This window comes from Delftia sp. K82 (assembly GCF_002193035.1).
GTDB classification, from domain to species: Bacteria; Pseudomonadota; Gammaproteobacteria; order Burkholderiales; family Burkholderiaceae_C; genus Comamonas; species Comamonas acidovorans.
This window is the reverse complement of sequence record NZ_MYFL01000002.1, coordinates 29,625-141,258: the sequence shown is the minus strand read 5'-3', so window position 1 is coordinate 141,258 and position 111,634 is coordinate 29,625. Positions and strand designations below refer to the sequence as shown.

The following is a 111,634-nucleotide window of genomic DNA, read 5'->3' as shown; positions in this document are numbered from 1 at the left end:
CAGCGGTCGTATCAATCGATGCTGTACGGCAGTTGCGCTTAGTAATACTAGGCTCGTCACTGCCAAAAGAAATGTCGCTAAGAAGACCCATTTTTCAGTATATGCGATGGCGTTGAATCCCGGCATGAAGGGTACCGTTATCAAAAATGCTGAAAGAAGCTGTGAGCTAGGGAGTAAGACTCGGAGTTCTCCAAGAAGGTCCGTCAAATCTCCATCATCATAGACTTCAAGATCATCTTGATCTATTTTTGTGTGAATGTGTGAAGTATTCATTCCGAGCTATCCTTTTCTTTATTCCTACGTTGATAGTTTTTCTAGAGCGTGTTATGCACATGGCTCAAGCCCACATCAAGGCACCTGCGGCTGAGTGTGGGTGCCGAATCTCCTCGAGTCTTGAACTTCGACGCGAGGTACAGCAAGCACTTGGCGTAGCTCGAGCAGCATAGTTTTGAAATCGTGGACTACTCAGTTTTTAGTTTCACGAGAAGTTTCCCCCTAAATTTTTAGGTGTTCCGTCGCCGGGTCGCGTCCGCGAAGGCATCTCAGCCTTCTCGTGTTCTACGATAGCACTTGATGGACACAGTAGTCGCGGCGATCACCTACTTCTGATTCAGTCATCGGTCTGGGACTGACGAGATAGGTGCTGGCTTGCTCTGCCTTGAGAAACCCATAGACTCATTGAGCGGCGAGGTGCGCGCGCCACTCAGACTGGCTAACACCACTGATCTACGAAGCGTGCGCAGATGATCGCTCCCGCCAATTTCAGCGGTGCTTCGTGGATATCCCGCCGTCGTTCAAAGCGGATTCTCAGTTTGCCAAAGCCTGCAAACCAGCTGTGCGTCCTCTCCACCACCCACCGGTGCTTGCCCAGCCGTGTATTGACCAAGCAGAACCTGCACAGGTCAGGCCGCTAATGCGAATGCTTCAGTGGAGGTCTTCAGGGCTAGCCTCTGTTGAGGCCGGCGGTTGTTGTAAAAGCCGATCCAATCTCCGATGACACAGCTGGCGTGCTGCAATGTCTCGAAGCGACGCCGGCTCCCGCAAAGTCCAAGGACTGCCAGCAAAGGCAGCATACTCGGACAAGCACGATCAGGCGGCGAAACATATTGCGGCGCAGTGTAGTCCAGGCGCTCGGGAAAGCGGGGACGTGCCCCCAAGCTTTACACGTCTTGTATTTCGTGCTGCAGTCCTCCGGCAAGGCGACTGGCGGCCAAGGACAACGCCGCTTAAGCTTTTGGCAGAGATTTGCATATTTTCCGAGGGGAAATTGCTTCGCAGCCGTATAGAGAGATGAACAGCTCCAAAGGAGGTCTGCCATGGTGGACATAGACAAGTGGCTCGCAGATGCAGCCAACCTGACCAAAAATGCCGATGCACCTGTCAATAGCGACAAGGTCTTGCAGCGGATCAGCGCGAGCACCTCGCCCGCGTCCTCAGCTTTGGCACTGGCCAGACACGATGCCCGGTTGGCCATGTTGTGCGCCGCCGTTGCCGCGATAGTGGCCCTCGCCGGGTTGGACTCGATTGCCGCCAAGGCATGGGAGCAGCCCGTGGCCACCTGGATTTCTGCACCGCCGGCGGCCTCGCCGTTCGGCTTGCTCGTGGGGGAATGATGGCCCATCGACTACGACGTTTTGCGTTGGCGACGATTGCTGGGGCTCTGTTCGGCGTCCTGGTGGCCGGGGCGATTGTCATGGTTCGGCACAATGCGCCGCGACCCGAGACGGACCTCCATGAGATGCTGCATCGCGCTGTCCCCCTGGACGCCAATGAAAAGCAAATCCTGGAGACCAAAGAGCAGGCATTCGCGGAGCGGCGCCAGGAGATAGAAAAGCGCTTGCGCGCCGCGAATGGCCAGTTGGCCGAAGCGATCTCCAAAAATCCCTCCTGGTCGCCGGAGGTCGAGTCCGCCATTCGTGAAGTGGAGAAAGCCGCTGGAGATCTGCAGCGCGCCACGCTCGTGCACGTTTTCGAGATGCGGGCCGGACTCAAGCCCGAGCATCGGCCGGCGTACGACAACGTGTTGGTGGAAGCGCTTCGGCGTGGTTCGCAGTGATTGCCTCGGATTCGGACGCTGTGTTGGCCAAGCGCGCGGCGCAAGGCGATCAGCGTGCCTTCAAGGTACTCGTTGACCGTTATGGCGCAGCGGTGACACAGGCCGCGCGCAGCTTTGGCATTCCTGACACCGACATCGATGACGTGACTCAGGAGACTTTTGTGGCTGTGTGGAAGGCCCTGGGCGACTACGATGAATCCCGTCTTTTTCGCGCCTGGCTTTTCGGCATCGCCATGAACAAGATGCGGGATCTGTACCGCTTCCGCAAGGTGCGCAATTTCCTGTTCGGCGCGTTGGATCTGCTCAGCCCGGACACGCCCGAGCAAACGGATCCCGCGCCTGGCCCGGAGCGCGCAACGGCCGCCCGCAGGGAACTGGCCAAAGTGACCCAGACACTCTCTCTGCTGCCGCGTGACCAGCGAGAGGCCATCGTCCTGACCGGTATTGTGGGACTCACCCAGCCCGAGGCCGCAGCCGCCCTGGGCATCACCCTCAAGGCGCTTGAAGGCCGCCTCACTCGGGCGCGCAGCAAGCTGACCCTGCTGATTTCGCGCGGTAGCAGCGCCTGAGCCGATCTCGTTCTGGGCGCGTGGAAGGCGGCACAGGGACGGCACATCTTTGTCGTAAATTTTTTTTGTCTGAGAACGAGGGGGAGATGCGGGCAGCGCCGTATTCCTAGTTGACTCCTCCACAAACGCTGGAGTGCCGACTGCCTGAAAGGAGGCTCGCCATCATTCCCGTTCTCCCCTATCGACGCGCCATCGTGGCGCTTGGCGTGGCCATGTTGAGCGTTACCCATGCGAACGCGGCTGACGCGCCGGTCTATGCACAGTTATTGGCACAGGCACTGTCACAAGCGCCTGCGCTGATGGAGCAACAAGCCAATGTCGGCGCTGCCGCAGCGGATGCGCAACAGTCCAGGGCCTTGCTCAACCCGCGAGTGGACACGCTCTTTGAAAATCTGGGCGCACCGGCCAGCGGCGGCCAAAGCCAGCGCCAAAGTACCTACACCGTTACCCAGCCCCTGGAAGTGTTTGGCAAGCGGGCCGCTCGCATCGAGGCCGGCGAGCGCAATCTCGGATTGGCGCAGACCCGCAGTCACCAGGCCCAGGTCGATTTTGCCGCGGGCCTTGCCGTGGCCTATGCCTCGGTGGAAGCGGCCCAGGCACTACGGCAACTGGCACAGGACGATCTGGCGCGTGCCAAAGACGATCTGGGTGTGGCACAGGCCCAGGTGAAAGCGGGCAAGGAAGCGCAACTGAGGTTGGCGCAGGCCCAGGCGAGCGTGGCGGCCGCGCAGGCGAATACGCAAGCGAGCGCGGCCGACCTCACCCAGGCGTTGGAGCGCCTGTCCGCGCTCGTCGGATCGGACATCGCCTACTCAGGGGTCAGCGGCACGCTGCTGAACGCGGCCAACGACAGTCCTGCCTCGTCGGTACAGGAGGCACCCTCGGTGGTCACCGCCCGTGCGGAGCGCGATGCGCTTCAGGCACAAGTCACCGTCGAGCAAAAAAGGTGGGTGCCTGAAATCGGTATCAGTGCGGGCGTGCGGCGTTATGCCTGGTCCAGCCAAAGCGGTTATGTCGTGGGCGTCAGCGCAACGATTCCTCTGCTCGATCGCAATGCGGGCGGCATTTCTGCCGCCCAGCAGCGCGTCATCGCCGCCGAGTCCCGGCTGGAGGAAGCTCGCTTGCTGGCTCAGGCCAATCTGCGCACGGCGTTGGCGCAAGTGCAGGCGGCCGACCAGCGGTTGACGGCGGCATCGACGGGCGAGGCCGCGGCGAATGAAGCATATCGGCTCGGCCGCGTTGGCTACGAAGCGGGCAAAACCTCCCTGGTGGAACTGCTCGTGATCCGCCGCGCCCTGTCGGAGGCACGCGGATCCACCATTGGCGCGCGTCTGGCGCGCGTACGCGCATTGTCGGCAATGGCGCAGGCGGAAGGGCGCCTGGCCTTCGGAGAAGAAATCAAATGACTGAGAACCGTCGTACTACCCCCTGGCTGCTGGTCGCTGGAGTCGCCAGTGCCGCCGCCGCAATCGGCTTTGGCGCAGCCCAGATCGGAAAGTCTGCGCCCGCGGTCGCGCCTGCCGCTGCGATTGCCTCGGCGCCGACCCCTGCTCCCGCGTCGGATGCACCCGCTGGCGTGGTTCAAATACCGGATGACTATCTTCAGGCCGCGGGCATCACAGTGGAAGCGATCACGCCTGGCGATGTGGCCCTGGAGATTCTCGCTCCGGCCACCGTGACGGCGGCGCCAGGCGGCGAGGCCGTTCTGGTGGCGCGCGCGACCGGAACGATTCAGCGCGTGGCACGGCGGTTGGGCGATGCGGTGAAGGCAGGCGACGTGCTCGCGACCGTCGATAGTCTGGACGCTACAACCATGGCGGCGGACCGTCGCGTCGCCCAGGCCAAGGCCGATCTGGCCCGCAAATCCTATGCGCGCGAACTCGAACTCTTCCAGCAGGGCGTGACGCCCCGCCAGGACATGGACGCCGCCAAAGCGGGGCTGGATGTGGCCGAGGCCGAGTCGCAGCGTGCGAGCTCCGTGGCGCGCGCCGCCCAGGTCTCGGAGGATGGGCGTGCCGTTGCCGTGGTGAGCCCGATTTCCGGCAGTGTCACCGCGGTGAATGCGGTGGTCGGGGCCTATGTGGCGCCCAACACCGAGCTGTTTCGCGTGGCCGCTCCCGGTGCGCTACAGATCGAGGCCGCTGTGACGCCGGCCGAGGCCGGGCGCATTGCCGTCGGCGAGCTGGCCACCATCATCCCTTCCAGTGGCAACCCCATTGCCGCCATCGTGCGTTCCATCACGCCCACCGCGAGCAACGCCTCGCGCGCGGCCACGGTCGTGCTGACGCCCAGCGAGCCCAAGGTGGCCCTGGTGGTGGGCGAGGGCGTTCAAGTCAGGCTGCATGCCCGCAATGGAGGATCTTCCGGCCTGACCGTGCCAGAAAGCGCGGTCCAGAATCTGGATGGGCGCGATGTGCTGTTCGTCAAGACGGACCAGGGCTTTCGTGCCCAGCCCGTGCTGATCGGCGCGCGTAGCGGCGGCGTGGCCCAGGTGATTTCAGGCGCAGCAGCCGGTGACCGTGTTGCCACGCGCAATGCATTCCTGGTCAAGGCGCAGGCCAAGAAGAACGCCGGAGACGACGAATGATCAACGCAATCCTCTCCGCATCGGTCAGGCAGCGCTGGTTGGTGCTGTTTCTGACCTTGGTGCTGGCGGTGTTCGGTGGCTGGCAGCTCAACCTGCTGCCGATCGACGTGACGCCGGACATCACGAACAAGCAGGTTCAGATCAACACGGTCGTGCCCACGCTGAGCCCCGTGGAAGTCGAAAAGCGTGTGACCTATCCCATCGAGACCGCGTTGGCGGGCCTCAATGGTGTCGAACGCACACGGTCTTTTTCCCGCAATGGCTTCAGTCAGGTCACGGCCATCTTCAAGGAAGATGCCGATCTGTATTTCATGCGGCAGCAGGTGTCCGAGCGCTTGGCTCAGGCGCGGGCCAGCCTGCCCGATGGCGCTGAGCCGCGCATGGGGCCGGTGTCCACCGGCCTGGGCGAGGTGTTCCACTACAGCGTGGAGTTCGAGCATCCCGAAGGCAAGGGCGCCACCGCCAAGGACGGCGAACCGGGCTGGCAAAGTGATGGCAGCTTCCTCACCGACGAAGGCGAGAGGCTCAAGGATCGCGTCTCCAAGCTCGCGTACTTGCGCACGGTGCAGGACTGGATCGTCAGGCCCCAGTTGCGCACCACAACAGGCGTGGCCGATGTGGACTCGCTGGGCGGCTATGTCAAGGAGTTCCTGGTGGAGCCGGACGCGGCCAAGCTGGCTGCCTTCGGCATTTCCTATGCCGATGTGAACCGTGCGCTGGAGGACGCCAACCTCTCGGTGGGGGCCAACTACATCCAGCGCTCGGGCGAGTCCTACCTGGTGCGTGCCGATGCGCGCATACGCACCGTCGATGAGATCGCACGCGCCGTGGTGGCACAGCGCCAGGGGGTTCCTGTCACCATCGGGCAGGTGGCCAAGGTCAGCGTGGGCGGCGAACTGCGCACCGGTGCAGCCAGCCGCGATGGTCAGGAAACCGTGGTGGGCAGTGCCCTCATGCTGGTGGGCGCGAACAGCCGTACCGTGGCGCAGGCCGTGGGAGACAAGCTCAAGGAGATTTCCAAGACCATGCCGCCGGGCGTGGTCATTGTCCCGACCCTGGACCGTTCTCAGCTCGTTGTGGCGACCGTGACCACGGTGGCGCGCAATCTGACCGAGGGCGCCGTGCTGGTGGTCGTCATCCTGTTCGCCTTGCTGGGCAACTGGCGTGCTGCGGTGATTGCCGCCATGGTCATTCCCCTGTCCCTGCTGTTCAGCGCGATCGGCATGAACTCCTTGCACATCTCCGGCAATCTGATGAGCCTGGGTGCGCTGGATTTCGGCCTGATCATCGACGGCGCCGTCATCATCGTGGAGAACGCATTGCGCCGGTTGGCCCACAGGCAGCAGCAGGAGGGACGGCTGCTGACCTTGTCGGAGCGCCTGGATGAGGTCATCGCCTCATCGAAGGAAATGGTCAAGCCGACCGTCTATGGCCAGTTGGTGATTTTCCTGGTGTTTCTGCCTTGTCTGACCTTCCAGGGCGTGGAGGGCAAGATGTTCTCGCCCATGGTGATCACGCTCATGCTGGCCCTGGCTTCCGCCTTCGTGCTGTCGCTGACCTTCGTGCCCGCGATGATCGCCGTGCTGCTGCGCAAGGAGATCGCGGAGAAGGAAGTCAAGATCATCGTTGCCACCAAGCAGCGCTATCGCCCTCTGCTCACACGGGCCGTTCAGAACCCCATGCCTTTCGTGGGCGCTGGCGTCGCGGTACTGGCCCTGGCCGCATTTGCCTTCACCTTCGTGGGCCGCGAGTTCATGCCCACGCTCGATGAGCAAAACCTGAACCTGTCGTCGGTCCGTATTCCATCGACCTCCATCGAGCAGTCGGCGGCCATCGATCTGCCGCTGGAGCGCGCCGTGCTGAGCCTGCCGGAAGTCAAGACCGTGTACTCCAAGGCCGGTACGGCCAGCCTGGCGGCCGATCCGATGCCGCCCAATGCGTCGGACAACTACATCATCCTCAAACCCAAGGATGAATGGCCCGAAGGCGTGACGACCAAGGAGCAGGTGGTGGAGCGCATCCGCGAGAAAACGGCGTTTCTTGTCGGCAACAACTACGACGTGACACAGCCCATCGAGATGCGCTTCAACGAGCTCATCGGCGGCGTGCGCAGCGACGTGGCCGTCAAGATCTACGGCGAAGATCTCGATCAGCTTGCCGCCAGCGCTCAGCGCGTGGCGTCGGTGCTGCGCAAGACGCCGGGCTCCTCGGACGTGCGCGTGGCCCAGACCACCGGCTTTCCGACCTTCGATATCAGCTTTGATCGTGCGGCCATTGCGCGCTACGGCCTGACGGTCAAGGAAGTCGCCGATACCGTCGCCACCGCGCTGGCAGGCAAGCCTGCGGGCCAGGTCTTCGAAGGGGACCGCCGCTTCGATATCGTCGTGCGCCTGCCGGGCGAGCAGCGCGGCAATCTCGACGTGCTGGGCGCGCTGCCCGTGATGTTGCCCGAGGTCTCCGGTCAGCCGCGTGCCTCGGTGCCGCTGCGCCAACTGGTGCAGTTCCGATTCACCCAAGGACTGAACGAAGTCAGCCGCGACAACGGCAAGCGGCGCATCTATGTGGAAGCCAACGTTGTCGGTCGTGATCTGGGCAGCTTTGTCGACGACGCCGCAGCCCGGATCGCACAGGAAGTCAAACTGCCTTCCGGATCCTGGATCGAGTGGGGCGGGCAGTTCCAGAACCTGCAAGCGGCCACCAAGCGCCTGGCCATCATCGTGCCTGCCTGCTTCGTGCTGATTGCCGCGGCGCTGTACATGGCGATCGGCAACGTCGCGCTGACCGCCACGGTGCTGACAGCCGTCCCCCTGGCCTTGGCTGGCGGCGTCTTCGCCCTGGCCCTGCGTGGCATCCCGTTCTCCATTTCGGCGTCGGTGGGGTTCATCGCGGTCTCGGGCGTCGCGGTGTTGAACGGCCTGGTGCTGATCTCCGCCATTCGATCGCGCCTGGAAGAGGGGTTGAGTGCCAATGTGGCCGTCATCGAAGGGGCGATGGAACGCGTGCGCCCGGTGCTCATGACGGCACTGGTTGCATCACTGGGCTTCGTGCCCATGGCGATCGGTACAGGGACGGGGGCTGAAGTGCAACGTCCGCTGGCCACTGTGGTGATTGGCGGCTTGATCACGGCGACCATACTGACGCTGTTTGTGCTGCCGGCGGTTTGCGGCATGGTGCTGAGAAGGCGCGAGCGTGAACAGCCGCAGGCTTCGCCGGTCCCGGCTTCGCTGTAACCGGGTGATGCCACCAAGAGACGCTGTATCCCCTTGAGGAGCCACTGATGCTGGAAGTATTAGCCAACCGTACCTACCGCCACCTGTTCCTGGCGCAAGTCATTGCGCTGGTCGGAACCGGGCTCGCGACCGTGGCGCTGGGTTTGCTCGCCTATGACATCGCCGGCCCCAATGCGGGCAGCGTTCTGGGCACTGCGCTGGCCATCAAGATGGTGGCCTATGTGGGCATCGCGCCGGTCGTGGGTGCTTTCGCCAACCGTCTGCCGCGGCGCGCCTTCCTGGTCGCGATGGACTTGGTGCGCGCAGCGGTGGCGGTTTCACTGCCCTTCGTCAGCGAGGTGTGGCAGGTCTACCTCCTCATCTTCCTATTGCAGTCCGCTTCGGCAGCCTTCACCCCCACGTTCCAGGCGACGATTCCGGACGTCCTGCCCGAAGAAAAGGACTACACGCGCGCGCTCTCCCTGTCCCGGCTGGCCTATGACATGGAAAGCCTGCTGAGCCCGATGCTCGCCGCGGCGCTGCTGACCGTGATTTCCTTCCACGGGCTTTTCGCCGGCACCGTGGTGGGCTTTCTCTGTTCGGCCATCTTGGTGGTATCGGTCACGCTGCCCCAGGCCAAGGCGGTGGTTGTGCGTGGCGGCATCTACGCCAAAACCTTCCGAGGGATGTCCATCTATCTGCGCACGCCACGCTTGCGCGGCCTGCTCGCCCTGAATCTGGCTGCGGCAGCGGCCAGCGCCATGGTGATCGTCAACACCGTGGTCTATGTCCAGAGCAAACTTCAGCGGCCGAGCACCGATGTACCGTTCGCGCTGGCAGCCTTTGGCGGGGGATCGATGCTGATGGCACTGTGGCTGCCAAAGATCCTGGAAAAGCGGCCCGACCGGCCCGCCATGCTTTTCGGCGCAAGCCTCATGGGCGCCGGCCTGTTGGCCGGACTGCTGGTCTCCACCATGGGGGCAGGCTACGAATGGCCCGCATTCCTCATGCTGTGGTTCATCATCGGCCATGGCTACTCCATGACGCTCACGCCCAGTGGGCGACTGCTGCGGCGCTCGGCCGCGGCCGAAGACCGTCCCGCGGTATTCGCCGCGCAGTTTTCGCTGTCGCATGCCTGCTGGCTGATCACCTATCCCCTGGCGGGCCAACTGGGCGCCAGATTTGGCATGCCCGCTGCCTTCGCTGCGCTGGCCGTTGTCACCGTCATCGGCGTGGCGCTCGCGTGGAAGCTGTGGCCGCAAGACGACGAAGATGAGATCGGGCATGAGCATCCGGAGGATCCGGCATGGGACCAGCATCTGAAGGAAGGCATGCCGCTTGGAAAGCGCAAGCACAGTCATGTGTTTGCCATTGACGATCTGCATCCACGCTGGCCCGACGCTCACTGAGCGATATTCCGCGCATCTCGTATCTCGTCGTGGATATAAGAAAACTTCCTTTCGCTGGAAATCCTCTGTTTCTTGAAGAATTGGTTCGCTCCGTGCCAGGGAATTTTGCAAAATATCCGCGAGAAGGCCGGCCCTTGAAATGGATCGCGATCATCCTGGTTTTCCTTGGGATGATGATGTCTACCTTGGGATCTTTTGCGTCCCATGGGCTGATTCTCTTTTCGATGATGCAGGATGATTCTCCGATTGGTAGTCATGTCTTGCATTTGCATCAAAGTCCAGTTGACGATGATCATGTGGACGATTCATCTTCGGTGGCGGAAAAAGAGCAAAAAAGCACCCAACATAGTGCCAGCGACCATTCGCACGAAACACCGTATCCGTTTGTCGTTCCCATATGGCGGCATCGTGCGCTGCTTTTTGCGCACTACGCCATAGCATCCAGGCATCACTACGATTTAGCCGCCGACAGACTGGAACGCCCCCCAAAGTTCTGGGTATGACCTAGATTCGTGCATTCATATGCATAATTAAATCAAACTTGTAGGGGAAAATTTTGAATTATTCGCTTTTGCGTTCTGCAAAGGAAAGGCCGCTGTTTGCCTTTCTATTTTTAATCGCCATATTCTCATTGCTCGCCATGCCTGCCGAGGTGTGGGCGCACGCGGTCACCGAAGGAGACAAGGGTTACATCCAGGAGATATCTGGCGTGAACATCATGCCTTTTACCTACCTGGGCGCCAAGCATATGGTGACGGGCTATGACCACATCCTTTTCCTGTTTGGCGTGATCTTCTATCTATACAGGCTGAAAGATGTTGGCCTGTATGTCAGCCTGTTCGCCATCGGACATTCCACCACGATGCTGCTCGGCGTCTACTTTGACATTGGCGTCAGCAGCTACTTCATCGATGCCATCATCGGCCTGTCCGTGGTCTATAAGGCACTCGACAATCTGGGCGCTTTGAGGCAGTGGCTCGGATTCCAACCCAACACCAAGGTGGCGACCTTGATCTTCGGTCTTTGCCACGGATTTGGTCTTGCCACCAAGATCCAGGAATACGACATGTCCAGAGATGGACTGGTGCCGAACCTGTTGTCCTTCAACGTTGGCGTCGAAATGGGGCAACTACTGGCATTGGGTGCAATTCTGATTGCAATGGGTTTTTGGAGAAGAACTCAGGCTTTTTCCAAGCATGCCTACACCGTGAATGTCGCCATGATGTCGGCTGGCTTCATTCTTTTTGGCTACCAAGCCGTCGGCCTTTTTGTTGCAACCCCTGTTTGATTACTATGAATACCGTCCCTACCATCACCGAATTGCCTTCGAGCCAACAACTCGTGAAATCGACCGTCATTGCTGCAATTACTGCAGTCGCCATCCTGGTCACCGTCGTTTTGCCTGCTGAATATGCGATCGATCCTACCGGCATTGGCCGCGTTCTCAAATTGACGGACATGGGCAAGATCAAAAATCAACTGGCGCAAGAGGCCGAGGCAGATCGCCAGCAGGATGTGGCCAAGGCCGAAGCTGCGGCGCCGCAGCCCGTGGTCCCCGCCGCCCCTGCTGTCACGGCTTCGGCTGCAACGGATCGGTACGCCCATAACCACGACACCGCTGCCGCCGTGAGTGCGCAGCAGGAGCCGTCCCAGCCTGTCTGGAAGGATGAGGTCACCTTCACGCTACAGCCTGGCGAGGGCGTCGAATACAAGCTCAACATGGACCAAGGCGCCAAAGCCTCCTACCACTGGATTGCCGAGGGTGGCGGCGTTAATTTCGATGCCCATGGCGATGCGCCAGGCCGCTCTGTCAGCTATGAAAAAGGCAAGGGCGTGCCGTCTGATAAGGGCACCCTCACAGCCGCTTTCAAAGGCAGTCATGGCTGGTACTGGAGGAATCGTGGTCAAACGGCAGTCACCATGAAACTGCGTACCGCCGGTGAATATGGTTCTCTGAAACGTATGTAATCCATTGCCCCCTGTAACGGGGGGCTTTAACGATGAATCTATTTCCAGCCATTTTTATGGGCACATTCCTGGCGGGGGTGGGGAGTGTGCTGATAGCCGACGGCATTTTGCGCTCAAGATTCTCCAGAAATGCGGAAAGAATGCTGAGTTTTGCCGCCGGCGCACTGCTGTCCACCGCGTTCCTTAACCTCATGCCCGAGGCGTTGGAAGGCGCGTTCAGCAGTCGGACGATCTTCACCGTTTTTCTGGTTGGCCTTGTCGTATGGATCGTGCTTGAACGCCTTGAGTTATGGCATCACGCCCACGAGCATGGGAGCGAAAAAATGCGATGCAAGCCTGAACACGCGAAAAATAGCAAACATACAGGCGTTTGGAGCTTGATTTTCGCCGATGGCATTCATGCATTTGCCGATGGCGTGCTGATCGCCTCGGCCTTTCTGATCGACCCGCAGTTAGGCATGACAGCCACTACCGCGGTCATGCTCCACGAAATACCGCATCACATCGGTGACCTGTCCGTGGTTCGGCAATTTGGCAATAGCGCAATTCGTTCGACAGCCAAAGTGGCATGCGCCGGCGCCTTCACCATTGTCGGTGGACTCGTCGCCTATGCCCTGTCGGGCGTACTTGACCCGTGGCTCCCTTTGCTGCTGGCTTTGGCATCGAGCTCTTTCACCTATGTCGCGCTGGCGGATATCGTTCCTAGACTGAAAATTCAGAAGAGTCCCAAGGAATCCATGGGGCAGTTTTTATGGATGGCTTCCGGTGTATTCATGATTTTTTCCGTTATCTTGTTGCTTGGAGAACACTAAGCTGCGGCATGAGATTAGTTCGTAAAATCGGGGAGAATTTGATGGCGAAATTCTGGAGTTGTTATGCTAAGAGCAGTAATTTCTAAAGCAGTCAAAAGGGTAAAAACCTCTGTAGTTTTCTTTGAAAAAATAAGGGGTTTAAAGATCTTGAGAAATGAATCGTCAGACTACTATGGTGAAGTTGGCTACGCCTGTCCAAAATGCAAGCATCCCAATTCCTATAGAAAATTGGCTTGTGGAAAATGTGGTCAGCATCTGCGGTGCAACCATTGCTATTCATTGCTTGTTTTCCCTGGCGATGGTTGCCCTCACTGCGACAGAGATTTTTAAAAGATACTATCTTGCACCAGCACGTCTTAGTTCGGAATGGATTCAGTCGTGAGCAAGTATGCTCGTCAAAAATGGAAGAAATGCCTGAATGCATCGATGCTGGTATTCATGGTGGCGTCGATGTTCTATTTTCGCCTTCCATCGCTCGCCTATAACTGGTTTCAGATAGCCTGGTTGACCCCGGAAGCCTGCCGTGTGTCCCTATGGCTATCAGGCTATCAGGCTATCAGGCCGCTGTGCAAGCGAAAAGAATTGAGGGAGTGTCAAGAAATCTATCTGGATTGACCTACAACACAGCCAGTGGAACGTTGTACGCCACTGTGAATACGCCTGCTCGCGTGATTGAACTTAGCACCGATGGAGAAGTGTTGCGTAGCATGCCTATTCATGGTGTCTCTGACGTAGAAGGAATTGCTTATATAAGTGATGAATTATATTTAATATCCGACGAGCGCACGGGAGTGCTGCACTATATAGAGATACCTGAAGACAAAAAAGATGGCGTGGACGCAGGCAACGGCTTGGTACTTTCCGCCGGTCGAATTCATCCCAATTTGGGGGTAGAGGCACTGGCCTGGGACAGAGAAGACAGGCATGTCTTGGTAGGGTTTGAAAAGTGGCCGATCCGTATTCAGATGATCGATCAAGAAAGGTTTTCTTCTCCGCCTACAGGTGAGATACATGAATGGCAGGCATCCGGTTGGTCAGGCCTGTTCATTAGTGATCTCGCTTCAATTGAAAAAGACAGGGTTTCAGGGAATTATTTTCTGTTGAGTGATGAATCGTCAATGCTGACCGAGTACAGCCCTGAGGGACGGCCTTTGGGTATTTTACCGCTGTGGACTGGATTCAACGGCCTGAAGCGCACAATTCCACAGGCTGAGGGCCTTGCTTTGGCACCTGGTGGCGAGATTTTTATAGTCTCGGAGCCTAATTTTTTCTATAGATATGAAAAAAAGAATGCGCCTTCCTGCGGTATGCGTCAAGGCATGACAAGTGCCTTAAAGGTCTAGGGGAAATGACAGAACTCAATTCTTGATTGCCCAGGCTATCTTTCATTAAGGTGGAGTCATTGAAGATAAATATTGATATCCAATGCAATTTAATGATTGAGGAAATTATTTGATGGGGCGTATGAGATCTCTGGATATCGAATTTTAATCAGACGTTTATGGATCAACAGTGCTCTTGCGATTAGTCGCCCTATTAAAATCTTTATGATGGCCAAACGATCGAAACGCATCGTCACTCCCGCGAATGATCTTCTGGCGCGAGCGGGAGTGCGGTACAAACCGTCCGCCGCTGCTATGCTGGCGCTCTTGTTGGAACAGCCTGAGCTAGCGCTGACGCACACAGAGTTCGAGCAAGCGTTGGCGCAGCGCGGCGTGTGCGTCAATCGGGTGACGTTATACCGGTGGCTGGAGCGCCTGGTTGCAGCCGAGGTGCTGGAAAAGCGCAGTGACGATGTGGATCGGACATGGCGTTTCAGCCTACGGTCTGCCCAGCCGGGCATGTCTTTGCTACGTTTCGAGTGCGATGCATGCCGTCGGCACTTCAACTTGCCGGAGGCTAGCGAAGGCACCAAGGAAGCCGCTGATCAGATTCTGTACGCGCTGTCGAAACTGGGTCATGTCGGACATCGGGTTGATTTTTCCATTCATGGCCGGTGTGTCGCATGCGTTCTACCGAAAGACTCGCCCACGGTCGATCACCCCTCTCTCGCAACCTGCTTGGCCATCGGTAGCCCGTTACTGGCAACACAGATGCCGTAGCAGGCGAAACGAGCTCGAGCCGGTTGAGGCAGGTTTGCCGCAGACTCCTAGCCGCAGGCGACTGCAAAACTGGAATGCCTCATGTCTAACGCTGGTCAGGTGGCCGTGGCGGGGAGCTTCGCCGATGGTTGCGTTTCTTAAACTCGGCATGAAGTTGTGCCATCCATCCTCTGTGCGATTTTCTCTCGGGACAGCATGTGGGGCTGTGAATGGCGGATGTCTGTCTGAGTTTCCGACATTAGTTAGGCCCGCCGGCCGTCGCGGACGCGCGAAGGCCGCATGAATGCTGGATCTCAGTTTCTAACTTTATTTATCAAGAATAGCAGGGCGCAGGTCTTGACCTGCCCTGGTCCTTCGTTGCCCCTGTGCGAAATGTCCGTCGGACACTCGGCGGCTGGCCTACCTGCGGTGTCGCAACATGGGGCTGCGCACGCTCTGGCCGGTCCTACGGCTGAGCCGCATGTCTGGTCCCACACTGGTTACCAGCACAGTGCATATCTGCGCTGCAGTCGGGCGCTTCGTTTGACGCGCCTCTTTGACCACCATGTGAAGGAGATACCCATGGCTCAGCAAAACGACCAGCAACAGCAGCAGCAAAACAACCCGCAGCAGCAGAACCCGAACCAGCAAAAACCGGGACAGCAGCAGCAGGACAACCCCCAGCACAAGCAACCTGGCCAGAACCAGCCAGGCCAGCAGCAGCCCAATCAGCCCCGCTGACGGGCTGGGCGGCGTTCCGTTTGACGTGAGGATGGAACCATGAAACAGCTTCTTCCCACGAGAGGCCCGCAGCATCCGGTCCATGTTCCCATGCAGATGGGGCAACCCATCACGGACAGGAACTACAGCCAGATGCAGTGCAAGGCGAACGTCCGCCAACAAGGGCAGCCTTTGCGCCAGCCACAGCAACGCTGATTGATCGCAGCCAGCGCTGGTGCAGTGCTCCCTGGAACCGGCCGCCTTCGGGCGGCTTTTCCGTGTCGAGGGCCTGCCACTGGGCGGGGCCGCCGGAGATCTCCCCGCAAAATGACGCCTTTCCAGCATCAACCCCCAAGGATTTCAACGATGACACTGCAGCGCCCATGTTTCGTTCTGCCGACCCTGGTGCTCGCCCTGGGATTGTCAGGGTGTGCCGCGCCGCCTTCCAGCGGGCAGCTCGAGAAGGAGGAAGCGGAGCAGGCGAAGACGCTGTGGGTGATCAGCGAAGCCTTGAAGGCCAACATGGCCGTGGTGCTGGTGGCCGATCTGACGCCGCACAAGTCGCTGGCCGACGCCGATGGCATGTCGAAGTGGACTCCCAACGTGGTCTGGACCCATGAGGACAAGCCGGAGATCGTGTTTGGCCGCAAGTTCCAGAACAACGCGCTGCAGCGCGACCCCAAGACCACCTATCTGTTCAAGGCCTTCGAGGTCCATGTGCTGCCGCCGGGCAAGTACCTGATGACGGGGGGTGACGACTACCGGCTCAATGCCCAGCTTGACCAGCTGGGCGCCAAGGCCGGGGCCACCGGCTCAGGCCGTGGCACCCTTGGAACGGCCACGTTGTCGCCGGAAACCTATCGCCAGTTCTATACCGAGATGAACTGGAAGGAGGGCAGCACGCACTCGCAGAGCCGGATCGAGAAGTACTGCACCACGGTGCACCGCGCCTCGGGCAATTGCGTGGCCTGGGGCGAGCGCATGGTCACCGACAGCACGCCGGGCATGGCGGCGGGCTATTACCAAGACACGGATTCACGCGACATTCCCGCACTCAAGGTCCAGGTGCGCGTGCCGCCCAGGCAGGCGCTGGCCAGCTTCACGCTGGAGGGCGGCCAACTGGTGCTGAGCCAGCGTTCGCACCTGAAGACGCCCAGCTACCAGTTCCGCCAGGCCGGCTGCCGCAAGGTGGCAGCCGAGAAGGTGGAATGCCCGCTGGAAGACTTCACCGTTCACACACTGCCGCCGCCCATGGAGTTCACGCGCAACTATCTGGCAACGCGCGCCAATCTCAACGCCGAGCAGGAAAAGCTGATGGCACGCCTGGTGCCCATGCAGGTCACCACGCTGGGCCGCCAGGGCGCGGCCGACCCGGTCTGGGGCACGCCGATCTCGCTGCGCAAGGGGCCATGAAGCCGGGGCGCAGCCGGCGTCCGCCTATCGGCGGCGCCGGGTTGCGCACCTTGGCTGAAAGGCTTGCATGCTTGAAGGAGCCAGCCAGCCTCAGTACTTGAACCTGGCACTCACCATCAGCGTGCGCGGGCTGCCGAAGCTCAGCAGCTGCGCGTTCGGCGTGGTGCCCTGGACGTAGTCCTTGTCCAGCAGGTTCTTGATGGCCAGGCTCAGGCCCCATGACTTCGCTTCATAGCCCAGGTTCAGGTCGAGCAGGGTGTACTTGGCTAGGTTGACGAAGGCCGTGCCGCGCTGCGCCGTGCGGGCGCCCTGCATGCGCAGGCCTGCGCCCATGTTCCAGCCCAGGCGGTCGGGGTTGAAGTAGTACTGCGTGAAGACGGAGCTCGCGTTCTTGGGCACATGGTTGATGCGCTTGCCGATTTCGCTGGCCGTCAGGCTTTGGGAGGTCCGGGCCGAGGGGATGTAGCTGTAGGCGGCCGAGACATTCCATTGCCGCGTCAAAGAGGCCGCGACTTCCGCTTCGAAGCCCTTGGTGGTCTGCTCGCCGGTCTGGACGGCGTAGCCCAGGGTGGCGTCGTTCTCGGTGACGTTCTTGCGCCGCAGGTCATACACCGCCAGATAGCCTTGCACGCGCCGGTCCAGGGCCTGGAATTTCACGCCCAGTTCGGTCTGCTTGCCTTCCTCGGGATTGAGCAGCGTGCCGTTGATGCCGGCATCCGTCACGGGCATGAAGGAGGTGGAGTAGCTGACGTAGGGGGCCAGGAACTCGCTGGCCTGGTACATCAGCGAGGCGCTGCCCGTGAAGGCGGTGTTGCTGTTGCTGACCGAGCCGCCGGCCAGCCTGTCCTGAATTTCAACGCGCGTCCAGTCATGGCGACCATTCAGGCCGACGATCCATTTCTCGTCGATCTTGATGGTGTTGCGCAGGTACAGGCCCACGTACTGGCTGTAGGTCAGGTTGTGCGAGGGCTTGCCCTCCTTGATGGAGGTGACGCCATAGACCGGGTTGTCCGCGTTGAAGGGGTTGATGTTGTCCACGCGCTGGTAGTAGTCGCTGCGCTCTCGCATCATGTCGATGCCGACGGTCAGCTCGTAGTTCACGCGATCAAACTTGAAGTTGCGCTGCAGGTAGTTGTCCAGGGCGATGTTGACGTCCTGCTTGTCCTGGTAGTTGATCTGGCGCGCCACCAGGGGGAACTTGGCATTGGCCGCCGCAAAGACCGAGTTGCTCAGGCTGCTGCCCTTGGTAAGCGCGAAGTTCTGGCGGAACACCCATTCGTTGTCGAAGTAGTGCGCGTAGTTGGCGCCCAGGCGGTAGGAGTCCACCTCGTAGCTGCGGTCGGGTTCGCCGATGAAGACATTGCGCCCGTATTTTTCGTATTTCTGCGGAATGCCCTGGTTGCGGATGTAGTTGCGGTGCTGGTAGCTGGCGATGACGGACAGCTCGTTCCTGCCATCCAGGTCGAAGTTGTACGAGCCCGCCAGGTACTGGTTCTTGAAGTAGACGTAGTCCGTGGGATCGTTCTGGTCGGACGCGCGGCCCACGATGCGAAAGGCGCCCTTGCGGCTTCCGTCGGGCGAGTAGTTCAGGTCGAAATTGGCTTCCTTCAATCCATAGCTGCCCACGCTGATGCCGGCGCGCGAGAACGACTCGGCCTGCGGGCGCTTGGTGGTCAGGTTGACCAGGCCGCCCGGCAGGGCCAGGCCGAAGCCCACCGAGGTGGGGCCCTTGACCACTTCGATGGAGCCGATGCCGAAGATGTCCTCGGAGCGCAGCACATTGGTGGAGGTCTGCGCCCGCAGGCCGTCCACATAGGTTTGCGCGCTGGAGATCTGGCCGCGGATGATGAAGTCATCCCAACCGCGCCGGCCGTACGAGCCGGACGCCACGCCGGCCACGCTCTCCAGCGCCTCGGCCACGGACCTGACCTGTTTTTCCTCGATCTGGCGCTGGGTCACCACGCTGATGGACTGCGCGGTCTCGAACAGCGGCGCATCGGAGCGCAGCACGCCCGTGGTTTTGCGGGCGACGAAGTTGTCTTCGTTGTTCTGCTGCTTCTCGGCCTGGATCTGCACGGTTTCCAGTTGCGTGGACGGTGCGTCGGCGGCCTGGGAGAAGGCCATCACGGGGATGGCAGCCAGGGCAAGGCACAGGCAGGAACGGGGCATGCCGGCAATGGTGGGGAGGGTGTGGAAGGAGGAAGGCATGCGCAATGGCCAGTCAATAGAGGAAAAAAAAGCGTTTGGCGGGGCGTTCGGCGAGGCGATAAGCGGCGGAGATAAGTTCATGGAGGTGATGCGTGATGCGCGGCATCGCATGCGGCTGCGTGCCGGGACAGACACAAAAGAGGAAAGACCGGGGGCGGGACTGGCGCCCGCTCAGAACTCGACCGTGGCGCGCAGCAGCACCTGGCGCGCGTCGCCCATCGAGATGAAGTAGGTGTTGGCGCTCGACGGGTAGTAGGTGCGGTCGAACAGGTTCTTCACGTTGAGCTGAAAGCGCGTCCTGTAGCCGTTGATCCGCGTGTCATACGTGGCAAAGGCATGGGCCACGGTGTAGCCCGGCAGCCAGAAGGAGTTGGCCGAGTCGCCGGGCCGCTTGCCCACGTACTGCAGGCCGCCGCCCACGCGCAGCCGGCCCTCGCCCAGCACATCTCCCAGCACATCGCCCAGGACCTGGCCGAAGTCGTACACGGCCGACAGCGAGGCCGTCTGCCGCGCCACGTTCCACAGCTGGTTGCCCTGGTAGAGCGGGTCCTGCGTGGTCTTGGCATCCACATAGGCGAAGGCCGCGATGGCGCTCCAGTGGCGGCCCAGTTCGCCGGCCACATCCACCTCCAGCCCGCGCGATCGCGCCGCGCCCGAGGTGCGCCAGTCGGTCAGCTTGGTGGCGTCGTTGAACTGCGAGACCAGCACGTTCTTCTTGCGGATGTCGAACAGCGCCAGCGTGCCGGTGAGCTGCCCTGGCAGGTCCAGCTTGGCGCCGACTTCCCAGGACCGGGCCTCCTCGGGCGCCACGCCCGAGTCGATCACGGTGCCGCTGGCCAGTGGCGCGATGGTGGAGGTGGGCCTGAGCGACTGCGAGTAGTTGCCGTAGAGCGACAGGCCGTTGGCCAGTTGGTAGACCAGGCCGGCGCGCGGCAGCCAGGCCGTGCCGTCGGCCTGGGTGTTGGCCTTGAAAGGGCGGCCCCGGCCGGCGGTCTGGCGCCAGGTCTGGTAGCGCAGGCCGGTGGTCAGCACCCAGCGGTCGCCCAGGTGGATGGCGTCCTGCAGGAACAGCGACTGGTTGTGCAGCTGGTCCCTCTGGTCGCTGTCGCTGGCCGAGACGGTGGCCGAGGGCTGCTCCAGACCATAGACAGGATTGGTGTAGCTGAAGGTGGAGGTGACGGCCTGGCGCAGCAGGTCGGAGCGGTAGATCAGCCGGTACTCGGCATCGGCGCCGAACTGCAGGTCATGGCGCAGGCCGGCCAGCTGCACGCTGCCGTCCACATAGGCCGAGCCATAGCTGTCGGTGCTGAGTGCGCCGTGCGTGGCGTCGTTGCTGCGCTGCAGGGTGCCGCGCGCGGTGTTCACGCCGTTCACGCGCAGCTGGTTGGCGTCGTAGATCTCGCGGTTGTAGCTCAGGTTCAGGTGGGCGGCCCAGCCGCTGCCCAGGCGGTGGTCCACGGAGAGCTGGGCCAGGTGGGTCTCGCCCGTCATCTGGTTGAAGGGCTCGTCCAGCCGGCGCGTGGCGGGAAGGTCCAGCGGGCGCCGGGTGACCGGGTCCAGCGCCGTGCCGCGATCGAAGGGCGTCAGGTACTTGCGGTACTCGTACCAGAGCACGGCCTGCGTGTCGTCGCCATACCAGGCCAGCGACGGCGCCACCAGCGTCTCGCGGTGCTGGCCGAAGTTGCGCCAGTAGTCCTCGTCCACATGGTCGACGACCAGGCGGTAGGCCAGACCGTTCTCACCGATGGGGCCGGTGGTGTCCAGCGTGGCGCCCGTGCCGTTGCGCCCGCCCGCGTAGCCCGAACCCTGCAGCGACAGCGCCGTGCGCTGGCGCAGCTGCGGCTTCTTGCTGACCACGTTGATCACGCCGCCCGGGTCCATGAGGCCATACAGCAGCGAGGACGGGCCCTTGATCACTTCCACGCTCTCGGCGGCGGCGTTCATGCCGCGCCCCTGTACCAGTGGCATGCCGTTGTGCATGACGGAGCCGTCGCGGTTGGTGCCGAAGCCGCGCTTCATGATGGTGTCCTGCGTGCTGGCCAGGGTGTTGCCCTGGGTGACGCCGCTGACGTTGGCCAGCGCCTCGTCCAGATTGCGCGGGCGCTGGTCGCGGATCACCTGGGCCGGCACCACGTTGACCACCTGCGGGATCTCCAGCACGGGCGCCGTGGTGCGCAGGCTGGAGGCATCGGGCGTGGGCTGGTAGCGCTCGTCGGCATCGACCGGGGCAGGGGCAGCCCGGGCCACGACGCGCACGGCGGGCAGCTCGGTGGCGTCGGCCGCTGCAGCGCCGGCCGTGGCGGGCATGGCCGCCTTGCGCACGATGAATTCACCCGCGCCGCCTTCCACCGCCTCCAGCCCGGAGCCCGCCAGGATGGCCGCAAAGCCCGCGCCCACGGTATAGCTGCCGCGCAGGCCGCCCGACTGCCGCTGGCGCGTGCTGGCCGGGTCATAGGACAGGGCCACGCCTGCGGCCGCCGCAAACTGGCCCAGCACCGAGGCCAGCGGGCCGGCCCCGATCTCATAGGCCCTGGCGGCCTGGCGGGTCTGCGCCAGGGGCTCGGCCGCATGGCCGGGGGCCGCACATGCCACCGCCGCAGCCAGCAGGCAGGTCAGCGCCGCGCGGGCGGGTGTCGGTGTGAAGGGCGTTTGCATTCGGGTTTCCTGGCCATGAACAGCGGTGAGACAAGGGCTTTCATGAAGGGAGCCGAACGAGATCGCAAAAGATGAAAATGGGCCGCGAAGTTTTTTGTGCGGCATGGGGAAATGGCTGGCCCTGCCTCGCCCTGGGGTGGCCCTAGACGGGCACCAGGGTCAGCCAGTAGCGCGACAGGCCGGCCGCGCGCACCGGGAAGGCGCGGGTGATGACGGCCAGCGCCTTGTCCGTGTCGGCCAGCGGAAACACGCCGGACACGCGCAGGCCGGCCACGGCCGGGTCGCAGGCCAGGCGGCCGGGCCGGTAGCGTGCGAGTTCGCGCACCACGTCATCCAGCCGCCAGCCGTCCACGATGAGGCTGCCGCCCACCCAGCTGACCAGGGCCGGGTCGGCGGCCTGGGCGGGCAGCATGCCGTTGCGGCTGAAGCTGGCCTGCTGGCCAGCCTGCAGCCGCAGGCTGCGGCTGGCGTCCTGCAGGGGCTGGATTTCCACGGCGTCCTGCAGCACGCTCACCACGGTGTCACCGCCCTCGCCGCCCTCGCTGCGCACGGTGAAGCGCGTGCCCAGCGCCAGGATGCGGCCCTGCGGCGTGTGCACCATGAACGGGCGGCCATCCTTGGCGCCCGCGCCGAGCCCGGCGAGGGAATGGGCGGTCTGCACCAGGATCTCGCCCTCGCGCAGCACCAGCAGCCGGCGCGTGGGGTCCATGGACACATCCACCGAGGTCCGGGTGTTCAGCGTCAGCTCGGACCCGTCGGCCAGCGTGACGGTGCGGCGCTCGCCCGTGCCGGTGCGGTAGTCGGCCAGCCAGGAGCGCACGCCGCCCTGCCCGCCGGCCAGCTGCCATGACAGGCCCGCCACGGCCCCGCTGCCCACCAGTGCGCCGATGCCGCGCAGCACCCGGCGGCGGCTGCGCCGGCTGGCCTGCAGCGTGGAGGCGGCCAGGTGGCCCGGCACGCGCTGCAGCATGGACTGCAGGGCGTCGAAATGCCGCCATGCGCGCTGGTGCTCGGGGTGGGCCTCATGCCAGCGCTGCCAGGCGGCACGGTCGGCGTCGGTGGCATCGCCGGAGCACAGGCGCGCGTACCAGGCAATCGCTTCCTGGCGGATGCGGGCCTGTGCCTGGGCTGGGATGGTGGTGTGGGTGGGCGGGTGTGCAGCCGCGTCCACGGCGCTGTCGCTGTTCGAGGGCAAGGCCGTCATGCGCCGTCTGCCACGATGAGGTAGCAGTGCTCCAGCGCCTTGAGCATGTAGTTGTTGACGGTGCGCACGGTCACCTGCAGCCGGGCGGCGATCTGCGCATAGGTCAGGCCTTCGAGCTGGGAGAGGATGAAGGCCTGGCGCACGGCGGGCTTCATGCCGTCGAGCATGGCGTCGATGGCCACCAGGGCCTCCAGCACGATGGCGCGTGCTTCGGGCGAAGGCGCCTGCGGCTCGGGCAGGGCGGCCAGCGATTCCAGATAGGCCCGCTCCAGCGCCCGGCGCCGGTGAAAGTCCACCACCAGGCCGTGGGCGATGGTGGTCAGGTAGGCGCGGGGGTCCACCGGGTCCGCCCGCTCCTTGCGGCCGAGCAGGCGCACGAAGGTGTCGTGGGCCAGGTCGGCGGCATGGTGGGAACAGCCCAGTTTTCTGCGCAGCCAATCGCGCAGCCATCGGTGATGGTCACGATAGAGCGACTGGACCTCGTTGTGCAGCGCGAATTCGCCGGATGACATGCTGACCCCCACAACCGCAAAGATGAATCCCCTGATATCAATGACTTAATGCGATTGGTTCTCATTTTAACCAGGGGGTCGTCCGGGCTGCACGGGTGGGTATTGGCAGGCCCCGGCGATCGGTGCCTGCCCGCGGGTCACCAGGTGTGTGCGTAGCTGATCTTCAGCACCGTGCCGGCCGCTGGCAGGCGGCTGGTGTTGTTGTTGCTGCGCAGCAGCTGGCTGTAGAGCGGGAAGTACTGGCGGTTGAACAGGTTTTCCACGCCCAGGGACACGCGGTTCTTGGGGTCGATCTTCCACTGGCTGATCAGGTCCACCGTGGTGTAGCCCCGCGTGTCATAGCGGCCAAAGCCGGTCTTGCCGTCCAGGCGGTAGTCCTTGGCGGCATACGAGGTTGCCTGCAGGCGGTGGCTCCAGCGGGCATCGGGCCGGTACTCCACATAGGCCGTCAGCTTGAGCGGCGGGATGCGAAAGCCCGTCATGTCCTGGTAGCCGCTGGCGGCCTGCGGCAGCTCGCGACCCTTCATCCAGGTGAAGCTGCCGCCCGCGCTCCAGTGGTCGTCATCGCTGAAGTAGTCCAGGCCGCCTTCGATGCCGTGGATCTTCTCGCGGGTGCGCAGCAGGGACAGGCCGTTGTTGAAGCTTTGCACGGCGCCCAGGTTGGAGCGCGACTGGAAGACGCTGAGATTGGCCATCACGTTGGAGAACTTGCCGCGCCAGCCCATTTCATAGGTGTTGGTCTTGACCGCCTGCAGGTTGGAGTTGCCCAGGTTGAAGGCCGGCGTGGCATTGCGCACCACCACGCCGATGTCCGGCAGCTCGAAGCCCTGGCTGTACGAGGCATAGAACTCCTGGCCCTTCACCGGCGTGAAGACCGTGCCCAGGTTGTAGGTCCAGGCGTTGTACTGGACGGTGCCGCCATTCACGGACTGGGGGTTGGGCACCCGCGATTGCGACAGCGGCGTGAAGTCGTTGAAGCTGGCCTGGGCGCGGTCGTAGCGCAGGCCGCCTTCGGCCGACCATTGGTCGCTGAACTGGTGCTGCAGCTGGGCGAAGGCGCCGATGCTGCGCGTGGTGACCGGGGGCATGTAGACCAGGCGGCCGGTCTTGTTGAAGACCAGGCCTCCGCTGGCGTCATAGGCCCTGGGGTCGAAGATGTCGATGGGCATGTCGGTGCGCTCCTGGTGGAAGTCCGCACCCCAGATCAGCAGGCTTTTCTTGCTGGCGCCCAGCGGCGTCTTCAGTGTCAGGCGCCCGCCAAAGACCTCGGAGTTCTGCATGGACTGATCGACATTGGCGCCCCGCACCGGCACGGCGCGTGCGTCGAAAGGCGCAAACCGCGTGAAGAAATCCCGGTAGTAGAGCTGGGCGGCCAGCGTGCTGCCTGCGATGTCCCGGTTCTCGTAGTCCAGGCCCAGCATGGTGTTCTTGATCTGGTTCTGGTCGGCAAGCACCAGGCCCTTGATGGGGCGGGCCGCCGCCGTTCCGGCCGGCAGCCGCGCCACCGACGGGTCGGAGGCGTAGTCCGTATCCTGGGCCGCGTTGTAGTGGCTGGCGGTCAATTGCAGGCGCTGGTCGGCGTCAAGCTTGAAGCCGATCTTGGCCGACGCGTTGTAGATGTTGGAGTCGAACAGGTCGCCCTGGCTGGGCTCGGGCGCAATGCGGTTGCCCTTGGCGTCAAAGGCACCGCCCATGTGCTTTGCGCCCAGGCTCACCGAGTAGTCGACCACCTCGCCGCCGCCAGACAGGTAGTGCTGCACCTCGCCACCCAGCCCCGCGCCGCGCAGGCGCGACAGGGGGGCCGAGCCGGTGACGATGGTCTCGGCCCGCGTCTCGCCCGAGGGCCGCTTGGTGCGGATGGAGACAATGCCGCCCGCCGCACCGCTGCCGTAGATGGCGCTGCTGCCGCGCAGCACCTCGATCTGCTCGATGTCGGCCGGGTTGATGTTGGCCAGGTTCCTGGACGAATCGCGGTTGGTGTTCAGCGGAACGCCGTCCACCAGAACCAGCATGTTGCGGCCCCGCAGCGTCTGGCCGTAGTCGGTGATGGTGTGGCTGGAGTCCGCCATGCCCGGAACCACCTTGCTGAGCATGGTGGCCAGGCTGTCCGAGCCCTGGCGCAGCTGCTCCACCTCCTGGCCTTCCAGAATCGTGACCTGCCGCGAGGGCGCGACCAGGTTGTTCTGCGTGCGCGCGGTCACCGTGATGGCGGCAAGTTCCGTGGCCTCTGCTGCGGCTTGGGCAGCGGACGGGGCTGCGGCCGGCGCTGCGGGCACGGCCGCTGCAGCGGACGGCGCCTGGCGGGCCGCCGCAGGCAGCTTCTCCAGCGCGTAGTTGCCCGCACCCACGCGGCGTGCTGTCCAACCTGACGTGTTCAGCAGCTGCGCAAAGCCGTCCTCCACGGAGAACGTGCCGGACAGGCCGCGTGTCTCCATGCCGCCGAGCTGCTGCAGGTCCATGCCCAGGTTCACGCCTGCCTGTGCGGCAAAGGCCATCAGCGCCGGGCCCAGCGGACCCGGCTGGATCTGGTAGCTCCGGGCAGCGGCGCTGGCGGCCGGCTCGGCCGCCTGGACTGGCAGCGCGTGCAGCAGCAGCGAGGTGCTGACGGCCAGGGCCGCCAAGGCGGTGGCGCGCAGGCTGGCGCGTGGTCCGGCGATGGAAGAAGGGGAGTGCATGGTGTTCTGTCCTCTGGGCGGTCGATGAAAGTGCTTTTCACACCCCTTGACAGGCGAGAGTGAAAAACCGGACAGCCCTGGCAGAAAAAAATCCAAATCAGCGCCGCGCCACCGTCACCCAGTACCGGCTGCGCTCGTGCACGCGCACCGGCAGGGTCTGGGCCAGCAGGGCCAGGATGCGGTCGGTGTCTTGCAACTGGTACGTGCCGGAGACGCGCAGGTCGGCGACATCGTCGTCGCACCGCAGAATGCCTTCGCGGTAGCGCGACAGCTCGGCCAGGAAGTCCTGCAGGCGCAGGTTCTCGGCATAGAGCACGCCCAGCGTCCAGGCCGAGTCCCGCGCCGCCACCGGGCGGGTGGCGCTGGCGTCATGGCCATCGAAATGCAGTTGCTCGCCCGCATGCACCACCACGGCCTTGGCCGATGCTGCCGGCGTGACGCGCACCGCGCCCTCCAGCACGGCCAGCGCCGTGCCGTGCTCCAGCTTGCGCACGATGAAGCGCGTGCCCAGGGCCTGCATCTGGCCGTCGTCTGTCTGCACCATGAAAGGCTGGGAGGCGTAGGGCGGGGCATGCGCGGTCTCGACCAGGATTTCCCCTGCATGCTGGCGGATGCGCCGCGCCGTGCCATCCATGCGCACGCTGATGGCCGAGGCCGTGTTCAGCTGCACGCGGCTGCCATCGGCCAGCGTGACCGCGCGGCGCTCGCCCTTGGCCGTGCGGTAGTCGGCCGTCCAGTCCTGCCAGGGCAGGTGGCGCCAGGCCAGCCAGCCCAGCGCGGGCGTGGCCAGGGCCAGCACGGCCGAGCGCAGCAGCTGGCGCCTTGCGGCCGAGGGACGCGCGCGGTTGAGCGTGGCCATGCCGACGGCGCCGGGAACGGCGTTGAAGCGGCCCTTGAGCTGCTCGGCGCACTGCCAGATCTGTTCATGCCGGCTGCTCTGGCTGCGCCAGCGTGCCAGCTCTGCCTGCTCGGCCGCGCTGAAGTCCGAGGCGTGCCTGCGGGCCAGCCAGCGGGCAGCCTCGTCCAGGATGCGTGCGTCTGCGGCCTGCATGCTCAGCGCTCCAGCATCACCAGCAGGCATTGCCGAAAGCCCTGGGCCATGTAGCGCGTCACGGTGCGCACGCTCAGTTGCATGTGGGCGGCAATGTCCTCGTAGGACAGGCCTTCGAGCTGGGACATGAGAAAGGCCGTGCGCACCTTGGCGGGCAGGGCGTCCAGCAGCGCATCGAGCTCCTGAAGCGTCTCCAGCAGGATGGCCCGCGCCTCCACGGACAGCACGGTGGCCTGGGGCAGAAGGTGCAGGGAGGCCAGGTAGGCCTGCTCCAGCGAGCGGCGCTCCAGGTGGTTGACCAGCAGCCGCCGGGCCACCGTCGTCAGGTAGGCGCGGGGCTCCTGGATGTCCTCGATGGCCTGTGTCCTGGCGCTGACCCAGATGCGCGTGAACGTGTCCTGGGCCAGGTCGGCCGCATCGCAGCGGTTGCCCAGCCTGCGCTGCAGCCACGCGACCAGCCAATGGTTGTGCTGCGCGTACATGCTGCCCAGAGCCTGGCTGGCGCCACTGTCGGTGGATGGATGCACGTGCCGGGCCTTTCCTCTTGTGCGTCAAAGAACTCCCGGTATTTTATCCAATTGATATGAATTCTCATTTGCATTGGCTGCAGGGTCCGTGCTGCGATTCATGACCATGCTGCAGCGGCTGCTGGCCAGGGCGCGGATGGCATTTCTGCTGTCGCAGCTCGATGGCCTGATAAATGCCGGGACCATGTGCCGCGCCCATGTGCCGCGCCCATGGACCCGCTGGACCTGCACGCTCTCGTGCCCGGCCATCCCTCGCTCAGGCCATGAGCCCGAGCAGCCAGTCGGCATATTCCGCCGATGTGGTCGTGGTGCCGGGTGGGGGATTGATGCGCACGGCATCAGCCGCCTCGGCCATGGCCCGCACATCGCTGGGTGTGTGGCCGAAGGCGGCACGGAAGGCGCGGCTGAAATGCGCCTCGCTGGCAAAGCCCAGGCGTGCGGCCACCTCGGCAATGCGCAGGCGCCGGTAGGCGGGATTGGACAGCGTGTGGAAGGCCCGCTGCAGACGGCGCCGCTGCACATAGCGCATCACGCCGCCCAGGGGCTCGAAGAGGTGGTAGAGCCGGTGGCGCGAAATGCCGAAGCAGCGGCACAGTGCCTCGGGCGAGAGCGGCGTGCCCAGGTTCCGCGCGATATGGCGCTGGATGCGCTCCAGCGTGGCGGCATGCACCTCGGCGCGGGCTTCGGCCAGGGTGCGCTGGCTGGGGCGCAGGCAGGCGGCCAGCATTTGCAGGGTGGCGTGCACCACGTCATCGGCCTGCGCCGGGCCGATGGAGGGCAGGCGCCGGTGCAGTGCGCCCAGGTGGTCTGCCAGCAGGCCGCCGAACAGGCTGTCGGCGGCCAGCACGGTGCCGTGGGTGCCCGGGCCCGGGGACCCGCAGGCAGCCTCGCCCAGCCTGCGGGGAACGATCAGCGAGAGCACATGGGAATCCTGGGCCACGGTGTGCTGGGTGCGGGCCATGTCGAAGACGACCACGTCACCGGGGCGGACCCGCAGTTCGCTGCCGTCGCCATGCTGGCCCAAGAAACCCCCTGCGCGGTACCACTGCACCAGGTAGTGGTCCAGGCCGTCGTGGGCGGCGCGTGCCTGGCCGCGCGAGAAGCGCTGCGCGCCGAAGCGCAGGTCGCCCAGCAGCAATTGGCCCAGGTGGACCGCATGCACCGAGGCATGGAAGCGCCCTGGCGACGCGCCGCGCTCCAGCGGCGCCACGTCGAAAAGCACGGAGATGCTGCTGCGCCACGCCTCGAAGCGGTCTGCCTGCGCCAATTGGTCGGTGGCGAACGTCGTGCTGGGCAGGGCTGTGGCCGGGGGCTGCATTGCGAGGTATCAGCGCAGTAAAAGACAGGACCTGGCAGGACAATCCCGCACGGCGCGGGGTGTTGCCGTGGTCGCCAAGCCGCAACTATACAGGCGCCCCCGACTGGGTTTCGCAGGAGTCGCGAAGGCGGCACGATGCGCAACAGGGAGCCCGCGGGGACCGGCTGCCGGCCATGCTGGAGACGGGTCGACGCATCGCAGCTGTCGCTGCGCGGCCTAGGTCAATCCGCCGCCGCCAGCCCGTCGAAGGTCGTGCTCGTGACCCAGTCGATGATTTGCGCGTGCGTGTACTGGCCCGATTCCTTGAGCAGGGCCACCACCGGATCGCAGGCCCGCGCGAACAGCGTGTAGAGCACCAGCTCGGCCGGCAGCGCGGGCTGCAGCTGGCCGCTGGTCTGGGCCTCGGTGATCCAGATGCTCAGGCGGTTGCTCAGGGCGATCAGCCGGTCCATGTAGGCATCGTTGGATTGCAGCGAGGCGCTGAGGTTGGAGTTCTGCGCCGGCAGGGAGGGCATTTCGCCTTCCAGCTGGGTCTGCATGGCCCAGCACGTCACGGCCTTGAGCTGGTCCAGCGGGCGCACCGGCGTGCCGGCCTCGGCGGCCTGGGCCGCCGTGTCGCGCAGGCCGTCCACAAAGGCCAGGGCGCGGTCCAGCACGCCCACCATGGCGGCGCCCGCCAGTTCTTCCTTGGAGGTGAACAGCTTGTACAGGCTGGCCTTGGCCATGCCGGCCTCGGCCGCGACCTCGTCCACCGTCATGGCGTCGTAGCCCTTGGTGGCCAGCAGCCGGTTGACGGCCGCCACGATGGCCTGCTCGCGCACGCGCTGTATCTGTTCTTTGATGGAGGAGCGGCTAGTCATAGCGATATTTTAGACCTCGCAGGTCATATCTGATACCAAATAGTGCAAAGCGGGTATGTTTGGTTTATAGTTTGAACTCATCAGTTCACGATTTGGTCTTTGTGGTCTAGTCGGTCTGTTCAACCAAGAAGGGCGCCTCCATGCATCGCATTGCTGTCATCGGTTCGGGGATTGCGGGGCTGGCCGCAGCGAGCCGCCTGGCCGCGGCGCCGGGCGGGCCTGCCGTGACCTTGCTGGAGGCGGGCGGCCATTTCGGGGGGCACGCCAACACGGTGGACCTGACGCTGGGCGGCGTGAGCCAGGGCGTGGACACCGGCTTTCTGGTCTTCAACCACCGCACCTATCCACTGCTGACACGTTTGTTCGAGCAGCTGCAGGTGCCCACGGCTGCCGCCGAGATGTCGTTTTCCGTGCAGGTGCCTGAGGCCGATGGCCGCGCGGGCCTGGAATGGAGCGGCAGTTCGCTGGGCGGCGTGTTCGCGCAGCGGGGCAATCTGCTGCGCCCGCGCTTTCTGAAGATGCTGGCCGAGATCCTGCGCTTCAACCGCCTGGCCACGCGCATCGCCCAGGAAGGCGATGAAGCACGGCTGCGCAGCGCCATCGGCGATTTTCTGGACGACCACAGCTTTGGCGCCGCCTTCCGTCAGGACTACCTGCTGCCCATGATGGGCTGCATCTGGTCCTGCCCCACCGACCAGATGCTGCGCTTTCCCGTGGCCACGCTGATCCGCTTTTGCCACAACCATGGACTGATCCAGGTCACGGACCGGCCGCAGTGGCACACGGTGCGCGGCGGCTCGCGCCAGTACGTGCGGCGCATGGTGGCCGCGCTGCTGAAGGACGGCCGCCACGAGGCGCGCCTGAATGCGCCCGTGCTGGGCCTGCGCCGCGCCGCGCACGGCGCGCTACTGCAGACGGCGAACGGCACGGAGCCGTTCGACGCCGTGGTGCTGGCCTGCCACAGCGACCAGGCCCTGCGCCTGCTCGGCAGCGATGCCACGCCACAGGAGCGCAGCGTGCTGGGTGCCATCCGCTACCAGCCCAACCAGGCCGTTCTGCACACCGATGCCAGCGTGCTGCCGCGCAGGCAGGCGGCCTGGGCCGCCTGGAACTACGAACGCGCGGCCGACCCGGGGCGGGACCAGGCCGGCGTCTGCCTGCACTACCTGCTCAATCGCCTGCAGCCCCTGCCGTGGCAGCAGCCCGTGATGGTTTCGCTGAACCCGGTGCGCCCGATTGATGAAGGCCAGGTCCACGCGCGCATCGAGTACAGCCATCCGGTGTTCGACCTGGCGGCCATCGAGGCCCAGGGCCGCGTGGCCGACGTGCAGGGCCAGCGCCGGACCTGGTTCTGCGGCGCATGGTGTGGCTACGGCTTTCACGAAGACGGCCTGCGCTCGGGCCTGGACGCGGCCGATGGCCTGCTGCGTGCCCTGCCGGCCTTGCCCGTTCTGCCCGCCAGCGCGGCCTTCGAGGGGGTTGCATGACGGCCCGCCCCCTCATCGGCTTCGGCCATGTCTGGCACCGCCGCCTGCGGCCTGTCGAGCATGCCTTCCGCTATCCCGGCTACTTTCTGATGCTGCCGCTGCGCAGCCTGCGCACGCAGCCGGACACCGCGCTGCGGCGCAACCGGCTGGGCTGGCTGAGCTTTCATGACAGCGACCATGGCGAGGGCGGCTGCGACGCACTGGCCTGGTTCGAGCAGCTGCTGCACAGCGAAGGCATAGCCGACGCCGATGGCGAGGTCTGGCTGCACACCTTCCCCCGCGTGCTGGGCTACGTGTTCAAGCCCGTGAGCTTTTGGTATGCGCACCGCGCCGACGGCTCGCTGGCCGCCGTGCTGGCCGAGGTCAACAACACCTTTGGCGAGCGCCATGCCTATCTGCTGGCGGGACCGGACCTGGACTGGGGACGCGAGCAGGTGGCGCGCAAGCAATTCCATGTCTCGCCGTTTTGCGAGGTGCGCGGCGAGTACCGCTTCCGCTTCGAGCGCGGCGAAGACCGCACCCTGGCGCGCGTGGACCTGCACGACGAGGACGGTCCGCTGCTGCAGACCAGCGTGGGCGGCGTGCTGCACCCGCTCGACGGCGCCACCGTGCGCCGCGCCTTCTTCGGCACGCCCCTGATGACGCTGGGCGTGGTCGCCCGCATCCACTGGCATGCGCTGCGCCTTTGGGCCAAGCGCGTGCCTTTCCATGGCAAACCCTCCGAGCCCAAGCGCTTCGTCACACGATGAACACTACCGCCGCCCCCCTGCTGAGCCCCTCTGCGGCAGCGCCGCGCCGCACGCCTGCACGGGCGCGCCGGGTGCTGAACCTGCTCGAACGCCTGCCCCACGGGCAGCTGGACCTGGAGCAGCCCGATGGCCGCCTGCTGCACCTGCCCCGCCCGCCGTCGGGGGCTGCCGATGCGCATTGCGTGCTGCACGACTGGCAGGCGCTGGAGCGCACGCTCAAATCGGGCGACATCGGGCTGGCCGAAGGCTATATCGCCGGTGAGTGGGACAGCCCCGACCTGGCCGCCCTGCTGCGGCTGTGCATGGCCAACCGCGACCATGTGCAAAGCCTGGTCTATGGCAGCTGGTGGGGCCGGCTGGGCTACCGCCTGCGCCATCTGCTGCAACGCAATACGCGGGCCGGCAGTGCCAGGAACATCCATGCCCATTACGACCTGGGCAATGATTTCTACCGCCTGTGGCTGGACCCCGGCATGAGCTACAGCGCGGCCTGGTTCCAGGGCCGCACGGGCCAAGCGCTGCGCAACGCGGACCTCCAGCAAGCCCAGCAGGCCAAGCTCAGGCGCACGCTGGACGAGGTGCGGCTGCAGCCCGGCCAGCGCCTGCTGGAAATCGGCTGCGGCTGGGGCGGGCTGGCCGAGGCGGCGGCGCAGGAGTTCGGCGCCCGGGTCACGGGCGTGACGCTGTCGCGCGAGCAACTGGTCTGGGGGCAGCAGCGCATGCAGCAGTCCGGCCTGGCCGACGCGGTGGAGCTGCGCTACCAGGACTACCGCGACCTGCCCGCGCGCCATGCGGGCGAGCCCTTCGACGCCATCGTCTCCATCGAGATGTTCGAGGCCGTGGGCCGCGAATACTGGCGCGGCTACTTCCAGACGCTGCGCGACTGCCTCAAACCCGGGGGCCTGGCCTGCATACAGACCATCACGCTGCGCGAGGACCTGTTCGCGCGCTATCTGCGCTCCACCGACTTCATCCAGCAGTACATCTTCCCGGGCGGTCTGCTGCCCAGCATCCCCGCCTTCGAGCAGGAGGCGCGGCGCGCCGGCCTGGTGGTGGAAGGCCGCATGGCCTTTGGCCGCGACTATGCGGAGACGCTCAGGCGCTGGCGCCAGTCCTTCGAGGAGCGCCTGGAGGCCGTGCGTGCCCAGGGCTTTGACGAACGCTTCGTGCGCATCTGGACCTTCTACCTGGCCTACTGCGAGGCGGCCTTCGACACCGGCAACACCGATGTCGTCCAGTTCACGCTGCGCAAGCCCCTGCCATGACAGCCCCGCAACCCCACGCCCCCCGCCGCCAGGCCCTGGCCTGGGGCGCCGCCTGCGTCCTTGCCCCTTCATTGATCACCATGTCCAACGCCCTGCACGCCATCACCCCGACCGCCGAACTTCCGGCCGAACTGCGCAGCGCCCTGCCGTCTGCGCGCCTGATGGGCACGGCCGTGCTGCGCTTTTTCGGCCTGCGCGTCTATGAGGCGCGGCTGTGGGCCGCGCCCGGACTGCTGCCCGAGGACTACGCCCGCCACCCGTTTGCACTGGAGCTGGTCTACGACCGCAAGCTCGAAGGCGCGGCCATTGCCGAGCGCTCCATCGCCGAAATGCGCAGGGTCGGCAGCTTCACCGAAGAGCAGGCCCGCCAATGGCTGGACCTGATGAAGCAGGCCTTTCCCGATGTGGCGGCCAAGGACCGGCTGCTGGGCCTGAACGACGGCCAGGGCGATGTGCGCTTTTTCCACAACGGCCGGCAGACGGCGCAGCTGCGCGATGCCGACTATGCGCGCCTGTTCTTCGGCATCTGGCTGGCGCCGCAGACCTCGGCGCCTGCCATGCGCACCTCGCTGCTGGGCCAGGGCTGAACGCCAGCGGACCACGCCATGACCTCCGTCCCGGCCCCCGCTCCTGCCCCCGTGCTGCCCTGGCGCACAGGGCTGGCCTATGGCGGGCTGGCCGCGCCGCTGGCCTTTGTGTCCCTGCCCCTGTATGTGAACCTGCCCTACCACTACGCCAGCGTGGCCGGCGCGCCGCTGGCCGGGCTGGGCGCCGTGCTGCTGGCCACGCGGGCGCTCGATGCCGTGGTCGATCCGGCCATTGGCCGCCAGGCCGACGGGCTGCTGCGCAAGGGTGTGCGGCCGGCCTGGCGTGCGGCTGCGCTGGGCAGCCTGCTGATGGTGCTGGGTTTCGGGGCGCTGTGGCATCCGCCGCGCGGCTCCGAGGCCGCCATGCTGGGCTGGCTGGCCGGCAGCCTGCTGGTGTGCACGCTGGCCTACAGCTTCGTCACCATCCTCCACCAGGCCTGGGGCACCCGCTGGGGCGGGCAGCCCGCCTGGCGTGCCCGTGTGACGGCCTGGCGCGAGGGCGCCACGCTGGCGGGCGTGCTGCTGGCCAGCGTGCTGCCGGCCGTGATGGGCCTTGACGCCACCAGCGCCGTGCTGGCGCTGGGCCTGGCGCTGGGACTGATGGGGCTGTACCGGCTCCGGGCGCCCGTGGCTCCTGTGCCCCATGTGTCCTCTGCGCCCCGCATGCCGCAAGCGGAGTCCCCGGCCTCGGCCGCCCTGGCCTCTTCCACTTCTCCGTGGGCGGATGCCGGGTTTCGCCGGCTGCTGGCCATCTTCATGCTCAATGGCGTGGCCGCGGCCGTTCCCGCCACCTTGCTGCCCTTCTTTGTGGCTGACAGGCTGCAGGCGCCTGCACTGCAGCCCCTGCTGCTGCTGTGCTTCTTTGGCGCGGCGGCCCTGGGCCTGCCGCTGTGGGTGAAGGCCGTCTCGCGCTGTGGCCTGGCGCCCAGCTGGCGTGCGGGCATGCTGGCCAGCGTGCTGGCCTTCGGCTTCACGCCCTGGCTGGGCGCGGGCGATGCCATGGCCTTTGCCGTGATCTGCCTGGCCAGCGGGCTGGCCCTGGGCGCGGACTTGGCCTTGCCGGGCGCACTGCTCACGGGCGTGATCCACGAGTCCGGCCAGGGCGGCCGGGGCGAGGGCCGCTACCTGGGCTGGTGGACCTGCGCCACCAAGCTCAACCTGGCTTTGGCCGCAGGCCTGGCCCTGCCCCTGCTGTCCGCCGCGGGCTACCGCAGCGGCGGCACCGACCCGGCCGGGCTGCAGGCGCTGGCCTGGGCCTATGGCGGGCTGCCCTGCCTGCTCAAGCTGGCGGCGGCGCTGCTGCTTTGGCGCGCCGAGCGATTGCATTCTTCCTGGAGTCACACATGAGCCACATCACCCACTCCACTTCGTTTTCGCCGCTGCGGCGCGTCTGCCTGGGGGCGGCATTGGCGCTGTCTCTTGCGGGCTGTGCCGGGCCTTCGGTCCAGGACTACGCCAAGGAGCAGCCGCAGCTGGACCTGCGCCAGTATTTCAACGGGCCGCTGACGGCGCACGGCATGTTCACGGACCGATCGGGCAAGGTGGTCAAGCGATTCACCGTGCGCATGACGGGCCGCTGGAATGGCGACGAGGGATCCCTGGAGGAGCACTTCGTCTACAGCGACGGCAGCACGCAGGAACGGGTCTGGCATATCCGACACCTGGGCGACGGCCGTTACAGCGGCCGGGCCGACGACGTGGTGGGCGAGGCCCAGGGCCAGAGCGCGGGCAATGCCATCCGCTGGAGCTATGTGCTGGCCCTGCCCGTGAATGGGCGGGTCTGGAACGTCCACATGGATGACTGGATGTACCTCATGGACGGGCGCACCCTGCTCAACCGCACGGCCATGAGCAAGCTCGGCGTGCACCTGGGCGATGTGACGCTGTCCTTTGTCAAGGAGTGATGGTCATGCCGCTGTTCTCGCGCGGGCTGAACCCGCTGCTGGCTGACTGGAATGGACGCTCGGCATGGGTGGTGGGCGCCTCCTCGGGCATAGGGCGTGCCACGGCCGAGGCGTTGCACCGGCAGGGCGCCCGGGTGATCGTCTCCGCACGGCATGGCGGCGCGCTGCAGGACTTCGTGCGCGGCCGCGAGGGCTGCCTGGCCCTGCCGATGGATGTGACCGATGCCGCCGCCGTGGATGCGGCCGCCCAGGCCGTGCTGGCCCACGCGGGCGGGGCGCCCGACCTGATCCTCTACTGCGCAGGCCACTACCGGCCCCTGCGCGCCACCGAGTTCGACCTGGCCGAGATGCAGCACCACCTGGCCGTGAACTATGGCGGCGTGCTGCACCTGCTCGATGCCGCGCTGCCCATGCTGCTCAAGGCTGGCCGGGGCCATCTGGCCCTGGTCGGCTCGGTGGCCGGCTACCGGGGGCTGCCCATGTCCCTGGCCTACGGCCCCACCAAGGCGGCGCTCAACAACCTGGCGGAAAACCTCTATCTGGACCTGCATGGCCTGGGCCTGGGCGTGTCCATCATCAATCCCGGCTTTGTCGATACGCCGCTGACGGCGCAAAACAGCTTCAGCATGCCGGCCCTGATCGGCGCCGACGAGGCGGCCCGGCATATGCTGCAGGGCTGGGCGCAGGGGCGTTTCGAGATGAATTTCCCGCGCCGCTTCACGCGCTGGGTGCGCCTGCTGCGCTGCCTGCCCGACGCCTGGTATTTCTCTGCGGTCCGCCGCTTCACCGGAGCATGAAACCCATGAGCAGCGGCATATCCGATCCGCGACTGGCCCGCTTGGCCCAGGCCTACGAGGCCCTGCGCCGCGACAACCTGCCGGCGCTGCTGTCCCTGTATGCCGAGCAGGCCCTGTTCAAGGACCCGTTCAACGAGGTGCGCGGCCACGCCGCGATCGAGCGCGTGTTTTCCCACATGTTCGAGCAGCTCGACCGGCCCCGCTTTACCGTCAGCCACGGCGCGGTGCAGGGGGACAGCGGCTTTTTGCTGTGGGAGCTGGGCTTTGTGCGGGCATCCGGCCAGACCATGCGCATCTGCGGCACCAGCTACCTGGAGTTCGATGCGCAGGGGCTGGTGGCAGTACACCGCGATTTCTGGGACCCGGTGGAGGAAATCTTCGCCAAGGTCCCCGTGCTGGGCGCCCTGGCCAGGGCGCTGCAGCACAAGCTCAGGGCGCCGCAGTAAGCAGCCGGGCCAACTGCGCCAGGGCGCCGTCCAGCGCGTCGAAACGCGGCGCACCCAGGCAGATGCGCAGCCCGCTGGCCTGCTCCTGCGGGTCCACCATGAGCGAGCCCGGATCGGTCAGCTTCAAACCCAGCGCCGCTGCGGCCGATACCAGTCGGTCGGCGGCTTCGCGCTCCATGGGCAGCCAGGCGTTGTAGGCCTCGGGGTGCAGCACCAGGCCGGAGCCACTCAGGTGCGAGGCGAGGTGTGATGCGGCCAGCCGGCAGCGCCGCTGTGCCTCATGGCGCAGGTCGGCCTGCAGGGAAGCGACCACGCCGTGCGACAGCCATTCATCGATCACGGCGCAGGAGAGGGCCGAAGGCGCCATGGACATCTCCTGCACAAGCTCCACAGCCGCGCCGCACAGCGAAGCGGGCAGCACCAGCATGCCCACCTGCAGCCCCGGTCCCAGGGACTTGGACAGCCCGTTCACATGCAGCGTGATTTCGGGCGCCAGCGTGGCCAGATGGGCCAAGGGTGCGTGATCGGGCAAGCAGGTGGCATACACGCCGTCTTCGATGATCCAGGCGCCTGCGCTGCGGCAGATGTCCACGATCGCCTGCCTGCGCTCCGCGCCCATGGTGGCCGTGGTCGGGTTGTGCAGCGTGGGGGTGAGGTAGACCACCTTGCCTTCGGCGGCGGGAATGCCCTCCAGCGCATCGGCCAGCGCCTGCGGCAGCAGGCCCTGACCGTCGATGGCCAGGCCCTGCAGGGCCCAGCCCTTGCGCCGGGCCAGGGCAATGGCGCCGGGGTAGGTGATGCGCTCGGTCAGCAGCCGGCCCCGGGGCTGGCAGACCAGGTCAAGGGCCAGCGACAGCGCCTGGCGCGCGCTGCTGGTCAGCACCATGTGGTCGGGTTCCACGTTCAGGCCCAGCGTCTGCAGCCAGCGCGCGAGCACGCGGCGATGCTCCGGATGTCCGCCCGGCGGCGCGTAGGAATTGAAGTGATCGGCATCGATGCGGCGCGCAATGGCGGTCAGCGTGCGCGCCAGCATGCGTTCGCTGATGGCGGCCGGCGGCGCGTTGGAAGACAGGTCTATGTCCTCGCCAGCCTGCGCCTGCTGTGACGCCACGAAGGTGCCCCGGCCCTTGACGCTGCGTGTCAGCCCCCGGCGCTCCAGCAGCGCATAGGCCCTGGTCACCGAGCCCAGGCCGATCTGCAGCCTGTCGGCCAGGTCTCTGTGGGCGGGGAGGCGGTCGCCGCCGGCCAGCCGGCCTTCGACGATGTCGTCGGCCAGGGCGCGCGCCAGCCGCTCGGCGGCACTGGCTTCAATGCGCGCAAGACGGGGCGTCCAGGGGGAGGGCAGGAGCATGGTCGGGGCAAGGAAAAAATGAGTGTGCCGTGACACTATTTCATTTGTCGATAGTGTAACGTTCACTCCATGTTCAGCCACATCACCGTCGGCGCCCGTGATCTCGAGCGGGCCGGCCGCTTCTATGACGCGGTGCTTTTCCCGCTGGGACTGCAGCGCCGCGCCGTCCAGCCCGATGGCGGGCCGGCCGCGCTGTGCTGGGTGGCGCCGCCGGCGGCCTTGCCGCGCTTTTATGTCTACAGCCCCTTCAACGGCGAGCCGGCCACGGCGGGCAATGGCGCCATGGTGGCCTTTGTGGCCCCGTCGCCCGACGCGGTGGACGCGGCCCATGCCGCCGGCCTGGCCCGGGGCGGCAGCGACGAAGGCCCGCCCGGCCCGCGCCCGCACTACGGCGATGGCTACTACGGCGCCTACCTGCGCGATCCCGACGGCAACAAGGTCCATGTGGTGCATCGCGCCGATGTGCGGCCGTAGCGCGGCACGGGCCCGCCGCCCGTTTCCCTTTCTTTTCCTTTCCATTCAACAAGGACCGTCTTCATGAGCATTGCCGTTCATATGGTCGACGTTTTCGCCAGCGGCCCGCTGTCTGGCAATCCGCTGGCCGTGATCACCGGTGGGCAGGCGCTGACCACTGCACAGATGCAGCAGCTGACACGCTGGTTCAACCTCTCCGAAACCGCGTTCCTGCTGCCACCCACGCAGGCGCAGGCCGACTACCGTGTGAGGATTTTCACGCTGGACCGGGAGATGCCTTTTGCCGGCCATCCCACGCTGGGCAGCTGCCATGCCTGGCTGTCCCAGCGCGGTGCGCCCAAGAACGCAGGCCACATCGTCCAGGAGTGCGGGGCGGGACTGGTGCAGATACGGCAGGAGCATGGGCGGCTGGCATTCGCCGCGCCGCCCATGCTGCGCTTTGGCGCGCCCACCGCCGATGAGCTGGATGCCGCGCTGCGCATGCTGGGCATCACTGCCGAAGAGGTGCAGGCCGCCTCGTGGATAGACAACGGCCCCGGCTGGCTGGGCATCCGCCTGGCCTCGGCCGAGAAGGTGCTTGCGCTGAACCCGGCCCGGCAGTGGCCCACCCGCATGGACGTGGGCGTGGTGGGACCCTATGCCAGGGGTGTCGGCGGTGCCAGCCCTGCCGCCTGCGAGGTGCGCGCCTTCTTCTCCGATCACCAGGGCGCCATCGTCGAAGACCCCGTCACCGGCAGCCTCAACGCCTCGCTGGCGCAGTGGCTGTTTGCGACAGGGGTGATGGACAGCGACTACGTTGCCGCCCAGGGCCGCTGTCTGGGCCGTGACGGCCGCATCTTCCTGACCCGTGACGGCACGGGCCAGGTCTGGGTGGGCGGCACTGCGCGCACCCATGTCGAAGGCGCACTGAGCGGCCTTTGATCCACACTGAAAGAACCCACGAATGACAGCGATCCAAGAGAGCCCGCGCGCTCCCGTCTCATCGGCCAGGGCCAACCTGAAAATGCTGGTGCGCTACAAGGCCTGGGCCAACGGCCTGACCTTCAAGAGCGTGATGGAACTGCCCGAAGACGAGGCCCTGAAGCAGCGCCCCACGAGCTTCGGCAACATGGTGCGCACGCTGAACCACGTCCTTGTGGTGGAGGACATCTTCAGGCACCACCTGCAGGGCCGCAAACATGGCTACACCATGCGCAACACCGACGACACGCCCACGCTGCAGGCGCTGTGGGAATCCGTGCAGGCAATGGACCGCTGGTATGTGGAGTTCGTCGACGCATGCCCGGACGAGGAACTGGCGAAGGTCGTGCACTTCGAGTTCGTGGGCGGCGGCCAGGGCGCCATGACGCGCGAGCAGATCGTGCTGCACGTGGTGAACCACGGCAGCTACCACCGTGGCTTTGTCAGCGACATGATGTACCAGGTGCCCTTCGTGCCGCCGGCCAACGACCTGCCGGTGTTCCTCAGGGACTGCTACCGCGTGGACGAGCCGGCCTGCGGTTGAGGCAGGGCCAGGGCCTGCTGCGCCAGGGCGCCCTGGAGCACGGGCAGCTCAGGCGGCGCGTCGCCGGGCAGGGCCCATCCCTGGCGCAGCGCACCGGCAAAACCGTCGGCCACGCGCGAGTAGGCGCGGCCGCTGGTCATCACGCGCGGCCGCGCGGACCAGGCGATGCGGGCGCCGCCGGCCGCCAGGCGGTCCACCAGGTCCTGGTCCTCGCCGCAGGTGCGTGCGTCGAACCCGCCGGCCTGGCGGTAGTGCCAGGCTGAGATGCCCAGGTTGGCGCCGTGCACGTGGCGGTGGCCGTCGCGGTCCGTGTAGGTGGTCTCGAAGTGCCGCCGCGCCGTGTCCGCCTGGACGCCGTGGGCCGACCAGTCGGCCACTTGCACCGTGCCGCAGACCACGTCGGACTGAAGCGCCAACTGGTCGGCCAGCCAACTCTGGGAGACCGTGGTGTCGGCATCCGTGAAGGCCAGCCAGCGGGCGCCCAGCAGCAGCAGGTACTCCGACCCCAGCGCGCGGGCCTTGCCCACGTTGCGCGCGGCAATCGGCAAGGGGATGGCGGGCCAGCGGCGCACGGCCGATTCGGTGGCGTCCTGGCAGCTGTCCAGCACCACGACGACGGCCACGGTCTCGCCTTGCAGGTCGGCATGGGCGGCCGCGCAAAACACGCTGTCCAGGCAGCGGCCTATGAGGTCTTCCTCGTCATGGGCTGGGATGCACACGCCGATCATCTGTCCGTCCTTTCAGGGGTTTTCTGCCAGATGTCCAGCTGGAAATCCGGCTCGCTGTGGCTCAGCAGCAAGTGCAGCTGCGCATGGGCCGACACGCTGTCATGCAGGGTGCGAGTGGTCTGCAGGTGATCGTGCGCCCCATGCCGCCAGTGGCACATGAGCCAGTGCCCGCCGCCCTGCAGCGAGGCCAGGCACTGGCGGTTGAAATGCGCCAGTGCCGCGTCGTCGAAGTAGTAGGCAAGCTCCGAGACCACGATGAGATCGAAGCCTTGCTGCGGCACCTGGGGCACCTGTGGCCATTGCCAGGGCAGGGGCAGGGCCTGCAGGTCCAGGCGGGCGCGGTCCTGCGGCGCAATCCGCTGGCGGCACAGCTGCACGGCCCTGTCCGAGAAATCGACGGCGCACAGCCGGTCGCAGCGCTGCAGCAGGCGCTGCGTGGCCTCGCCATTGCCGCAGCCGGGCTCGAAGCCGTGGGCATAGCGCTCGCGCGGCAGGGCGGCCAGCAGCAGGTCGCGCTTGCGCCGCTCGTACCAGCGCGATGCGACCTGCCAGGGGTCGGGGTCGGCCTGGTACATCTGCTCGAAGTGCTGCCTGGCGCCGTTCATAGAAACACCACTTCAAACGGACGCAGCAGGCGCTGCGTGGCCCAGGACGGCAGGACCGCGTCGCGGCCCGTGGACGGGTCTGGCAGCAGCTGGCTGCGAAAGCACGACAGGGCCTTGCGCTTGAGCGCCAGTTCCTGCGGTGCCAGCGCAATGGCGGCGGCACGGTGCCAGGGCACGCGTGCGTCGCCGGGCTCGGCCCAGTGCCAGGCCCAGATCGGCAGCTCGAAGAGCCGGCAGCCCGTGTTTCGGGCCGCCGTGGCGCAGGCCTGTCCCGTGGCCTCGTGGTCCGGGTGGCCGTCTTCGCGCCAGGTGCACAGCAGCGCGTCCGAGGGCTGCAGCAACTGCTCCAGCCGCTGCAGCAACTGCGCTGCATGCTCGGCGATATGGCCGTCGGGCAAGCCCAGCCGCAGCACCTGCGCCTGCGGCGCAAGCAGGGCCAGGGCCTGGGTGCTCTCCTGCACGCGCTCGCGCTCCAGACGCTGCGGCGGCCACAGCGTCGAGTCGGGGTGGCTGGCTCCGCCATCGGTCACGGAGACGATGAGGCAGGGCATGCCCCGCTCGGCACAGCGGTGCAGCAGGCCGGCGCAGCCCAGGATTTCGTCATCGGGGTGCGGCGCGACGATGACGGCGCGGCGCCGGCCGTCCAGCAGGTCGTCCATGGATACCTGCGCTGGCCGGCGTTGCGCAAACCAGGCCTGCCAGCGCGATTCGGGCGTGCCCCGGCCCTCGATGAGGCGCGGCTTCACAGCATCCATGCGGTGCCTCCCGGTGCCTGCGAGGCCTGTGCCTTCTCGGCGAGCAGGCGGCCGAGCGCGGCCTGGTCACGCTCGGCATGGCTTTGGCGGATGAAGACGGGCAGGTCGGCAATCAGCTGCGCCAGGCCCCTGTTCTTGCACAGCGGGCCGGGACCGATGGCGCGCGGCACGCGCCGCAGCACCTCTTCGGCGGCGGCTTCCACGGCGAGGCGGGCGCGGCTCACGGCCAGCAGGCAGGGGTCCGAGGGCGTGGCATCGATGCAGGCCGCAGCGTCGCGCAGCAGGCCGGCCGCGCTGGCCAGGGCCACGTCCAGCGCGCCCAGGTGGGCCTGGCGGTGCGGGTCCTCGCCTTGACTGACGGCCTGCTGCAGATGGCTGGCGATGCGCGCTGCCGCGCCATGCCAGCAGGCCGCAACGCCTGCGCCGCCATGGTGAAAGCCGGGGCGGCTCAGGTACTGGCCCGGGGCCCCGACCAGCACGCCGGTGGCGCCGTCGAAGTGCACATCGGCGCTGGCGCTGGCAGCCATGCCCACGGCCTGCCAGTGGCTGTCGTCCCGGCGTATGCCGGGCTGGTCCATGGTGACGGCGATCAGGCAGCGCTGGCCGTCTGCGAGCCAGCCGCTGACCAGGGCGCGGTCCACGGCGCGGGCGCCGGAGCACCAGGGCTTGTGACCGGACAGGCGAACCGCCGAGCCTGCCTGCAGCGTCGTGCGTTGCGTGGCGTCGGGAGATGCCGCCGTGGCCTGCACGCGCTCGCCCGGCGGCTCGGCGCACCAGACGGCCCAGCGCAGTCCCTCGGTGGCCAGGTCGGCCTGCAGTTCGGACAGGATGGCCAGGGCGTCGGTATGGCCTTCGTAGAGCTTGGCCAGGCCCAGGCTGTGGGCGGCCACTTCGGCCAGTGCTCGCCAGCGCTGCAGCGTGTGACCATGGCCCGGCAGCGGCAGGCGGTCGGCGCCCTGCGCTACCAGCAGCGCCAATTGGTCCGCCGGCGACAGGTCCGCATGGCCGCGCAAGGCCTGGGCCAGCGTGTCGCTGCATGTCCATGCATTGGCGTGCTCGTCGTTGTGCTGGGCCATCACCGCTCACCTTCCTTTTTCGTGCCTTGCGCAGCCTGGAAATGGGGGGGAGGCGCCAGGCGATGCCATGGTGCCGGGAGGATGAACGCGGCGCCGCAGGAGCAGGAAGGCATTACCTGTCGGAGATCACCGACCGGCAGGCGTCCCGTTCCACGCCGTCGGCAGGGCAGGCGGCCAGTTCCAGGCGCAGCGGTGCCTGCTCCTGCCTGATCGAGGGAACGGGGATGCCGAAGTCTTCCCTTTCCCTGTGCTCCATCGGCCTGGCCTCTTTCAAGGCAGACAGAAAGGCCTTGCGCCACCAGTGCACGTCCTGCTCGGCAATGCGCTGCAGCAGCCGCTGGTGCCGCTGGCGCCTTTCCTGCAGCGGCATCTGCAGGGCCTGCTGCACCACGGCGGCCGTGCCGTGCACGTCGTAGGGATTGACCAGCAGCGCCTCCTGCAGCTGCTCGGCCGCGCCGGCAAACCGCGACAGCACCAGTACGCCCGGGTCGGCCGGGTCCTGGGCCGCCACGTACTCCTTGGCCACGAGGTTCATGCCATCGCGCAGCGGGGTGACCAGGCCCACGGCCGCCGCGCGGCACAGGCCCGGGATGCCATCGCGCGGCAGGGTCTGGTGGATGTAGCGCACGGGCATCCAGTCCAGCTCGCCGTAGTCGCCGTTGATGGCGCCGCACAGCGATTCGAGTTCACGCCGTATGTCGGCATACGCGTCCAGGCCCTCGCGCGTGGGCGAGCCGATCTGGATCAGCGTGGCGCGGCGGCGCTGCTCGGGATGGCGGGCCAGCAGCTCCCGGAAGGCGCGCAGGCGCTGCGGCAGGCCCTTGGAGTAGTCCAGCCGGTCTATGCCCAGCAGCAGGCGACGCTGGGCGTATTCGTGCTTCATGCGCTCGTGCATGTCGCGCGAGGCGCCGCCCTGTGCAAGCGCCATGAAACCATCCACATCGATGCCTATGGGGAAGTCCCGGCAGACCATGCGCTGGCCATGGGCGCGGAATGCGCCGTCGCCCAGGGCCTGGCCTCCGGCCTCCTCGCAGACATAGCGCTCGAAGTGCTGCACGTCCTGGCGGGTCTGCAGGCCCACGAGGTCATAGGCGAACAGGCAGCGCATCAGCCATGCATGTTCGGGAATGGCCGCCAGCAGGGTCGGCGGGGGCAATGGGATGTGCAGGAAAAAGCCGATGCGCTGGCGGCAGCCCAGGGCGCGCAGCTCGGCCGCCAGCGGGATCAGGTGGTAGTCATGCACCCAGAGGATGTCGTCCTCCGCCAGCAGGGGCAGCAGCCGGCGCGCAAGCAGCTGGTTCACGCGGCGGTAGCCGGCCGCAAGGCCCGTGTCGAAGTTCGCCAGGTCCAGCCGGCCATGGAAGACGGGCCACAGCACGCCGTTGCTGTAGCCCGCGTAGTAGCTGTCGTGGTCCGCGCGGTCCAGGTCCACCGTGGCCAGCGTGACCTTGCCGGCCTGGGAGCGGTGCACATGGCCGGCAGGCGCGGCCTGGGCACCGTCGTGGGTGACGGTTCCGCTCCAGCCGAACCACAGGCCGCCCGTCTGCCGCAGCGCATCGCCCATGGCCACGGCAAGGCCCCCGGCTGCAGTCCTGCCCGGATCGGCCACGCGGTTGGAGATCACCACCAGCCGGCTCATGGCAGGGCCTCCGCGCAGGTCTGTGCCGCCAGGTGCATGCATGCGCACTGCAGCCAGGCGTGCACGGCCTGCGGGCTGTCCAGCCGGTGGCAGGCCCTGCTTGCGCCTTCGCCCACCTTGATCGCCATGCCGCCGTGCGCCTGCACCACGGCAAAGCCGCTCTCGTCCGTGACATCGTCACCGGCAAAAACGGGGGTGCGTCCGGCGAACGGCTCTTCGCGCAGAAAGGCCGCAATGGCGCGGCCCTTGTCCACGCCCGCAGGCCTGACCTCCAGCACGCATTTGCCGTGCAGCAGCTCCAGACCGGGCAGGTGCCGCAGTGCGCGGCTCAATGTATCCAGGCACAGCGCCGCCAATTCTGGCGCGCGCCGGTAGTGCAGTGCGACCGAGGAGCGCTTGCGCTCCACCAGCAGGAAGGGATGATCGGCCGCCAAGGCATTGCACAACTGCAGCACGGTCTCTGGCATGGCCAATGGCTGCGGGTGCAGGCAGCCACCTGCATCCCGCCGCTGCAGGCCGTGCTCGCAGGCGGCGGGCAGATGCAGCGGCGTCAGAAAGTGGTCCAGCACCTCGAGCTGCCGCCCCGTGACGATGGCCAGCGCGCCCCCCAGCAGGCCTTGCAGCCTGGCCAGCATGGGGATCAGGGCGGGGTCTGGTGCAATGGCGTCCGGGGTCTCGGCCAGCGGCACAAGCGTGCCGTCAAAGTCGAGGAACAGGGCGAATCTGCGGGCGGGGAGTGGGGGTGTTTCCATGGAAAGACCACGGTACCGAGTGCTGGGTGCACCGACCGTCAGCCGACGGCTTGTGCGCGGATCGGCCATGCGCCAGCACGGGGCCATAGGCATGGAGGTGGCCTGCATGGCGCGTTCAGCGCTCAGCCTTGAGGGAGCCGCGGACATTGGTCACCGCCAGGCAGGCCTGCAGCGTCACCAGTGCCCAGGCGCCGGAGGACCATCCCCACAGCGCCCACAGCACATTGCTGAGCATCAGGATCCAGAAGCCCACATTGCGCCGCCCGGCGGAACGCGAGCCCACCCACCATTCGCCGAGGAGGGAGGCCGCAAAGGCAGGCCACTGGAGCCAATCTGGAATGTCGGGCATGGGGTTCTACCTGGATGGAGTGCAGGCAGGCCGCCTCAGTTGCCGGGCCGTGCCGGGTCGTCCTCGTCGATGGAGTGGCATTCCTTGCAGGCTCCGCTTTCGCGCGCGCGGGCGGCCAGGTTGACGTAGAAGGCTGCCACTTGCTGCAGCTGCTCCTCGTCCAGCCCCTCGATGCCGATCATGCGATTGCTGGCAATCTTGTTGGCTGCCAGCAGTTCGTTGAGCTTCAGGTGCAATCAAGGCTGCTTGCGCACCATCTTCTTGCGCCGCTCGGCATCCAGTCCCGGCGTCTGCCGCATGTCGGTATCCACCTGGCCGGAAACAATGTCGTCATGGGCCTGGCGCATCACCGGATCGGGCGCATCGCTGGTGGCGTCCAGGCTCTGGTCGCGCTCGTGCGGAAGGCGCAGGCCTTGTTCGGATGCGTCGGCTGCATCGGATTCACCGGGCGCATGGGGCGCCTTGCCCACCTGGCCAGGCAGCTTCGTCTGGCCATCGCCCGACGGTTTCGCCTGTGTGGGTGCAGAGGACTTGGATGCGGATGGGGTCTTGTCTTTCATGGCGTCTTCCTTTCGTTCGCGGGCCTGCGCAGGCGGCGCTTGGGCCATGGTCTCTTTGCCCGTGCGCAGCCGCCGTGGGACCACGCCGAAAGCGCAGGAACGAAAAGATGCCTCGCGCATGAACGCCGTTCTCAGGCACGTCGTTTGCCCTGTGGGAGACGCCCCTCGCCGGCGGGCGCCCATGGCCCGCTGCCTGGGCCTTGCGCGCTGCCTAGACTGGAAGTCCGGCCCTGCAGCGATGGGGCCCGGCACCCTAGACAAGGAGCGCGATATGAGCAGCGACAGACAGGAGCCCGGCAAGGGCAAGGTGGAGAACGATCACAACCGCCAGGGCGCGAAGCCGCCCACGCAAAGGAACGAAGGCCAGCGAACGCCCGAAAGCCGCCATGACCGCGAGGCCCATGTCGGCAGCGGCAACCAGGCCCAGACGCGCCAGAACAAGGGCGGAGGCCCAGGCGGTGACCGCGGCGCTGGATGAATTGCCGGTTCCTAGCGACAAGGGCACCCTCGGGTGCCCTTTTTCATGGCGTGCAAGGGTGCATCAACGCCCGTTCTTGCGGTCACTGGGGCCATTGCGGTCGGACAGGATTTCGGCGGGCGGCCTGAGGCTGCCGCTGTCCGCGCCCTCGGCCTGCCAGGTGCCGCCTTCGCGCTGCGTGTTGCCGCGCGGGTGGCCCATGTCGGTTCCATCGTCGAAGTTCAGCGGGCCGTCCTGTGGCATGTCGTCGAAACGGTGCGCCGAGGCCTCGGCGATGGAATCGGCCACATCCTTTTCCGCGCTCAGGTGCTCGTTGATGTCCTTGCCTTCGGGCAGGTCGGCGCTGGCGTCTTCGCTGCGGTCGATCTGGGGAGTGTCGCTGCCGGTGGCAGCCGTGCTGTTCGGGGTGCGCATGGTGTTCTCCAAGGGGGTCCGGCCACCGTGGCCGGGTCATGGGCCAAGCCTGCCTGCGCGGGCTTGCAGCGGGGGTGGGCACAGCACTTTCCTGGAGGTAGGAGCGTGCCGATGCGCTCGGATGCAGTCCGATGCGGGAGGGCCGGCAGGCACGCCGATTGCCCTGTGCTTGCCCTGTGCGGCAGTGCGAAAAATGGCCACAGGCCGCTGGCGCGATGTCCGCAAGGGCAGGGCGCTGCGTTCCTACGGCACATGGCCGCAAGCGCGCACGCCGGACGGCCGCCGCGGCCATCAGCATAGGAATCACTTTCAACTGCCAAGGAGCACATTCCATGACGCAATCGAACCCCGCAAACCGTGACCCGCTGTCCGACGCACCCGGCGCGCACCCGGTGGGCACCGGCATAGGCGCAGCAGGCGGCGCCGTCACCGGCGCTGCATTCGGCGCAATGGGTGGCCCCATCGGCGCTGCCGTGGGCGGCGTGGCCGGTGCCGTGGTCGGCGGGCTGGCCGGCAAGGGTGCAGCCGAGGCCGTGAACCCCACGGTTGAAGATGCCTACTGGCGCGATGCCTACCAGAGCGAGCCCTATTACGTGGCTGGCCGCAGCTACGAGGAATACCGCCCCGCCTACGAGCTGGGCTGGAACGCTGCCGCCGCACGCCGCGATGCCGACTTCGATGCCTTCGACGCCGAGTGGGAGCGCGAATGGACCACGCGCCGTGGCGCCAGCCATCTGGACTGGGACCAGGCCCGGCCCGCAGCCCGCGCCGCCTGGGCGCGCGCAGGCAGCCGTGATGTCCGTGACGAGACGGGCACCATCGTCGCCCCCGCCTATACGGGCGATATCGACAACGACGATGTGGTGGACGTGCTCAACGACCTGCTTGAATCCTGCCGCGATGGCGAGTACGGCTTTCGCACCTCCTCCGAGAACGCCGACTCGCCCGACCTCAAGGCCTTGTTCATGCGCCATTCCACCGAGTGCGGTGTTGCCGCGCGGGAGCTGGAAGCGGAAATCCGCAGGCTCGGCGGAGAGCCGGCATCGGGCGGCACGGTGGCCGGCGCGCTGCACCGGGGCTGGGTGTCCGTGAAGACGGCCCTGACCTCGCAGGACGACAAGGCGGTGCTGGAGGAATGCGAGCGCGGCGAGGACTCCGCCCTCGCCCAGTACCGCAAGGCGCTCAAGCAACCGCTGCCACCGGCCGTGCGCGTGGTGGTGGAGCGCCAGGCACAGGGTGCCCAGCGCAACCACGATGAAGTGCGCGACCTGCGCGACCGTTACCGCAGCGCAGCCTGACCGCGCATCCCGCGCACCGCGCGGGCCACGGAATCGTCAGCCGCCCACGCCATAAGGCGCAAAGCGGCTGGCGTTCTCATCCACATGCAGCGCCTTTCCCACATAGGGAAAGGCGCGCTGCGTGCACTGGTCGCGTTCGCAGACCTTGCAGCCCATGCCGATGGGCGTGGCCGATTCCGGATCGCCCAGGTCCAGCCCCTTGGCATAGACCAGGCGCGAGGCATGGCGTATGTCGCAGCCCAGGCCGATGGAGAAGGTCTTGCGCGGCGAACCATAGCCGCGCTGCCCATGCGAGACCGAGCGTGCAATCCACAGGTAGCGCCGCCCATCGGGCATGCTGGCCAGCTGGCGCAGGACCTGGTCGGGCTGGCCGAAGGCCTCGTACACCGTCCACAGCGGGCAGGTGCCGCCCGTGCGGCTGAAGTGGAAATGCGTGGCCGACTGGCGCTTGGAGATATTGCCCGCGCGGTCCACGCGCACGAAGAAGAAGGGCACGCCCGGCGCGCCCGGCCGCTGCAGCGTGCTCAGGCGGTGGCAGACGGTTTCAAAGCCCACGCCAAAGCGCTGGCCCAGCAGGTCGATGTCATAGCGCAGTTGCTCGGCCGTCTCCAGGAACAGGTCATAGGGCAGCAGCAGCGCGCCCGCAAAGTAGTTGGCCAAGCCTACGCGGGCCAGCTTGCATGACGCCGGATCGCCCTGGAAGGCGGCGGTGGCGATCAGCCGGTCCAGCGTCTCGCCCATCTCCAGCAAGGCCAGCTGCGTGCCCAGCTGGAAGGCCTGTTGCGCAGGCTCCAGCGCCGAGGACAGCCACAGCGAGCGCGTGGCCGGGTCGAAGCGGCGCTGGCTTTGCCGGGAGTCTTCCGAGCGATGCACCTGAACACCGTGGCGCTGCTGCAGCCGCCGGACCAGCCAGTCCGCCAGATGGCCCGGGTCCGCGCGCGCCTCGCCGGCCAGGGCCTGGGCCGCGCGGTCCACTTCATCGAAATAGTTCTGGTGCGCAAAGAAGAAATCGCGCACGGCCTCGAACGGCATGGTGCGCGCCACCGGCATGTCCGAGCGGTCATCGCCCAGCCTGAGCGACATGCTCTCGATGCGCTCCAGGGCTTCCAGATGGCGGCGGTGCAGCGCCATCACCGCACGCCCCAGCGCCGGCATCTGCGCGGCGACTTCCTGCAGCTCGGGCAGGGCAATGGATTCGGGCGCCTCGGCAAGGGCCTCGCGCAGGCCGGCGACCAGGCGCGCCTCCTCGTCCTCCGAGAACTGCTGGATATCGACGCCCAGCGCACGGTTGAGCTTGAGCAGCACCGACACGGTCAGCGGCCGCTGGTTCTGCTCCAGCTGGTTCAGGTAGCTGGGCGACAGGCCCAGCGCGTGGGCCAGGGCGATCTGGGACAGGCCGTGCTCCGCGCGCAGTTTGCGCAGCTTGACGCCCATGAATGTCTTCTTCATGCCTGTTTCCTCGGGTGGCTGTTATTCGCAGAATTCGCAATATCGTGGGATTCGTTTCGCAAGAATTCGCCTTTTCAGCCCTATGGCTGAGCCGCTATTTTGCGTAGATTGCGAAGCATGACAACACCTGCTGGAACCGCCGAGCTGCGCGAACTGGTATTGCCCGCGCTGGCCAACCACCACGGCACGCTGTTCGCAGGCCAGGGCCTGCAGCTCATGGCCAAGGCCGCCTTTCTCGCAGCGCGCAGCCTGGCGCAGCGCGAGGTGGTGATGGCCGCCGTCACTGGCGTGGACTTCCTGGCGCCCGTGCCCGTGGGCCACGAGATCGTCCTGCGCGGCTGGGTCAGCCGCGTGGGGCGCAGCTCCATGACGGTCTGCGTCACCGCGTCGGCCCAGGCGCCGGGCATTGCCTGCGAGGACGTGCTCAAGGGCCTGTTCGAGATGGTGGCTGTCGACCACAACGGCCTTCCTGCCGCCATTGCCCATTCCTATCTGAACCAGGAGACCCTTCCATGAGTACCACGACCATCGACGCGCCATCTGCTCCATCTGCGTCCGCATTCAAGCCCAAGAAGTCCGTGGCCCTGTCGGGCGTGACCGCCGGCAACACGGCGCTGTGCACCGTGGGCCGCTCGGGCAACGACCTGCACTATCGCGGCTACGACATCCTGGACATTGCCGAGGTCTGCGAGTTCGAGGAAATCGCCCATCTGCTGGTGCACGGCAAGCTGCCCACGCGCCCCGAACTGCAGGCCTACAAGACCAAATTGCAGGCGCTGCGCGGCCTGCCGGCCAGCGTCAGGCAGGCGCTGGAGCAACTGCCTGCCGGCGCCCACCCGATGGACGTGATGCGCACCGGCGTCTCGGCCCTGGGCTGCGTGCTGCCCGAAAAGGACGACCACAACCTGGCGGGTGCCCGCGACATTGCCGACCGGCTCATGGCCAGCCTGGGCTCCATGCTGCTGTACTGGTACCACTGGAGCAATTCGGGCCGGCGCATCGAGGTGGAGACCGACGACGACTCCATCGGCGGCCACTTCCTGCACCTGCTGCACGGCCACCGGCCGTCCGAAGGCTGGGTGCGCGCCATGCACACCTCGCTCAACCTCTATGCAGAGCATGAGTTCAACGCCTCCACCTTCACGGCGCGCGTGATCGCGGGCACGGGCAGCGATATGTATTCGTCCATCGCGGGCGCCATCGGCGCGCTGCGCGGGCCCAAGCATGGCGGCGCCAACGAGGTGGCCTTCGAGATCCAGAAGCGCTACGACACGCCCGACGAGGCCGAGGCCGACATCCGCCGCCGCGTCGATGCCAAGGAAGTGGTGATCGGCTTCGGCCACCCGGTCTACACCGTCAGCGACCCGCGCAACGTGGTCATCAAGGGCGTGGCCAAGCGCCTGTCCGACGAGGCCGGAACCACCCGCATGTACGACATTGCCGACCGGCTGGAAGCGGTGATGTGGGAGGTCAAGAAGATGTTCCCCAACCTGGACTGGTTCAGTGCCGTCAGCTACCACATGATGGGCGTGCCCACGGCCATGTTCACGCCGCTGTTCGTGATCGCGCGCACCAGCGGCTGGGCAGCGCACGTGATCGAGCAGCGCCAGGACAACAAGATCATCCGCCCCAGCGCCAACTACACGGGGCCGGATGACCAGAAGTTCGTGCCCCTCGATGCGCGCGCCTGAGCCGCCGCTGTCCTGAACCTAGGCGGGCGGGCTGCAGGCCCGCCCGCATTGCATCCGCCCCATGAACCACACCCACAAGAAACCCCTGCCCGGCACCACGCTGCACTACATCGACGCCCGCGCCACCGTCGATGCCCTCTCGCCCGGTGCCTGGGACCGCCTGCCCTACACCGCCCGCGTCCACGCCGAGAACCTCGTGCGCCGCGCCGATCCCGCGCAGCTGGACAGCTACCTGCTGCAGCTCATCGAGCGCCGCCGCGACATCGACTTTCCCTGGTATCCCGTGCGCGTGGTCTGTCACGACATCCTGGGCCAGACCGCCCTGGTGGACCTGGCCGGCCTGCGCGACGCCATTGCGGCCGAAGGCGGCGACCCCGCCCAGGTCAACCCCGTCGTGCCCGTGCAGCTCATCGTGGACCACTCGCTGGCCGTGGAGTGCGGCGGCTTCGATCCCGATGCCTTTGCGAAGAACCGCGCCATCGAGGACCGCCGCAACGAGGACCGTTTCCACTTCATCGAGTGGACGAAGAAGGCCTTCGCCAACGTGGATGTGATCCCTGCGGGGAACGGGATCATGCACCAGATCAATCTGGAAAAAATGTCCCCCGTGGTCACTGTGCAGGATGGCCTGGCCTTCCCGGACACCTGTGTCGGCACCGACTCGCACACGCCCCATGTCGATGCCCTGGGCGTGATCGCCGTGGGCGTGGGCGGGCTGGAAGCCGAGAACGTCATGCTGGGACGCGCCTGCTGGATGCGCATGCCCGAGATCGTGGGCGTGCGCCTCACGGGCCGGCGCCAGGCGGGCATCACCGCCACCGACATTGTGCTGGCCCTGACCGAATTCCTGCGCCAGCAAAAAGTTGTCGGGGCCTATGTGGAATTCTTTGGCGAGGGCGCCGACAGCCTGAGCATTGGCGACCGCGCCACCATCTCCAACATGTGCCCTGAATACGGTGCCACGGCGGCCATGTTCTCCATTGATGACCAGACGCTGGCCTACCTGCGCCTGACCGGCCGCGACGAGGCCCAGGTGCGCCTGGTCGAGGCCTATGCGCGCACCGCAGGTTTCTGGAGCGACAGCCTGGCCGATGCCCAGTACGAGCGCCTGCTGCAGTTCGACCTGTCCACCGTGGTGCGCAACATGGCCGGCCCCTCGAATCCGCACCGGCGCCTGCCCACCTCGGCCCTGGCCGAGCGCGGCATTGCCGATGCGGCCAAGCTGCAGGCCGCCCGCGCCCAGGAGGCGCAAGGCCTGATGCCCGATGGGGCCGTCATCATCGCGGCCATCACCAGCTGCACCAACACCAGCAACCCGCGCAATGTCATCGCCGCCGCCTTGCTGGCGCGCAATGCCAATCGCCTGGGTCTCACGCGCAAGCCCTGGGTCAAGTCCTCGCTGGCGCCGGGCTCCAAGGCCGTGGAGCTGTACCTGAAGGAGGCCGGGCTGCTCACCGAGCTGGAGCAGCTGGGCTTTGGCATCGTCGCCTTTGCCTGCACCACCTGCAACGGCATGAGCGGCGCACTGGACCCCAGGATCCAGCAGGAAATCATCGAGCGCGATCTCTACGCCACGGCCGTGCTCTCGGGCAACCGCAACTTCGACGGGCGCATCCATCCCCAGGCCAAACAGGCCTTCCTGGCCTCGCCGCCGCTGGTCGTGGCCTATGCGCTGGCGGGCACGGTGCGCTTTGACATCGAGCAGGATGTGCTGGGCGTGGTGGACGGCCGCGAGATCCGCCTCAAGGACCTGTGGCCCGCCGACGAGGAGATCGACGCCATCGTCGAGCAATCGGTCAAACCTGCGCAATTCCGCGCCGTCTACGAACCCATGTTCGCCATCCGCAAGGACGACGGAGACAAGGCATCGCCCCAGTACGACTGGCGCCCCCAGTCCACCTACATCCGCCGCCCGCCGTACTGGGATACCGAAGGCGTGGGCGCACTGGCGGCCTTCCCGCGCACCCTCACCGGCATGCGGCCGCTGGCCCTGCTGCCCGACAACATCACCACCGACCACCTGTCGCCCTCCAACGCCATCCTGGCCGACAGCGCCGCGGGCGAGTACCTGGCGCGCATGGGCCTGCCCGAGGAAGACTTCAACTCCTACGCCACCCACCGCGGCGACCACCTCACCGCCATGCGGGCCACCTTCGCCAACCCGCAGCTGGTCAATGAAATGGCCGTCATCGACGGCGTGCAGCACAAGGGCTCGCTGGCGCGCATCGAGCCCGAAGGCCGCGTGGTGCGAATGTGGGAGGCCATGGAAACCTACCTGAACCGGCGCCAGCCGCTGATCATCATTGCGGGCGCCGACTACGGCCAGGGCAGCTCACGCGACTGGGCGGCCAAGGGAGTGCGCCTGGCCGGAGTCGAGGTCGTGGTGGCCGAAGGCTTCGAGCGCATCCACCGCACCAACCTCATCGGCATGGGCGTGCTGCCGCTGCAGTTCGTGCCGGGCACCGACCGCAAGACCCTGGCGCTGGACGGCACGGAAGTCTATGGCGTGGAAGGCGAGCGCACGCCGGGCACCCAACTCACTCTGGTGGTCGAACGCCGCAACGGCCAAACGCTGCGCGTGCCCGTGACCTGCCGGCTGGACACGGCCGAGGAGGTATCGGTCTACGAAGCGGGCGGCGTGCTGCAGCGCTTTGCCCAGGACTTCCTGGCGCAGGCTCAGGCAGCCTGAGCAGGGGGCGTGCCAGCGGCCAGCGGCTGGCGCGCCAGCTCGATGAAGGCCTGCAGATAGTCGGTCTGCAGGTCCGCAACGCGCGCGCCCAGGAAGATCTGCTTGGCAATGCCCTTGGCGCCCAGGCGCACGGGAACCACGTCCAGCTTGCCCGCGTACTCCTGCACCAGCCAGCGCGGCAGGGCCGCCACGCCCCGGCCGCTGGCCACCATCTGCATCATGATGTCCGTGGTCTCTATGGCCTTCTGGCGGCGCGGCGTGATGCCGGCCGGCATGAGGAACTGGTTGTAGATGTCCAGCCGGTCCATGGGCACGGGATAGGTGATCAGCACCTCGGGCGCGAGCTGGGCTGCCTCCACGAAATCGGCCCCTGCCAGTGCATGCGCACTGGAGACCACCAGCACCTGCTCGTAGTCGAACACGGGCACGAACTCCAGGCCCGCCTTGAACAGCGGATCGGGCGTGACCAGCAGGTCGATCTCGTAGCCGAACAGCGCGCCGATGCCGCCGAACTGGAATTTCTGCTTCACATCCACATCCACATCGGGCCAGCTCGCCAGATAGGGCGCGACGATCTTGAGCAGCCACTGGTAGCAGGGATGGCACTCCATGCCGATGCGCAGCGCGCCGCGCTCGCCCTGGGCGAACTGGCGCAGCCGCTCCTCGGCCAGGTCCAGCTGGGGCAGCACGCGCTGGGCCACGGCCAGCAGGTACTGGCCGGCCTGCGTCAGGCGCAGGCTGCGGCCTTCGCGCAGCCAGATGTCCGTGCCCAGCTGCTGCTCCAGCTTCTTCATGCTGTGGCTCAACGCCGACTGCGTCACGCACAGCACGCCGGCCGCCGCCGTCAGCGAGCCCTGTTTTTCGACTTCACGGACGATGGCGAGGTGGGTGCGTTCCAACATGTTGGTGAGAAAAATTCATGGATTTGTGAGCTAAAAAAATTCTAGTTCATTGATGTGAATCCATTCCATGGCTGCCTTCATCGATTGAAAGCAGTGCATGACCATCATTCATCACCTCGGTTTCCCCATCGGCGCCCGGCGTGCTACGCAGCCGGTGCGCCGGGCTGCAGGGCGCCGTGCAGGAAGGACTGCTCCATCACGGCTGCCACGCTGGCCCGCGCAACACGGCCGCGCCGCTCCGCATCCAGCAGGCCCACGGCCATGGAAAGCCACAGCTCGGTCATCGCCGCTGCCGTGATGTCGATGCGGAACACGCCGGCCTGCTGGCCGCGCAGGAAAAAGGCATCCATGGCCGCCACCCATTCGCTCTCTATCTGGCCGACCACCGAGATGTCGGAGCGCCAGAAATACATCAGGAACAGCAGCAGCGTCTGGTGGTCCTGGCAGTGGGCGGTGAGGCGGCGCAGCGCCTCCAGCGGCGCGTGGCGCTCCAGCTCGGCCGCGTGCATGGCGCGCGACAGGGTGTCGGCCGCATGCCCGATGAGCCGGTCGATGAGCTGGTCGCGCGTGGGGCAGAAGCGGTAGAGCGTGGCCTTGCTGATGCCGATGGCGCGTGCCAGCTCCTGCAGATTGGCCTTGGGATCGTCCAGCAGCGCCAGTGCCAGTGCGCCCAGCAGCTTGCCTTCGTCCTCTTGCTTGGTGCTCGTCATCGCTTGTCATGCCTCCTTGGAAAGTGCATGGATTTTATCTGTTGATGTTTCAAAGCATCAAATGAATCGATGTTGACTCATTTGATTCTGATATGTACCATCGCGGCCTTCGTATCGAACTCAATCAGGTTGTGAACATGAGCATGCGTCTGAACAAGCGACGTGGCCTGCCGCTGGCGGCCCTGGTGCTGGCCGCCCTGGCGGCGGGCTGCGGCCGCAACGAGGCTCCGGCCGCAGCGGGTGATGCGCTGCCCGTGGTGCAGGCCGTCACCGTGCAGGCCGCGCCGCTGGCCCTGTCCAGCGAGCTGCCGGGCCGTATCGAGCCCGTGCGCGTGGCCGAGGTGCGTGCGCGGGTGGCCGGCATCGTGCTGCGCCGCCATTTCGAGGAAGGTGCCGATGTCCGGGCCGGCCAGGTGCTGTTCCAGATCGACCCGGCGCCCCTGCGCGCCGCACTGTCCCGCGCCCAGGGCCAGCTGGCCAGCGCCGAGGCGGCCCTGCTCGATGCGCGTGCCGTCGTCGGCCGCAACGCGCCGTTGGTGGCGCAGGAGGCGGTCAGCCGCCAGGACTTCGAGGCCATGCAGGCCCGCCTGCAGGCGGCCCAGGCCGCGCGCCAGTCCGCCCAGGCCGAGGTGCGGGCGGCCGCCCTGAACCTGGAATACGCCACGGTCAGGGCGCCGATCGCGGGCCGCATCGGCCGTGCACTGGTCACCGAGGGCGCCCTGGTGGGCCAGGGCGAGGCCACGCCCATGGCGCTGGTCCAGCAGCTCGACCCGGTCTATGCCGACTTCCAGCAGCCCGTGGCCGAAGCCCAGCGCCTGCGCGCGGCACTGGCCGAGGGCCGCCTGGCACAGACGGCTGGCAAGGACGGCACGCCGGTTTCCCTGAAGGTGGACGGCACGGGCCTGCAGCGCACGGGGCGGCTGCTGTTCTCGGATGTGACGGTGGACCGCGGCACGGGCCAGATGGCGCTGCGCGGGCGCTTCGACAACCGCGACGGCATGCTGCTGCCCGGCATGTATGTGCGCGTGACCGTGGGCCAGGGCGTGGACCCTGCCGCCATCCTGGTGCCGCAGCGGGCCGTGCAGCGCAGCACCGACGGGCAGGCCCACGTGCTGGTGGTGGACGGCCAGGACACGCTGCAGATGCGCCCCGTGCAGACCGCGGCCATGCATGGCGCGCAGTGGCAGATCAGCGCAGGCCTCAAGGGCGGCGAGCGCGTGGTGGTGGGCCGCATGGCGGGCCTGCAGCCCGGGGCGCAGGTTCAGGTCACGGCCCTTTCCGATGCCGCGGCCTCCCCTACGGCGGGGCTGTCCGGCACCTTCAGCGCCTCCGGCAGCTCCGCCACGTCCAGCGACTGAGCCGGCGCGTGCCCAAGGAATAGACCATGTCCAAGTTCTTCATCAACCGCCCCAACTTCGCCTGGGTGGTGGCCATCTTCATCATGCTGGCCGGGCTGCTGGCCATACCGGCGCTGCCCGTCTCCCAGTTTCCCAACGTGGCGCCGCCGCAGATCTCGATCACCGCCAACTATCCGGGCGCCTCCGCCACCACGGTGATGGAGTCGGTGACCAGCGTCATCGAGGAGGAGCTCAACGGCACCAAGGGGCTGCTGTACTTCGACTCCTCCAGCGGCTCCACGGGCCTGGCCGAGATCACGGCCACCTTCGCCCCGGGCACCGAGCCCGCGCTGGCCCAGGTGGAGGTGCAAAACCGCATCAAGAAGGCCGAGGCGCGCCTGCCCGCGTCCGTGATGCAGATGGGCCTGCAGGTCGAGCAGGCCAGCGCCAACTTCCTGATGATCTACTCGCTGACCTACAAGGACGGCAGCGGCGGCAGCGGCAGCAGCGAGGTGGCCCTGTCCGACTACGCCGTGCGCAACATCAACAACGAGATCCGCCGCGTGCCCGGCGTGGGCAAGGTGCAGTTCTTCGCGGCCGATGTGGCCATGCGCGTGTGGGTCGATCCGAACAAGCTGCTGGGCTACGGCCTGTCGGTGGCGGACGTGAACGCGGCCATCGCCGCCCAGAACGCGCAGGTGCCGGCCGGCAGCTTTGGCGCCTCGCCCGCAGGGCCCGGCCAGGAGCTGAGCGCCACCATTGCCGTCAAGGGCACGCTGGCCTCGCCCGAGGAGTTCGGCCAGATCGTGCTGCGTGCCAGGGCCGATGGCTCGGCCGTGCGCCTGGCCGATGTGGCGCGGCTGGAGGTCGGCCAGCTGGACTACAGCTTTTCCTCGCGCGAGGACGGCCGCCAGGGCGTGGCCGCCGCCGTGCAGCTGGCGCCCGGGGCCAACGCCATGCAGACCGCCAAGGCCGTCAAGGCGCGCCTGGCCGAGCTGTCGCAGAACTTCCCTGCCGGCATCCAGTACGCCGTGCCCTATGACACCTCGCGCTTCGTGGAAGTGGTCATCGGCAAGGTCATCCAGACCCTGGTGGAGGCCGTGGCGCTGGTGTTCCTGGTGATGTGGCTGTTCCTGCAGAACCTGCGCTACACGCTGATTCCCACCATCGTCGTGCCCGTCTGCCTGGCCGGCACCCTGGGCGTGATGTATGCGCTGGGCTTTTCGGTGAACATGATGACCATGTTCGGCATGGTGCTGGCCATCGGCATCCTGGTGGACGACGCCATCGTGGTGGTGGAGAACGTGGAGCGCCTCATGGCCGAGGAGGGGCTGTCGCCGCTGGCCGCCACGGTCAAGGCCATGCAGCAGGTCTCGGGCGCCATCGTCGGCATCACCCTGGTGCTGGTGGCGGTGTTCCTGCCGCTGGCCTTCATGAGCGGATCGGTGGGCGTGATCTACCGGCAGTTCTCGCTGTCGCTGGCCGTCTCCATCCTGTTCTCGGGCCTGCTGGCGCTGACCTTCACGCCGGCGCTGTGCGCCACGCTGCTCAAGCCCGTTGCCAAGGGCCACCACGCCGAGCGCAAGGGCTTCTTCGGCTGGTTCAACCGCCGCTTCGCGGCGCTGACCGAGCGCTTCGACCTGCTCAACCAGCGGCTGGTGCGCCGCGCCGGGCGCTGCATGCTGGTGTATGCCGCCATCGTGGCCGGGCTGGGCGTGGCGTACACGCGCATGCCCGAATCCTTCGTGCCCTACGAGGACATGGGCTACTACATCGTCGGCGTGCAGCTGCCGCCGGGCGCCACCACGGAGCGCACCAAGGCCATGGTCAAGGACATGGAGGACTACATCCAGGGCCGCCCCGGCACGGCCCAGGCGGAGTTCCTGATGGGCTACAGCTTCTCGGGCATGGGGCAGAACGCGGCCCTGGCCTTCGTCACGCTCAAGGACTGGTCGGTGCGCGGCGCCGGGCAGGCGTCGTGGGACGAGGTGCAGGCCTTCAACCAGCGCTTTGCCCGCCTGTCCGACGGCACCGTCATGGCCGTGGACCCGCCGCCCATCGACGGCCTGGGCAACTCCGGCGGCTTTGCGCTGCGCCTGCAGGACCGCGCCAACCTGGGCCGCGAGGCCCTGATCGCCGCGCGCGACCAGCTGCTGGCCAAGGCCAATGCCTCGCCCATCATTGCCTACGCCATGATGGAAAACCTGGAGGATGCGCCCCAGCTGCGGCTGGACATCGACCGGCGCAAGGCGCAGGCCCAGGGCGTGGATTTCAGCGCCATCAACACGGCCCTGTCCACGGCCTACGGCTCGGCCGTGATCAACGAGTTTCCCAACGCGGGCCGCCTGCAGCGCGTGGTGGTGCAGGCCGATGCGCAGGCCCGCGCGCGGCCCGAGGACATCCTGCGCCTGCACGTGCCCAACGCCAGCGGGCAGCAGGTGCCGCTGTCGGCCTTTGCCACGGTGCGCTGGGAAAGCGGGCCGGTGCAGATCTCGCGCTACAACGGCTATCCGGCCTTCCGCATCTCGGGCGATGCCAGGCCCGGCCACACCACGGGCGAGGCCATGGCCGAGCTGGAACGCATCATGGCCGAGATGCCGCGCGGCATCGGCTACGAGTGGACGGCCCTGTCCTTCCAGGAGAAAGCCGCCGGTGCCCAGGCGCCCAAGCTGTTCGCGCTGGCCATCGTGGTGGTGTTCCTGCTGCTGGTGGCCCTGTACGAGAGCTGGAGCATTCCCGCCGCCGTGATGCTGATCGTGCCCATCGGCGCGCTGGGATCGGTGCTGGCCACCTCGGCCGTGGGCCTGTCCAACGACGTGTACTTCAAGGTGGGCCTGATCACCATCATCGGCCTGGCGGCCAAGAACGCCATCCTGATCGTGGAGTTCGCCAGGGACCTGCATGCGCAGGGGCACAGCCTGGCGCAGGCCGCGCTGCAGGCGGCGCGGCTGCGCTTTCGGCCCATCGTCATGACCTCGCTGGCCTTCATCCTGGGCGTGGTGCCGCTGGCGCTGGCCTCGGGCGCGGGCGCCTCCAGCCAGGCCGCCATCGGCTTCGGCGTGATCGGCGGCATGCTGTCGGCCACGCTGCTGGGGGTGGTCTTCGTTCCCGTCTTCTTCGTCTGGGTGCTGTCCCTGTTCCGGCGCAAGGCGCCGGTCGGCACCCCGCCTGCCCTGCAGGCCCCGGCAACCTCCATCGAGTAAGCGCCATGTCCATGCACTTCTTCCCACGCGCCCTGTGTGCGCTGGCCGCCAGCCTGGTGCTGGCCGGCTGCTCCCTCGCCCCGGTCCACCAGCGTCCGCAGGCGCCCATTCCCACGCACTGGCCGCAACAGGATGCCGCGCCCGTGCTGTCCTCGTCGGCGGCCACGCTGGACTGGAACAGCTTCATCGCCGACCGCCAGCTGCGCCAGCTGGTGGACCTGGCCCAGGCCCACAACCGCGACCTGCGCCAGACCCTGCTCAACGTGGAGGCGGCACGCGCCCTGTACCAGGTGCAGCGCGCCGACCGGCTGCCGGGCGTGGGCCTGCAGGGCGGCGGCACGCGCCAGCGCCTGCCGGGCGACATGAATGCCACGGGCCAGCCGCAGGTGCAGGGCAGCTGGCAGGCCGGCCTGGGGCTGGCCGCCTTCGAGCTGGACCTGTTCGGCCGCGTGCGCAACCTGTCCGAAGCCGCCCTGGGCGAGTACCTGGCCACCGAAGAGGCCGCGCGCGCCGCCCGCATCAGCCTGGGCGCCGAAGTGGTGCAGGCCTACCTGTCCCGCGACGGGGCCCTGCGCCGGCTGCAACTGGCGCAGCGCACGCTGCAAAGCCGTGAATCCTCGCTGCGCCTGACCGCGCAGCGGCGTCAGGCGGGCACGGCCACCGCCCTGGATCACCAGGAAGCCCTGGGCCTGGCCGCCCAGGCCCGCGCCGACGTGGAGCGCAGCGAACGCGAGCTGCGCCAGGCCGGCAACGCCCTGCTGTTGCTGACGGGCGTGGAGGATCTGGGGCCGTACCTGTCCGCACAGTCCGCACAGTCCGCAGGGTCTGCACAGTCGGCAAAGTCGTCCGACCTGCCCATGCTGCTGCAGGACCTGTCGGCCGGCACGCCTTCCGAACTGCTCATCCACCGCCCGGACATCCAGGCGGCCGAGCACCGGCTGCGCGCGCGCAGCGCGGACATTGGTGCGGCGCGCGCGGCCTTCTTCCCGCGCATCTCGCTCACCGGGTTCCTGGGATCGTCCAGCGCCGATCTGTCCGACCTGTTCCGCTCGGGCCAGCGCGCCTGGTCGTTCACTCCCCAGGTCACGCTGCCCCTCTTCGATGGGGGGCGCAACCGCGCCAACCTCGACCTGGCCGTGCTGCGCAAGGACATGGCCGTGGCCGCCTACGAGCAGGCCATCCAGACCGCCTTCCGCGAAGTGGCCGACGCCCTGGCCGCCACCGACACGCTGCGCCGCGAAGAAGCCGCGCGCCTGGCGCTGCGCGACAGCAGCCGCGAAAGCCTGCGGCTGGCGCAGGCCCGTTACCAGGCGGGGGTGGACGACCATCTGCGCTACCTGGACGCACAGCGCAACGCCTTCGCCAATGAAAGCGCCTACATCGATACCGTGACCCAGCGGCAGCTGGCGCTGGCCCAGCTGTTCCGCGTGCTGGGCGGCAGCTGGACGGCGCCGCCGCCTCACAGCGCCCCGAACACCTCCGGCAAGGCGGCATCGCGCGGCATGCCGCCATAGCTCTTGGTGCCGCCCTGGCTGTCGATCACCACGATGCCCGGCGTGCCACGGAACCCCAGGGACATCATCAGCTTGCGGTGGGCCTCCAGCGTCTTGCGCACGTCGGGGCTGACGCTGAAGGCGGGCGCTATGCCGCCCTGGGCGGACTTCTTCTCGTGCTCCATCAGTGCGGCCGCGCGGTCCGGGGCCTGCAGGATGGCGGCGGCCTTGGCCGGGCTGTCGTCCCGGATCATGCCCACCAGGATGTGGCGCAACTGCACCTTGCCCGCATCCACCCAGGGGCGTGCGGCCTCCCAGAACTTGTGGCAGTACTTGCAGTTGGGGTCGGTGAAGGTATAGATCACGCGCGGCGCATCGGCCTTGCCGTCGGGCACCCAGGTGGAGGCCTCCAGCTGCGACTGCACGGTGTCGCCCGCCGGCTTGGCGGCCTGAGCCTTGGCCTGGGGGGCCTGGGCCGTGGCAGGGCCTTCTGCGGCCGTGGCCCATCCCGCCGCCAGAAAGAGGCTGGCAGCCATGCCTGCAAAAAGGACGGTGCGTTGAAGATGCATGGGAACTCCTTGAAACGGTTGAATGAATGAGGGGGCGGCGCTGCGCGGCAAGGGCGTAACGCCTGGTGCTGTGGCAACAGCGGCGAACGGTGTGAGTCGGAGTGCATGCGCCGCGTTCCATCGTTATAGGAAATCGCTTGCACCATCTGGCCCCATCTGGCCCCATCTGGCTCTTCACAGGGATACGCGCTCATCCTGAACGCGCAAGACCGGCTTCAGCAACACGGCATCCAGGCCACTGTCTTCAAACCAGCAGCCATCCTGCGCAACCACTTCATGCGGCCCGCGCAGTTGAGGTCCCTTTGCATGCAGGCGTACCCGGGCGGTATGGCCGGTGGCCCAGGGCATGTCCTGGCCGAAGGGAACGATCAGCAGGGCTCGCGGGGACAGGTGCCCGGCTTGCAGGCTGCCTGGCGCAGGGGCCAGCCCCTGAAGGGATTGGCGCGCCTGGACCTCCACCCCAACCACCCATGCCCAAAGAATGCTGGGCGCGCTCCTGGCCCAGACATGCAGCTGCAGCAGCGCACTGCCGCCGTTCTCAAGCGCGTGGGCACAGACCTGCACGCTGGCCGGCGCAGCGCTCCAGCCCGGCAGCCATTGCTGCAGGACATGCGTCATCTGGCGGGCATCCGGCTGCGCAGGCAGGCCGGGCGGCAGTTGCATGGACCGCCATGGTCGCTGCGCCAAAACGGCGGCGCACCGCTGCGCACACCACCATGCGCCATGGGGATCGGCCTGGGCACAGGCATCTGACACCATGGGCAGCCGCGCCCAGCGCACCCTGCCTGTGGAGCCGCGTGCCTGGTAGTACCAGAACGAGTGGAAGCGCAGGCCGGGGATGAAACGGTGGAACAGGGTTTTGCTGGCTGCATTTTTCATGGGAAAAATTTAGCATAGCTATCAAAAAATGAAAAGCATTGCTAATGGTTTCGATTATTAGCATCGCTACATGAAAGTTTGGACCACCGAGCAAGAGGCGGCGAACCTCAAGCGCCTGCTCTCTACTGTGAAAAGCAAGGCCGAGTTCGCAGAGAAGGCAGGCATTCCTGGCGGCTCCTCCATGGTCTCCCAGCACCAAAGCGGCAACCGGCCCATCAGCCTGGAGGCGGGCATTGCGTATGCCAAGGGCTTGAAGGTTTCGCTTTTCGAAATCAGTCCCAGGCTGGTGAAGATGGTTTCCGATTTGCCGCCCCTGCTTCCAGAGGGGGACACGCCCGGCACCAATCTGCCCGAGTTTCCCAAAGGATTGCGCCAATATCCCGTTCTCTCGCATGCCCAGGCTGCAGCCCTGGCAGATGATGGCGCATTCCCCGAGTCCGCTGAAACCCTGGACTTCGAATTCGGCAAGGACAACGCATCGCCCGGTGCGTTTTTTCTTGCGCTGGAGGGCGATGCCATGTCGCCCGAATTGCGCGAGGGCGACCGCGTGCTGATCGATCCGCAGGCCAGCCCCCGGCCCGGCGACCATGTGCTGGCCAGGAATGGCAAGCGGCAGGTGCTGCTCAGAAAGTACCGCGTGCGCGGTGTGGGAGAGGACGGCATCGAGGTCTTTGATCTGGTACCGCTCAACGAAGACCATGCCGTGCTGCGCAGCGACAGGAACCGACTGGTTCTGCTGGGCACGGTGATCGAACACCGGCGCCGGCTGCGGGGAAGCTGACGACCGAGCTGTTTCGATAGACCGCCGCGCGGCCCCGGCGCCCCGCCTCCGTGCTCAAGGCGCAGCGGCAATCTCGGTCTGGCCATCGGGCCTGGCCACCAGAGTGACGGGCAGGATCTGGGCCAGCATGCGTGCGAACTCGGCGGGGCGATTGGTCTGGTAGGTGCCGCCAATGCGCAGGGCCGCCACGGCCGGGTCGTGTACCACCAGGCCGGTCGGCCCGTAGCGCTCCAGCTCGGCCAGGGCGTCGGCCAGGGGCGTGTTCTCGAAGCGGATCAGTCCCTTGCGCCACAGCGCAATGCTGCCGGGCGCCACGGCCGCCACCGGACCGAGCACGCCTGCAGGCGACACGCTCAGGGCCTGGCCAGCGACCAGGGCGGCGGGCGCGGCGCCAGCGGCTGCCTTGCCTTGCGCGCCGGCCACGCGCACATGGCCTTCCTGCACGGCCACCTGGGCGCTGCCCGCCTCCATGCCCGTGGCGCGATAGCGCACGGAAAACCGCGTGCCGCCCACGGTGACGCGCGCCGGGCCGGCCAGCACATGAAAGGGCCTGGCGCTGTCGGGCGCCACGGCGAACAGGATCTGCCCTTGCGTGATGCGCACCTCGCGCCGGTCGCGGTACAGAGTTACCTGCGCCTGGGTATCGGCATCCAGGGACAGTGCGGTGCCATCCGGCAAGGTGATGGTCTTGGCCTGGCCGCGTGGGGTCAGGTGGCTGCTGGTGAAGGTGGGTTGCTGCTGCCACTGGTGCCAGCCCACGCCCACGGCCAGGACAAGGGCCACCGAGCAGCACAGGGCCGCCAGGGCAGGGCGCGGCAGCAGGCGGGACCAGCTCCAGCCTTGGCGCTCTTCGGAGGACGGGCGCTGCGCTGCCGTTTCCGGGTGTGCGTGAGGCGCCGATTGCGAGCGCCGGCGTGCCTGCTCCGCGCGCAGGCGCGCCACCTGTTCGGGGGGAATGGACCGCGCGGCCGCCAGGCTCTGGCCCAGGTGGCGCAAGGCAGCCTCGTGCGCCGTGCTGGCTGCCAGCCATTCAGTGAATTCGGCTTCTTCCTCGGCGGTCAGGCCTTGCTCCATGCGCGTGTGCCAGTCGGCCGCAGCCACGTCGATGGGGTTGTGTCCGCGAAAGAACTCATCGAGCTCACGCACCTGAGCAGCCTTGTCCAGGGGGGCGGTGGAAGAACGGGAGGGGAGGGGGCGGCGGCGGCTCATCTTGACCTCCCACGGGCTGCAGATGGCTGATGCTGGTGCATGCGCGAGGGCCCTTTGCCTCAGAAGCTGGTCCAGTCCTGCGATTCGGCAGGCGGGCTGGCCGCAGCGATGCGTGCAGGGGGCGAGGTGCGTGCAGCAGTTGCCGTCCGCACGGGGGCAGAAGCAGGTGCACGTGCAGGCTTGGCCGAGGCCAGCGCAGATGCCGTGGCCGCGCGGGTGGGCATGGACGCCGGCAGCGGCGCCTGGAAACGCGGCTGCTGTGCCGCGCCGTCCTGGTCGCCCAGGCGGAAGATGGCCACGGCCTGCACCAGGCGCTGGGCCTGGGACTTGAGGCTGGAGGCCGCCGCCGCGCTTTCCTCCACCAGGGCGGCGTTTTGCTGCGTGACCTGGTCCATCTGGCTCATGGCCTGCCCGACCTGGGCCACACCGGCGCTTTGTTCGTCGCTGGCATTGCTGATCTCGCCCATGAGGTCGGTCACGCGCTGTATGGATTGCAGCACCTCGGCCATGGTGGCGCCTGCCTGGTCGGCCAGCTCCGCGCCCTGGCTGACGCGCGTGGCGCTGTCGCTGATGAGCTGCTTGATCTCGCGGGCGGCCTGCGCGCTGCGCTGGGCCAGGGTGCGTACCTCGGCGGCCACCACGGCGAAGCCCTTGCCCTGCTCGCCGGCGCGTGCGGCCTCGACGGCGGCATTGAGGGCAAGGATGTTGGTCTGGAAGGCGATGGAGTCGATCACGCCCACGATGTCGCCGATCTGGCGCGAGCTGGCATGGATGTCCTGCATGGCGCCCACTACTTCCTGCACCACGGTGCCGCCCTTGGCCGCGATCTGGCTGGCGCCGCGCGCGAGCTGGTTGACCTGGCGTGCGTTGTCCGCGTTCTGCTGCACGGTGGAAGACAGCTCGTCCATGGAGGCTGCGGTTTCCTGCAGCGCGCTGGCCTGCTGCTCGGTGCGCCGGCTCAGGTCGGTATTGCCCTTGGCGATCTGCTCGCTGGCCACGGCCACGCTGTCGGCGTTGTTGCGCACATCGCTGACCACGCTGGCCAGGCTCTGGTGCATGGCGTTGAGCGAGGCCTGCACGCTGCCGGCGGGCGCTTCGCTGCGCACCAGTCCGGGGTCGAGGTTGCCATCGGCGATCTGGCGGGCGACTTCACCGAGCTGGGCAGGCTCGGCCCCCAGCGCGCGTGTCAGGCCGCGTGCGATCAGCCGGCCCATGAGCAGGGCCAGCACGAAGGCGACCGCGCTCACGCCGATCTGCATATTGCGTTGCTGCACATAGGACTGCGTGGCCTGCTCCACCATGACCTGGGCGTGCTGGCGCGTGAGCCGGCTGTACTCGTCGGTGGCCGTGATCAGCTGGGCCAGCAGCGGCCGGCACTCGCTGTTCATCTTGGCAATGGCCTCGTCCCTTTGCTGGCGCAGCGCCAGCGAAACGATGTCCAGCGCCACCGGGCCGTATCGCTGCTCTATCTGGTCGATGCGGGCGACCAGGGCGCGAGCCTCCTCGCCCACCCCGGGCGCGGCCACAAGGGCCTTGAGCTGGTCCAGGTGGGACTTGACCGCAGCATGGGCGGCGTACACGGCCGTTTTTTCCATGTCCAGATCGGCTGGCGTGTTCACCAGCACCAGGTTGCGCGCCGCGATGGCGCGGCTGTCCACGGCCGCGCGCACCTGTTCGGCCAGATGGGCGCGGGCGTTCACGCCGTCGACGAACTGGGTCAGGTTGCGGTCGGAACCGTCCAGCGCATGAAGGGCAGATACGGAAACCAGTGCGACCAGTAAAGCCAGGGCGGTGAAGGCGGCGTAGAGCTTGGTCTTGACGGTCCAGGAGCGGAGATTCATGGCGCTTTCCAGAAGAATTTGATGGCTATCAGTTTTTATCAAAAATAAATGATTAATTTGATAAAACCCTAAGAGTAAATTGTTAAATTTCAACTTGAATTGACAAATTCAGGCTAGGTGGGTGTTAGGCGTTACCAGCCCGCTTCCCAGGCGGGCTGGATCAAGAAAGCCCGCATTTCATGAACGCATGCGGGTCTTGCACCTGGGATGCCGGGTGCGCCGGCGCTACAGTCGGGGCCCCTACCCCATGCATACCCCTCCCCACATCCAAGGCTGGTGCCCCGGCGCCTGGCAGCCCATGGCCTCCGGCGATGGGCTGGTGCTGCGCGTGCGCCCGCCGCTGGGGCGCCTGACGGTGGCCCAGGCGCGGCGGCTGGCGCGCCTGGCCTGGGTGCATGGCAACGGCGCGCTGGAGCTGTCCAGCCGCGCCAATGTGCAGTTGCGCGGCATTGCGCCCGGGCGGCACGCCGCCGTGCTGCGCGCCCTGGCGGCCGTGGGCCTGCTGGACGCCGACGCGGGCCGCGAGCGCCGCCGCAACTTGGTGATCGACCCGCTGTGCCGGCCGCAGGAGGCCGTCCATGCGCTGGGCCAGGCCCTGCAGCAGGCGCTGGATGCGGCCGAGGATCTGGCGGGCCTGCCCGCCAAGTTCGGCTGGTCGGTGGAAGGCGCGCCCGGCCGGCTGGCGGGCGTGTCCGCCGATATCCGCCTGCAGCGCACAGCCACCGGCTGGCTGGTGCAGCCCGATGGACGGCAGCAGGCGCTGGCCGTGGCCGATGCCAGCCAGGCCGTGGCCGTGGGCCTGGCGCTGGCACGCTGGTTTGCCGACCAGGCCGCCCTTCGCCGCGCCCAGGGCTTGCGGCCCGGACGCATGGCCGCGGTGGCGGCGCAACTGCAGCCGCCCCCCGGACTGGACTGGGTGGAGACAGAAACCCCGGTCCACGGCGAAGGACCGGCGCCCGGTGCCGTGCCCGGCGTGGGCTGGCTGCTGGGCGCGCCGCTGGGCCGCTTGCCGGCCGTGGCGCTGGCGCGGCTGGTGCGCGCCCTGCCTGAGCAGGCCTTTTTGCGTGTGACGCCCTGGCGCATGCTGCTGGTGGAAGACGAAAACGCGGAAGCTGGTGCCGCCCTGCCTTGCTGGTGGGCGGCTGCAGGGCTGGACAACGCCGCTGACTGGATCACCCACGCCCATGACCCGCGCTTGCGCGTATCCGCCTGTACCGGCGCGCCGGGCTGCACCCAGGCCCTGGGTCCCACGCAGACATTGGCGCTGGAGCTGGCGCCGCAGGTGCCCCACGGCGCGCACCTGCATGTGACCGGATGCGCCAAGGGCTGCGCGCGGCAGGCGCCGGCCACGGTGGTGCTGCGAGCAGAAGGTGAAGACGAGGGCGAAGGCCCTGTCTATTCCGTAGTGCGCCACGGCCGTGCCGGGGATAGGGCGCAGGAGCAGCGGACCCTGGCCTCGGTGCGAGACAATCCGGGATTGCTGTTTTCAAAAGAATAATGCTGCACCGCTACGAAACCGATGGCGCCGAGATCTACCGGCAGTCCTTTGCCACCATCCGCCGCGAGGCGGCGCTGGAACGCTTCACGCCTGTCGAGGAACGCGTGGTGGTGCGCATGATCCACGCCGCCGGCCTGGTGGAGCTGGCCCCGCACGTGGCCTTCTCCCCCGGCATGGCCGAGGCCGCCGCGCAGGCCCTGCAAAACGGCGCGCCCGTGCTGTGCGACGTGCGCATGGTCAGCGAGGGCATCACGCGCTCGCGCCTGCCCGCCGCCAACCCCATCATCTGCACGCTGCCGGACGAGCGCGTGCCCGCGCTGGCCCGTGACATGGGCAACACGCGCAGCGCCGCCGCGCTGGAGCTGTGGCGCCCGCACCTGGCCGGGGCCGTGGTGGCCATCGGCAATGCGCCCACGGCCTTGTTCCACCTGCTCAACATGCTGCAGGACCCGGCCTGCCCCCGGCCGGCCGCCATCATCGGCTGTCCCGTGGGCTTTGTGGGCGCCATGGAATCCAAGCAGGCGCTGATGCAGGACCTGCCCGTTCCCTGCATGGCCGTGCACGGCCGCCTGGGCGGCTCTGCCATCACCGTGGCCGCCATCAACGCACTGGCCAGCCATGTCGAGTAGGCAGCCGCGTCCCAGCCAGGGCGGGCCCGGCATTGTCTGCGTGGGCCTGGGCCCGGGCGACCCCGAACTCATGAGCGTCAAGGCCGACCGCCTGGTGCGCGGCGCTCGCCAGGTGGCGTTCTTCCGCAAGAAGGGCCGGCCCGGCAAGGCTCGCCAGCTGGTGGACGGCCTGCTGGCCCAAGGCGCTGCCGAGCACGCCATGGAATACCCGGTGACCACCGAGCTGCCCGTGGACAGCCCCGCCTATGTGGACCTGCTGGCGCGCTTCTACGACGACTGGTGCCTGCGCCTGGAAGCGCTGGCGCAGACCGGGCAGGTGGTGGTGCTGTGCGAGGGCGACCCCTTCCTCTACGGCTCCTTCATGCATCTCTACACCCGGCTGCGCGAACGCGGCCAGGTGCCGCTGGACGTGGTGCCCGGCATCCCCGGCATGGTGGGCTGCTGGCACGCCACGGGCGAGCCCATCACCTGGGGCGACGATGTGCTCAGCGTGATGACCGGCACCCTGTCGGAAGACGAGCTGGTGCGCCGCATGCAGACGGCCGAGGCCCTGGTCGTCATGAAGGTCGGCCGCAACCTGCCGCGCATCCGCCGCGCACTTCAGCGCACGGGCCGGCTTGACGCCGCCTGGCTGGTGCAAAACGGCACCACGGACAGCGAGCAGGTCGCGCGCCTGGGCGATGTGTCCGACGACGCCTGCCCCTATTTCGCCATCGTGCTCGTGCACGGCCAGGGCCGCCGGCCGGAGGCCGCATGGTGAGCGCCGGCCGCCTGACGGTGGTGGGGCTGGGCCCGGGCGCACTGGACCAGATCACGCCCGAAGCCGCAGCCGCCTTGCACGCGGCCGACGATGTGGTCGGCTACCTGCCCTATGTCTCCCGCGCGCAGGCCCTGCTGGCGCAGGCGGGTCAGGGCCAGGCCGTGGCCTGGCATGCTTCGGACAACCGCGTGGAGCTGGAGCGCGCGCGCCAGGCGCTGGCGCTGGCCGCGCAGGGGCGGCAGGTGGTCGTGGTGTCCTCGGGCGACCCGGGCGTGTTCGCCATGGCGTCGGCCGTGTTCGAGGCCATGGAATCTGCCGATGCGGCGCAGGCTGCCGCCTGGCAGGCGCTCGATATCCAGGTGCTGCCCGGCATCACCGCCATGCTGGCTGCCGCCGCGCGCGCTGGTGCGCCGCTGGGCCATGACTTTTGCTGCATCAATCTCTCGGACAACCTCAAGCCCTGGCCGGTGATCGCGCGGCGCGTGGAACTGGCGGCCGAGGCCGACTTCGCCATGGCCTTCTACAACCCGCGCTCCAAGAGCCGGCCCGAAGGCTTTGTTCGCCTGCTGCAGCTGCTGCGCACCCGCTGCGAGCCGCAGCGCCTGCTGGTGTTCGCGCGCGCCGTGTCCACGCCCGAGGAACACTTGCACGTATGCACGCTGGCCGAGGCCACGCCCGAGATGGCCGACATGCGCACCGTGGTCCTGGTGGGCAACAGCGCCACGCGCCGCGTGGGCCGCTGGGTCTACACGCCACGCCACTACGGCATGGATGGCGGCGCGGGCGGTGCTGTCGGCGCTGTCGGCAGCACGCCATGAGCAATCCAGTGCAGCACCGCAGCCACCGACCCGGTGCGCTGGCGCTGCGGCAGCGCCGGGCGCTGCACCATCACCACGGGCAGGCCCAGGGCGCGTGCGGCATCGAGCTTGCCGCGCGTGGCCTCGCCGCCTGCGTTCTTGGCCACCAGCCATTCGATGCCGTGCATGCGCAACAAGGCTTCATCTTCGGCCGCGCTGAAAGGCCCGCGCCCCAGCACCACCGTGGTGTGGGGCAGGGGCAGGCTGCCGGGCTCGGGCGCATCGACCAGGCGCAGCAGGTAGTGGTGCTGCGGCTGGCCCGCAAAGGCCGCAAGCTGCTTGCGGCCCACGGCCAGAAACACCCGGGCGGCTGCCTGGGGCAGGGCGGCAGCGGCGGCTTGCATGTCGGGCACGTCGATCCAGGCGTCGCCGGCACTGGCCTGCCAGGGTTCACGCTCCAGCGCCAGCAGCGGCGTGCCGGTGGCGGCGCAGGCCTCGCAGGCATTGCGGCTCATCTGTGCGGCAAACGGGTGGGTGGCATCGACCACATGGCTGATGGCCTGCCCGCGCAGGAACTGCGCCAGGCCCTGGGCACCGCCAAACCCGCCCACGCGGGTGGGCAGGGGCTGGGCCACGGGCGACTGCGTGACGCCCGCATACGAGAACACGGCGGCAATGCCGGCGCGGTGCAGGGCCTGGGCCAGCTGGCTGGCGCCGCTGGTGCCGCCCAGCAGGAGAACATGGGGCATGACTGATCCCTGGTTGACATTGGTGGGCCTGAACGAAGACGGCCTGGACGGCCTCGCACCCGCCGCGCTGCGCGCGCTGGACGCGGCCGAGACCGTTTTTGGCGGGCCGCGCCACCTGGCGCTGGCCGGTGCCGGCGAGCGGGGCCGTCCCTGGCCCGTGCCCTTTGACGTGGCGCCCGTGCTGGCCTGCCGTGGCCGGCCCACGGTGGTGCTGGCGTCGGGCGATCCGTTCTGGTTCGGGGCGGGCGGCAGCCTGGCGGCGCATCTGGCGCCGCAGGAGTGGCGCTGCCACGCCCAACCCTCGACATTTTCGCTGCTGGCGTCCCGCCTGGGCTGGAAGCTGGAAGACACGGTCTGCCTGGGCCTGCACGCCGGCCACGTGGAGCAGCTGCTGCCGCACCTGTCGCCAGGCCGCCAGTCGCTGGTGCTGCTGCGCGATGGCGCCGCCGTGGCCGCATTGGCGGACTGGCTGGTGCAGGAAGGCTGGGGCGACAGCTGCCTTCAGGTCATGGAATCCGTGGGCGGCCCGCGCGAGCGCCGCCGCGCATGGCGCGCCGCCGAAGCCGCCCAGGCCCTGGCCGCCGACCCTGCCTGCGCGCCCGTGGCCGTGGCCGTGCTCGCCCAGGGCGGCGCGGCCCTGCCGCTGGTGCCGGGCCGGCCCAACCACTGGTACGCCAACGACGGCCAGATCACCAAGGCCCCGGCCCGCGCGCTGACCCTGGCGGCCCTGTCGCCGCGCCACGGCGAATGCCTGTGGGATGTGGGCGGCGGCTCGGGCTCGGTGGCCGTTGAGTGGTGCCTGGCCGGTGGCTCGGCCATCAGCCTGGAGCAGCATGCGGCGCGTGCGGACAACATCCGCCTCAACGCCCGGCGCTTCGGCCTGCAGGCGCGCCTGCGCGTGGTGCAGGGCGTGGCGCCCGAGGCGCTGGCCGAACTGCAGGTGCTGGCCCGGCCCCAGGCCGTGTTCGTGGGCGGCGGCTTTGACGCCGAATTGTTCGAGCGCCTGCAGGCCCTCATGCCCGCAGGCTGCCGCCTGGTGGTCAATGCCGTGACGCTGGAGACCGAGGCCCTGCTGGTGCAACTGCAGGCCCAGCACGGCGGCCAGCTGCTGCGGCTGGAGATCTCCAGCGCCGAGCCGCTGGGCCGCATGCGCAGCTGGAAGGCTGCGCGGCCGCTGGTGCAGTGGAGCTGGCAGCGGTGAACCCGGACGAAACCATCCCCCACCGCTGCGGCGTGCTGGGCCTGGGCCTGCACACCGACGCACTGCCCCATGCGCTGCAGGCGCTGTGGCAGCGGGCGCAGGCGCACCTGCCGGAAAGCGCAGACGCAAGCGCCTGCGCGCCCCAGCCCATCTGCGCCGTGGCTGTGCTGGACACCAAGGCCGGCCACCCGGCGCTGGCCGCCTGGATGGCGGCTGTCGTGCCCACGGCTGTTCTGGTGCGCGTGCCGCCAGGGCAACTGCCTGGGCAGCCCGTGGTCACGCAGTCGCCGCGCATGCTGGCGCGCTATGGCACGGGCAGCGTGGCCGAGGCGGCGGCGCTGGCCGCCGCAGGCCCGCACTCCGCCCTGAGCGTGACCCGTCTGGTGGCGGACGATGGCAGCGCCACCCTGGCCCTGGCCGTGGGCCAGGGCGGACCTCTGAACTGTTGCCTGGCCCACGCCAGCCAGGCCAAGAAACAAGGAGCAACGGCATGACCGTGCATTTCATCGGCGCCGGCCCCGGCGCCGCCGACCTGATCACCGTGCGCGGGCGCGACCTCATGGCGGCCTGCCCGGTCTGCCTGTACGCGGGCTCGCTGATACCGCGCGAGCTGCTGGCGCACTGCCCGCCGGGCGCGCGCATCGTCAACACCGCATCCATGAGCCTGGACGACATCGTGGCCGAGATCCAGGCCGCCGAGGCGCGTGGCGAAGACGTGGCGCGCCTGCACTCGGGCGACCTGTCCGTCTGGTCGGCCATGGGCGAGCAACTGCGCCGCCTGCGCGAGGCCGGCATTGCCTACACCGTCACGCCGGGCGTGCCCTCGTTCGCGGCCGCTGCCGCCACGCTGGGCGCGGAGCTGACCCTGCCCGGCCTGTGCCAGTCCGTGGTGCTGACGCGCACCTCGGGCCGCGCCACTGCCATGCCCGAGGGCGAGAACCTGGCCGCCTTCGCGGCCACGGGCGCCGTGCTGGCCATCCATCTGTCCATCCATGTGGCCGCCAAGGTGCAGTCCGAGCTGCTGCCGCACTACGGCGCCGACTGCCCCGTGGCCATCGTCTGGCGCGCCAGCTGGCCTGACGAAACCGTGGTGCGCACCACGGTGGGCAGCCTGACCGAGGCCGTGGCCACCCATATGGAGCGCACGGCACTGATCCTGGTGGGCCGCAGCCTGCAGGCCGAGGACTTCGGCGAAAGCCGCCTCTACGCGGCCGACTACGACCGCCGCTACCGCCCGCTGGGCACCGAGCCGCGCTTTCCCGCCACCGACGTGCGCGGCGGCGCCGCGCTGGATACCGCGAGGGATACCGTGAGGGATGTGCCCCTGGGGAACTCCGCCCCATGAGCGCGGCCCTGCCGCCCGTGGCGCTGAGCCTGATCGGCATCGGCACGGGCAACCCCGACCACCTCACGCGCGAAGCCCAGGCCGCCATGCAGGCCGCCGACCTGATCCTGCTGCCGCACAAGGGCGAGGACAAGGCCGAACTCGCCGCCCTGCGCCGCGACCTGTGCGATGCCGTGCTCACTGCGCCCGGCCCGCGCATCGAAGGCTTCGACATGCCCGTGCGCCGCAGCGTGGGCGACGACTACCTGGCCCAGGTCGATGAATGGCATGCGGCCATCACGCGCTGCTGGCAGGCGGCCATCGCCCGGTCCCTGGACGAGGGGCTGCAGCCGCGCACCCCCGGCCAGCCCTTGCAGGTCGCCCTGCTGGTCTGGGGGGACCCGGCGCTGTACGACAGCACCCTGCGCATTGCCGCGCGCATGCAGCCGGCGCCGCACAGCGTGCGCGTGGTGGCGGGCATCAGCTCCATGCAGGTGCTGTGCGCCGCGCATGCGATTGCGCTCAACGGCATAGGCCAGCCCTTCGTGGTGACCACGGGCCGCCAGCTGCGCGAGCAGGGCTGGCCGCCCGGCGTGGACACGGCTGTGGTGATGCTGGACGGACAGTGCAGCTTCACCGAGCTGCCCTCCCATGGCCTGCACATCTGGTGGGGCGCCTACCTGGGCATGGACCGCCAGATGCTGGACAGCGGCCCGCTGGCCGAGGCCGCCCCCCGCATCGTGCAGGCCCGCGCCGCAGCGCGCGAGCGGCATGGCTGGATCATGGATATCTACCTGCTGCGGCGCGGCGGCTGAGGCCGAGGCTGCTGCCGACGCCGGCCCCCACGCTGTACACCCCCTTCATCAAGGAATCCCGCCATGCAGATGGACAACATCCCCTTCAACACCACCGACTGGGCCGCCGTGGCGCCCACCGAGCATTCGGCCGAGGCCGGCCAGGCGTTCTGGCGCACACAGAACTTCGGCAACATCCGCGTGCGCACGGTGGAGTACACGCCCGGCTATGTCTCCGACCACTGGTGCACCAAGGGCCATGTGCTGCTGTGCTTGGAAGGCGAGCTGGAGACCGAGCTGGCGGACGGCCGCCGCTTCACGCTGACGCCCGGCATGAGCTACCAGGTGGCGGACAACGCCGAGCCGCACCGCTCGCGCTCGCCCAAGGGCGCCAGGCTCTTCGTGGTGGACTGAACCTGCAGGCATGATCGGCACCGCAGCGCGCTGCAGGTCAGCGACAGGTTCGCGCCGGCGCGGGCGAGAGCTGCGCAAACGTGCCGTCATTGAGTGGCGTACGGCACGGGTTGCCAGGGTGCTCATGCCCGGGCGGTGGAATGCCTGACGGACGGACGGCTCTCCAGGTACGCAGTCATCGGCCATCAACGCAGCGGTGAAGTAGGCATTGCCGCTGGCCACAGCCCCTGTGGCCGGGCTTGTGCACAATGAAGAGCTTTCGCCCAGCCTCTTCACGCGATGCAGCAAGAACCCGACTTCCTCCACAACCTGAACCAGGAATTCCGGGACGGCAGGCGCTGGCTGGACCGCACCATCGTGCTGGCCTATGCGGCCGCCGCCGGGCTGTGCGTGGTGGCCTTCACGCTGATGGCCGACGCGGGCTTTGAACTCTTCGAGAGCATCTACCACTGGCAGGGCGGCTGGGCCGTTCTGCTGTGGATGCCTGCCGTCACGGCGGGCGCCGTGTGGCTCACGCGGCGCTGGGCGCCGGGCGCGGCGGGGTCGGGCATTCCGCAGGTGATCGCCACGCTGGACCCGGCGCTGGACCCCGCGCAGCGCGGGCGCTTCGTGTCGCTGTGGCTGTCCTTCGCCAAGATGGCCCTGGCCAGCGCGGGCTTTGCGGCGGGGCTGTCGATCGGGCGCGAGGGGCCTTCGGTGCAGGTGGCCGCCGGTGTCATGCACCATGCGCGGCGCTGGTTCGGGCCGCATTCGGGCATCAGCCACCATGCGCTGCTGGTGGCCGGCGGCGCCGCCGGCATTGCGGCGGCCTTCAACGCGCCGCTGGCGGGCGTGGTCTTCGCCATCGAGGAGCTGTCGCGCAAGCTGGAGTCGCGCTCCAGCGGCCTGATCATCGCGGCCATCGTGCTGGCCGGCCTGATGGGCGTGTCGGCCTTCGGCAACCTCAGTTATTTCGGGCGCATCCAGGTGCCCCACCTGACCTGGGACGCGCTTCTGCCCGGCCTGTGCGTGACCCTGGCCTGCGGCGTGCTGGGAGGCCTCTTCGCCAAGCTGCTGGCCGCTTCGCTGACCCGCACGCCCGAGCGGCTCAACCAGCTGCGTGCGCGCTTTCCCATCCGCTTCGCGGCGGCGATCGCGCTGGTGATCGCCGTCATCGGCATGGTCACGGGGGGCGCCACCTTCGGCGCGGGCTCGGAGGCCGTCAAGCACATGCTGGCGGGCCAGGCCGACGTGCCCTCGTTCTACGTCACCCTGAAGTTCATCGCCACCTGGCTGTCGGCCTGGGTGGGCGTGCCGGGCGGCATCTTCGCGCCCTCGCTGTCGATTGGCGCGGGCGTGGGCCACAACGTGGCCGGCCTCATGGGCGCAGACATTGCGCCCGCCCTCATCGCCATGGGCATGGCCGCCTTCCTGGCCGCCGTGACGCAGGCGCCGCTGACGGCCTTCATCATCGTGATGGAGATGGTGGACGGCCACTCCATGGTGCTCAGCCTCATGGCCGCTGCCATGCTGGCCAGCCTGGTCTCGCGCATGCTGGCCCGGCCGCTGTACGAGACGCTGGCCCAGCACATGCTGAGTCTGGTGCCTGCACCTGCTCCCGAGCCTGCACCTGCAACTGAGCCTGCACCGGCCGCCGCGCCGGAACCGGAGCCCGCCAGCCCCGCAGAGCCGGCTGCACCCCCCAAGGACCAGGACAAGCCCGCAGGCGCCTGAGCCGGGCGCGCTTGGCTGACAGGCAATGGCGAAGGGCGATGGCCTGGGCGCGCTGCACGCCACGCCATGCTCGCTTCCTGAGTCCTGACGCACAACCCGAGGAAAGGAACGCGCCATGTGGGAGGAAGTAACCAGCACCCTGGCCGAGGAATTCTCCAGCCTGCCCGATGCGGCCGAGGTCACGCGCGTCATGGTGCGCCTGCTGCTGGCGGCCCTGCTGGGCGGCATCGTCGGCTACGAGCGAGAACACAAGGGCAAGGCCGCTGGCCTGCGCACCCACATGCTGGTGGCCATGGGCGCGGCGCTGTTCGTGCTGGTGCCCGAGCGCGGAGGCATGGGCATTGCCGACATGAGCCGCGTGATCCAGGGCGTGGTGGCCGGCGTGGGCTTCCTGGGCGCGGGCGCCATCATCAAGCGCCACTCCGAGGAACAGGTGCAGGGCCTGACCACGGCCGCCGGCATCTGGATGACGGCCGCCATCGGCGTGGCCTGCGGCCTGGGGCGCGAAGCCATAGCGCTGCTGGCCACGCTGCTGGCCATCGTCATCCTCGTGATGCTGCCGCACGTGGTCAGTGCGCCGCCCCCGCAGGCGGACGCGGAGCCGGATACCAAGCCGCGCGAGACTTGAGGGCGGGCTGCGGCCTGAAGCCTAGTATTCCGGCTTTGTTCGCTTTTTCCTGATGTTCGTGCCACGTGAACATGGCAAACATACGAACCCAGCCAGTGAAGCTTGCGAAGCGTTGGCCAATTCCCGATGGGCAGTCGCGTTCGAGCATGGCTTTGCCTGGCCATGCACGCATGCCTTTGGAAATCCACTCTGGCGGCGTACGCCGGCCATCACCAGCGTGCGGCTACCCATCAGCGACAGCGTGTCGCCCAGCGCAAAGCTGTTCAGGCGCGTGCCCCGGTTGCAGGCGGGGTTGAACAGGTCGTTGCCCAGGTAGTTGAGCGGTGTGATCGCGTAGTTTGGCCTCGGAAGCCCCTATCATCTGCGTCGGCCCCCTGTCCGGGGGCTGGTGCGTAAGAACACCTTCACACAGCGGCAGCGCTTCCCCGAAAGCGAAGCCTTATCACGTCTGAACACTTGTATGAGTGGGCATAGCACCCGCTCGTCCACATGGTTTTGGACGGGATGGGGCTACCCGTGAGGGCGTCCGCACGCCTGTGTGCGTGTTCTTAACATCCCGTCCACCTGTCTGCGCGTAAGAACGAGGGCTGGTGGCTTTCGTCTCACACAGGAGTACGAAACCATGGCGAATGTCTCTCGCCCGATGGCCTGCACGGCCTCGGTAATCTCTTCACTTCAGTCGTCTCTGTCTTGCGGTCTGGCGCGGCTCTCAAACACCCTCGCACGGAGGGCGCAGCCATGAAGCAGACCAAGGAACAGGCCAAGACCTCGGCCGCCAGGATCGAGCGGCTGACGCGCGATATCTCCGAGATCCACAAGCTGGTGGATGAGGGCTGCGCCGAGATCTCGGCCACGGCGCAGATGGCCTTGAAGTGGCTGGAGACGCCGGAGGGCTGCCAGCGGCTGGACGTGGTGGCCGAGGCCTTGAAGACGATTCGCCACAGCGCCCTGTTCACGGGCGACTGCTCCAGAAGCAAGGCGATCACGGCTGGCAGCACCTACCGCAATCTGGCCCAACGGCGGCTGCGCGAGGCCGAGAAGGCAGCCGATGAGGCGCGCGTGGCGCAGGCCTTGCGGGAGTCGGCGGCATAGCGCCGCAGCGTGCAGCGTGTACCGGGCCAGGTGCGCGCTGAGGGGGCCGGCGCCTGCTCAGGCGCTGGCCAGCAGCTCCCGCGAACACGCCTGCGCCTCATCCTCCGCCTGCACGAACGCAACCCGCATGCCCAGCGCCTTGCCCATGCCCTGCACGGCCAGACGCAGGGCGGTGGGCACGGCGCGGTCGCCCGTGATGACGACCATGCCCCGGCACAGCTGGCGCATGCGTTCGCGGTTGCGCTTGAAGAACAGGGCGCGCTGCTTGCGCTCTTCGTGGCTTTCCTCGGGGTGGTCGCCGGGCAGGTGTTCGGTGAGCAGCACGAATTGCCGGCCCTGATCGAGCAGCGATTCCAGCTGGCCTTCGGCCGATGCGTCTTCGTTGGTGCGGGCCTCCTGCGCCGCATGCTCGCGCAGGTAGACCAGGGGAAAGCGGGAGGTATCGATCAGCATGTCATGGTTCCTGGGAAAAAGCAGGGCATCAGTACAGGTCGTGCCTGACCGCATGGGCGTAGTGGGCGTTGGCCTGTTCCTGTTGGGCGGCATCCATGGCGGGCGCCGTGGCGTCGGCCAACTGCGTGAGGGCGGCCATCATCTGGCCCACGGTGGGCAGGGCGGCGCGGTCCAGATGGCTTGACGGGTTCCAGAGGCTGGAGCGGTGGATGGCCTTGCCGCAGTGCAGCAGCACCTCGTCGACCAGCACCACGGTGGCGGTCTTGGGCGTGCCCCGGCCTTCGCTCAGCTCCTGCAGCAGATGGGGGTCGGTGGAGATGCGGCCGCGTCCGTTGATGCGCAGGAAGATGTCCAGCCCCGGGAACAGGAAGAGCATGGCCAGGCGGTCATCGGCCTGCAGGTTGCGCAGGGATTCGATGCGGTTGTTGCCGGGCCAGTCGGCAAAGGCCACGGTGCGCTCGTCCAGCACCTGCACAAAGCCGGGCGGCCCGCCGCGCGGCGAGGCATCCAGGCCGCGTTCGCCGGCCGTGGCCAGGCAAAAGAAGCTGGCCTGGCGCAGATAGGCCTCGTGGAAGTCGGACAGGCGGTCGCGCACGGCCTTCTGGATTCTTTCTGCCGGGGCGGCGTAGAGCGAATCCAGGTCGATGGCCGGGCCTGGCGGGTCTGCAAGGGCGGTGTTGTCTGTGTGCATGGCACAAGCGTAAGAACAAAGGCGTTGGCGGCTGTAGACTGGATCAGCCAACAAATAGCTCAAAGACGCCATGCCCGATGCCATTCTTGAACTGGTCAGCCATGTGAACCGTGCCGATGGCCCCGTGCTGATCGCAGCCGTGGGCAGCCAGGACGAGGAGCTGGCCTCCGAGCCGCACCGCCACGCGCGCGGCCAGCTGTTCGGCTCGCTGCGCGGGCTGCTGTCGGTGGGAGTGGAAGACGCGGTATGGGTTGTGCCCGCCATCCATGCCGTGTGGCTGCCGCCGCACCAGTTGCATTCGGGCCGCTCCCATGGTCCCTTCCACGGCTGGAGCGTCTACGTGGCGGAGCCGGCCTGCGCCGACCTGCCGCAGCGGCCCTGCGCCATCCGCACCTCAGGCCTGCTGCGTGAGGCCGTGCTGCGCGCCGCCGGCTGGGGATGGCAGCAAGGCGTGCCCACAACGCAGCCCGTGCAGCCAGGCCCTTCGGCGGACCAGGCCCGCGCCCATGTGATGGCGGTGATCCTGGACGAGATCCGCACCCTGCCCGTGGAGCCCCTGGGCCTGCCCCTGCCCGCAGACCCGCGCCTGCAGCGCATCGCCCGCGCACTGATCGCCGACCCGGCCGATGCCCGCGACCTGGAGGCCTGGGCGCGCTGGGCCGCCGTCAGCTCGCGCACGCTGAGCCGGCGCTTTGTCTCGGAAACCGGCTTCAGCTTCACCGCCTGGCGCCAGCGCGCGCGGCTGATGCGCTCGCTGGAGATGCTGGCCGCCGGTGCGCCGGTAACGAACATCGCGCTGGACCTGGGCTACTCCACGGCCAGCGCCTTCATCGGCTTGTTCCGGCGCACGTTCGGGGAGACGCCTGCAGCGTACCGGGGGAGGCTGGGGACGGCTCGGGACTGAGGGGCTGCACTGCCCGCCCAGCTAAGGACTTCACCTACAACCGCTGCAACTGCGCATTCAGATACGCATCGCGCGAGGGCAGCAGGTGCTCGGCGCACAGGCGCACCAGTGCGTCGCGGTCCTGGGCGCGCAGGGCTTCGATCATTTGCCAGTGTTCCTGGCGTGCGCGCTCGCGGTAGTCGGCCGAGACCAGGGAGGCGAAGCGGATGGGGTGCGTCTGGCGCGCGTATTCGGTGATGGCCTTGTGCAGCGTGTCGTTGCCCGCCAGCGCAAACAGTTCCTGGTGAAAGGCCAGGTTGATGCGGAACACCAGGCGCGCGTTGCCTTCGACCACGGCGGCGTCGTGCTGCTGCTGGATGGAGGTCAGGCGTTCGAGCCTCTCGGCCGGCACGGGCAGGGGGATCTTGCGCGCGGCCTCCACTTCGAGCATGCCGCGCAGCTCGTACAGTTCCTGCACTTCCTGGGTGGAGAAGGAGCGCACCAGGGCGCCGACGTTCTTGCGGCGCTCAATGAGGCCCATGCGGTCCAGCGCGGCCAGGGCCTCGCGGGCGATGTGGCGCTTGACGTCGAAGCGGGCCATGAGGTCGTCTTCGACCAGGCGCTCGCGCGGGTGCAGCCGGCCGAAGACCACGTCCTCTTCCAGCGCGGCCACCATGGCGCCCAGGGCGTCCGGTGCCGGCGCGGGTTCTGCATCCAGGGAAATCGGCAATGGGGCGGCAACGACCATCAATACAAGCGGTTGGGACAAAGACGCCATTTTGTCCGAATTGACCGCCTGCGCCGACTATTCGCGCGGGCCGGGAATGGTGCCGCGTTCGGTGGCGCAGCGCAGGAAGTCGAAGTCCACGCCCTGGTCGGCCTGGTTCACGGTGGTGAGAAAGAGCTTGCGGTAGCCGCGTTCGGCCGTGGGCTCGGTCACGGGGTTGAGCCGGGCGCGGCGGGCCAGTTCCTCGTCGCTGACCTGCAGCGTGAGCTCGCGCCGCGCCACCGACAGCGTGATGCGGTCGCCGTTGTGCACATGGGCGAGCGGGCCGCCCACGGCCGACTCCGGCGTGACATGCAGCACGATGGTGCCGAAGGCCGTGCCGCTCATGCGCCCGTCGGAGATGCGCACGATGTCCTTGACGCCGGCCCGCGCCAGCTTGCGCGGGATGGGGATGTAGCCCGCCTCGGGCATGCCGGGCGCACCCTTGGGGCCGATGTTCTTGAGCACGAGGATGTCGTCGGCGGTCACGTCCAGATCGTCGCTGTCGATGCGGTGGGCCAGGTCGGCCGCGTTCTCGAAGACCACGGCGCGGCCTTCGTGCTCCATGAGCCGGGGATGGGCGGCCGACTGCTTGATGATGGCGCCGCCCGGCGCCAGGTTGCCCTGCAGCACGGCGATGCCACCCTGCGGGTAGATGGGGTTGGAGCGCGGGCGCACCACGTCCTGCGCAAAGCCGGGGCCGGCGCGGTCGATCTCTTCGCCCAGCGTGCGGCCGGTGACGGTGAGGGCGTCCAGGTTCAGCAGGGGCTTGAGCTCGCGCAGCAGCGTGGCCATGCCGCCCGCGTGGTGGAAGTCCTCCATGTAGTGATCGCCCGAGGGCTTGAGGTCCAGCAGCACGGGCGTGTCGCGGCCCATGCGGTCCAGGGCCTTGAGGTCGATGTCATAGCCCATGCGCCCCGCAATGGCGGCCAGGTGCACGATGCCGTTGGTGGAGCCGCCAATGGCCAGCAGCACGCGCATGGCGTTCTCGAAGGCGGCGGGCGTGAGGATTTTGTCGATGGTCAGGCGCTCGCGCGCCATGCGCACGGCCTCGGTGCCGGTCTGCTCGGCGATGCGGATGCGGTCGGCCGTGACGGCGGGGGACGAGGCGCCGCCGGGCACGGTCATGCCCAGCGCCTCGGCAATGCAGGCCATGGTGCTGGCCGTGCCCATGACGGAGCAGGTGCCCACGCTGGCCACCAGCTGGTTGTTCACGTCGGCGATCTCTTCGGCGTCGATCTCTTCGGCGCGGAACTTGCCCCAGTAGCGGCGGCAGTCCGTGCAGGCGCCCACGCGCTCGCTGCGGTGCGAGCCGGTGAGCATCGACCCGGTGATCAGCTGGATGGCCGGGATGCCCGCCGAGGCCGCGCCCATCAACTGGGCCGGCACCGTCTTGTCGCAGCCGCCGATGAGCACGACGGCATCCATGGGCTGGGCGCGGATCATCTCCTCGGTGTCCATGGACATGAGGTTGCGCAGGTACATGCTGGTCGGCGCCGAGAAGCTTTCGTGCACCGAGATGGTGGGGAAGTCCATGGGCAGGCCACCCGCCAGCATGACGCCGCGCTTGACGGCCTCGATCAGCTGGGGCGCGTTGCCGTGGCAGGGGTTGTAGCTGCTGCCCGTGTTGGCAATGCCGATGACGGGGCGCTGCAGCGCCGAGTCCGTATAGCCCGCGCCCTTGATGAAGGCCTTGCGCAGAAACAGCGAAAAGCCCCGGTCGCCGTAGTTGGTCAGGCCCTTCGATATGCCGCTTTCGGCGTCGGCGGGGGTGATGTCGTGGGCCGGGGAGGGCGTCTTGGGGTCGGTCATGGCGGCGGTCCGTGGGTCTGGAGTGGGGAGCGAAGGCAGGCGCTGCCTTGCGTTGACGGCAGGATAGCGGCGCTGCCCTCAAATTATCATCGGAGTTATCACCTATATTATTAATAATCCAATTGACCAACCATGCGGCCGTGTCCGGTCTGCTGCCGGACATGTTTTTCCGACACAAGACAAGGAGACATCCATGACCGCCGCACACCGCTCTCATCCGCCCAACCGGCGCGCCCTGCTGGGCGCCGCACTGCTGACCCTGGGCGCAGGCCTGGCGTTGCCCACCGCAGCCAGTGCCGCAGCCAGCGCCGCAACCGACGCCGCTGCCAGCGCCGGGTATCCGGCCCGGCCCATCAAGCTGGTCGTTCCCTACACGCCCGGCGGCGCCACCGACGTGATCGGGCGCGTGGTGGGGCAAAGACTCTCGCTGTCGCTGGGCCAGCCCGTGGTGGTGGAGAACCGGGCGGGCGCGGCCGGCAACCTGGGCGCCGCCGCCGTGGCCAAGGAAAAGCCCGATGGCTACACCCTGCTGCTGGGCGCGCTGACCAGCCATTCCATCAACAGCGTGCTCATGGCGTCCACGGCGGGCTTCACCATGGACAAGAGCTTTGCGCCCATTGGCGTGGTGGGCCGCGTGCCACTGGTGGTGACCGTGGGGCCGTCGGTGACATCGGCCAATCTGGCGGAGTTCATCGCGCTGGCCAAAGCGAAGCCGGGCGGGCTGAACTACGGCTCCTCGGGCAATGGCTCGCCCCAGCATCTGGCGGCCGAGCTGTTCAAGCGGCAGGCGGGCGTGCCGCTGACCCACGTGCCCTACAAGGGCAGCACGCCGGCGCTCAACGATTTGATGGGCAGCCAGGTGGATGTGGTGTTCGACACCCTGCCCGCCACGCAGGGCTTCATCAAGGGCGGCCGCCTGCGCGCCCTGGCCGTGACCACGGCGCAGCGCGTGCCCTCCATTGCCGACATTCCCACCACGGCCGAGGCCGGGCTGTCGGGCTTTGAGGTGACGTCGATGTTCGGCCTGCTGGCGCCTGCGGGCACGCCCGCGCCCATCGTCGCCCGGCTCAGCGGCGCGCTCAAGGAGGTGATGGGGCAGCAGGAAGTGAAGGACGCCCTGGTCGCCCAGGGCGCCATGCCCACCTTCACCACGCCTGCCGAGGCGCGAGCCCAGATCGCCGAGGAGGTGGCGCGCTGGTCCGCCGTGATCCGGCAGGCGGGCATACAGCCGGATTGAGGCTGCGCCTCAGCGTCGCCGGGCCCGCGTTTCCGGCAAAAAGGCCGTTGCCAGCCCCAGCAGCGGCAGGTAGGCCACCAGGCTGTACACCCAGACGATGCCGTGGGTGTCGGCCAGGTTGCCCATGCCGGCAGCCCCCAGGCCGCCGATGCCGAACATGAGGCCGAACATCAGCCCCGAGACCAGGCCCACGCGGCCGGGCACGGCCTCCTGGGCATAGACCACCAGCGCCGCAAAGGCCGAGGACATGACCAGGCCGATGACGATGGACAGCACGGCCGTCCAGAACAGGTCGGCATGCGGCAGCAGCAGCGCAAACGGCGCCACGCCCAGGAAGGACACCCAGATCACGGCCTTGCGCCCTATGCGGTCGCCCACCGGGCCGCCCGCGAAGGTGCCCGCCGCCACGGCCGCCAGGAAGGCGAACAGGTACAGCTGCGACTGCTGCACGGGCAGGGCGAAGCGCTCGATCAGATAGAAGGTGAAGTAGTTGGCAAAGGCCGCGATGTAGACGAACTTGGCGAACATCAGCACGCAGATCACGGTCACCGCGCGGATGACCTGCGAGCGGTTCAGCACCGTCAGCGCATGCTGGCCGGCCGCCACCACCTTGGCCGGCGCATGGTGCAGGCGCCAGTGCGTGATGCGCAGCAGCACCCATATGGCCAGCAGCGCCACCAGCATGAACCAGGCGATCGCATGCTGGCCAAACGGAATGACGATGGCCGCCACCATCAGCGGGCCGATGGCCGAGCCCGTGTTGCCGCCCACCTGGAAGGTCGATTGCGCCGTGCCGAATCGCCCGCCCGAGGCCAGCCGCGCCACGCGCGAGGCCTCGGGGTGGAAGGTGGACGAGCCCACGCCGATCAGCGACGCGGCGGCCAGCAGCATGGGGTAGCTGGTGGACAGGGCCAGCAGGCCCACGCCCACCAGCGTCACCACCATGCCCAGCGGCAGCAGGTAGGGCTTGGGATGCTTGTCGGTGTACAGGCCGATCCAGGGCTGCAGCAGCGAGGCCGTGACCTGGTAGACCAGGGAGATCCAGCCGATCTGCGCGAAGCTCAGCGAGAACTCCGTCTTGAGCATGGGATAGACGGCCGGCAGCACGGCCTGGATCAGGTCGTTGAGCAGGTGGGCAAAGGCGGCGGCGCCGACGATGCGCAGCAAAAAGCCCTGCGCGGCATGGCTGGGTGCTGGATGGGCGGGCGCCGGATGGGCGTGCGTCGCAGGCGCGCCCAGCTCGCCCGGGGCGCCAAGAGTGGTGGTGTTGCTTGTCATGGAGGAAAGGGCCCCGCAGGGCGGCACGGTCAGGGTCCGGCGTTGACGAAGGTCAATGGGCCGTGGGATCGAAGATAGGCGTTTGGTGCCCGTCTGTCTCTCTCTATACTGACTTCAATTGTCGAGATCGGGACAGAGAGCCGCATAGAGCCGCATAGAACCGCACAGGACGGGAAGCCCCATGGCCGCAGAACTGCCGCGCATATACCTCAAGTACCACCAGACCGGGCGCCCCATGGCCGCCATGGAGGCCAACTGGGCGCATGGCACCAGCACGGGCTGGCACTCCCACCCGCGCGGCCAGCTGCTGTATGCGATCGAAGGCGTGATGTCGGTGCAGCTGCATTCCGGCTCCTGGCTGGTGCCGCCCAACCGGGGACTGTGGATAGAGGCCGACGCCGAGCACGATGTGCGCATGTCGGGCGACGTGAAGATGCGCACGGCCTACATCGACGCCTCGGCCTTTGCGGACCTGCCCGCGCGCACCTGCGTGGTCAACGTGTCGCCCCTGCTGCGCGAGCTGGTGGTGGCCGCCGTCGGCGTGCCGCTGGACTATGCCGAAGGCAGCCGCGACGAGCGCCTGATGCACCTGCTGGTCGATGAACTGCGCGCCGCCGAGGTGCTGCCCCTGCACCTGCCCCTGTCCACCGATGCGCGGCTGTGCCAGGTCTGCGAGGCCCTGATGCGCGAGCCTGCCGACACCGCCACCGCCGAACACTGGGCGCAGCGCCTGGGCGTGAGCGCCAAGACGCTGCAGCGCCTGTTCGTGAAGGAAACCGGCATGCCCTTCGCCCAGTGGCGCGAGCAGGCGCGGCTGATGTTTGCGCTGGGCCGCATTGCGGCGGGCGAGCGCATCATCGACATCGCCCTCGATTGCGGCTACGCCAGCCAGAGCGCGTTCACGGCCATGTTCAAAAGGCATTTCGGGGTGCCGCCTTCGGGCTTCCAGCGCTGAGGCACGACCGGACCAAGGTCGGGCCGGGCGGCCTTGATGCAGATCCAGATATCGATTGCGGCACAAGCATATGCCCAAAGATTCGTTCCCCCGCGCCTGCATCGTGGCGATACTGGCCGGCCGCATTCCCTCCACTGCCTTGCCTGTACCACCGTGCTACCCGACCCAGTCCCCGACAGCGCGGCCGAAGCGCAGGTCGATCGCGTCATCGACGGCCTGCTCAACGGCCTGCAATGGCGCGCCAGCGTGTTCCATGTGGGGCAGTACTGCGGGCGCTGGCGGGCCTCCACGGCGGGGCGCGCGCGGGCCAGCTTTCACCTGATCCTGGACGGGCGCTGCTGGCTGCACCTGCCGGGCCAGCCTTCGGTGGAGCTGCAGCCGCGCGACGGCGTGTTCCTCTCGCGCGATGTGCCGCATTTCATCTCGCCCTATGCCGACCCGGACATGGCCTGCGCCCCGCAGGCCATGCGTCCCGCCACTGGCGATGCCGGCATCGGAGAGACGGCGCTGGCCTGCGGCTTCTTCACCTTCGAGGGGCCCATGCGCGGCCTGCTGGTCGATGCCTTCCCCGACCATCTGGTGCTGCGCGGCGACGACCATGCGATGAGCGGCGCCTCCATGCTGTTCGACCTGATGCGCGCCGAGGCGCTGCGCACGGGCACCGAGCCCTCGGCCGTGATGGACCGGCTGGTGGGCCTGCTGTTCTTCTACGGCCTGCGCCAGCTCGCGCATGGCGATGCGCGGGCGCGCGGCATCTGGAGCCTGCTGCGCCGGCCGGGCTTTGCGCCGCTGGTGGCCGAGCTGCTGCGCGACCCGGCACGCAACTGGAGCGTGGCCGACATGGCCGCGCGCGTGTGCCTGTCGCGCGCCACGTTCTTTCGGCAGTTTGCCGAGGCCTGCGGCCAGCCGCCCCAGCAATTCCTGCTGCTGCTGCGCATGCAGCTGGCGGCACGCCGGCTGGCCCAGGGCGAGGCCATAGGCCAGGTGGCCGAGGCCGTGGGCTACGAGTCCTATGCGGCCTTCTCGCGTGCCTTCAAGCGCGTGATGGGCGAGCAGCCCGGCGCCTGGCAGCGCGCGCAGGCACGCTGCTGCTGAGCCGCCATCCGAGCCCGCCGCATCCGCTTGCGGGTTGACACGTTCGGGCATAAATCCGCGACGCGGCGGCATTGATGGCAAGGGGGGCGCGGCCGATCATGAAGGCATTCCTTCATTCCTGCAAAGCACCATGGCACGCCTGACCCTGCACACCCCGCAAAGCGCCCCTGAAGCCAGCCGCCCCTTCGTGGAGCGCGCCCTGGCCGGCAACGGATTCCTGCCCAACCTGATCGCCATCCTGGCCAACTCGCCCCAGGCGCTGGAGACCTATGTGACCGTGGGCCAGATCAACGCGCGCGCCCAGCTCACGCTGGCCGAGCGCGAGGTGGTGCAGATCACGGCGGCGCGCATCCATGGCTGCGACTTCTGCGTGGCCGGCCACACCAAGCTGGCCTTCAAGCAGGCCGGCCTGACCCAGGCCGAGGTGGTGGCGCTGCAGGACGGCCGCGACACCGGCCAGCCGCGCCTGGACGCCGTGCGCCGCTTTGCCGAAGCCGTGATCGCCACGCGCGGCGCCGTCGCCGACGAGGCCCTGGCCGCCTTCCATGCGGCTGGCTTCAGCGAGCAGCAGGCGCTGGAGGTGGTGCTGGGCATCAGCCTGGCCACGCTGTGCAACTTTGCCAACAGCCTGGCGCAAAGCCCCGTCAACCCGCAGCTGCAGCCCTATCTGCCCGAACAGTTCCGACAACCGCAGGAGACCGCACATGCTGGTTGATTCGCTGCGGCAGTGGCTGGACGCCCATGCCGACTCCCTGGACGAAGGCCCCGCGCATGCGCACGAAGTGCTGCCCCGGCTGGCGCAGCACGGCCTGTTCGGCCTGGGCGTGCCCGTGGCCGAGGGCGGGCAGGGCGGCAGCCTGGGCGATGCGCTGGAGGCCATTGCCGGCGTGGCCGGGCATTCGCTGACGGCGGGCTTCGTGTTCTGGGCTCAGCGCGCCTTTGTCGAATACCTGCTGCAGTCGCCCAACGCGGCGCTGCGCCAGCGCTGGCTGCCGGGCCTGCTGCAGGGCACGCAGGCGGGCGCCACGGGCCTGTCCAACGCCATGAAGTACCTGGGCGGCATCGAGGCCCTGCAGGTCGAGGCCACGCCCGTCGGCGCTGTCGGCGCCGACGGCCTTGCACTGCGCGGGCGTGTGCCCTGGGCCACCAACCTGGTGCCGCCGGGGCGCTTCGTGGTGGCCGTTGCCGTCTCGCGCAGCGACGGTGCAAAGCCCTTCGTGGCCGCGCTGCCCGGCGATGCGGCGGGCCTGCAGCGCAGCGCCGACCTGGACCTGATCGCGCTGCGCGGCAGCCATACGGCGGCGCTGTCCATCGAGGGGCTGCAGATCGGTCCGGCCGATGTGATCCATGCCGACGCCAACCATTTCCTGCCGCGCGTGCGGCCCGCCTTCATGGGCCTGCAGCTGGGGCTGTGCATCGGCCTGGCGCGCGCCTCGCTGGCGGCGGCCTCGGCCCGTGCCGGCGCCGGGCGCGATGTGCTGGGCGGCCCGCTGCAGCAGCAGCGCCACGCGCTGGAGCTGGCCACGGCCACGCTGCATGCCGGCCTGTCCGACGGGCGTTTTCTTGACCGACCTCAAGCCCTGTTCCGCCTGCGCCTGGAATTGAACGACATCGTGCAGCAGTCCCTGCAGCTGGAACTGCACGCCAGTGGCGGGCGCGCTTATCATCGCGACCAGCCGCTGGGATTTGCGCGCCGTTGGCGCGAGGCGGCCTTCATCCCCATCGTGACGCCCAGCGTCACGCAGCTACAGGGTGCGCTGGCTGGCGCGGCCCTGGCAACCACCAGTTCATGACCCAGACGGAAGCTTTCTCCCCTGACGCTCCCGCGCCCGTGCTGCAGGCACGCGGCGCGGGCTTTGGCTATGCGCCCGGCAAGGCCGTGTTCGAGGACATCTCCCTGAGCATTGCCCCGCGCGAGATCGTCTGCCTGCTCGGCGGCAGCGGCTGCGGCAAGTCCTCGCTGCTGCGCGTGCTCGGCGGCCTCGAATCGCCGGACGGCGGCGCCTGGAGCCGGGGCGAGCTCCAGTTCCTCGGCCAGCCGCTGACCGCGCCGCATCCGCGCGCGGGCTTCGTGTTCCAGCAGCCCAGCCTGCTGCCCTGGCTGGACGCGCGGCGCAACGTGGGCTTCGGCCTGGACTTCGAGCGCCAGCCGAAGCTGGAGGCCGAGGCCCGCCGCCAGCGCGTGGAGCAGGCGCTGCAGGCCGTGGGCCTGGGCGGCAGCGGCGCGCTCTACCCCTCGCAGCTGTCGGGCGGCATGGCCCAGCGCGTGGCCCTGGCGCGCGCCCTGGCGCGCGAGCCGCAGCTGCTGCTGGCCGACGAGCCGTTCTCGGCCCTGGACGCCATCACGCGCGCCGAGATGCAGGAGCTGATGGTGGACGTGGTCCACCGCTGGCACACGGCCGCGCTGCTGGTCACGCATGACATCGACGAGGCCATCCTCGTGGGCGACCGCATCCTGCTGATGGGCGGGCGGCCCGGCCACATCGTGCGCGAATGGCGCGTGGACATAGCGCGCCCGCGCGAGGACCAGGCCGCCGCCGTGACCGCGCTGCGGCTGGACATCCTCTCGGCCCTGCACGGCGTGCGCCATGCGGCCCAGGCCTGATCCGGCTCGCCTGCCTGCCTGCCCGCCTGCCGATCCGCCTGCAGATCCGCCATTTCTTCGACTTCAACCATGCTCTTCTGAGAGGTCTTTCGCATGAGCTTCCAGGACCACCCTTCCTACACCCACATCTGCGCCTCGTCGGACTGCGGCTGCGGCCTCACGCGGCGCGACATGCTGCGCCTGGGCGCGCTGGCCACGGCCTCGGTGGCCGCGCCGCTGCTGGCCGCAGGCGATGCGCGCGCCCAGGCCTTCAAGGGCGATGACCAGCCCGTGAAGATCGGCTACCTGCCCATCACCGACGCCACGCCGCTGCTGGTGGCCCACGGCAACGGCCTGTTCGAGGCCGAAGGCCTCAAGGCCGAGGCGCCGCGCCTGTTTCGCTCCTGGGCCCAGATCGTCGAGGCCTTCGTCTCGGGCCAAGTCAACGTCATCCACCTGCTCACGCCCTCCACGCTGTGGGTGCGCTACGGCGCGAAGTTCCCCGCCAAGATCGTGGCCTGGAACCACGTCAACGGCTCGGGCCTGACCGTGCTGCCCGAGATCCAGAAGGTGCAGGACCTGGGCGGCAAGACCGTGGCGATCCCGTTCTGGTACTCCATCCACAACATCCTGCTGCAGGACGTGCTGCGCAAGGCCGGCCTCACGGCCGTGACCCGCGCGCGCGGCGGCGCCATTGCGGCCAACGAGGTCAACCTCGTCGTGCTGGCACCGGCCGAAATGGTCTCGGCCCTGGCCGGCAAGTCGATTGCGGGCTTCATCGTGGCCGAGCCCTTCAATGCCGCCGCCGAGATCGCGGGCGTGGGCAAGATGCTGCGCTTCTCGGGCGATGTCTGGAAGGACCACGCCTGCTGCGTCACCTTCCTGGCCGAGCGCGATATCGCCGACAAGCCCGAATGGGCGCAGCGCGTGACCAATGCCGTGGTCAAGGCCCAGCTGTGGACGCGCGACAACCGCCTGGCCGCCGCGCGCCTGCTGTCGAGCACCGGCGAGCGCCGCTACACGCCGCATCCGCAGCAGACGCTGTCCAAGGTGCTGGCCGCCACCGACTACGCCAGCTACGAGGCCAGCGGCGTGGTCGTCAACAAGGGCTGGCACCAGCGGCGCATCGACTTCCAGCCCTATCCCTATCCGTCGTACACCGAGCAGCTGGTGCGCGCCATCAAGGCCACCAAGGTCGAGGGCGACACGCGCTTCCTCGACAAGCTGGAGCCCAGGTTTGCGGCCACCGACCTGGTGGACGACCGCTTCGTGCGCAAGGCCATCCAGGCCGTGGGCGGCCCGCAGGTCTTCGGCATTCCGGCCGATTTCTCGCGCCGCGAAACCATCGTGGTCTGAGCCAGGTGTTGCGACGTATTGGATTGCCGCTGCTGGGTGCGGCCCTGGTCCTGGCCCTGTGGTGGGTGGGCGGCGCGCTGCTGGCGCGCAGCACGCCCGTGGCTGCGGCCTTTGCGCCCTGGCCTTCGCTGCAGGCGCTGGGCCAGCTGCTGATGGGCGCCGACATCTGGATGCACACCCTGCTGAGCCTGCAGCGCGTGGCCGTGGGCCTGCTGCTGGCCTTCGTGGTCGGCGTGCCGCTGGGCGTGCTGGTGGGCCTGTCGCGCGGGTTCTCGCAGGCGTTCTCGCCCGTGTTCCAGTTCCTGCGCATGATCTCGCCGCTGTCGTGGATGCCGATTGCCGTGATGGTGCTGGGCGTGGGCGACGCGCCCGTGTACTTCCTGCTGGCCTTCGCCGCCGTCTGGCCCATCCTGCTGAGCACGGCGGCCGGCGTGGCCCAGCTGGACCGCAACTGGCTGCTGCTGGCGCGCAGCCTGTCGGCCACGCGCACCGAGACCGTTCTGCGCGTGGTGCTGCCCGGCATCACGGCCCAGATCCTCACGGGCGTGCGCCTGGCCATCGGCATCATCTGGATCGTGCTGGTGCCCGCAGAAATGCTGGGCGTATCGGCCGGCCTGGGCTACTTCATCCTCGACACGCGCGACCGCCTGGCGTATTCGGAGCTGATGGCCGCCGTGGTGCTGATCGGCGCCCTGGGCTATGCGCTGGACCATGCGGCGCGGTGGCTGCACCAGCGCTGGATGCACTGAGCGGCCGGCATCATCGGGGCATCAGGCCTTCGGCATGTCGCCCACCGGGGCGGCATGCCCGGTGGCCACGATGGCCTGGACCAGCAGGGCGATCAGCGTGTCCTGCAGGGGCGACGGCACCGCCGCCTCCAGCGAGGCAATGGCCAGCTGGTAGCGGATGCGCGGCCTGAACGGGCGGCTGGACAGGGCGCCGGGCTGGCAGTAGCTGGCCAGCAGGCCGTTGACCATGGACACGCCCAGGCCCTGCGCCACATGGGCACAGGCCTCGCCCACGGAATGCACCTCCACGGCCACGCGCGGCTGCACGCGCGCATGGCGAAAGGCCATGTCTATCTCCTGGCGGATCTCGCGCTGGCGGCCCAGCAGGATCAGCGGGGCGTCCACCAGATCTGACGGCGTCACCTCGTCCAACGCCTGCAGCGCATGGCCTTTGGGCATGATGCAGACGGCCTCGGACTCCAGGCAGGCCCGCGTGCGCAGGCCGGGCATGGTCATGGGCAGGCGCACCAGGCCGATGTCGGCGTCGCGGCTCAGCAGGGCACGCTCGGTCTCGGTATAGGAGCCCGACAGCACTTCCAGCACCACGTCGGGATGCGCCTGCATGAACTGGTGCGCAATGGCCGGCATCAGCGAGGTTGCCAGGGTGCCGGGCACGGCCACCTTGAGCAGCCGGCGCTTGAAGCCGCCCAGCCGCAACTGCTCGGCATGGCGGCGAAAGCACTGGGCCGAATCCATGAGCACCTGGGCGTCGTGCAGCAGGGCCTCGGCCTCCTGCGTGGGCACCAGGCGGCCTTTTTCGCGGATGAAAAGCCGCAGGCCCAGGTCCTGCTCCAGTTGGGCCAGCAGGCGGCTGATGCCGGGCTGGGACAGCCCCAGGCGCTCGGCCGCACCCGTGGTGGAGCCGCTGAGCATGATGGCCTGGAAGGCTTCGAGTTGCTTGAAATTCATGGGTTGTACAGGCGGTGCTTGCATGATGGCAGCGCGGCCGGGGGCGCGCACGGCGCATCACGAATCGCATAGGGTAATACGCGTCCGTCATACCGTTGTGGTGGATGCGGGGGCTCCTGAGAATCGGCGGCGTCAGAACACGCACAACACAAGGAGCAAGATTCCATGAAGGCCCTGCCAAGCATTGCCGCCGTCTGCAGCCTGTCCATCGCGGCCCTGGGCCACCCGATTGCGCATGCGCAGGACATGCAGGTCTACGGCCAGATCCGGCTGACCGTGAACCACCTCAAGACCGGCAATGCCGGCTCCACCATGGAAGAGCGCGACAACGCCTCGCGCCTGGGCTTTCGCGGCAAGGAGGAGCTGGGCGGCGGCATGCAGGCGCTGTTCGGCATGGAGATGGGGCTGGATGCGGACACGGGCTCGCTGACCACGCCGGCCTTTCGCAACAGTTACGTGGCGCTGCGCGGCAGCCTGGGCACGGTGGCCCTGGGCCGGCTGGACTCGGCCAATCCCACGGGCTCGCCGCTGTACTCGCAGGTCACAGGCATCACCTCGTTCGCGGCCAATGACGCCGGGGCCACGGCCATCGGCACCTCCATGCTCAATGCGCGCAACCGCACCTCCAACTCGCTGGGCTACCAAAGCCCGTCGTGGGGCGGCACGGTGTTCCGTGCGCGCTACTACCTGCGCGGCGATGCCAAAGCCCCAGGGCTGGAGGACGACGCCAGATCGCTGGACCTGGGCCTGAGCTACGCCGCAGGCCCGTGGACGGCCGGCCTGGGCTACGCCAAGGACACGCGCGCCGGGGGCCTGCTGGCCAACGAGTTCGACAGCAAATGGCAGATGGGACTGCGCTACAGCTTTGGTGCCATCGAGCCCTATGTGCTGCTGGGCCGCGACCGCTTCAACCACAAGCCCGGCGTCTCGCGCGCCGACGTGGACTACTGGATGCTTGGCACGCGGCTGCGCCATGGCGCGCACGCCGTGGTGCTCAACCTGATGCAGCGCGACGTGCAGACCTCGCTGACCGGCAAGCGCAGGCGCCAGCAGCTGGCCTATACCTATGCGCTGTCCAAGCGCACCGAACTGCAGGCCTTCGTGGACCACGACGGCGTGGACTCCAGCCGCCCCAACGTGGCCGTGCGCGCCATCGGCGCGGGCGTGCGCCATGACTTCTGACCGTCCTGCACACCCGCATCAAGAATGGAGATTCCCATGACCCACTTCCAACGCTTCCTGTCCATGGCTTTCCTGGCACTGGGCCTTGCGCTGGGCCTGGCGCCCTTGCCCGGCCATGCGGCCGAATTCCCGGAAAAGCCCGTGCGCATCGTCGTGCCGTTCCCCGCCGGTGCCGCAGCCGATGCGGCCATGCGCGTGGTGGCCCGCAAGATGGCCGAGCTGTGGCGCCAGCCCGTGGTCATCGACAACCGCCCTGGCGTGCATGGCTTCCAGCTGGTGTCCTCCGCGCCGGCCGATGGCTACACCCTGCTGCTGGGCGCGGGCTCGGGCATGGTGACGGCGCCGCTGCTGTCCAGCAAGCTGTCCTACAACCCCTCGCGCGACTTCGTGCCCGTGGGGCGGGTGCTGATCAACGTGCCCATCCTCACCACGCACCCCAGCCTCAATGTGAGCACCGTGCAGGAGCTGGTGGCGCTGGCGCGCAAGAACCCCGGCGCGCTGAACTACAGCTCCAGCGGCAACGGCACGCCAGGCCATCTGTCCATGGAAATGTTCCAGGCTGCCACGGGCACGCGCATGCTGCAGATTCCCTACAAGGGCGGCGCGCCCGCCGTCAACGAACTGGTGGGCGGCCATGTGCAGCTGGGCATCAATGCCGTGCCCAGCGTGGTGCTGCAGATCAAGGCCGGCAAGCTCACTCCGCTGGCCGTGGCCAGCGCCACGCGCTCGCGCGCCCTGCCGCAGGTGCCCACGATGGCCGAGGCGGGCGTCAAGGACTTCGAATACGACATCTGGTATGCCCTGTTCGCGCCCACCGGCACGCCGCCTGCGGTGGTGGCCAAAGTCAATGCCGCGCTGGTGCGCTCGCTGCAGGACCGTGAAGTGGCCAAGTCTCTGGAGGCGCAGGGCGCTGAGCCCGCGCCCACCACGCCCCAGGAGCTGGCGCGCTTCATGCAGGAAGACACGGCGCGCTGGGCCAAGCTGGTCAAGGAACGCAACCTCAAGCTCGACTGAGCGCCAGCAGCATGAGCAACACAGCAATCACCCACCTGGGCGGCGTGGTCCGCCACAGCCTCGCCGTGCCCATGCGCGATGGCGTGCGCCTGGCCACCGACCTGTATCTGCCCGAGAACCTCGGCCCCTACCATCCCGGCCCGCTGCCCGTGCTGCTGGAGCGCACGCCCTACGGCAAGAACGAGGAAACGCGCCGCGAGCGCAGCGCGGCCAACCCCCATCCCATGCGCCGGGGCGAGGTGGCGGCCCGCTTTGCGCGCGAAGGCTATGCCGTGGTCGTGCAGGACTGCCGGGGCCGCTTCGGCTCCGAAGGCCAGTTCACCAAATACCTGGGCGAGGCCCACGATGGCGCCGACACCCTGCAATGGATCATGGAGCAGCCCTGGTGCAACGGCAGCGTGGGCACCTACGGCCTGTCCTACGCCGCGCACACGCAGACTGCGCTGGCCACGCAAAGGCCGCCGGGCCTCAAGGCCATGTTCCTGGAATGCGGCGGCTTTGCGAATGCCTACCGGGGCGGCATACGCCACGGCGGTGCCTTCGAGCTGAAGCAGGCCGTCTGGGCCCTGCGCAATGCGCGCAGCGGCAGCAACCACCTGGAGCCCGCAGCGCGCCAGGCGCTGGAGCAGGCCGACATCGGCCAGTGGTGCCTGCGCCTGCCCTGGTCGCGCGGCGACTCGCCGCTGCAGTGGGCGCCCGAGTACGAGGACTACCTGTTCAGCCAGTGGGAGCGCGGCAGCTTTGACGACTACTGGCGCCAGCCCGAGCTGTACGCCGCCGGCCACTACGGCGCCTTCGACGGCCTGGCCGTGATGCTGATGTGCGGCTGGTGGGACCCGTATGCGCAGACCACCACGGACAACTACCTGGGCCTGTCGCGCGGCGATGGCCGGGTCCGCATGGTGCTGGGCCCCTGGACCCATGGCGAGCGCAGCGTCCCGCATGCGGGCGATGTGGATTTCGGGCCCGGTGCCGTGCTCGACGGCGCACTGGCCGACGACTACGTGGCCATGCGCCTGGCCTGGTTCGACCACTGGCTCAAGGGCCGGCCCATGCCCGCGCGCCAGCAAGCCGCCGTGCGCTACTTCCGCATGGGCGGCGGATCGGGCGCGCGCACGGCCCAGGGCCGGCTGGACCACGGCGGGGCCTGGCGCAGCGCCGACCACTGGCCCGTGCCCGGCACGCAGCCCACGGCCTGGCACCTGCACGCCGACGGCAGGCTGGCCCGCGAGCCCGCGCCGCAGCCGGGCGTGCGCAGCTACCGCTTCGACCCGGCCTGCCCCGTGCCCACCCTGGGCGGCTCCATCACCTCGGGCGAGCCGCTGATGTTCGCAGGCGCCTACGACCAGGTCACGCAAGAGAACACCTTCGCCGCCCGCCCGCCCTACGGCCCGCTGTCCGAGCGTGGCGACGTGCTGGTGTTCCAGACCGAGCCGCTGCAGCAAGACCTGGAGGTCACGGGCACCATCACCATCGAGCTGCAGGTGTCCTCGTCCGCGCCCGACACGGACTTCACCGCCAAGCTCATCGACCAGTACCCGCCCAGCGCCGACCATCCGCAGGGCTATGCGATGAACATCACCGACGGCATCCTGCGCTGCCGCTACCGCAACTCATGGGAGCAGCCCGAGCTGATGACGCCAGGCGAGGTGGTGGCCATCACCATCGAGCCCATGCCCACCTCCAACCTGTTCCGCCAGGGCCACCGCATCCGCCTGGACATCTCCAGCAGCAACTTCCCGCGCTTCGACGTGAACCCCAACACCGGCGCGCCCGAGGGCAGTGCGGGGCCCAGGCAGGTGGCGGTCAACAGCCTGCACCTGGGTGGCTGCCATGCCTCGCGCATCGTGCTGCCGGTGGTGGCGGTCTAGGCGGAGAGCACACGCGTTTGGCAGTCTGGCATGTTTCGCAATTTGGTTGTACCATGCAACCAAATTGCGAAGGAACATCGCCATGGACATGCAGCAGCGTCAGTTGGAACTGGCCGGCCCCCTGCCGGCCCTTGCACCATCGGGGCGGCTCCGGGGGCGTGTCTGCCTGGTGGTGGGCGCCACCAGCGGCATAGGCCGGGCCACCGCCCTGCGCATGGCCGAGGAGGGCGCTGCCGCCGTGGTGGTCACGGGGCGCCGCCGTGAGCTGGGCCTGCAGCTGGAGCAGGAAATCCGGCAGCGGGGGGCGGACGGCCTTTTCCTGGCCTGCGATGCAACGCGGCAGGAGGACATGGCGGCGGTGGTGGAGCAGGCCGTGGCGCGCTTCGGGCGGCTGGACGCGGCCTTCAACAATGCGGGCTTCCAGGAGCGGCGTGCCGCGCTGGCCGAGCAGGATGATGCGGTCTTCTCCCAGGTCTTCGATACGAATGTGCGTGCGGTCTTCCACGCCATGCGCCATGAACTGGCGGCCATGCTGGCCACGGGCGGCGGCACCATCGTGAACAACACCAGCGTCAGCGGCATACGCAATCCCAACCCGGGCCTGTCGCTGTACGGCGCCTCCAAGGCGGCGGCCATGTCGCTGACCCGCGCCGCCGCCATGGAGTACGCGCCGCGCGGCATCCGCATCAATGCCGTTGCCCCTGGCCGCGTGGTCACGGACATGATGCTGGGCTCGGGCATTGCCGACATGCATGCCGTGGCGGCGGGCCTGCCGCTGCGGCGCATGGGCCATCCGCAGGAGGTGGCCACGGCCGTCGTCTGGCTGATGTCGGACGAGGCGGCCTTTGTGGTCGGGCACTGCCTGGCGACCGATGGCGGCTTTCTGGCCGGATGAGCCTGCCCGGGGCAAGTCCGTTGTGCGAAGTGAGCACTACCGGGTTTGATATGATGACTGTATAAAGATACAGTTTTCGAGCGGCCTGGCTGCCCGATCTGCCAGGCCCATGCTCCCTCCCCACCGCTTCTACTACCTGCACAACTTCCAGCGCGCGCTGGACTGGATTGGCCAGCGTTACGGCGATCTGCTGGACACGTCCGAGCAGGAATTCCTCACCCGGTTCACGCAGCTGCCCCAGCCCTCGCAGGCGCTGATGGTGCGTTTGCTGATGCGGCGCGGGCCCTGGTTTCGGGCCGGCAAGCTGGTGTACGAAGAGATTCCCGCCATTGCCGACGCGGCCGCGCCCCTGCTGGATCTGGGCTGGCTGGACGCGGGCCACCCCATGGCGCTGGAGGAGCTGTTTGCGCTGCACACCAAGCCCGAGCTGCTGCAGCTGTTCGCCGGCTCACCCGTTCACGCCGGCCTGCGCAAGGCCGAGCTTTTGCAGGCCCTGCAGCCCCTGCATGAGGCGCCCAGGCCCTATGCGCAATGGCAGCCCCAGGGCGTCGGAGCCGGCGAAGCCGCCTGGCGCGTGATGGTGGGCGCGCTGTGCGAGCGCTTTCGGCTGATGTTCTTCGGCAATCTCTACCAGGACTGGTCGGAATTCGTGCTGGCCGACCTGGGCGTGTTCCGCTACGAGGCCGTGGCCTTCGATGCGGCCTCGCGGGCCTTCCAGTCGCGTGCCGATGTCGATGGCTACCTGGCCCTTCAGGCCTGCCGCGCGGCGCTGGATGAGGGCGTGGAGATCGATGCGCTGCTGCAGCAGGTGGTCGGCTGCCCCAGCGGCAATGCCTGGCTGGAGCAGCGCCGCGCCAAGGTGCTGCTGCGCATAGGCCAGGCCTGCGAGCGCATGCAGGACTGGGAGCGTGCCGAGCAGGCCTATGCGCAAAGCCGCTACCCCGGCGCCCGCCACCGGCGCATGCGCGTGTACGAGTGCATGGAGCGCTTTGCCGATGCCATGGCGTTGGCCCAGGCCGCCCAGGCCCAGCCCGAGAGCGACGAGGAGCTGCAGCGCGTGGCGCGCATGCTGCCGCGCCTGCGCCGCAGCCTGGGGCAGGGCGCGCGCGGGCGTGCGGCGGCGCTGGCGCCCGTGGTGGCGCAGATGCGCATGGACGTGGAGCTGGAGCTGCCGGCGCGGCCCGCATCGGTCGAATACGTGCTGCGCGACCATTGGCACAGCGACGCCGCGCCGGTGTTCTATGTGGAGAACGCGCTCATCAACTCGCTGTTCGGCCTGCTGTGCTGGCCGGCCATCTTCGCGCCGCTGCCGGGCGCTTTCTTCCACCCGTTCCAGAGCGGCCCGGCCGACCTGTCCGCGCCCGACTTCGTGCAGCGCCGCGCAGCCTTGTTCGAGGAATGCCTGGCGCATCTGGACGATGGCAGCTGGCGCGAGGTCATCGTGCAGCGCCATGCCGACAAGCAGGGCCTGCAGTCGCCTTTCGTGTTCTGGGGCGCGCTGAGCGCGCCGCTGCTGGCGCTGGCGCTGGACTGCATTCCGGCCGCCCACCTCAAGCTGTTCTTTGCGCGGCTGCTGCGCGACGTGCAGGCCAACCGCACGGGCTTTCCCGATCTGGTGCGTTTCTGGCCGGCCGAGCGCCGCTACGAACTGGTCGAGGCCAAGGCCCCCGGCGACAAGCTGCAGGACAACCAGATCCGCTGGCTGCAGTACTGTGCCGAGCACGGCATTCCCGTGCGCGTGTGCCATGTCCAGTGGCGCGGCCAGCCGCTGGGAGAGGCCGCGTGAGCTACACCGTGGCCGTGCGCGCGCTGTGCGAGTTCACGGCGCGCGTGGGCGACCTGGACCTGCGCTTCACGCCCGCGCCCAGCGCGCTGGAGGGCATGGCCGGCCACAGCCTGGTGCAGTCGCGCAGGGGCAAGGACTACGAGACCGAAATCAGCCTGGCCGGCGGATACGGCGACCTGCGCGTGCGCGGCCGCGCCGACGGCTTCGACGCCGGGGCTGGCCAGCTCGAGGAAATCAAGACCTACCGGGGCCAGATCGAGGGCGTGCGCGCCCACCACCGCGCCCTGCACTGGGCCCAGGCGCGCATCTACGCCCATCTGCTGTGCCAGGCGCGCGGCCTGCAGCGGCTGCGCGTGGCCCTGGTGTATTTCAACGTGGGCAACTCGGAGGAAACCGTGCTGGTGCAGGAGGAAGACGCGGCCACGCTGCGCGCCTTCTTCGAGCAGCAATGCGCGCTGTTCCTGGACTGGGCGCGCAGCGAGGCCGCCCACCGCGCGGCGCGCGAGGCGGCGCTGGCCGCGCTGCGCTTTCCCATGCAGGGCTTTCGCGCGGGCCAGCGCGAGCTGGCCGTGGCCGTCTACCGCGTGGCGCGCGCGCAGCAGGGCGGCCAGTGCCTGATGGCGCAGGCGCCCACGGGCATCGGCAAGACGCTGGGCACCATCTTCCCCATGCTCAAGGCCATGCCGGACCAGGGCCTGGACCGGCTGTTCTTCCTCACCGCCAAGGGCACGGGCCATGGCCTGGCGCTGCAGGCGCTGGCCAGCGTGAACCGGCAGATCGCCGAGCAGCACCAGCCACCGCCGCAGGAACCGGCTGCGCCGCAACCGCTGCCCGCGCCACCCGCACCGCCCGCACCGTCCGCGCCACCCGCAAGGCTGCGCGTGCTCGCCATCCTGGCGCGCGACAAGGCCTGCGAGCACCCCGACAAGGCCTGCCACGGCGACTCCTGCCCGCTGGCGCGCGGCTTCTTCGACCGGCTGCCCGCCGCGCGCGCCGCCGCGCTGCAGCAGGCGCCCTGGGACCCGCCTGCCGTGCGTGCCGTGGCGCTGGCGCACGACATCTGCCCCTACTACCTGGCCCAGGAACTGGTGCGCTGGAGCGACGTGGTCGTGGCCGACTACCACTACTTCTACGACAGCGCCGCCATGCTGTACGCGCTCACCCAGGCCCAGCAATGGAAGGTGGGCGTGCTGGTGGACGAGGCCCATAACCTGCTCGAGCGCGCGCGCCGCATGTACACGGCCGAGCTGTCGCAGTTCGCCCTGGCCGCCGCCCGCAAGTCGGCCACCGGTGCCGTGCGCAAGGCGCTGGACCGGCTCAGCCGCAGCTGGAGTGCGCTGAACAGGGAGCAGACCGCCAGCTACCAGGCCCATGAGGAAGTGCCCGCAGGCCTGCTGGGCGCCGTGCAGCGCGCCGTGGCCGCCATCGCCGACGCCAATGCCGACAGCCCCATGCTGCCCGGCGACCCGGTTCTGGACTTCTACTGGGAAGCGCTGCAGTTCATGGCGCTGGCCGAGCAGTTCGGCGGCCATGCGCTGTTCGATGTCCACCTGCTGCCCGGGCGCTCAGGTCCCCGTCGCACGCCGGCCTCCACGCTGTGCATACGCAACGTAGTGCCTGCGCCCCACCTGGCGGCGCGCCATGCGGCGGCCCATGCCTCGGTGCTGTTCTCGGGCACGCTGAGCCCGCCGCACTTCTACCGCGACATCCTGGGCCTGCCCGAAGGCACGCACTGGCTGGAGGCCGACTCGCCCTTCCAGGCCGACCAGCTCGATGTGCAGGTGGCCGGCCATATCTCCACGCGCTACCGGGACCGCGACCGTTCGCTGCGGCCCATCGCCGACCTCGTGGCCGCGCAGTACGCGCGCCGGCCCGGCAACTACCTGTGCTTTTTCAGCAGCTTCGACTACCTGCAGCGCGTGGCCGAATGCCTGCAGCGCGCCCATCCCGATCTGCCGGTCTGGCTGCAGACCCCGTCCATGGACGAGGAGGGTCGCGCGGCCTTCCTGGCCCGCTTCACCGAAGCCGGTCAGGGCGTGGGCTTCGCCGTGCTGGGCGGGGCGTTCTCCGAGGGCGTGGACCTGCCCGGCGAGCGCCTCATCGGCGCCTTCGTGGCCACGCTGGGCCTGCCCCAGGTCAATCCCGTGAACGAAGAGATGAAGCGCGCCATGGACCGCCAGTTCGGCGCGGACAAGGGCTATGACTACAGCTACCTCTACCCGGGGCTGCGCAAGGTGGTCCAGGCCGCAGGCCGCGTCATCCGCAGCGAGCGCGACCGCGGCGTGGTCTTTCTCATCGACGACCGCTATCGGCGCGGCGAGGTGCAGGCGCTGCTGCCGCGCTGGTGGCAGGTGGAGGGCATGCGATGATCCGGGGCCGCACCAGTCCGCGACTGCCATCCCCACCCCCATCCAGTCCCCCATCCCGCCCCCATCCAGGAGCCTTCCGAATGCCCCGCATGCGCTGCGCCATCCTTGCATTGACCCTGGGCCTGCTGGCCGGCGGCCCGGCTGCGGCAGGCGTGGTGCAGCCTGTGCCCGACAGGCAGGCCAGCGAGAACAAGATGCCGGCCTATCCCAAGGAAGCCAGGCGGCTGGAGCAGGAAGGCAAGGTGGTGCTGCGGGTTCTGGTGGGCGCCAGCGGAAAGGCACTGGCCGTGGATGTGGCAGACAGCAGCGGCTATCCTCTGCTCGACCAGGAGGCGCTGGACGCCGTGCGGACGTGGCGCTTTGTCCCCGGCACGCGCGACGGCGTGCCGGACAGCATGTGGACGCGCGTGCCCGTCACCTTCAGGCTGAAATAGCGGGCCTGCCGGTGGTGGCAGTTGTGTATCCGGTGCAGCCTGGTGCGGGCCCGGTGCGTGCCCTGCGCAGCGACACAAGGAGCATTCCATGAAGATCGTCATCACCAGCGTGCTCGTCGACGACCAGGACAAGGCCCTGGCCTTCTACCGCGACGTGCTCGGCTTCGTTCTCAAGCACGACATTCCCATGGGCGGCGATGCGCGCTGGCTCACCCTGACATCGCCCGGCGATGCCGATGGCGTGGAGCTGCTGCTGGAGCCCGACATGCACCCGGCCGCCAGGCCGTTCAAGACCGCCCTGCATGCCGACGGCGTGCCGGCCACCTTCTTCGGCGTGGACGACGTGCAGGCCGAGTACGAGCGCCTGAGCGCGGCCGGCGTGCGCTTCACCAGGCCGCCGACGCACCTGGGGCCGGTCACGATTGCCGTGTTCGACGACACCTGCGGCAATCTCATACAGATCAACCAGCGGCATTGAGCGGGGCTTGCGGCCCCTGCGCGCTCAGTCCCTGGCGGTGGGCTTGTCGTGCCGGGGCGGATCGATGCGCTCGATGTTGCCCAGCAGCAGCGCGCGGCCCGCAAAGGTGCCGCCGGCGGTCTCCAGCGCAAAGCGCTCGGTGTCGCGGCCGCGCACTTCGGCCTCCAGCGTCTGGGCCTCGTCCTCGGTGGCGCCCAAGGCCAGCACGGCATGGCGGCCCATGAGCAGGGCGGACTCGAAGCTCTCGCGCACGACATGGTCGGCGTCCTTCTGGATGAGCTCCAGCGCGTGCTCGCGGTCATAGGCGCGCACGATGAGGCGGGCGTGCGGGCATTCGTGGCGCACGTTCTCCACGATGCGCGTGGCGGCGGCCTTGCTGTCCACGCAGACCAGGATGGCGCTGGCATGGCTGGCGCCGGCTGCATGCAGGATGTCGGCGCGCGCGCCGTCGCCGAAGTAGACCTTGAAGCCGTAGGGCTCGGCGTTGCGGATCACGTCGGGGTCGTTGTCGATGATGGACAGCTTGGCGCCACGGGCCAGCGGCCCCTGGCTGGCGATCTGGCCCACGCGGCCGAAGCCGATGACCAGCACGTTGCCGCGCAGGTCCTGCGGCGCCTCCACGCCGTCCAGCGACACGGCCTCGGCGCCTGCCAGGCGCTTGTGCAGCACCACCACCAGCGGCGTGATGGCCATGGACAGCACGACGATGGCCGTCATGTTGGCATGCACCTCGGGGTCGAGCACGCCGAGCTTGAGCGCCTCGGCAAACAGCACGAAGGCGAACTCCCCGCCCTGGGCCATGAGGATGGCGCGGTCCAGCGCATCGGCATGGCTGCTGCGCGCCACGCGGGCCACGGCGTAGATGCACAGCGCCTTGCCCAGCATCAGCGCCACCACGCCCATGCCCACGATGCGCCAGTTCAGCGCCACCACCTCCAGGTTCAGCGCCATGCCCACGCCCAGGAAGAACAGGCCCAGCAGCAGGCCGCGGAAGGGCTCCACATCGGCCTCCAGCTGGTGGCGGAACGAGGATTCGGACAGCAGCACGCCCGCCACGAAGGCGCCCATGGCCATGGACAGGCCGCCCATCTCCATCAGCAGGGCGGCGCCCAGCACCACCAGCAGCGCGGCGGCCGTCATCACCTCGCGCGCCTTGGCCTTGGCCAGGATGCGGAACAGCGGGTTCAGCAGCCACAGGCCCGCGCCCACCAGCGCGCCAAGCGACAGCAGGGCCACGCCCGCGCGCTGCCACAGGGGCGAGGTGGCCACGGGAGCCGCATCGGCAGGCGCCAGAAACGCCACCACGGCCAGCAGCGGCACGATGAGCAGGTCCTCGAACAGCAGGATGGAGACGATGCGCTGGCCGCGCGGCGCCAGGATGTCGCCACGCTCGGCCAGCACCTGCATGACGATGGCCGTGGAGGTCAGCACAAAGCCCGCCCCGCTCACGAACGCCACCTGCCAGGGAAAGCCGAAGGCCATGCCCACGCCCGTGAGCAGCAGCGCGCACACCACCACCTGCAGGCTGCCCAGCCCGAAGATCTGGCCGCGCAGATCCCACAGGTGCGAAGGCTTCATCTCCAGCCCGATGACGAAGAGAAACATCACCACGCCCAGCTCGGCCACGTGCAGGATGGTCTGCGCGTCCGTCACCAGGCCCAGCCCGTAGGGGCCTATGGCCAGCCCGGCGGCCAGGTAGCCGAGCACGGCGCCCAGGCCCAGCCGCTTGAACAGCGGCACGGCCACCACGGCGGCCCCCAGCAGCGTGACGATTCCTACGAGCTGGCTTGCATTGCCTTCAGCTGCCATGTTGTGTTTCCTTTGTGCGTGCGTGCGTGCGTGCGTGCGGCAAGGCGGATTTCCATCCGCGAATTTGCGCGCAGGATAGCAAAGCCCGGTCCTGTGTAGAATCGCGCCCCCTCTGTGCCCCCCTCTGCGCGCCCTCTGCGCCCAGCGCCATGCCCCAGATCCTCGTCCACGACCTTCGCAAGACCTACCGCATCCATGAACGCGATCCCGGCGTGATGGGCGCGCTGCGCGCGCTGGTGCGCCCGCGCCATCGCACGGTGCAGGCGCTGGATGGAGTGTCGTTTGCGTTGGAGCGTGGCGAGCTGCTGGGCTTCATCGGCCCCAACGGCGCGGGCAAGTCCACCACCATCAAGATCCTGTCGGGCATCCTGCGGCCCGATGGCGGGCGCGTGGAGGTGGACGGGCGCGACCCCTTCGCCGGCCGCCAGCGCCATGTGGGCCGCATCGGCGTGGTCTTCGGGCAGCGCTCGCAGCTGTGGTGGGACCTGCCCGTGGGCGATGGCTTCAACCTGCTGCGCGACCTGTACCGCGTCGATCCGCTGCGCTTTGCGCGCACCCGCGACGAGCTGGTGGCCATGCTGAGCCTGGAGCGCTTGCTGGACCAGCCCGTGCGCCAGCTGTCCCTGGGCCAGCGCATGCGCGCCGAGATCGCCGCGGCCCTGCTGCACGAGCCCGAGATCCTGTTCCTGGACGAGCCCACCATCGGCCTGGACGCGCCCTCCAAGCTGGCCGTGCGCGAGTTCGTGCTGCGCGCCAACCGCGAGCGCGGCACCACGGTGCTGCTGACCACGCATGACATGCACGACATCGAGGCGCTGGCGCGGCGCGTCATCGTCATCGGCCATGGCCGCGTGCTGGCCGACTGCGCGGTCGATGCGCTGCGCGCCCAGGTGGTGGCGGCGCAGCGCGATGGCACGGGCGAGGGCGAGGGGCAGGACATGGCCATCGAGGCCGTGATCGCCCGCTTCTACGCCATGCATGGTGCCTCGGAGGTCTGAGCGCCATGGGACTGCGCCAACGTCTGCGACACCTGCTGCGCCCCTATATGGCCGCCTTCGCCTCGCGCTTTCTGCTGATGCTGCAGTACCGCACGGCCGCCTACGCGGGCTTTGCCACGCAGTGCTGGTGGGGCGCCATCAAGACCATGGTGCTGGCGGCGTTCTACGGCAGTGCCTCGGCATCGGCCGGCGCGCCGATTTCGCTGGAGCACGCCATCACCTACACCTGGGTGGCGCAGGGCCTGTTCGCGCTGCTGCCCTGGAGCGGCGACCCCGACGTGGCCCTGGCCGTGCGCACGGGCGCCATCGCCTATGACCGGCTGCGGCCTGTGGATGCCTATGCGCTGTGGTTCGTGCGCTCGGCTGGCTGGATCGCCGCGCGCGTGCTGCCGCGCGTGGCGCTGATGGTGGCGTTTGCAGGGCTGGCCCTGCCGCTGATGGGGCTGGGCGACTGGGGCTGGCAGCCGCCGGCCGGCTGGGCCGCAGGCCTGGGCTTTGCCGCGTCCATGCTGCTGGCGCTGCTGCTGTCCACGGCACTGGTCATGCTGCTGAATGTTGCCGCTGCCGCCGCGCTCAATGAAAAAGGCATCAACACGCTGGCCGCGCCCGTGGTCATCGTGCTGTCGGGCAACCTGCTGCCGCTGGCGCTGATGCCCGACGCCTGGCAGACCGCGCTGCTGCTGCAGCCGCTGGCGGGCGTGATGGACATTCCTGCGCGCATCTATTTCGGCCAGATGGCCGGTACGCAGATGCTGGCCTGCCTGGCGCTGCAAGCCCTGTGGATTGCCGTGATCGTGGCCCTGGGCCGCGTGGCCATGGCGCGCACCATGCGCGGCCTCGAAGTGCAGGGCGGGTGATCGCCATGGCCAAGCAAAAAGGATCGCTATCCATGTTCCTGCGCCTGGCGCTGGCCTCGCTGGGCGGGCAGGCGCGCTACCCGGCCTCGGCGCTGATGCTGACCCTGGGCCAGTTCCTGGTCACGGGCATCGAGGTCATCGCCGTCTGGGCGCTGTTCCACCGGTTTGGCGAGGTGCAGGGCTGGCGCATCGGCGAAGTGGCCGTGTTCTATGGCCTGGTGAACTGCATGTTCGCCCTGGCCGATGCGCTGGGCCGGGGCTTCGACGTGCTGGGCACGCAGTTCCTGCGCACGGGCGCCTTCGACCGCCTGCTGCTGCGTCCGCGCCCCGTGTGGCTGCAGCTCATGGGCCATGACGTGCGCATCAGCCGCCTGGGCCGCCTGCTGCAGGGCCTGCTGGTGCTGGGCTTTGCCACGGCCCAGGGTGCCGTGGCGTGGACGCCCCAGGCCGTCGCCGTGGCGCTGTTCGCCGTGGCGGGCGGCGTAGCGCTGTTCCTGGGCATCCTGGTGCTGCAGGGTGCGCTCTCGTTCTGGACCGTGGAAAGCCTGGAAGCCGCCAATGTGCTGAGCTACGGCAGCGTCGAGGCCGCCCAGTACCCGCTGGCCCTGTACGCGCAGTGGTTCCGCCGCCTGCTGACCTTCGCCGTGCCGCTGGCCTGCGTGGCCTACTACCCGGCGCTGGCCGTGCTGGGCAAGCCCGACCCGCTGGGCGCACCAGCCTGGCTGGGCTGGGTCTCGCCGCTGGCCGGCTTTGCCTTCCTCTGGCTGGCCTCGGGTGCCTGGCGCATGGGGGTGAGGCATTACGCGTCCACGGGCAGTTGAAGCCGCCGCAGGCGCCGGTGCACCACAGGCTCTAGAGCGTGTTATGCACTTTTAAGTACCCGCGTTGGTTCTGCGCGCTGGTGATCGCAAGGCGCAGTGCGCCGCCAAGGCTCATGCCTTGGCAAGCGCTGCAACGCCGCGAGCGCCTGCGCGCAGAGCCAACCCTTCGGGAAAGCCGGGAAAGGGGCCCGGCCCTTCGTTGCAGCCCGCTTGCGGTGTGGCAACCGCGGCGCGTGCTACGCCTCGTTCCGGGCCCCTTTCCCGGCTTTCGCGGGCACGTAAAAGTGCATAACACGCTCTAGACTGCGCGCTTGCCTTACTCCGGACACCAGACCATGACAGCAGATGAACGCTTCGCCCAGGCCGCCCTTGAGCTCGGCCACCGCTTCGATGGCGAGATCAAGATAGGCGGCAACTACAGCCCCGTCGTGCGCGACGGCCAGCAGCTGTTCGTCAGCGGGCAGATTCCCCGCGTGGGCGATGAAGTGCTCTATGTGGGGACGGTCGGCGCCGGGATCGACCTGGCATCGGCCAGAACGGCCGCCGCCATCTGCGCCATGCGCGCCCTGGCCTTCGTGCAGCGCGCGGCCGGCTCGCTCGATGCCGTGCGCGCCGTTGCACGCATCACCGTCTATGTGCGCTCGGCGCCCGATTTCACCCAGCAAAGCGAGGTGGCCGATGGCGCCTCCGACCTCATCGCCCGGGTGCTGGGCCCCGTGGGTGCCCACACGCGCACTTCGGTGGGCGTGCTGCAGCTGCCCAAGGGCGCGGCCGTGGAGCTGGACCTGATCGCCCGCGTGGACTGATCGCGCTACCCCTATCCCTATTCCTATCCCTGGCCCGCCGGCGTTTCGTTGCGCGCCTTCCAGGCCCGCAGCGCCTGGCGGTACTCGTCCATGGCCAGGTCATAGCTGTCGAAGATGCAGGGGTCGCAGCCATTGCCGCAGCAGGCGTCCAGGTCGGGCTGCTCGGGCGGCTGGGGCATGGGGTCGGCGGAGGCGGCGGGATCTGCGGAAACGGGAATCGGCGCGGTGGTCATGGGGGCGATTGTCTCGCGCCACGGGGCTTTCTGTAGAGCACCAAAAGCAAACCCGCGCTGCCGACATGCAGCAGCGCGGGTTGCTTGTTGACGCGTCTTAACGTCCGGTACGCTGCCTGCGCGCCATGCCCATGAAGCCGGCGGCTCCCGCCATCAGCGACAGCAGCAGCAGGCCCCAGCGGTCCAGCGTGGGGATGCTCTGCGCTCCTGCGGGGGCTCCAGGCAGGGCCAGGATGACGGGATCGACGAACTCGCCATTGACCGTCTTGTCGTCATCGCGCAGGCCGCCGTCCACGATGGTATAGCTGACCTGGTTGCCACTGATGGTGGGCGTGAAGGGCTGCCACTTGGGCGTTGCGGTGGCGTCGTACTTCATCAGCTGCGCGTTGGCGGGCACGGGGGACGTGAAGGTGAGGGTCACGGTCAGCGTGCTGCTGGGGGCGCACTGCTTGGCCGTGAAGTCCACGGCGGCCTGCGGGTAGGTGAAGGCCGCCGGCAGCGGGCCCAGCGAGCCGGCCACGGCAGAAGGCGAGGTGAAGCTGGCCGCAGTCAGCGTGCAGGTGGGGCTGCTGTTGGCAATGCCCAGATCCACACCCGAGCCCGAGGCGCTTTGCCTGGCCTCGCGCGTCACCGTCACCACATAGGTTTTCTTGGTCGTGCCGTCCTGCGCCGTGACTTCGATGGACACGGTATTGCTGCCCACATTCAGCGCCACCGGGGTGGAGGCCGCTGCGCCGTTGACCAGGATCGTGGCGCCCGCATCGGCAGCGGTGGCCGTCACCGTGACGGTGCTGCTGGTGTTGGGCACGGTGGCCGTGTAGGCCAGGGTGCCTGCACCAAAGCCCGGTGCGAGCGTGCCGCTGCTCAGTGCCAGGGCGCTGAGGTCGGCGTTGGTGGAGTTCACCACCAGGGTGTAGCTGGTGCTGCCCGAGGTGAACGGAGCACCCGTGCCCGTGGAGGAGTCCGTGGCCGTGATGGTGAAGGTGAAGCTTCCCGCCGCGGTGGGCGTGCCGCCCAGAACACCGGTGCTGGCGTTGAACGTCATTCCGGTCGGCAGCGTGCCGCTGCTGGCGTAGGTGTAGGGCGCCGTGCCTCCGCTGGCAGTGAAGGTCTGTCCTGCATAGGCCGTGTTCAGCCTGGCAGCCGGCAGCGTGGAAGCTGCGGGCGTCAGCACCACCGTGGCTGCCGCCACGCTGCCACTGTAGGTGCGCTGGCCGCTGATGCTGCTGCTGTCGGTCGCCTGCACCGTGAAGCTGAAGGCCCCGGCCGCCGTGGGCGTGCCGCTGATCACCCCGGCGGGTGACAGCGACAGGCCTGTGGGCAGCGTGCTGCCGCTGGCCATTGCAAAGGTGTAGGGCGTTGCGCCGCCGCTGGCGGTCAGGGTCTCGCTGAACGAGACGCCTACCTTGGGCGTGCCGGCCAGCGTCGCGGGCGTCACCGTGATGGCCACATAGGTGAACTGGCCTGCCGCGCCGGTGGCGCTGGTGCCACCAGTCGTTGTGACGCGCACATCGACCGTGCCCGCCGATCCTGCAGGCGCGGTGGCCGTGATCTGCGTGGCGCTGTTGACCGTGAAGCCCGTGGCGGCCGTGCCGCCGAAGGTCACGGCCGTGGCGCCGGTGAAGTTCGTGCCGGTCAGGGTGACCGTGGTGCCACCAATCGAAGAACCGCTTGCGGGCGAGATGGAGGTCACCGTGGGCGCAGGCACATAGGTGAACTGGTCTGCCGCGCTGGTGGCGCTGGTACCGCCCGCGGTGGTGATGCGCACGTCTACCGTGCCCGTGCCGGCAGGCGATGTGGCCGTGATCTGCGTGGCGCTGTTGACCGTGAAGCCCGTGGCGGCCGTGGCGCCGAAGGTCACGGCCGTGGC

General features: G+C 68.1%; 108 protein-coding genes and 1 pseudogene (1 of these 109 running past the window's edge). 69 read left to right on the top strand and 40 right to left on the bottom strand.

Annotated elements, in window-relative coordinates; all coding sequences use genetic code 11:
- Both KDK82_RS16185 and KDK82_RS16180 read right to left on the bottom strand, forming a co-directional pair.
- On the bottom strand, positions 1-273 hold the 5' portion of the coding sequence (locus KDK82_RS16185) for a DUF6328 family protein (protein ID WP_046238789.1). It extends 213 nt beyond the left edge of the window; only the first 273 of its 486 coding nucleotides appear in the window; its start codon is at positions 271-273; its stop codon lies off the left edge, out of view.
- 439 nt (positions 274-712) lie between these two features.
- Positions 713-877: pseudogene (locus tag KDK82_RS16180) on the bottom strand (IS5/IS1182 family transposase); the annotation flags it as partial.
- Between the two features lie 439 nt (positions 878-1,316).
- On the opposite strand from KDK82_RS16180, the gene KDK82_RS16170 reads away from it, so the two are divergent.
- The 15 genes from KDK82_RS16170 to KDK82_RS16115 all read left to right on the top strand — a co-directional run bounded on the left by KDK82_RS16170 (position 1,317) and on the right by KDK82_RS16115 (position 14,712).
- On the top strand, positions 1,317-1,613 hold the full coding sequence (locus KDK82_RS16170) for a CnrY/NccY family anti-sigma factor (RefSeq protein ID WP_046238791.1): 297 nt from the start codon (positions 1,317-1,319) through the stop codon (positions 1,611-1,613).
- Positions 1,610-2,056: a periplasmic heavy metal sensor gene (locus KDK82_RS16165; RefSeq protein ID WP_046238792.1), complete on the top strand. Its 447-nt coding sequence runs from the start codon at positions 1,610-1,612 to the stop codon at positions 2,054-2,056. Before KDK82_RS16170 ends, KDK82_RS16165 begins: the two co-directional genes overlap by 4 nt.
- Positions 2,057-2,076: 20 nt before the next feature.
- A complete protein-coding gene (locus tag KDK82_RS16160; RefSeq protein ID WP_046238812.1) occupies positions 2,077-2,625 on the top strand; it encodes an RNA polymerase sigma factor in 549 nt (182 codons plus the stop codon).
- A 212-nt stretch (positions 2,626-2,837) separates the two neighbouring features.
- Complete coding sequence (locus KDK82_RS16155; RefSeq protein ID WP_088165682.1) at positions 2,838-4,031, top strand: TolC family protein; 1,194 nt, start codon at positions 2,838-2,840, stop codon at positions 4,029-4,031.
- Positions 4,028-5,212 (top strand): efflux RND transporter periplasmic adaptor subunit, encoded by a 1,185-nt coding sequence (locus KDK82_RS16150; RefSeq protein WP_046238793.1) that lies wholly within the window; start codon positions 4,028-4,030, stop codon positions 5,210-5,212. Before KDK82_RS16155 ends, KDK82_RS16150 begins: the two co-directional genes overlap by 4 nt.
- Entirely contained in the window at positions 5,209-8,442 is a 3,234-nt protein-coding gene (locus tag KDK82_RS16145) for a CusA/CzcA family heavy metal efflux RND transporter (protein WP_046238794.1), read from the top strand. Before KDK82_RS16150 ends, KDK82_RS16145 begins: the two co-directional genes overlap by 4 nt.
- Before the next feature lie 47 nt (positions 8,443-8,489).
- A complete protein-coding gene (locus KDK82_RS16140; protein WP_046986836.1) occupies positions 8,490-9,830 on the top strand; it encodes an MFS transporter in 1,341 nt (446 codons plus the stop codon).
- Between the two features lie 134 nt (positions 9,831-9,964).
- Positions 9,965-10,333: a hypothetical protein gene (locus KDK82_RS32120; protein ID WP_128422650.1), complete on the top strand. Its 369-nt coding sequence runs from the start codon at positions 9,965-9,967 to the stop codon at positions 10,331-10,333.
- Between the two features lie 137 nt (positions 10,334-10,470).
- A complete protein-coding gene (locus tag KDK82_RS16135; protein ID WP_080945296.1) occupies positions 10,471-11,118 on the top strand; it encodes a HupE/UreJ family protein in 648 nt (215 codons plus the stop codon).
- A gap of 5 nt (positions 11,119-11,123) precedes the next feature.
- The gene (locus KDK82_RS16130; RefSeq protein WP_046238814.1) at positions 11,124-11,798 is read left to right on the top strand and encodes a hypothetical protein; all 675 of its coding nucleotides are present in this window, start codon (positions 11,124-11,126) and stop codon (positions 11,796-11,798) included.
- 56 nt (positions 11,799-11,854) lie between these two features.
- The gene (locus KDK82_RS16125; protein ID WP_052734035.1) at positions 11,855-12,610 is read left to right on the top strand and encodes a ZIP family metal transporter; all 756 of its coding nucleotides are present in this window, start codon (positions 11,855-11,857) and stop codon (positions 12,608-12,610) included.
- A gap of 154 nt (positions 12,611-12,764) precedes the next feature.
- The gene (locus KDK82_RS32115; protein WP_128422651.1) at positions 12,765-12,992 is read left to right on the top strand and encodes a hypothetical protein; all 228 of its coding nucleotides are present in this window, start codon (positions 12,765-12,767) and stop codon (positions 12,990-12,992) included.
- The gene (locus KDK82_RS32820) at positions 12,989-13,225 is read left to right on the top strand and encodes a hypothetical protein (RefSeq protein ID WP_164846507.1); all 237 of its coding nucleotides are present in this window, start codon (positions 12,989-12,991) and stop codon (positions 13,223-13,225) included. Before KDK82_RS32115 ends, KDK82_RS32820 begins: the two co-directional genes overlap by 4 nt.
- Positions 13,144-13,953 carry an SdiA-regulated domain-containing protein gene (locus KDK82_RS16120; RefSeq protein WP_080945295.1) on the top strand — a complete coding sequence of 270 codons (810 nt, stop codon included), beginning with the start codon at positions 13,144-13,146 and terminating at the stop codon, positions 13,951-13,953. The genes KDK82_RS32820 and KDK82_RS16120 overlap by 82 nt, the downstream gene beginning before the upstream one ends.
- A 204-nt stretch (positions 13,954-14,157) precedes the next feature.
- Positions 14,158-14,712 (top strand): hypothetical protein, encoded by a 555-nt coding sequence (locus KDK82_RS16115; RefSeq protein ID WP_052734036.1) that lies wholly within the window; start codon positions 14,158-14,160, stop codon positions 14,710-14,712.
- A gap of 399 nt (positions 14,713-15,111) precedes the next feature.
- Here the strand turns inward: KDK82_RS16115 and KDK82_RS32815 are convergent, their stop codons facing one another.
- Positions 15,112-15,516 carry a hypothetical protein gene (locus tag KDK82_RS32815; protein WP_179217930.1) on the bottom strand — a complete coding sequence of 135 codons (405 nt, stop codon included), beginning with the start codon at positions 15,514-15,516 and terminating at the stop codon, positions 15,112-15,114.
- Between the two features lie 261 nt (positions 15,517-15,777).
- Between KDK82_RS32815 and KDK82_RS16105 the strand changes: the two genes are divergently transcribed.
- A complete protein-coding gene (locus KDK82_RS16105; protein ID WP_088165622.1) occupies positions 15,778-16,824 on the top strand; it encodes a hypothetical protein in 1,047 nt (348 codons plus the stop codon).
- Between the two features lie 90 nt (positions 16,825-16,914).
- On the opposite strand, the gene KDK82_RS16100 is transcribed toward KDK82_RS16105, so the two are convergent.
- The 9 genes from KDK82_RS16100 to KDK82_RS16060 form a co-directional block, all read right to left on the bottom strand.
- Positions 16,915-19,032, bottom strand: coding sequence for a TonB-dependent siderophore receptor (locus KDK82_RS16100; protein ID WP_088165621.1), 2,118 nt, complete (start codon positions 19,030-19,032; stop codon positions 16,915-16,917).
- Between the two features lie 171 nt (positions 19,033-19,203).
- Positions 19,204-21,687 (bottom strand): TonB-dependent receptor, encoded by a 2,484-nt coding sequence (locus KDK82_RS16095; protein ID WP_088165620.1) that lies wholly within the window; start codon positions 21,685-21,687, stop codon positions 19,204-19,206.
- 142 nt (positions 21,688-21,829) lie between these two features.
- Positions 21,830-22,891, bottom strand: coding sequence for a FecR domain-containing protein (locus KDK82_RS16090; RefSeq protein WP_088165619.1), 1,062 nt, complete (start codon positions 22,889-22,891; stop codon positions 21,830-21,832).
- Positions 22,888-23,403, bottom strand: a complete 516-nt coding sequence (locus tag KDK82_RS16085) for a sigma-70 family RNA polymerase sigma factor (protein ID WP_012207690.1) — start codon at positions 23,401-23,403, stop codon at positions 22,888-22,890. Before KDK82_RS16085 ends, KDK82_RS16090 begins: the two co-directional genes overlap by 4 nt.
- A 137-nt stretch (positions 23,404-23,540) precedes the next feature.
- The gene (locus KDK82_RS16080) at positions 23,541-26,078 is read right to left on the bottom strand and encodes a TonB-dependent receptor (protein ID WP_088165618.1); all 2,538 of its coding nucleotides are present in this window, start codon (positions 26,076-26,078) and stop codon (positions 23,541-23,543) included.
- Between the two features lie 97 nt (positions 26,079-26,175).
- On the bottom strand, positions 26,176-27,129 hold the full coding sequence (locus KDK82_RS16075) for a FecR domain-containing protein (RefSeq protein WP_088165617.1): 954 nt from the start codon (positions 27,127-27,129) through the stop codon (positions 26,176-26,178).
- Between the two features lie 2 nt (positions 27,130-27,131).
- Positions 27,132-27,611 (bottom strand): sigma-70 family RNA polymerase sigma factor, encoded by a 480-nt coding sequence (locus KDK82_RS16070; RefSeq protein ID WP_051941123.1) that lies wholly within the window; start codon positions 27,609-27,611, stop codon positions 27,132-27,134.
- A gap of 301 nt (positions 27,612-27,912) precedes the next feature.
- The gene (locus tag KDK82_RS16065; protein WP_088165616.1) at positions 27,913-28,974 is read right to left on the bottom strand and encodes a helix-turn-helix domain-containing protein; all 1,062 of its coding nucleotides are present in this window, start codon (positions 28,972-28,974) and stop codon (positions 27,913-27,915) included.
- A gap of 221 nt (positions 28,975-29,195) precedes the next feature.
- The gene (locus KDK82_RS16060; RefSeq protein WP_034397292.1) at positions 29,196-29,834 is read right to left on the bottom strand and encodes a TetR/AcrR family transcriptional regulator; all 639 of its coding nucleotides are present in this window, start codon (positions 29,832-29,834) and stop codon (positions 29,196-29,198) included.
- 140 nt (positions 29,835-29,974) lie between these two features.
- On the opposite strand from KDK82_RS16060, the gene KDK82_RS16055 reads away from it, so the two are divergent.
- Genes KDK82_RS16055 through KDK82_RS16020 form a run of 8 tightly spaced genes read left to right on the top strand, consistent with a single transcriptional unit; the run spans position 29,975 to position 37,069 of the window.
- Positions 29,975-31,321, top strand: a complete 1,347-nt coding sequence (locus tag KDK82_RS16055) for an NAD(P)/FAD-dependent oxidoreductase (protein ID WP_088165615.1) — start codon at positions 29,975-29,977, stop codon at positions 31,319-31,321.
- Complete coding sequence (locus KDK82_RS16050) at positions 31,318-32,070, top strand: DUF1365 domain-containing protein (protein WP_063328500.1); 753 nt, start codon at positions 31,318-31,320, stop codon at positions 32,068-32,070. Before KDK82_RS16055 ends, KDK82_RS16050 begins: the two co-directional genes overlap by 4 nt.
- A complete protein-coding gene (locus KDK82_RS16045) occupies positions 32,067-33,335 on the top strand; it encodes a cyclopropane-fatty-acyl-phospholipid synthase family protein (RefSeq protein ID WP_088165614.1) in 1,269 nt (422 codons plus the stop codon). The genes KDK82_RS16050 and KDK82_RS16045 overlap by 4 nt, the downstream gene beginning before the upstream one ends.
- Positions 33,332-33,922, top strand: coding sequence for a hypothetical protein (locus KDK82_RS16040; protein ID WP_088165613.1), 591 nt, complete (start codon positions 33,332-33,334; stop codon positions 33,920-33,922). The genes KDK82_RS16045 and KDK82_RS16040 overlap by 4 nt, the downstream gene beginning before the upstream one ends.
- 18 nt (positions 33,923-33,940) lie before the next feature.
- Complete coding sequence (locus KDK82_RS16035) at positions 33,941-35,269, top strand: MFS transporter (protein ID WP_088165612.1); 1,329 nt, start codon at positions 33,941-33,943, stop codon at positions 35,267-35,269.
- Positions 35,266-35,826 (top strand): DUF3833 domain-containing protein, encoded by a 561-nt coding sequence (locus KDK82_RS16030; RefSeq protein ID WP_088165611.1) that lies wholly within the window; start codon positions 35,266-35,268, stop codon positions 35,824-35,826. Before KDK82_RS16035 ends, KDK82_RS16030 begins: the two co-directional genes overlap by 4 nt.
- A 5-nt stretch (positions 35,827-35,831) precedes the next feature.
- The gene (locus tag KDK82_RS16025; protein WP_088165681.1) at positions 35,832-36,623 is read left to right on the top strand and encodes an SDR family oxidoreductase; all 792 of its coding nucleotides are present in this window, start codon (positions 35,832-35,834) and stop codon (positions 36,621-36,623) included.
- A gap of 5 nt (positions 36,624-36,628) precedes the next feature.
- Positions 36,629-37,069 (top strand): nuclear transport factor 2 family protein, encoded by a 441-nt coding sequence (locus tag KDK82_RS16020; RefSeq protein ID WP_088165680.1) that lies wholly within the window; start codon positions 36,629-36,631, stop codon positions 37,067-37,069.
- Here the strand turns inward: KDK82_RS16020 and KDK82_RS16015 are convergent.
- Entirely contained in the window at positions 37,053-38,420 is a 1,368-nt protein-coding gene (locus tag KDK82_RS16015; protein ID WP_088165610.1) for a PLP-dependent aminotransferase family protein, read from the bottom strand. The genes KDK82_RS16020 and KDK82_RS16015 overlap by 17 nt on opposite strands.
- Positions 38,421-38,489: 69 nt before the next feature.
- Here KDK82_RS16015 and KDK82_RS16010 point away from each other — a divergent pair, with 69 nt between their 5' ends.
- The 3 genes from KDK82_RS16010 to KDK82_RS16000 all read left to right on the top strand — a co-directional run bounded on the left by KDK82_RS16010 (position 38,490) and on the right by KDK82_RS16000 (position 40,398).
- Positions 38,490-38,894, top strand: coding sequence for a VOC family protein (locus tag KDK82_RS16010; RefSeq protein WP_012207674.1), 405 nt, complete (start codon positions 38,490-38,492; stop codon positions 38,892-38,894).
- A gap of 63 nt (positions 38,895-38,957) precedes the next feature.
- Positions 38,958-39,815, top strand: a complete 858-nt coding sequence (locus tag KDK82_RS16005) for a PhzF family phenazine biosynthesis protein (protein ID WP_088165609.1) — start codon at positions 38,958-38,960, stop codon at positions 39,813-39,815.
- 22 nt (positions 39,816-39,837) lie between these two features.
- Entirely contained in the window at positions 39,838-40,398 is a 561-nt protein-coding gene (locus KDK82_RS16000) for a DinB family protein (RefSeq protein ID WP_088165608.1), read from the top strand.
- Here the strand turns inward: KDK82_RS16000 and KDK82_RS15995 are convergent.
- The 9 genes from KDK82_RS15995 to KDK82_RS15955 form a co-directional block, all read right to left on the bottom strand.
- A complete protein-coding gene (locus KDK82_RS15995) occupies positions 40,368-41,126 on the bottom strand; it encodes a glycosyltransferase family 2 protein (protein WP_063328491.1) in 759 nt (252 codons plus the stop codon). The two genes, KDK82_RS16000 and KDK82_RS15995, sit on opposite strands and share 31 nt — an antisense overlap.
- Positions 41,123-41,731, bottom strand: coding sequence for a bifunctional 2-polyprenyl-6-hydroxyphenol methylase/3-demethylubiquinol 3-O-methyltransferase UbiG (locus KDK82_RS15990; RefSeq protein WP_088165607.1), 609 nt, complete (start codon positions 41,729-41,731; stop codon positions 41,123-41,125). Before KDK82_RS15990 ends, KDK82_RS15995 begins: the two co-directional genes overlap by 4 nt.
- Positions 41,728-42,486 carry a PIG-L deacetylase family protein gene (locus KDK82_RS15985; RefSeq protein ID WP_088165606.1) on the bottom strand — a complete coding sequence of 253 codons (759 nt, stop codon included), beginning with the start codon at positions 42,484-42,486 and terminating at the stop codon, positions 41,728-41,730. The genes KDK82_RS15990 and KDK82_RS15985 overlap by 4 nt, the downstream gene beginning before the upstream one ends.
- Positions 42,474-43,562, bottom strand: coding sequence for an acyl-CoA dehydrogenase family protein (locus KDK82_RS15980; RefSeq protein ID WP_088165679.1), 1,089 nt, complete (start codon positions 43,560-43,562; stop codon positions 42,474-42,476). Before KDK82_RS15980 ends, KDK82_RS15985 begins: the two co-directional genes overlap by 13 nt.
- 112 nt (positions 43,563-43,674) lie before the next feature.
- A complete protein-coding gene (locus KDK82_RS15975; RefSeq protein ID WP_088165678.1) occupies positions 43,675-45,201 on the bottom strand; it encodes a trehalose-6-phosphate synthase in 1,527 nt (508 codons plus the stop codon).
- Positions 45,198-45,953, bottom strand: coding sequence for a trehalose-phosphatase (gene otsB / locus KDK82_RS15970; RefSeq protein WP_256974503.1), 756 nt, complete (start codon positions 45,951-45,953; stop codon positions 45,198-45,200). The genes KDK82_RS15975 and otsB overlap by 4 nt, the downstream gene beginning before the upstream one ends.
- Before the next feature lie 115 nt (positions 45,954-46,068).
- Positions 46,069-46,302: a hypothetical protein gene (locus KDK82_RS15965; RefSeq protein WP_088165605.1), complete on the bottom strand. Its 234-nt coding sequence runs from the start codon at positions 46,300-46,302 to the stop codon at positions 46,069-46,071.
- Positions 46,303-46,337: 35 nt separating this feature from the next.
- The gene (locus KDK82_RS15960) at positions 46,338-46,538 is read right to left on the bottom strand and encodes a low affinity iron permease family protein (protein WP_230590944.1); all 201 of its coding nucleotides are present in this window, start codon (positions 46,536-46,538) and stop codon (positions 46,338-46,340) included.
- Positions 46,539-46,862 (bottom strand): hypothetical protein, encoded by a 324-nt coding sequence (locus KDK82_RS15955; protein ID WP_013800490.1) that lies wholly within the window; start codon positions 46,860-46,862, stop codon positions 46,539-46,541. It lies immediately after the preceding gene.
- 271 nt (positions 46,863-47,133) lie between these two features.
- Here KDK82_RS15955 and KDK82_RS15950 point away from each other — a divergent pair, with 271 nt between their 5' ends.
- Positions 47,134-47,340: a hypothetical protein gene (locus tag KDK82_RS15950; protein ID WP_013800491.1), complete on the top strand. Its 207-nt coding sequence runs from the start codon at positions 47,134-47,136 to the stop codon at positions 47,338-47,340.
- A 63-nt stretch (positions 47,341-47,403) separates the two neighbouring features.
- Here KDK82_RS15950 and KDK82_RS15945 read toward each other — a convergent pair whose 3' ends face one another.
- Positions 47,404-47,754: a serine/threonine protein kinase gene (locus KDK82_RS15945; RefSeq protein ID WP_088165676.1), complete on the bottom strand. Its 351-nt coding sequence runs from the start codon at positions 47,752-47,754 to the stop codon at positions 47,404-47,406.
- A gap of 332 nt (positions 47,755-48,086) precedes the next feature.
- On the opposite strand from KDK82_RS15945, the gene KDK82_RS15940 reads away from it, so the two are divergent.
- Positions 48,087-49,052 (top strand): PA2169 family four-helix-bundle protein, encoded by a 966-nt coding sequence (locus KDK82_RS15940; RefSeq protein WP_012207662.1) that lies wholly within the window; start codon positions 48,087-48,089, stop codon positions 49,050-49,052.
- 36 nt (positions 49,053-49,088) lie between these two features.
- Here the strand turns inward: KDK82_RS15940 and KDK82_RS15935 are convergent, their stop codons facing one another.
- Entirely contained in the window at positions 49,089-50,501 is a 1,413-nt protein-coding gene (locus tag KDK82_RS15935) for a short-chain fatty acyl-CoA regulator family protein (RefSeq protein ID WP_088165604.1), read from the bottom strand.
- Between the two features lie 117 nt (positions 50,502-50,618).
- Here KDK82_RS15935 and KDK82_RS15930 point away from each other — a divergent pair, with 117 nt between their 5' ends.
- From KDK82_RS15930 to acnD, 3 genes are all read left to right on the top strand, one after another.
- On the top strand, positions 50,619-51,017 hold the full coding sequence (locus KDK82_RS15930; RefSeq protein WP_043821632.1) for an acyl-CoA thioesterase: 399 nt from the start codon (positions 50,619-50,621) through the stop codon (positions 51,015-51,017).
- Positions 51,014-52,192, top strand: a complete 1,179-nt coding sequence (gene prpC, locus KDK82_RS15925) for a 2-methylcitrate synthase (RefSeq protein WP_088165603.1) — start codon at positions 51,014-51,016, stop codon at positions 52,190-52,192. Before KDK82_RS15930 ends, prpC begins: the two co-directional genes overlap by 4 nt.
- Positions 52,193-52,253: 61 nt before the next feature.
- On the top strand, positions 52,254-54,881 hold the full coding sequence (gene acnD / locus KDK82_RS15920; protein ID WP_088165602.1) for a Fe/S-dependent 2-methylisocitrate dehydratase AcnD: 2,628 nt from the start codon (positions 52,254-52,256) through the stop codon (positions 54,879-54,881).
- Here acnD and KDK82_RS15915 read toward each other — a convergent pair.
- Both KDK82_RS15915 and KDK82_RS15910 read right to left on the bottom strand, forming a co-directional pair.
- Positions 54,869-55,783, bottom strand: a complete 915-nt coding sequence (locus KDK82_RS15915; protein ID WP_088165601.1) for a LysR family transcriptional regulator — start codon at positions 55,781-55,783, stop codon at positions 54,869-54,871. The genes acnD and KDK82_RS15915 overlap by 13 nt on opposite strands.
- 143 nt (positions 55,784-55,926) lie before the next feature.
- Positions 55,927-56,493 carry a TetR/AcrR family transcriptional regulator gene (locus KDK82_RS15910; RefSeq protein ID WP_034397250.1) on the bottom strand — a complete coding sequence of 189 codons (567 nt, stop codon included), beginning with the start codon at positions 56,491-56,493 and terminating at the stop codon, positions 55,927-55,929.
- Between the two features lie 137 nt (positions 56,494-56,630).
- Between KDK82_RS15910 and KDK82_RS15905 the strand changes: the two genes are divergently transcribed.
- Genes KDK82_RS15905 through KDK82_RS15895 form a run of 3 tightly spaced genes read left to right on the top strand, consistent with a single transcriptional unit; the run spans position 56,631 to position 62,547 of the window.
- Entirely contained in the window at positions 56,631-57,851 is a 1,221-nt protein-coding gene (locus tag KDK82_RS15905) for an efflux RND transporter periplasmic adaptor subunit (RefSeq protein WP_088165600.1), read from the top strand.
- A 26-nt stretch (positions 57,852-57,877) separates the two neighbouring features.
- On the top strand, positions 57,878-61,033 hold the full coding sequence (locus KDK82_RS15900; RefSeq protein WP_088165599.1) for a multidrug efflux RND transporter permease subunit: 3,156 nt from the start codon (positions 57,878-57,880) through the stop codon (positions 61,031-61,033).
- Between the two features lie 5 nt (positions 61,034-61,038).
- Positions 61,039-62,547, top strand: coding sequence for an efflux transporter outer membrane subunit (locus KDK82_RS15895; protein WP_088165598.1), 1,509 nt, complete (start codon positions 61,039-61,041; stop codon positions 62,545-62,547).
- Here the strand turns inward: KDK82_RS15895 and dsbG are convergent.
- Positions 62,493-63,095: a thiol:disulfide interchange protein DsbG gene (gene dsbG, locus KDK82_RS15890; protein WP_088165597.1), complete on the bottom strand. Its 603-nt coding sequence runs from the start codon at positions 63,093-63,095 to the stop codon at positions 62,493-62,495. The two genes, KDK82_RS15895 and dsbG, sit on opposite strands and share 55 nt — an antisense overlap.
- 174 nt (positions 63,096-63,269) lie before the next feature.
- On the bottom strand, positions 63,270-63,974 hold the full coding sequence (locus KDK82_RS15885; RefSeq protein ID WP_088165596.1) for a hypothetical protein: 705 nt from the start codon (positions 63,972-63,974) through the stop codon (positions 63,270-63,272).
- Positions 63,975-64,044: 70 nt separating this feature from the next.
- Between KDK82_RS15885 and KDK82_RS15880 the strand changes: the two genes are divergently transcribed.
- Positions 64,045-64,755 (top strand): LexA family transcriptional regulator, encoded by a 711-nt coding sequence (locus tag KDK82_RS15880; protein ID WP_088165595.1) that lies wholly within the window; start codon positions 64,045-64,047, stop codon positions 64,753-64,755.
- A 54-nt stretch (positions 64,756-64,809) separates the two neighbouring features.
- On the opposite strand, the gene KDK82_RS15875 is transcribed toward KDK82_RS15880, so the two are convergent.
- The gene (locus KDK82_RS15875) at positions 64,810-65,964 is read right to left on the bottom strand and encodes a FecR family protein (RefSeq protein WP_088165594.1); all 1,155 of its coding nucleotides are present in this window, start codon (positions 65,962-65,964) and stop codon (positions 64,810-64,812) included.
- 59 nt (positions 65,965-66,023) lie between these two features.
- Positions 66,024-67,805 (bottom strand): methyl-accepting chemotaxis protein, encoded by a 1,782-nt coding sequence (locus KDK82_RS15870; RefSeq protein ID WP_088165593.1) that lies wholly within the window; start codon positions 67,803-67,805, stop codon positions 66,024-66,026.
- Positions 67,806-68,052: 247 nt separating this feature from the next.
- Between KDK82_RS15870 and cobG the strand changes: the two genes are divergently transcribed.
- The 4 genes from cobG to cobJ are packed head-to-tail and all read left to right on the top strand — an operon-like array spanning position 68,053 to position 71,510.
- Positions 68,053-69,303: a precorrin-3B synthase gene (gene cobG / locus KDK82_RS15865; protein ID WP_088165592.1), complete on the top strand. Its 1,251-nt coding sequence runs from the start codon at positions 68,053-68,055 to the stop codon at positions 69,301-69,303.
- Complete coding sequence (locus KDK82_RS15860) at positions 69,303-69,932, top strand: precorrin-8X methylmutase (RefSeq protein ID WP_034397236.1); 630 nt, start codon at positions 69,303-69,305, stop codon at positions 69,930-69,932. Before cobG ends, KDK82_RS15860 begins: the two co-directional genes overlap by 1 nt.
- Entirely contained in the window at positions 69,922-70,692 is a 771-nt protein-coding gene (gene cobI / locus KDK82_RS15855; protein WP_013800508.1) for a precorrin-2 C(20)-methyltransferase, read from the top strand. The genes KDK82_RS15860 and cobI overlap by 11 nt, the downstream gene beginning before the upstream one ends.
- Positions 70,686-71,510 (top strand): precorrin-3B C(17)-methyltransferase, encoded by an 825-nt coding sequence (gene cobJ / locus KDK82_RS15850; protein ID WP_088165591.1) that lies wholly within the window; start codon positions 70,686-70,688, stop codon positions 71,508-71,510. Before cobI ends, cobJ begins: the two co-directional genes overlap by 7 nt.
- Here cobJ and KDK82_RS15845 read toward each other — a convergent pair.
- Positions 71,453-72,238: a cobalt-precorrin-6A reductase gene (locus KDK82_RS15845; protein ID WP_088165590.1), complete on the bottom strand. Its 786-nt coding sequence runs from the start codon at positions 72,236-72,238 to the stop codon at positions 71,453-71,455. The genes cobJ and KDK82_RS15845 overlap by 58 nt on opposite strands.
- Here KDK82_RS15845 and cbiE point away from each other — a divergent pair.
- The 8 genes from cbiE to KDK82_RS15800 all read left to right on the top strand — a co-directional run bounded on the left by cbiE (position 72,237) and on the right by KDK82_RS15800 (position 79,404).
- Complete coding sequence (cbiE, locus tag KDK82_RS15840; protein WP_179217929.1) at positions 72,237-73,439, top strand: precorrin-6y C5,15-methyltransferase (decarboxylating) subunit CbiE; 1,203 nt, start codon at positions 72,237-72,239, stop codon at positions 73,437-73,439. The genes KDK82_RS15845 and cbiE overlap by 2 nt on opposite strands.
- Complete coding sequence (locus tag KDK82_RS15835) at positions 73,436-73,933, top strand: cobalamin biosynthesis protein (protein WP_088165675.1); 498 nt, start codon at positions 73,436-73,438, stop codon at positions 73,931-73,933. Before cbiE ends, KDK82_RS15835 begins: the two co-directional genes overlap by 4 nt.
- Positions 73,930-74,784: a precorrin-4 C(11)-methyltransferase gene (gene cobM, locus KDK82_RS15830; protein WP_034397226.1), complete on the top strand. Its 855-nt coding sequence runs from the start codon at positions 73,930-73,932 to the stop codon at positions 74,782-74,784. The genes KDK82_RS15835 and cobM overlap by 4 nt, the downstream gene beginning before the upstream one ends.
- Complete coding sequence (cobF, locus tag KDK82_RS15825; protein ID WP_034397224.1) at positions 74,781-75,578, top strand: precorrin-6A synthase (deacetylating); 798 nt, start codon at positions 74,781-74,783, stop codon at positions 75,576-75,578. The genes cobM and cobF overlap by 4 nt, the downstream gene beginning before the upstream one ends.
- A gap of 63 nt (positions 75,579-75,641) precedes the next feature.
- A complete protein-coding gene (locus KDK82_RS15820; RefSeq protein WP_013800515.1) occupies positions 75,642-75,971 on the top strand; it encodes a DHCW motif cupin fold protein in 330 nt (109 codons plus the stop codon).
- Between the two features lie 279 nt (positions 75,972-76,250).
- On the top strand, positions 76,251-77,684 hold the full coding sequence (locus KDK82_RS15815; RefSeq protein WP_088165589.1) for a chloride channel protein: 1,434 nt from the start codon (positions 76,251-76,253) through the stop codon (positions 77,682-77,684).
- Between the two features lie 115 nt (positions 77,685-77,799).
- The gene (locus KDK82_RS15810; protein ID WP_012207634.1) at positions 77,800-78,312 is read left to right on the top strand and encodes an MgtC/SapB family protein; all 513 of its coding nucleotides are present in this window, start codon (positions 77,800-77,802) and stop codon (positions 78,310-78,312) included.
- A gap of 738 nt (positions 78,313-79,050) precedes the next feature.
- Positions 79,051-79,404 carry a hypothetical protein gene (locus KDK82_RS15800; protein ID WP_143343481.1) on the top strand — a complete coding sequence of 118 codons (354 nt, stop codon included), beginning with the start codon at positions 79,051-79,053 and terminating at the stop codon, positions 79,402-79,404.
- Positions 79,405-79,461: 57 nt separating this feature from the next.
- On the opposite strand, the gene KDK82_RS15795 is transcribed toward KDK82_RS15800, so the two are convergent.
- The gene (locus tag KDK82_RS15795) at positions 79,462-79,857 is read right to left on the bottom strand and encodes a hypothetical protein (RefSeq protein WP_088165587.1); all 396 of its coding nucleotides are present in this window, start codon (positions 79,855-79,857) and stop codon (positions 79,462-79,464) included.
- A 28-nt stretch (positions 79,858-79,885) separates the two neighbouring features.
- Entirely contained in the window at positions 79,886-80,548 is a 663-nt protein-coding gene (locus KDK82_RS15790; RefSeq protein ID WP_088165586.1) for an MSMEG_1061 family FMN-dependent PPOX-type flavoprotein, read from the bottom strand.
- A gap of 70 nt (positions 80,549-80,618) precedes the next feature.
- Here KDK82_RS15790 and KDK82_RS15785 point away from each other — a divergent pair, with 70 nt between their 5' ends.
- Positions 80,619-81,452, top strand: coding sequence for a helix-turn-helix domain-containing protein (locus KDK82_RS15785; protein WP_088165585.1), 834 nt, complete (start codon positions 80,619-80,621; stop codon positions 81,450-81,452).
- 34 nt (positions 81,453-81,486) lie between these two features.
- Here KDK82_RS15785 and KDK82_RS15780 read toward each other — a convergent pair whose 3' ends face one another.
- Complete coding sequence (locus KDK82_RS15780; protein ID WP_088165584.1) at positions 81,487-82,179, bottom strand: GntR family transcriptional regulator; 693 nt, start codon at positions 82,177-82,179, stop codon at positions 81,487-81,489.
- 57 nt (positions 82,180-82,236) lie between these two features.
- Positions 82,237-84,009, bottom strand: a complete 1,773-nt coding sequence (locus KDK82_RS15775; protein WP_088165583.1) for an IlvD/Edd family dehydratase — start codon at positions 84,007-84,009, stop codon at positions 82,237-82,239.
- Positions 84,010-84,202: 193 nt separating this feature from the next.
- Between KDK82_RS15775 and KDK82_RS15770 the strand changes: the two genes are divergently transcribed.
- Positions 84,203-85,246, top strand: coding sequence for a tripartite tricarboxylate transporter substrate binding protein (locus tag KDK82_RS15770; RefSeq protein ID WP_088165582.1), 1,044 nt, complete (start codon positions 84,203-84,205; stop codon positions 85,244-85,246).
- 9 nt (positions 85,247-85,255) lie between these two features.
- On the opposite strand, the gene KDK82_RS15765 is transcribed toward KDK82_RS15770, so the two are convergent.
- Positions 85,256-86,524 (bottom strand): MFS transporter, encoded by a 1,269-nt coding sequence (locus KDK82_RS15765; RefSeq protein ID WP_088165581.1) that lies wholly within the window; start codon positions 86,522-86,524, stop codon positions 85,256-85,258.
- A 181-nt stretch (positions 86,525-86,705) separates the two neighbouring features.
- Here KDK82_RS15765 and KDK82_RS15760 point away from each other — a divergent pair, with 181 nt between their 5' ends.
- From KDK82_RS15760 to KDK82_RS15730, 7 genes are all read left to right on the top strand, one after another.
- Complete coding sequence (locus tag KDK82_RS15760) at positions 86,706-87,479, top strand: helix-turn-helix domain-containing protein (protein ID WP_088165580.1); 774 nt, start codon at positions 86,706-86,708, stop codon at positions 87,477-87,479.
- 153 nt (positions 87,480-87,632) lie between these two features.
- Positions 87,633-88,574, top strand: a complete 942-nt coding sequence (locus KDK82_RS15755; protein WP_088165579.1) for an AraC family transcriptional regulator — start codon at positions 87,633-87,635, stop codon at positions 88,572-88,574.
- 130 nt (positions 88,575-88,704) lie between these two features.
- Positions 88,705-89,289 carry a carboxymuconolactone decarboxylase family protein gene (locus tag KDK82_RS15750; RefSeq protein WP_088165578.1) on the top strand — a complete coding sequence of 195 codons (585 nt, stop codon included), beginning with the start codon at positions 88,705-88,707 and terminating at the stop codon, positions 89,287-89,289.
- Positions 89,279-90,367 carry an acyl-CoA dehydrogenase family protein gene (locus tag KDK82_RS15745; protein ID WP_088165577.1) on the top strand — a complete coding sequence of 363 codons (1,089 nt, stop codon included), beginning with the start codon at positions 89,279-89,281 and terminating at the stop codon, positions 90,365-90,367. Before KDK82_RS15750 ends, KDK82_RS15745 begins: the two co-directional genes overlap by 11 nt.
- On the top strand, positions 90,364-91,179 hold the full coding sequence (locus KDK82_RS15740) for an ABC transporter ATP-binding protein (RefSeq protein WP_013800535.1): 816 nt from the start codon (positions 90,364-90,366) through the stop codon (positions 91,177-91,179). Before KDK82_RS15745 ends, KDK82_RS15740 begins: the two co-directional genes overlap by 4 nt.
- Positions 91,180-91,272: 93 nt before the next feature.
- Positions 91,273-92,514, top strand: coding sequence for an ABC transporter substrate-binding protein (locus KDK82_RS15735; RefSeq protein ID WP_016448371.1), 1,242 nt, complete (start codon positions 91,273-91,275; stop codon positions 92,512-92,514).
- On the top strand, positions 92,511-93,263 hold the full coding sequence (locus KDK82_RS15730; protein ID WP_175403308.1) for an ABC transporter permease: 753 nt from the start codon (positions 92,511-92,513) through the stop codon (positions 93,261-93,263). The genes KDK82_RS15735 and KDK82_RS15730 overlap by 4 nt, the downstream gene beginning before the upstream one ends.
- 21 nt (positions 93,264-93,284) lie before the next feature.
- On the opposite strand, the gene KDK82_RS15725 is transcribed toward KDK82_RS15730, so the two are convergent.
- Positions 93,285-94,211, bottom strand: a complete 927-nt coding sequence (locus KDK82_RS15725) for a LysR family transcriptional regulator (RefSeq protein WP_034397205.1) — start codon at positions 94,209-94,211, stop codon at positions 93,285-93,287.
- A 165-nt stretch (positions 94,212-94,376) separates the two neighbouring features.
- Between KDK82_RS15725 and KDK82_RS15720 the strand changes: the two genes are divergently transcribed.
- The 8 genes from KDK82_RS15720 to KDK82_RS15685 all read left to right on the top strand — a co-directional run bounded on the left by KDK82_RS15720 (position 94,377) and on the right by KDK82_RS15685 (position 104,240).
- Positions 94,377-95,393, top strand: coding sequence for a porin (locus KDK82_RS15720; RefSeq protein ID WP_088165576.1), 1,017 nt, complete (start codon positions 94,377-94,379; stop codon positions 95,391-95,393).
- 36 nt (positions 95,394-95,429) lie between these two features.
- Entirely contained in the window at positions 95,430-96,407 is a 978-nt protein-coding gene (locus KDK82_RS15715; RefSeq protein ID WP_088165672.1) for a tripartite tricarboxylate transporter substrate binding protein, read from the top strand.
- An 11-nt stretch (positions 96,408-96,418) separates the two neighbouring features.
- A complete protein-coding gene (locus tag KDK82_RS15710) occupies positions 96,419-98,278 on the top strand; it encodes a CocE/NonD family hydrolase (protein ID WP_088165575.1) in 1,860 nt (619 codons plus the stop codon).
- 82 nt (positions 98,279-98,360) lie between these two features.
- The gene (locus tag KDK82_RS15705; protein ID WP_088165574.1) at positions 98,361-99,173 is read left to right on the top strand and encodes an SDR family NAD(P)-dependent oxidoreductase; all 813 of its coding nucleotides are present in this window, start codon (positions 98,361-98,363) and stop codon (positions 99,171-99,173) included.
- A 109-nt stretch (positions 99,174-99,282) separates the two neighbouring features.
- The gene (locus tag KDK82_RS15700) at positions 99,283-100,959 is read left to right on the top strand and encodes a VRR-NUC domain-containing protein (RefSeq protein WP_088165573.1); all 1,677 of its coding nucleotides are present in this window, start codon (positions 99,283-99,285) and stop codon (positions 100,957-100,959) included.
- Positions 100,956-103,328 (top strand): helicase C-terminal domain-containing protein, encoded by a 2,373-nt coding sequence (locus tag KDK82_RS15695; protein ID WP_088165572.1) that lies wholly within the window; start codon positions 100,956-100,958, stop codon positions 103,326-103,328. The genes KDK82_RS15700 and KDK82_RS15695 overlap by 4 nt, the downstream gene beginning before the upstream one ends.
- 80 nt (positions 103,329-103,408) lie before the next feature.
- Positions 103,409-103,762: an energy transducer TonB gene (locus KDK82_RS15690; RefSeq protein ID WP_088165571.1), complete on the top strand. Its 354-nt coding sequence runs from the start codon at positions 103,409-103,411 to the stop codon at positions 103,760-103,762.
- An 88-nt stretch (positions 103,763-103,850) separates the two neighbouring features.
- Positions 103,851-104,240: a VOC family protein gene (locus KDK82_RS15685; protein ID WP_012207608.1), complete on the top strand. Its 390-nt coding sequence runs from the start codon at positions 103,851-103,853 to the stop codon at positions 104,238-104,240.
- A gap of 24 nt (positions 104,241-104,264) precedes the next feature.
- Here the strand turns inward: KDK82_RS15685 and KDK82_RS15680 are convergent, their stop codons facing one another.
- A complete protein-coding gene (locus tag KDK82_RS15680) occupies positions 104,265-106,049 on the bottom strand; it encodes a monovalent cation:proton antiporter-2 (CPA2) family protein (RefSeq protein WP_088165570.1) in 1,785 nt (594 codons plus the stop codon).
- A 149-nt stretch (positions 106,050-106,198) separates the two neighbouring features.
- Between KDK82_RS15680 and KDK82_RS15675 the strand changes: the two genes are divergently transcribed.
- From KDK82_RS15675 to KDK82_RS15660, 4 genes are all read left to right on the top strand, one after another.
- Positions 106,199-107,047 (top strand): ATP-binding cassette domain-containing protein, encoded by an 849-nt coding sequence (locus KDK82_RS15675; protein WP_088165569.1) that lies wholly within the window; start codon positions 106,199-106,201, stop codon positions 107,045-107,047.
- A 5-nt stretch (positions 107,048-107,052) separates the two neighbouring features.
- Positions 107,053-107,904, top strand: coding sequence for an ABC transporter permease (locus KDK82_RS15670; RefSeq protein WP_088165568.1), 852 nt, complete (start codon positions 107,053-107,055; stop codon positions 107,902-107,904).
- 5 nt (positions 107,905-107,909) lie between these two features.
- The gene (locus KDK82_RS15665; RefSeq protein WP_012207604.1) at positions 107,910-108,725 is read left to right on the top strand and encodes an ABC transporter permease; all 816 of its coding nucleotides are present in this window, start codon (positions 107,910-107,912) and stop codon (positions 108,723-108,725) included.
- Positions 108,726-109,060: 335 nt separating this feature from the next.
- Entirely contained in the window at positions 109,061-109,531 is a 471-nt protein-coding gene (locus tag KDK82_RS15660) for a RidA family protein (RefSeq protein WP_012207603.1), read from the top strand.
- A 23-nt stretch (positions 109,532-109,554) separates the two neighbouring features.
- On the opposite strand, the gene KDK82_RS15655 is transcribed toward KDK82_RS15660, so the two are convergent.
- On the bottom strand, positions 109,555-109,764 hold the full coding sequence (locus tag KDK82_RS15655; RefSeq protein ID WP_013800552.1) for an oxidoreductase-like domain-containing protein: 210 nt from the start codon (positions 109,762-109,764) through the stop codon (positions 109,555-109,557).
- A gap of 97 nt (positions 109,765-109,861) precedes the next feature.
- Positions 109,862-111,634, bottom strand: a 1,773-nt coding sequence (locus KDK82_RS15650; protein ID WP_143343488.1) for an IPTL-CTERM sorting domain-containing protein, incomplete at its 5' end; no start/stop codon positions are given.

Coding starts and splice junctions, on each gene's coding strand:
- KDK82_RS15975 (WP_088165678.1), bottom strand. CDS start 45,201: ATGAGCCGGCTGGTGGTGATCTCCAACCGCGTGGCCGATCCGGGCAGG.
- KDK82_RS15965 (WP_088165605.1), bottom strand. CDS start 46,302: ATGCCCGACATTCCAGATTGGCTCCAGTGGCCTGCCTTTGCGGCCTCC.
- KDK82_RS16085 (WP_012207690.1), bottom strand. CDS start 23,403: ATGTCATCCGGCGAATTCGCGCTGCACAACGAGGTCCAGTCGCTCTAT.
- KDK82_RS15765 (WP_088165581.1), bottom strand. CDS start 86,524: ATGACAAGCAACACCACCACTCTTGGCGCCCCGGGCGAGCTGGGCGCG.
- KDK82_RS16150 (WP_046238793.1), top strand. CDS start 4,028: ATGACTGAGAACCGTCGTACTACCCCCTGGCTGCTGGTCGCTGGAGTC.
- KDK82_RS16170 (WP_046238791.1), top strand. CDS start 1,317: ATGGTGGACATAGACAAGTGGCTCGCAGATGCAGCCAACCTGACCAAA.
- KDK82_RS15785 (WP_088165585.1), top strand. CDS start 80,619: ATGCCCGATGCCATTCTTGAACTGGTCAGCCATGTGAACCGTGCCGAT.
- KDK82_RS15945 (WP_088165676.1), bottom strand. CDS start 47,754: ATGCGCACCCCGAACAGCACGGCTGCCACCGGCAGCGACACTCCCCAG.
- KDK82_RS15935 (WP_088165604.1), bottom strand. CDS start 50,501: ATGAAGAAGACATTCATGGGCGTCAAGCTGCGCAAACTGCGCGCGGAG.
- KDK82_RS32815 (WP_179217930.1), bottom strand. CDS start 15,516: ATGGACCGGATGCTGCGGGCCTCTCGTGGGAAGAAGCTGTTTCATGGT.
- KDK82_RS15875 (WP_088165594.1), bottom strand. CDS start 65,964: ATGAGCCGCCGCCGCCCCCTCCCCTCCCGTTCTTCCACCGCCCCCCTG.
- KDK82_RS16080 (WP_088165618.1), bottom strand. CDS start 26,078: ATGCACTCCCCTTCTTCCATCGCCGGACCACGCGCCAGCCTGCGCGCC.
- KDK82_RS15930 (WP_043821632.1), top strand. CDS start 50,619: ATGACAACACCTGCTGGAACCGCCGAGCTGCGCGAACTGGTATTGCCC.
- KDK82_RS16050 (WP_063328500.1), top strand. CDS start 31,318: ATGACGGCCCGCCCCCTCATCGGCTTCGGCCATGTCTGGCACCGCCGC.
- KDK82_RS16030 (WP_088165611.1), top strand. CDS start 35,266: ATGAGCCACATCACCCACTCCACTTCGTTTTCGCCGCTGCGGCGCGTC.
- KDK82_RS15800 (WP_143343481.1), top strand. CDS start 79,051: ATGAAGCAGACCAAGGAACAGGCCAAGACCTCGGCCGCCAGGATCGAG.
- KDK82_RS15715 (WP_088165672.1), top strand. CDS start 95,430: ATGACCCACTTCCAACGCTTCCTGTCCATGGCTTTCCTGGCACTGGGC.
- KDK82_RS16075 (WP_088165617.1), bottom strand. CDS start 27,129: ATGCAGGCCGCAGACGCACGCATCCTGGACGAGGCTGCCCGCTGGCTG.
- KDK82_RS15680 (WP_088165570.1), bottom strand. CDS start 106,049: ATGGCAGCTGAAGGCAATGCAAGCCAGCTCGTAGGAATCGTCACGCTG.
- cobI (WP_013800508.1), top strand. CDS start 69,922: ATGTCGAGTAGGCAGCCGCGTCCCAGCCAGGGCGGGCCCGGCATTGTC.
- KDK82_RS15940 (WP_012207662.1), top strand. CDS start 48,087: ATGACGCAATCGAACCCCGCAAACCGTGACCCGCTGTCCGACGCACCC.
- KDK82_RS16100 (WP_088165621.1), bottom strand. CDS start 19,032: ATGCCTTCCTCCTTCCACACCCTCCCCACCATTGCCGGCATGCCCCGT.
- KDK82_RS16115 (WP_052734036.1), top strand. CDS start 14,158: ATGATGGCCAAACGATCGAAACGCATCGTCACTCCCGCGAATGATCTT.
- KDK82_RS15955 (WP_013800490.1), bottom strand. CDS start 46,862: ATGAAAGACAAGACCCCATCCGCATCCAAGTCCTCTGCACCCACACAG.
- KDK82_RS15980 (WP_088165679.1), bottom strand. CDS start 43,562: ATGGCCCAGCACAACGACGAGCACGCCAATGCATGGACATGCAGCGAC.
- cobM (WP_034397226.1), top strand. CDS start 73,930: ATGACCGTGCATTTCATCGGCGCCGGCCCCGGCGCCGCCGACCTGATC.
- KDK82_RS16095 (WP_088165620.1), bottom strand. CDS start 21,687: ATGCAAACGCCCTTCACACCGACACCCGCCCGCGCGGCGCTGACCTGC.
- cobG (WP_088165592.1), top strand. CDS start 68,053: ATGCATACCCCTCCCCACATCCAAGGCTGGTGCCCCGGCGCCTGGCAG.
- KDK82_RS15820 (WP_013800515.1), top strand. CDS start 75,642: ATGCAGATGGACAACATCCCCTTCAACACCACCGACTGGGCCGCCGTG.
- KDK82_RS15810 (WP_012207634.1), top strand. CDS start 77,800: ATGTGGGAGGAAGTAACCAGCACCCTGGCCGAGGAATTCTCCAGCCTG.
- KDK82_RS15710 (WP_088165575.1), top strand. CDS start 96,419: ATGAGCAACACAGCAATCACCCACCTGGGCGGCGTGGTCCGCCACAGC.
- KDK82_RS15950 (WP_013800491.1), top strand. CDS start 47,134: ATGAGCAGCGACAGACAGGAGCCCGGCAAGGGCAAGGTGGAGAACGAT.
- KDK82_RS15885 (WP_088165596.1), bottom strand. CDS start 63,974: ATGAAAAATGCAGCCAGCAAAACCCTGTTCCACCGTTTCATCCCCGGC.
- KDK82_RS15860 (WP_034397236.1), top strand. CDS start 69,303: ATGCTGCACCGCTACGAAACCGATGGCGCCGAGATCTACCGGCAGTCC.
- KDK82_RS15900 (WP_088165599.1), top strand. CDS start 57,878: ATGTCCAAGTTCTTCATCAACCGCCCCAACTTCGCCTGGGTGGTGGCC.
- KDK82_RS15675 (WP_088165569.1), top strand. CDS start 106,199: ATGCCCCAGATCCTCGTCCACGACCTTCGCAAGACCTACCGCATCCAT.
- KDK82_RS15990 (WP_088165607.1), bottom strand. CDS start 41,731: ATGAACGGCGCCAGGCAGCACTTCGAGCAGATGTACCAGGCCGACCCC.
- KDK82_RS16090 (WP_088165619.1), bottom strand. CDS start 22,891: ATGACGGCCTTGCCCTCGAACAGCGACAGCGCCGTGGACGCGGCTGCA.
- KDK82_RS15790 (WP_088165586.1), bottom strand. CDS start 80,548: ATGCACACAGACAACACCGCCCTTGCAGACCCGCCAGGCCCGGCCATC.
- KDK82_RS16140 (WP_046986836.1), top strand. CDS start 8,490: ATGCTGGAAGTATTAGCCAACCGTACCTACCGCCACCTGTTCCTGGCG.
- KDK82_RS15845 (WP_088165590.1), bottom strand. CDS start 72,238: ATGCCCCATGTTCTCCTGCTGGGCGGCACCAGCGGCGCCAGCCAGCTG.
- dsbG (WP_088165597.1), bottom strand. CDS start 63,095: ATGCATCTTCAACGCACCGTCCTTTTTGCAGGCATGGCTGCCAGCCTC.
- KDK82_RS15895 (WP_088165598.1), top strand. CDS start 61,039: ATGTCCATGCACTTCTTCCCACGCGCCCTGTGTGCGCTGGCCGCCAGC.
- KDK82_RS16125 (WP_052734035.1), top strand. CDS start 11,855: ATGGGCACATTCCTGGCGGGGGTGGGGAGTGTGCTGATAGCCGACGGC.
- KDK82_RS15995 (WP_063328491.1), bottom strand. CDS start 41,126: ATGATCGGCGTGTGCATCCCAGCCCATGACGAGGAAGACCTCATAGGC.
- KDK82_RS16045 (WP_088165614.1), top strand. CDS start 32,067: ATGAACACTACCGCCGCCCCCCTGCTGAGCCCCTCTGCGGCAGCGCCG.
- KDK82_RS15795 (WP_088165587.1), bottom strand. CDS start 79,857: ATGCTGATCGATACCTCCCGCTTTCCCCTGGTCTACCTGCGCGAGCAT.
- KDK82_RS16055 (WP_088165615.1), top strand. CDS start 29,975: ATGCATCGCATTGCTGTCATCGGTTCGGGGATTGCGGGGCTGGCCGCA.
- KDK82_RS16025 (WP_088165681.1), top strand. CDS start 35,832: ATGCCGCTGTTCTCGCGCGGGCTGAACCCGCTGCTGGCTGACTGGAAT.
- KDK82_RS15915 (WP_088165601.1), bottom strand. CDS start 55,783: ATGTTGGAACGCACCCACCTCGCCATCGTCCGTGAAGTCGAAAAACAG.
- KDK82_RS15815 (WP_088165589.1), top strand. CDS start 76,251: ATGCAGCAAGAACCCGACTTCCTCCACAACCTGAACCAGGAATTCCGG.
- KDK82_RS16155 (WP_088165682.1), top strand. CDS start 2,838: ATGTTGAGCGTTACCCATGCGAACGCGGCTGACGCGCCGGTCTATGCA.
- KDK82_RS15665 (WP_012207604.1), top strand. CDS start 107,910: ATGGCCAAGCAAAAAGGATCGCTATCCATGTTCCTGCGCCTGGCGCTG.
- KDK82_RS15870 (WP_088165593.1), bottom strand. CDS start 67,805: ATGAATCTCCGCTCCTGGACCGTCAAGACCAAGCTCTACGCCGCCTTC.
- KDK82_RS16040 (WP_088165613.1), top strand. CDS start 33,332: ATGACAGCCCCGCAACCCCACGCCCCCCGCCGCCAGGCCCTGGCCTGG.
- KDK82_RS15685 (WP_012207608.1), top strand. CDS start 103,851: ATGAAGATCGTCATCACCAGCGTGCTCGTCGACGACCAGGACAAGGCC.
- KDK82_RS15775 (WP_088165583.1), bottom strand. CDS start 84,009: ATGACCGACCCCAAGACGCCCTCCCCGGCCCACGACATCACCCCCGCC.
- KDK82_RS16000 (WP_088165608.1), top strand. CDS start 39,838: ATGACAGCGATCCAAGAGAGCCCGCGCGCTCCCGTCTCATCGGCCAGG.
- KDK82_RS15780 (WP_088165584.1), bottom strand. CDS start 82,179: ATGGTCGTTGCCGCCCCATTGCCGATTTCCCTGGATGCAGAACCCGCG.
- KDK82_RS16165 (WP_046238792.1), top strand. CDS start 1,610: ATGATGGCCCATCGACTACGACGTTTTGCGTTGGCGACGATTGCTGGG.
- KDK82_RS16130 (WP_046238814.1), top strand. CDS start 11,124: ATGAATACCGTCCCTACCATCACCGAATTGCCTTCGAGCCAACAACTC.
- KDK82_RS15690 (WP_088165571.1), top strand. CDS start 103,409: ATGCCCCGCATGCGCTGCGCCATCCTTGCATTGACCCTGGGCCTGCTG.
- prpC (WP_088165603.1), top strand. CDS start 51,014: ATGAGTACCACGACCATCGACGCGCCATCTGCTCCATCTGCGTCCGCA.
- KDK82_RS16135 (WP_080945296.1), top strand. CDS start 10,471: ATGCCTGCCGAGGTGTGGGCGCACGCGGTCACCGAAGGAGACAAGGGT.
- KDK82_RS15655 (WP_013800552.1), bottom strand. CDS start 109,764: ATGACCACCGCGCCGATTCCCGTTTCCGCAGATCCCGCCGCCTCCGCC.
- KDK82_RS16010 (WP_012207674.1), top strand. CDS start 38,490: ATGTTCAGCCACATCACCGTCGGCGCCCGTGATCTCGAGCGGGCCGGC.
- KDK82_RS15735 (WP_016448371.1), top strand. CDS start 91,273: ATGAGCTTCCAGGACCACCCTTCCTACACCCACATCTGCGCCTCGTCG.
- KDK82_RS15760 (WP_088165580.1), top strand. CDS start 86,706: ATGGCCGCAGAACTGCCGCGCATATACCTCAAGTACCACCAGACCGGG.
- cobF (WP_034397224.1), top strand. CDS start 74,781: ATGAGCGCGGCCCTGCCGCCCGTGGCGCTGAGCCTGATCGGCATCGGC.
- KDK82_RS15745 (WP_088165577.1), top strand. CDS start 89,279: ATGCTGGTTGATTCGCTGCGGCAGTGGCTGGACGCCCATGCCGACTCC.
- KDK82_RS16005 (WP_088165609.1), top strand. CDS start 38,958: ATGAGCATTGCCGTTCATATGGTCGACGTTTTCGCCAGCGGCCCGCTG.
- KDK82_RS15905 (WP_088165600.1), top strand. CDS start 56,631: ATGAGCATGCGTCTGAACAAGCGACGTGGCCTGCCGCTGGCGGCCCTG.
- KDK82_RS15670 (WP_088165568.1), top strand. CDS start 107,053: ATGGGACTGCGCCAACGTCTGCGACACCTGCTGCGCCCCTATATGGCC.
- KDK82_RS16065 (WP_088165616.1), bottom strand. CDS start 28,974: ATGCAGCCCCCGGCCACAGCCCTGCCCAGCACGACGTTCGCCACCGAC.
- KDK82_RS15705 (WP_088165574.1), top strand. CDS start 98,361: ATGGACATGCAGCAGCGTCAGTTGGAACTGGCCGGCCCCCTGCCGGCC.
- KDK82_RS15660 (WP_012207603.1), top strand. CDS start 109,061: ATGACAGCAGATGAACGCTTCGCCCAGGCCGCCCTTGAGCTCGGCCAC.
- KDK82_RS16070 (WP_051941123.1), bottom strand. CDS start 27,611: ATGTACGCGCAGCACAACCATTGGCTGGTCGCGTGGCTGCAGCGCAGG.
- KDK82_RS16020 (WP_088165680.1), top strand. CDS start 36,629: ATGAGCAGCGGCATATCCGATCCGCGACTGGCCCGCTTGGCCCAGGCC.
- KDK82_RS16105 (WP_088165622.1), top strand. CDS start 15,778: ATGACACTGCAGCGCCCATGTTTCGTTCTGCCGACCCTGGTGCTCGCC.
- KDK82_RS15725 (WP_034397205.1), bottom strand. CDS start 94,211: ATGAATTTCAAGCAACTCGAAGCCTTCCAGGCCATCATGCTCAGCGGC.
- otsB (WP_256974503.1), bottom strand. CDS start 45,953: ATGGAAACACCCCCACTCCCCGCCCGCAGATTCGCCCTGTTCCTCGAC.
- KDK82_RS15770 (WP_088165582.1), top strand. CDS start 84,203: ATGACCGCCGCACACCGCTCTCATCCGCCCAACCGGCGCGCCCTGCTG.
- KDK82_RS15985 (WP_088165606.1), bottom strand. CDS start 42,486: ATGGATGCTGTGAAGCCGCGCCTCATCGAGGGCCGGGGCACGCCCGAA.
- cbiE (WP_179217929.1), top strand. CDS start 72,237: ATGACTGATCCCTGGTTGACATTGGTGGGCCTGAACGAAGACGGCCTG.
- KDK82_RS16015 (WP_088165610.1), bottom strand. CDS start 38,420: ATGCTCCTGCCCTCCCCCTGGACGCCCCGTCTTGCGCGCATTGAAGCC.
- KDK82_RS15880 (WP_088165595.1), top strand. CDS start 64,045: ATGAAAGTTTGGACCACCGAGCAAGAGGCGGCGAACCTCAAGCGCCTG.
- KDK82_RS16035 (WP_088165612.1), top strand. CDS start 33,941: ATGACCTCCGTCCCGGCCCCCGCTCCTGCCCCCGTGCTGCCCTGGCGC.
- cobJ (WP_088165591.1), top strand. CDS start 70,686: ATGGTGAGCGCCGGCCGCCTGACGGTGGTGGGGCTGGGCCCGGGCGCA.
- KDK82_RS16060 (WP_034397292.1), bottom strand. CDS start 29,834: ATGACTAGCCGCTCCTCCATCAAAGAACAGATACAGCGCGTGCGCGAG.
- KDK82_RS15910 (WP_034397250.1), bottom strand. CDS start 56,493: ATGACGAGCACCAAGCAAGAGGACGAAGGCAAGCTGCTGGGCGCACTG.
- KDK82_RS16145 (WP_046238794.1), top strand. CDS start 5,209: ATGATCAACGCAATCCTCTCCGCATCGGTCAGGCAGCGCTGGTTGGTG.
- KDK82_RS15750 (WP_088165578.1), top strand. CDS start 88,705: ATGGCACGCCTGACCCTGCACACCCCGCAAAGCGCCCCTGAAGCCAGC.
- KDK82_RS15720 (WP_088165576.1), top strand. CDS start 94,377: ATGAAGGCCCTGCCAAGCATTGCCGCCGTCTGCAGCCTGTCCATCGCG.
- KDK82_RS15740 (WP_013800535.1), top strand. CDS start 90,364: ATGACCCAGACGGAAGCTTTCTCCCCTGACGCTCCCGCGCCCGTGCTG.
- KDK82_RS16120 (WP_080945295.1), top strand. CDS start 13,144: ATGGCTATCAGGCTATCAGGCTATCAGGCCGCTGTGCAAGCGAAAAGA.
- KDK82_RS15700 (WP_088165573.1), top strand. CDS start 99,283: ATGCTCCCTCCCCACCGCTTCTACTACCTGCACAACTTCCAGCGCGCG.
- KDK82_RS32115 (WP_128422651.1), top strand. CDS start 12,765: ATGAATCGTCAGACTACTATGGTGAAGTTGGCTACGCCTGTCCAAAAT.
- acnD (WP_088165602.1), top strand. CDS start 52,254: ATGAACCACACCCACAAGAAACCCCTGCCCGGCACCACGCTGCACTAC.